The organism is Streptomyces sp. LARHCF249 (assembly GCF_052871255.1).
This window is the reverse complement of sequence record NZ_JBIXJQ010000012.1, coordinates 1-111,631: the sequence shown is the minus strand read 5'-3', so window position 1 is coordinate 111,631 and position 111,631 is coordinate 1. Positions and strand designations below refer to the sequence as shown.

106 protein-coding genes and 1 pseudogene (1 of these 107 cut by a window edge) are annotated in these 111,631 nt (G+C 72.6%); 65 read left to right on the top strand and 42 right to left on the bottom strand.

Annotated elements, in window-relative coordinates; genetic code table 11:
* The 7 genes from ACIPUC_RS29865 to ACIPUC_RS29835 all read left to right on the top strand — a co-directional run.
* A protein-coding gene (locus tag ACIPUC_RS29865; RefSeq protein WP_446593572.1) for a cell division protein FtsQ/DivIB crosses the window boundary here: on the top strand, positions 1-363 show its 3' end. 474 nt of this gene lie to the left of the window's left edge; only the last 363 of its 837 coding nucleotides appear in the window; its start codon lies beyond the left edge, outside the window; its stop codon occupies positions 361-363.
* Between the two features lie 278 nt (positions 364-641).
* Entirely contained in the window at positions 642-1,847 is a 1,206-nt protein-coding gene (gene ftsZ / locus ACIPUC_RS29860; protein WP_446593570.1) for a cell division protein FtsZ, read from the top strand.
* Positions 1,844-2,575, top strand: coding sequence for a peptidoglycan editing factor PgeF (gene pgeF / locus ACIPUC_RS29855; RefSeq protein ID WP_446593569.1), 732 nt, complete (start codon positions 1,844-1,846; stop codon positions 2,573-2,575). Before ftsZ ends, pgeF begins: the two co-directional genes overlap by 4 nt.
* Positions 2,576-2,578: 3 nt before the next feature.
* Positions 2,579-3,298 carry a YggS family pyridoxal phosphate-dependent enzyme gene (locus ACIPUC_RS29850; RefSeq protein WP_446593567.1) on the top strand — a complete coding sequence of 240 codons (720 nt, stop codon included), beginning with the start codon at positions 2,579-2,581 and terminating at the stop codon, positions 3,296-3,298.
* A gap of 149 nt (positions 3,299-3,447) precedes the next feature.
* Positions 3,448-4,071 carry a cell division protein SepF gene (locus ACIPUC_RS29845; protein WP_446593565.1) on the top strand — a complete coding sequence of 208 codons (624 nt, stop codon included), beginning with the start codon at positions 3,448-3,450 and terminating at the stop codon, positions 4,069-4,071.
* Positions 4,072-4,131: 60 nt separating this feature from the next.
* Positions 4,132-4,428 carry a YggT family protein gene (locus ACIPUC_RS29840; RefSeq protein ID WP_446593563.1) on the top strand — a complete coding sequence of 99 codons (297 nt, stop codon included), beginning with the start codon at positions 4,132-4,134 and terminating at the stop codon, positions 4,426-4,428.
* A gap of 82 nt (positions 4,429-4,510) precedes the next feature.
* Entirely contained in the window at positions 4,511-5,683 is a 1,173-nt protein-coding gene (locus ACIPUC_RS29835; protein WP_446593561.1) for a DivIVA domain-containing protein, read from the top strand.
* 225 nt (positions 5,684-5,908) lie between these two features.
* On the opposite strand, the gene ileS is transcribed toward ACIPUC_RS29835, so the two are convergent.
* Positions 5,909-9,055 carry an isoleucine--tRNA ligase gene (gene ileS, locus ACIPUC_RS29830; RefSeq protein ID WP_446593559.1) on the bottom strand — a complete coding sequence of 1,049 codons (3,147 nt, stop codon included), beginning with the start codon at positions 9,053-9,055 and terminating at the stop codon, positions 5,909-5,911.
* A gap of 548 nt (positions 9,056-9,603) precedes the next feature.
* Here ileS and ACIPUC_RS29825 point away from each other — a divergent pair.
* The 4 genes from ACIPUC_RS29825 to ACIPUC_RS29810 all read left to right on the top strand — a co-directional run bounded on the left by ACIPUC_RS29825 (position 9,604) and on the right by ACIPUC_RS29810 (position 12,642).
* Entirely contained in the window at positions 9,604-10,521 is a 918-nt protein-coding gene (locus tag ACIPUC_RS29825; protein WP_446593557.1) for a TraR/DksA family transcriptional regulator, read from the top strand.
* Positions 10,522-10,631: 110 nt separating this feature from the next.
* Positions 10,632-11,192 carry a signal peptidase II gene (gene lspA / locus ACIPUC_RS29820; protein WP_446593555.1) on the top strand — a complete coding sequence of 187 codons (561 nt, stop codon included), beginning with the start codon at positions 10,632-10,634 and terminating at the stop codon, positions 11,190-11,192.
* A 41-nt stretch (positions 11,193-11,233) separates the two neighbouring features.
* Entirely contained in the window at positions 11,234-12,175 is a 942-nt protein-coding gene (locus ACIPUC_RS29815; RefSeq protein WP_446593553.1) for an RluA family pseudouridine synthase, read from the top strand.
* A 44-nt stretch (positions 12,176-12,219) separates the two neighbouring features.
* On the top strand, positions 12,220-12,642 hold the full coding sequence (locus ACIPUC_RS29810; protein ID WP_446593618.1) for a GNAT family N-acetyltransferase: 423 nt from the start codon (positions 12,220-12,222) through the stop codon (positions 12,640-12,642).
* Between the two features lie 91 nt (positions 12,643-12,733).
* Here the strand turns inward: ACIPUC_RS29810 and ACIPUC_RS29805 are convergent, their stop codons facing one another.
* Positions 12,734-13,219 (bottom strand): SRPBCC family protein, encoded by a 486-nt coding sequence (locus tag ACIPUC_RS29805; protein WP_446593551.1) that lies wholly within the window; start codon positions 13,217-13,219, stop codon positions 12,734-12,736.
* Between the two features lie 63 nt (positions 13,220-13,282).
* On the opposite strand from ACIPUC_RS29805, the gene ACIPUC_RS29800 reads away from it, so the two are divergent.
* A complete protein-coding gene (locus ACIPUC_RS29800) occupies positions 13,283-13,873 on the top strand; it encodes a TetR/AcrR family transcriptional regulator (protein ID WP_446593549.1) in 591 nt (196 codons plus the stop codon).
* Between the two features lie 15 nt (positions 13,874-13,888).
* On the opposite strand, the gene ACIPUC_RS29795 is transcribed toward ACIPUC_RS29800, so the two are convergent.
* The gene (locus ACIPUC_RS29795) at positions 13,889-14,884 is read right to left on the bottom strand and encodes an SDR family NAD(P)-dependent oxidoreductase (RefSeq protein ID WP_446593547.1); all 996 of its coding nucleotides are present in this window, start codon (positions 14,882-14,884) and stop codon (positions 13,889-13,891) included.
* The gene (locus tag ACIPUC_RS29790; protein ID WP_446593545.1) at positions 14,881-16,083 is read right to left on the bottom strand and encodes a UDP-N-acetylglucosamine--N-acetylmuramyl-(pentapeptide) pyrophosphoryl-undecaprenol N-acetylglucosamine transferase; all 1,203 of its coding nucleotides are present in this window, start codon (positions 16,081-16,083) and stop codon (positions 14,881-14,883) included. The genes ACIPUC_RS29795 and ACIPUC_RS29790 overlap by 4 nt, the downstream gene beginning before the upstream one ends.
* Positions 16,084-16,155: 72 nt before the next feature.
* Here ACIPUC_RS29790 and ACIPUC_RS29785 point away from each other — a divergent pair, with 72 nt between their 5' ends.
* A complete protein-coding gene (locus ACIPUC_RS29785; protein ID WP_446593543.1) occupies positions 16,156-16,851 on the top strand; it encodes a response regulator transcription factor in 696 nt (231 codons plus the stop codon).
* Positions 16,848-18,248, top strand: coding sequence for a sensor histidine kinase (locus ACIPUC_RS29780; RefSeq protein ID WP_446593541.1), 1,401 nt, complete (start codon positions 16,848-16,850; stop codon positions 18,246-18,248). Before ACIPUC_RS29785 ends, ACIPUC_RS29780 begins: the two co-directional genes overlap by 4 nt.
* 61 nt (positions 18,249-18,309) lie before the next feature.
* On the opposite strand, the gene ACIPUC_RS29775 is transcribed toward ACIPUC_RS29780, so the two are convergent.
* Positions 18,310-19,353 (bottom strand): mechanosensitive ion channel family protein, encoded by a 1,044-nt coding sequence (locus tag ACIPUC_RS29775; protein ID WP_446593617.1) that lies wholly within the window; start codon positions 19,351-19,353, stop codon positions 18,310-18,312.
* 48 nt (positions 19,354-19,401) lie between these two features.
* Here ACIPUC_RS29775 and ACIPUC_RS29770 point away from each other — a divergent pair, with 48 nt between their 5' ends.
* Complete coding sequence (locus ACIPUC_RS29770; protein ID WP_446593539.1) at positions 19,402-19,980, top strand: dienelactone hydrolase family protein; 579 nt, start codon at positions 19,402-19,404, stop codon at positions 19,978-19,980.
* 7 nt (positions 19,981-19,987) lie between these two features.
* Here the strand turns inward: ACIPUC_RS29770 and ACIPUC_RS29765 are convergent, their stop codons facing one another.
* From ACIPUC_RS29765 to ACIPUC_RS29740, 6 genes are all read right to left on the bottom strand, one after another.
* Positions 19,988-20,944 (bottom strand): serine/threonine-protein kinase, encoded by a 957-nt coding sequence (locus ACIPUC_RS29765; protein ID WP_446593537.1) that lies wholly within the window; start codon positions 20,942-20,944, stop codon positions 19,988-19,990.
* Positions 20,945-20,985: 41 nt separating this feature from the next.
* Positions 20,986-21,939, bottom strand: a complete 954-nt coding sequence (locus tag ACIPUC_RS29760; RefSeq protein ID WP_446593616.1) for a zinc metalloprotease — start codon at positions 21,937-21,939, stop codon at positions 20,986-20,988.
* 223 nt (positions 21,940-22,162) lie between these two features.
* Positions 22,163-23,824 (bottom strand): alkaline phosphatase D family protein, encoded by a 1,662-nt coding sequence (locus ACIPUC_RS29755; protein WP_446593535.1) that lies wholly within the window; start codon positions 23,822-23,824, stop codon positions 22,163-22,165.
* A 131-nt stretch (positions 23,825-23,955) separates the two neighbouring features.
* Entirely contained in the window at positions 23,956-24,750 is a 795-nt protein-coding gene (locus tag ACIPUC_RS29750; RefSeq protein WP_446593533.1) for a DsbA family protein, read from the bottom strand.
* A 51-nt stretch (positions 24,751-24,801) separates the two neighbouring features.
* The gene (locus ACIPUC_RS29745; RefSeq protein ID WP_446593531.1) at positions 24,802-25,491 is read right to left on the bottom strand and encodes a hypothetical protein; all 690 of its coding nucleotides are present in this window, start codon (positions 25,489-25,491) and stop codon (positions 24,802-24,804) included.
* Positions 25,492-25,550: 59 nt separating this feature from the next.
* Positions 25,551-26,876 (bottom strand): DUF2252 domain-containing protein, encoded by a 1,326-nt coding sequence (locus ACIPUC_RS29740; protein ID WP_446593529.1) that lies wholly within the window; start codon positions 26,874-26,876, stop codon positions 25,551-25,553.
* Positions 26,877-27,046: 170 nt separating this feature from the next.
* On the opposite strand from ACIPUC_RS29740, the gene dnaE reads away from it, so the two are divergent.
* Positions 27,047-30,589 carry a DNA polymerase III subunit alpha gene (gene dnaE, locus ACIPUC_RS29735; RefSeq protein WP_446593527.1) on the top strand — a complete coding sequence of 1,181 codons (3,543 nt, stop codon included), beginning with the start codon at positions 27,047-27,049 and terminating at the stop codon, positions 30,587-30,589.
* A 74-nt stretch (positions 30,590-30,663) separates the two neighbouring features.
* Here dnaE and ACIPUC_RS29730 read toward each other — a convergent pair whose 3' ends face one another.
* A complete protein-coding gene (locus tag ACIPUC_RS29730) occupies positions 30,664-30,828 on the bottom strand; it encodes a hypothetical protein (protein WP_446593525.1) in 165 nt (54 codons plus the stop codon).
* A 223-nt stretch (positions 30,829-31,051) separates the two neighbouring features.
* Here ACIPUC_RS29730 and ACIPUC_RS29725 point away from each other — a divergent pair, with 223 nt between their 5' ends.
* The 4 genes from ACIPUC_RS29725 to ACIPUC_RS29710 are packed head-to-tail and all read left to right on the top strand — an operon-like array spanning position 31,052 to position 34,886.
* Positions 31,052-32,362: an NYN domain-containing protein gene (locus ACIPUC_RS29725; RefSeq protein ID WP_446593523.1), complete on the top strand. Its 1,311-nt coding sequence runs from the start codon at positions 31,052-31,054 to the stop codon at positions 32,360-32,362.
* A 28-nt stretch (positions 32,363-32,390) separates the two neighbouring features.
* A complete protein-coding gene (locus tag ACIPUC_RS29720; protein ID WP_446593521.1) occupies positions 32,391-33,428 on the top strand; it encodes an ABC transporter ATP-binding protein in 1,038 nt (345 codons plus the stop codon).
* The gene (locus tag ACIPUC_RS29715) at positions 33,425-34,207 is read left to right on the top strand and encodes an ABC transporter permease (RefSeq protein ID WP_446593519.1); all 783 of its coding nucleotides are present in this window, start codon (positions 33,425-33,427) and stop codon (positions 34,205-34,207) included. Before ACIPUC_RS29720 ends, ACIPUC_RS29715 begins: the two co-directional genes overlap by 4 nt.
* Positions 34,208-34,256: 49 nt before the next feature.
* A complete protein-coding gene (locus ACIPUC_RS29710; protein ID WP_446593517.1) occupies positions 34,257-34,886 on the top strand; it encodes a hypothetical protein in 630 nt (209 codons plus the stop codon).
* A 39-nt stretch (positions 34,887-34,925) separates the two neighbouring features.
* Here the strand turns inward: ACIPUC_RS29710 and ybaK are convergent, their stop codons facing one another.
* From ybaK to ACIPUC_RS29695, 3 genes are read right to left on the bottom strand one after another with little or no spacing between them, the layout of a single operon-like run.
* Entirely contained in the window at positions 34,926-35,420 is a 495-nt protein-coding gene (gene ybaK / locus ACIPUC_RS29705) for a Cys-tRNA(Pro) deacylase (protein ID WP_446593515.1), read from the bottom strand.
* On the bottom strand, positions 35,420-36,157 hold the full coding sequence (locus tag ACIPUC_RS29700; protein WP_446593513.1) for an LON peptidase substrate-binding domain-containing protein: 738 nt from the start codon (positions 36,155-36,157) through the stop codon (positions 35,420-35,422). Before ACIPUC_RS29700 ends, ybaK begins: the two co-directional genes overlap by 1 nt.
* Positions 36,158-36,201: 44 nt before the next feature.
* Entirely contained in the window at positions 36,202-37,851 is a 1,650-nt protein-coding gene (locus ACIPUC_RS29695) for an oxidoreductase (RefSeq protein ID WP_446593511.1), read from the bottom strand.
* A 140-nt stretch (positions 37,852-37,991) separates the two neighbouring features.
* On the opposite strand from ACIPUC_RS29695, the gene hisD reads away from it, so the two are divergent.
* From hisD to ACIPUC_RS29645, 10 genes are all read left to right on the top strand, one after another.
* A complete protein-coding gene (gene hisD, locus ACIPUC_RS29690; RefSeq protein ID WP_446593509.1) occupies positions 37,992-39,341 on the top strand; it encodes a histidinol dehydrogenase in 1,350 nt (449 codons plus the stop codon).
* Complete coding sequence (locus tag ACIPUC_RS29685; protein WP_446593507.1) at positions 39,338-40,444, top strand: histidinol-phosphate transaminase; 1,107 nt, start codon at positions 39,338-39,340, stop codon at positions 40,442-40,444. The genes hisD and ACIPUC_RS29685 overlap by 4 nt, the downstream gene beginning before the upstream one ends.
* Positions 40,441-41,034, top strand: a complete 594-nt coding sequence (gene hisB / locus ACIPUC_RS29680; RefSeq protein WP_446593505.1) for an imidazoleglycerol-phosphate dehydratase HisB — start codon at positions 40,441-40,443, stop codon at positions 41,032-41,034. Before ACIPUC_RS29685 ends, hisB begins: the two co-directional genes overlap by 4 nt.
* A 1-nt stretch (position 41,035) precedes the next feature.
* On the top strand, positions 41,036-41,203 hold the full coding sequence (locus ACIPUC_RS29675) for a hypothetical protein (RefSeq protein WP_031148344.1): 168 nt from the start codon (positions 41,036-41,038) through the stop codon (positions 41,201-41,203).
* A complete protein-coding gene (gene hisH, locus ACIPUC_RS29670; protein WP_446593503.1) occupies positions 41,200-41,844 on the top strand; it encodes an imidazole glycerol phosphate synthase subunit HisH in 645 nt (214 codons plus the stop codon). Before ACIPUC_RS29675 ends, hisH begins: the two co-directional genes overlap by 4 nt.
* Complete coding sequence (gene priA / locus ACIPUC_RS29665) at positions 41,844-42,581, top strand: bifunctional 1-(5-phosphoribosyl)-5-((5-phosphoribosylamino)methylideneamino)imidazole-4-carboxamide isomerase/phosphoribosylanthranilate isomerase PriA (protein ID WP_446593501.1); 738 nt, start codon at positions 41,844-41,846, stop codon at positions 42,579-42,581. Before hisH ends, priA begins: the two co-directional genes overlap by 1 nt.
* On the top strand, positions 42,578-42,967 hold the full coding sequence (locus ACIPUC_RS29660) for a RidA family protein (protein ID WP_360890593.1): 390 nt from the start codon (positions 42,578-42,580) through the stop codon (positions 42,965-42,967). Before priA ends, ACIPUC_RS29660 begins: the two co-directional genes overlap by 4 nt.
* Positions 42,964-43,719, top strand: a complete 756-nt coding sequence (hisF, locus tag ACIPUC_RS29655; RefSeq protein WP_446593499.1) for an imidazole glycerol phosphate synthase subunit HisF — start codon at positions 42,964-42,966, stop codon at positions 43,717-43,719. The genes ACIPUC_RS29660 and hisF overlap by 4 nt, the downstream gene beginning before the upstream one ends.
* A 133-nt stretch (positions 43,720-43,852) precedes the next feature.
* A complete protein-coding gene (locus ACIPUC_RS29650) occupies positions 43,853-45,055 on the top strand; it encodes a DNA sulfur modification protein DndB (RefSeq protein ID WP_446593497.1) in 1,203 nt (400 codons plus the stop codon).
* Between the two features lie 125 nt (positions 45,056-45,180).
* A complete protein-coding gene (locus ACIPUC_RS29645; RefSeq protein ID WP_446593495.1) occupies positions 45,181-45,828 on the top strand; it encodes an NYN domain-containing protein in 648 nt (215 codons plus the stop codon).
* Between the two features lie 53 nt (positions 45,829-45,881).
* Here the strand turns inward: ACIPUC_RS29645 and ACIPUC_RS29640 are convergent, their stop codons facing one another.
* Positions 45,882-46,514 (bottom strand): TIGR03085 family metal-binding protein, encoded by a 633-nt coding sequence (locus tag ACIPUC_RS29640; protein WP_446593493.1) that lies wholly within the window; start codon positions 46,512-46,514, stop codon positions 45,882-45,884.
* Positions 46,515-46,606: 92 nt separating this feature from the next.
* Between ACIPUC_RS29640 and hisI the strand changes: the two genes are divergently transcribed.
* The 11 genes from hisI to lgt all read left to right on the top strand — a co-directional run bounded on the left by hisI (position 46,607) and on the right by lgt (position 55,703).
* Entirely contained in the window at positions 46,607-46,975 is a 369-nt protein-coding gene (gene hisI, locus ACIPUC_RS29635) for a phosphoribosyl-AMP cyclohydrolase (protein WP_215146488.1), read from the top strand.
* A gap of 14 nt (positions 46,976-46,989) precedes the next feature.
* Positions 46,990-48,480 carry an anthranilate synthase component I gene (locus ACIPUC_RS29630; protein ID WP_446593491.1) on the top strand — a complete coding sequence of 497 codons (1,491 nt, stop codon included), beginning with the start codon at positions 46,990-46,992 and terminating at the stop codon, positions 48,478-48,480.
* Between the two features lie 14 nt (positions 48,481-48,494).
* A complete protein-coding gene (locus tag ACIPUC_RS29625; RefSeq protein WP_446593489.1) occupies positions 48,495-49,133 on the top strand; it encodes a TIGR02234 family membrane protein in 639 nt (212 codons plus the stop codon).
* 121 nt (positions 49,134-49,254) lie between these two features.
* Positions 49,255-49,506 carry an HGxxPAAW family protein gene (locus ACIPUC_RS29620; RefSeq protein ID WP_446593487.1) on the top strand — a complete coding sequence of 84 codons (252 nt, stop codon included), beginning with the start codon at positions 49,255-49,257 and terminating at the stop codon, positions 49,504-49,506.
* A gap of 54 nt (positions 49,507-49,560) precedes the next feature.
* Positions 49,561-50,049, top strand: a complete 489-nt coding sequence (locus ACIPUC_RS29615; RefSeq protein WP_446593485.1) for a DUF2752 domain-containing protein — start codon at positions 49,561-49,563, stop codon at positions 50,047-50,049.
* 173 nt (positions 50,050-50,222) lie between these two features.
* On the top strand, positions 50,223-51,032 hold the full coding sequence (gene trpC / locus ACIPUC_RS29610) for an indole-3-glycerol phosphate synthase TrpC (protein WP_362300112.1): 810 nt from the start codon (positions 50,223-50,225) through the stop codon (positions 51,030-51,032).
* 8 nt (positions 51,033-51,040) lie between these two features.
* Entirely contained in the window at positions 51,041-51,253 is a 213-nt protein-coding gene (gene trpM / locus ACIPUC_RS29605) for a tryptophan biosynthesis modulator TrpM (RefSeq protein WP_446593483.1), read from the top strand.
* Between the two features lie 218 nt (positions 51,254-51,471).
* The gene (trpB, locus tag ACIPUC_RS29600; RefSeq protein WP_446593481.1) at positions 51,472-52,716 is read left to right on the top strand and encodes a tryptophan synthase subunit beta; all 1,245 of its coding nucleotides are present in this window, start codon (positions 51,472-51,474) and stop codon (positions 52,714-52,716) included.
* Complete coding sequence (trpA, locus tag ACIPUC_RS29595) at positions 52,713-53,525, top strand: tryptophan synthase subunit alpha (RefSeq protein WP_446593479.1); 813 nt, start codon at positions 52,713-52,715, stop codon at positions 53,523-53,525. Before trpB ends, trpA begins: the two co-directional genes overlap by 4 nt.
* A 110-nt stretch (positions 53,526-53,635) precedes the next feature.
* Positions 53,636-54,607, top strand: a complete 972-nt coding sequence (locus ACIPUC_RS29590; protein WP_446593477.1) for a DsbA family protein — start codon at positions 53,636-53,638, stop codon at positions 54,605-54,607.
* Between the two features lie 88 nt (positions 54,608-54,695).
* Positions 54,696-55,703: a prolipoprotein diacylglyceryl transferase gene (gene lgt, locus ACIPUC_RS29585; protein ID WP_446593615.1), complete on the top strand. Its 1,008-nt coding sequence runs from the start codon at positions 54,696-54,698 to the stop codon at positions 55,701-55,703.
* A gap of 112 nt (positions 55,704-55,815) precedes the next feature.
* Here the strand turns inward: lgt and ACIPUC_RS29580 are convergent, their stop codons facing one another.
* The 7 genes from ACIPUC_RS29580 to ACIPUC_RS29550 form a co-directional block, all read right to left on the bottom strand.
* Positions 55,816-56,631: an HpcH/HpaI aldolase/citrate lyase family protein gene (locus ACIPUC_RS29580; RefSeq protein WP_446593475.1), complete on the bottom strand. Its 816-nt coding sequence runs from the start codon at positions 56,629-56,631 to the stop codon at positions 55,816-55,818.
* Positions 56,628-57,887 (bottom strand): CaiB/BaiF CoA transferase family protein, encoded by a 1,260-nt coding sequence (locus ACIPUC_RS29575; protein WP_446593473.1) that lies wholly within the window; start codon positions 57,885-57,887, stop codon positions 56,628-56,630. The genes ACIPUC_RS29580 and ACIPUC_RS29575 overlap by 4 nt, the downstream gene beginning before the upstream one ends.
* Complete coding sequence (gene rbsK / locus ACIPUC_RS29570; protein ID WP_446593471.1) at positions 57,884-58,843, bottom strand: ribokinase; 960 nt, start codon at positions 58,841-58,843, stop codon at positions 57,884-57,886. Before rbsK ends, ACIPUC_RS29575 begins: the two co-directional genes overlap by 4 nt.
* Positions 58,840-60,207, bottom strand: a complete 1,368-nt coding sequence (locus ACIPUC_RS29565; protein WP_446593614.1) for an ADP-ribosylglycohydrolase family protein — start codon at positions 60,205-60,207, stop codon at positions 58,840-58,842. The genes rbsK and ACIPUC_RS29565 overlap by 4 nt, the downstream gene beginning before the upstream one ends.
* Positions 60,208-60,617: 410 nt before the next feature.
* Complete coding sequence (locus tag ACIPUC_RS29560; RefSeq protein WP_446593469.1) at positions 60,618-61,769, bottom strand: ADP-ribosylglycohydrolase family protein; 1,152 nt, start codon at positions 61,767-61,769, stop codon at positions 60,618-60,620.
* A 7-nt stretch (positions 61,770-61,776) separates the two neighbouring features.
* A complete protein-coding gene (locus ACIPUC_RS29555) occupies positions 61,777-63,189 on the bottom strand; it encodes an ADP-ribosylglycohydrolase family protein (protein WP_446593613.1) in 1,413 nt (470 codons plus the stop codon).
* A 68-nt stretch (positions 63,190-63,257) separates the two neighbouring features.
* A complete protein-coding gene (locus ACIPUC_RS29550; protein ID WP_446593467.1) occupies positions 63,258-64,244 on the bottom strand; it encodes an ADP-ribosylglycohydrolase family protein in 987 nt (328 codons plus the stop codon).
* Positions 64,245-64,491: 247 nt separating this feature from the next.
* Between ACIPUC_RS29550 and ACIPUC_RS29545 the strand changes: the two genes are divergently transcribed.
* The 3 genes from ACIPUC_RS29545 to ACIPUC_RS29535 all read left to right on the top strand — a co-directional run bounded on the left by ACIPUC_RS29545 (position 64,492) and on the right by ACIPUC_RS29535 (position 71,602).
* Positions 64,492-65,223, top strand: a complete 732-nt coding sequence (locus tag ACIPUC_RS29545) for a VIT1/CCC1 transporter family protein (RefSeq protein WP_446593465.1) — start codon at positions 64,492-64,494, stop codon at positions 65,221-65,223.
* A 384-nt stretch (positions 65,224-65,607) separates the two neighbouring features.
* On the top strand, positions 65,608-70,149 hold the full coding sequence (gltB, locus tag ACIPUC_RS29540) for a glutamate synthase large subunit (protein ID WP_446593612.1): 4,542 nt from the start codon (positions 65,608-65,610) through the stop codon (positions 70,147-70,149).
* Positions 70,142-71,602 (top strand): glutamate synthase subunit beta, encoded by a 1,461-nt coding sequence (locus ACIPUC_RS29535; RefSeq protein ID WP_446593463.1) that lies wholly within the window; start codon positions 70,142-70,144, stop codon positions 71,600-71,602. Before gltB ends, ACIPUC_RS29535 begins: the two co-directional genes overlap by 8 nt.
* A gap of 122 nt (positions 71,603-71,724) precedes the next feature.
* On the opposite strand, the gene ACIPUC_RS29530 is transcribed toward ACIPUC_RS29535, so the two are convergent.
* Both ACIPUC_RS29530 and ACIPUC_RS29525 read right to left on the bottom strand, forming a co-directional pair.
* The gene (locus ACIPUC_RS29530; RefSeq protein WP_446593461.1) at positions 71,725-72,501 is read right to left on the bottom strand and encodes a GntR family transcriptional regulator; all 777 of its coding nucleotides are present in this window, start codon (positions 72,499-72,501) and stop codon (positions 71,725-71,727) included.
* Positions 72,498-73,040 (bottom strand): GntR family transcriptional regulator, encoded by a 543-nt coding sequence (locus ACIPUC_RS29525; RefSeq protein ID WP_446593459.1) that lies wholly within the window; start codon positions 73,038-73,040, stop codon positions 72,498-72,500. Before ACIPUC_RS29525 ends, ACIPUC_RS29530 begins: the two co-directional genes overlap by 4 nt.
* Between ACIPUC_RS29525 and ACIPUC_RS29520 the strand changes: the two genes are divergently transcribed.
* Positions 72,922-73,440: an ATP-binding protein gene (locus ACIPUC_RS29520; RefSeq protein ID WP_446593457.1), complete on the top strand. Its 519-nt coding sequence runs from the start codon at positions 72,922-72,924 to the stop codon at positions 73,438-73,440. The two genes, ACIPUC_RS29525 and ACIPUC_RS29520, sit on opposite strands and share 119 nt — an antisense overlap.
* A gap of 35 nt (positions 73,441-73,475) precedes the next feature.
* On the opposite strand, the gene ACIPUC_RS29515 is transcribed toward ACIPUC_RS29520, so the two are convergent.
* The gene (locus tag ACIPUC_RS29515; protein WP_446593455.1) at positions 73,476-73,868 is read right to left on the bottom strand and encodes a MerR family transcriptional regulator; all 393 of its coding nucleotides are present in this window, start codon (positions 73,866-73,868) and stop codon (positions 73,476-73,478) included.
* A 62-nt stretch (positions 73,869-73,930) separates the two neighbouring features.
* On the opposite strand from ACIPUC_RS29515, the gene ACIPUC_RS29510 reads away from it, so the two are divergent.
* Positions 73,931-75,208: an MFS transporter gene (locus ACIPUC_RS29510; protein ID WP_446593454.1), complete on the top strand. Its 1,278-nt coding sequence runs from the start codon at positions 73,931-73,933 to the stop codon at positions 75,206-75,208.
* 5 nt (positions 75,209-75,213) lie between these two features.
* Here the strand turns inward: ACIPUC_RS29510 and ACIPUC_RS29505 are convergent, their stop codons facing one another.
* On the bottom strand, positions 75,214-78,618 hold the full coding sequence (locus ACIPUC_RS29505; RefSeq protein WP_446593453.1) for an nSTAND1 domain-containing NTPase: 3,405 nt from the start codon (positions 78,616-78,618) through the stop codon (positions 75,214-75,216).
* Between the two features lie 5 nt (positions 78,619-78,623).
* Entirely contained in the window at positions 78,624-78,950 is a 327-nt protein-coding gene (locus tag ACIPUC_RS29500) for a CU044_2847 family protein (RefSeq protein WP_446593451.1), read from the bottom strand.
* A 201-nt stretch (positions 78,951-79,151) separates the two neighbouring features.
* Here ACIPUC_RS29500 and ACIPUC_RS29495 point away from each other — a divergent pair, with 201 nt between their 5' ends.
* Entirely contained in the window at positions 79,152-79,427 is a 276-nt protein-coding gene (locus ACIPUC_RS29495; protein WP_446593450.1) for a hypothetical protein, read from the top strand.
* 31 nt (positions 79,428-79,458) lie between these two features.
* The gene (locus ACIPUC_RS29490; protein WP_446593449.1) at positions 79,459-80,790 is read left to right on the top strand and encodes a DUF1906 domain-containing protein; all 1,332 of its coding nucleotides are present in this window, start codon (positions 79,459-79,461) and stop codon (positions 80,788-80,790) included.
* Here ACIPUC_RS29490 and ACIPUC_RS29485 read toward each other — a convergent pair.
* Entirely contained in the window at positions 80,783-81,313 is a 531-nt protein-coding gene (locus ACIPUC_RS29485; protein WP_446593447.1) for a pyridoxamine 5'-phosphate oxidase family protein, read from the bottom strand. The two genes, ACIPUC_RS29490 and ACIPUC_RS29485, sit on opposite strands and share 8 nt — an antisense overlap.
* Before the next feature lie 122 nt (positions 81,314-81,435).
* On the opposite strand from ACIPUC_RS29485, the gene ACIPUC_RS29480 reads away from it, so the two are divergent.
* From ACIPUC_RS29480 to ACIPUC_RS29470, 3 genes are read left to right on the top strand one after another with little or no spacing between them, the layout of a single operon-like run.
* Entirely contained in the window at positions 81,436-82,167 is a 732-nt protein-coding gene (locus ACIPUC_RS29480) for an SDR family NAD(P)-dependent oxidoreductase (protein ID WP_446593446.1), read from the top strand.
* A 48-nt stretch (positions 82,168-82,215) separates the two neighbouring features.
* Positions 82,216-82,779 carry a hypothetical protein gene (locus ACIPUC_RS29475; protein ID WP_446593444.1) on the top strand — a complete coding sequence of 188 codons (564 nt, stop codon included), beginning with the start codon at positions 82,216-82,218 and terminating at the stop codon, positions 82,777-82,779.
* 17 nt (positions 82,780-82,796) lie between these two features.
* Positions 82,797-83,534 (top strand): class I SAM-dependent methyltransferase, encoded by a 738-nt coding sequence (locus ACIPUC_RS29470; RefSeq protein WP_446593442.1) that lies wholly within the window; start codon positions 82,797-82,799, stop codon positions 83,532-83,534.
* On the opposite strand, the gene ACIPUC_RS29465 is transcribed toward ACIPUC_RS29470, so the two are convergent.
* Together ACIPUC_RS29465 and ACIPUC_RS29460 are read right to left on the bottom strand one after the other, a co-directional pair.
* The gene (locus tag ACIPUC_RS29465; RefSeq protein ID WP_446593440.1) at positions 83,486-84,505 is read right to left on the bottom strand and encodes an acyl-CoA dehydrogenase family protein; all 1,020 of its coding nucleotides are present in this window, start codon (positions 84,503-84,505) and stop codon (positions 83,486-83,488) included. The genes ACIPUC_RS29470 and ACIPUC_RS29465 overlap by 49 nt on opposite strands.
* Positions 84,505-85,650, bottom strand: a complete 1,146-nt coding sequence (locus ACIPUC_RS29460; protein ID WP_446593438.1) for an acyl-CoA dehydrogenase family protein — start codon at positions 85,648-85,650, stop codon at positions 84,505-84,507. The genes ACIPUC_RS29465 and ACIPUC_RS29460 overlap by 1 nt, the downstream gene beginning before the upstream one ends.
* 126 nt (positions 85,651-85,776) lie before the next feature.
* On the opposite strand from ACIPUC_RS29460, the gene ACIPUC_RS29455 reads away from it, so the two are divergent.
* From ACIPUC_RS29455 to ACIPUC_RS29435, 5 genes are all read left to right on the top strand, one after another.
* Positions 85,777-86,559: an SDR family oxidoreductase gene (locus ACIPUC_RS29455; RefSeq protein WP_446593437.1), complete on the top strand. Its 783-nt coding sequence runs from the start codon at positions 85,777-85,779 to the stop codon at positions 86,557-86,559.
* A gap of 205 nt (positions 86,560-86,764) precedes the next feature.
* Positions 86,765-87,415 carry a TetR/AcrR family transcriptional regulator gene (locus ACIPUC_RS29450; RefSeq protein ID WP_446593435.1) on the top strand — a complete coding sequence of 217 codons (651 nt, stop codon included), beginning with the start codon at positions 86,765-86,767 and terminating at the stop codon, positions 87,413-87,415.
* A 17-nt stretch (positions 87,416-87,432) separates the two neighbouring features.
* A complete protein-coding gene (locus ACIPUC_RS29445) occupies positions 87,433-88,590 on the top strand; it encodes an acetyl-CoA C-acetyltransferase (protein ID WP_446593433.1) in 1,158 nt (385 codons plus the stop codon).
* Positions 88,591-88,826: 236 nt separating this feature from the next.
* The gene (locus ACIPUC_RS29440) at positions 88,827-89,030 is read left to right on the top strand and encodes a cold-shock protein (protein ID WP_008743912.1); all 204 of its coding nucleotides are present in this window, start codon (positions 88,827-88,829) and stop codon (positions 89,028-89,030) included.
* 101 nt (positions 89,031-89,131) lie between these two features.
* Complete coding sequence (locus ACIPUC_RS29435; RefSeq protein ID WP_446593430.1) at positions 89,132-90,808, top strand: DEAD/DEAH box helicase; 1,677 nt, start codon at positions 89,132-89,134, stop codon at positions 90,806-90,808.
* 67 nt (positions 90,809-90,875) lie between these two features.
* Here ACIPUC_RS29435 and ACIPUC_RS29430 read toward each other — a convergent pair whose 3' ends face one another.
* Genes ACIPUC_RS29430 through ACIPUC_RS29410 form a run of 5 tightly spaced genes read right to left on the bottom strand, consistent with a single transcriptional unit; the run spans position 90,876 to position 95,248 of the window.
* Positions 90,876-91,805 (bottom strand): tyrosine-protein phosphatase, encoded by a 930-nt coding sequence (locus ACIPUC_RS29430; protein WP_446593428.1) that lies wholly within the window; start codon positions 91,803-91,805, stop codon positions 90,876-90,878.
* Between the two features lie 30 nt (positions 91,806-91,835).
* Complete coding sequence (locus tag ACIPUC_RS29425) at positions 91,836-92,909, bottom strand: NAD(P)H-dependent flavin oxidoreductase (protein ID WP_446593427.1); 1,074 nt, start codon at positions 92,907-92,909, stop codon at positions 91,836-91,838.
* Between the two features lie 22 nt (positions 92,910-92,931).
* Positions 92,932-93,654: a CoA-transferase subunit beta gene (locus ACIPUC_RS29420; RefSeq protein WP_446593426.1), complete on the bottom strand. Its 723-nt coding sequence runs from the start codon at positions 93,652-93,654 to the stop codon at positions 92,932-92,934.
* Positions 93,651-94,502 carry a CoA transferase subunit A gene (locus ACIPUC_RS29415; RefSeq protein WP_446593424.1) on the bottom strand — a complete coding sequence of 284 codons (852 nt, stop codon included), beginning with the start codon at positions 94,500-94,502 and terminating at the stop codon, positions 93,651-93,653. The genes ACIPUC_RS29420 and ACIPUC_RS29415 overlap by 4 nt, the downstream gene beginning before the upstream one ends.
* Positions 94,499-95,248, bottom strand: a complete 750-nt coding sequence (locus ACIPUC_RS29410) for an enoyl-CoA hydratase family protein (protein WP_446593423.1) — start codon at positions 95,246-95,248, stop codon at positions 94,499-94,501. The genes ACIPUC_RS29415 and ACIPUC_RS29410 overlap by 4 nt, the downstream gene beginning before the upstream one ends.
* Before the next feature lie 56 nt (positions 95,249-95,304).
* Between ACIPUC_RS29410 and ACIPUC_RS29405 the strand changes: the two genes are divergently transcribed.
* Entirely contained in the window at positions 95,305-96,069 is a 765-nt protein-coding gene (locus ACIPUC_RS29405; protein WP_446593422.1) for an SDR family oxidoreductase, read from the top strand.
* A gap of 1 nt (position 96,070) precedes the next feature.
* On the top strand, positions 96,071-96,985 hold the full coding sequence (locus ACIPUC_RS29400) for an SDR family oxidoreductase (RefSeq protein WP_446593421.1): 915 nt from the start codon (positions 96,071-96,073) through the stop codon (positions 96,983-96,985).
* A 97-nt stretch (positions 96,986-97,082) separates the two neighbouring features.
* On the opposite strand, the gene ACIPUC_RS29395 is transcribed toward ACIPUC_RS29400, so the two are convergent.
* Complete coding sequence (locus ACIPUC_RS29395) at positions 97,083-97,763, bottom strand: HAD family acid phosphatase (protein ID WP_446593420.1); 681 nt, start codon at positions 97,761-97,763, stop codon at positions 97,083-97,085.
* A 153-nt stretch (positions 97,764-97,916) separates the two neighbouring features.
* Positions 97,917-98,807, bottom strand: a complete 891-nt coding sequence (locus ACIPUC_RS29390) for a hypothetical protein (protein WP_446593419.1) — start codon at positions 98,805-98,807, stop codon at positions 97,917-97,919.
* 86 nt (positions 98,808-98,893) lie between these two features.
* Between ACIPUC_RS29390 and ACIPUC_RS29385 the strand changes: the two genes are divergently transcribed.
* From ACIPUC_RS29385 to ACIPUC_RS29360, 6 genes and pseudogenes are all read left to right on the top strand, one after another.
* The gene (locus ACIPUC_RS29385; protein WP_446593418.1) at positions 98,894-99,715 is read left to right on the top strand and encodes a serine protease; all 822 of its coding nucleotides are present in this window, start codon (positions 98,894-98,896) and stop codon (positions 99,713-99,715) included.
* A gap of 208 nt (positions 99,716-99,923) precedes the next feature.
* Positions 99,924-100,375: pseudogene (locus ACIPUC_RS29380) on the top strand (response regulator); the annotation flags it as partial.
* A 321-nt stretch (positions 100,376-100,696) separates the two neighbouring features.
* On the top strand, positions 100,697-101,053 hold the full coding sequence (locus ACIPUC_RS29375; protein WP_446593417.1) for a chorismate mutase: 357 nt from the start codon (positions 100,697-100,699) through the stop codon (positions 101,051-101,053).
* A gap of 93 nt (positions 101,054-101,146) precedes the next feature.
* Complete coding sequence (gene pepN, locus ACIPUC_RS29370) at positions 101,147-103,669, top strand: aminopeptidase N (protein WP_446593415.1); 2,523 nt, start codon at positions 101,147-101,149, stop codon at positions 103,667-103,669.
* A 215-nt stretch (positions 103,670-103,884) separates the two neighbouring features.
* On the top strand, positions 103,885-105,273 hold the full coding sequence (locus ACIPUC_RS29365; protein ID WP_446593414.1) for a pyridoxal phosphate-dependent decarboxylase family protein: 1,389 nt from the start codon (positions 103,885-103,887) through the stop codon (positions 105,271-105,273).
* The gene (locus tag ACIPUC_RS29360; protein WP_446593413.1) at positions 105,270-106,679 is read left to right on the top strand and encodes a lysine N(6)-hydroxylase/L-ornithine N(5)-oxygenase family protein; all 1,410 of its coding nucleotides are present in this window, start codon (positions 105,270-105,272) and stop codon (positions 106,677-106,679) included. The genes ACIPUC_RS29365 and ACIPUC_RS29360 overlap by 4 nt, the downstream gene beginning before the upstream one ends.
* Positions 106,680-106,718: 39 nt before the next feature.
* Here ACIPUC_RS29360 and ACIPUC_RS29355 read toward each other — a convergent pair whose 3' ends face one another.
* The 4 genes from ACIPUC_RS29355 to ACIPUC_RS29340 form a co-directional block, all read right to left on the bottom strand.
* Positions 106,719-107,063, bottom strand: coding sequence for a hypothetical protein (locus ACIPUC_RS29355; RefSeq protein ID WP_446593412.1), 345 nt, complete (start codon positions 107,061-107,063; stop codon positions 106,719-106,721).
* Between the two features lie 207 nt (positions 107,064-107,270).
* Positions 107,271-108,407, bottom strand: a complete 1,137-nt coding sequence (locus ACIPUC_RS29350; protein WP_446593410.1) for an MFS transporter — start codon at positions 108,405-108,407, stop codon at positions 107,271-107,273.
* Positions 108,408-108,577: 170 nt separating this feature from the next.
* Positions 108,578-109,531: an EamA family transporter gene (locus ACIPUC_RS29345; RefSeq protein ID WP_446593408.1), complete on the bottom strand. Its 954-nt coding sequence runs from the start codon at positions 109,529-109,531 to the stop codon at positions 108,578-108,580.
* A 53-nt stretch (positions 109,532-109,584) separates the two neighbouring features.
* Positions 109,585-110,226 carry a mycothiol-dependent nitroreductase Rv2466c family protein gene (locus ACIPUC_RS29340; protein WP_446593407.1) on the bottom strand — a complete coding sequence of 214 codons (642 nt, stop codon included), beginning with the start codon at positions 110,224-110,226 and terminating at the stop codon, positions 109,585-109,587.
* 265 nt (positions 110,227-110,491) lie between these two features.
* Here ACIPUC_RS29340 and ACIPUC_RS29335 point away from each other — a divergent pair, with 265 nt between their 5' ends.
* Positions 110,492-111,367, top strand: a complete 876-nt coding sequence (locus ACIPUC_RS29335) for a LysR family transcriptional regulator (protein WP_446593405.1) — start codon at positions 110,492-110,494, stop codon at positions 111,365-111,367.
* The last annotated feature ends 264 nt before the right edge of the window (positions 111,368-111,631 follow it).

Here is a 111,631-nt window from a genome sequence, read left to right as displayed (position 1 = left end):
GTGGACGCTTCGGGTGTGCGATTCGACACGGTTCCGAAAGCACCCGCGGGGGTTCCGGTCCTCGAATTGAACGCGAAGCAGTCTCCGAGCGCCCGCCGCTTCGACGAGGAGCGGCTGCTGCACGAGGCCGTGCTCGTCGCCGGATCCCTTCCGGAGCCGATCGCCAAGGAGACCCTGCAGGTCACGGTGGGTTCCTACGATTCGGTGGTGCTGGAGCTGTCCCGGGGCCGGACCGTGGCGTGGGGGAGCGGTGAACAGAGCGAGGCGAAGGGGCGCGCGCTGACCGCTTTGTTGAAAGCCGCGCCCAAGGCCGCCCACTTCGACGTGAGCGTTCCCACCGCCCCTGCGGTGTCCGGGAGTTGACGTCCGGTCGAACAGCGACGCACCCTGGTTGGCCAGCGATACGGGTGATCACATAGGGTGAAAAGAAAAACGGGAGGTTCGGCGTGTTCGTTGAACACGCGCTACTTGTCGACTTAGTGTCCTGTTCGGAAGAGTCCAGAGAACAGACACACCCCTCACCCTAAACTTCAGGGTGAGGGTTCGGGTCGGCGCGTTCGGACCGCCCCATTTCGGCATCAGTCGTCGCAACGCAGGCCCGCGAGGCGGCGACACGTAACTCGAGGCGAGAGGCCTTCGACGTGGCAGCACCGCAGAACTACCTCGCAGTCATCAAGGTCATCGGTGTCGGCGGCGGTGGTGTCAATGCCATCAACCGAATGATCGAGGTCGGTCTCAAGGGCGTCGAGTTCATCGCCATCAACACGGACGCCCAAGCGCTGTTGATGAGCGACGCCGACGTCAAGCTCGACGTCGGCCGCGAACTCACCCGGGGCCTCGGCGCCGGCGCCAACCCGGCCGTCGGCCGCAAGGCGGCAGAGGACCACCGCGAGGAGATCGAGGAGGTCCTCAAGGGGGCCGACATGGTCTTCGTCACCGCCGGCGAGGGCGGCGGCACCGGCACGGGCGGCGCGCCCGTGGTCGCCAACATCGCGCGCTCGCTGGGCGCCCTGACGATCGGTGTGGTCACCCGGCCGTTCACCTTCGAGGGCCGGCGCCGCGCGAACCAGGCGGAGGACGGCATCGCCGAGCTCCGCGAAGAGGTCGACACCCTCATCGTCATCCCCAACGACCGCCTGCTGTCCATCTCGGACCGCCAGGTCAGCGTGCTCGACGCCTTCAAGTCGGCCGACCAGGTCCTGCTCTCCGGCGTCCAGGGCATCACCGACCTCATCACCACCCCGGGTCTGATCAACCTCGACTTCGCCGACGTCAAGTCCGTGATGTCCGAGGCCGGCTCGGCCCTGATGGGCATCGGCTCGGCCCGCGGCGACGACCGCGCGGTGGCCGCCGCCGAGATGGCGATCTCCTCGCCGCTCCTGGAGGCGTCCATCGACGGCGCCCGCGGCGTGCTGCTCTCCATCTCCGGCGGCTCGGACCTCGGTCTCTTCGAGATCAACGAGGCCGCGCAGCTGGTGAGCGAGGCCGCGCACCCCGAGGCGAACATCATCTTCGGTGCCGTCATCGACGACGCGCTCGGCGACGAGGTGCGGGTCACCGTCATCGCGGCCGGGTTCGACGGCGGACAGCCCCCGGCCCGCCGGGACAACGTCATCGGCGCCGCGTCCACGAAGCGCGAGGAGCCGGCCCCGGCTCCGGTCCGCGCCGCCGAGCCGGCCCGCCCGGCCTTCGGCGGACTCGGCACGGTCCCGCCGCGCGAGGACCCGCCGGCTCCGGTCGAGGCGGTCCCGGCCGAGGCCCACGCCCCGGCGCCGCAGGTCCCGACGGCCCGGCCGTACCAGGACAGCCCGGCCGAGGAACTGGATGTCCCGGACTTCTTGAAGTGACACCCGAGCAGCACCACGTGGGCGGCGCCCACTTCGCCTTCACCGACCGGTGGGGCGGGGTGAGCGCCGTTCCGTACGAAGAGCTCAACCTCGGCGGCGCGGTCGGAGACGACCCGGCCGCCGTTCGCGCGAACCGGGCACGTGCGGCGCACTCCCTGGGTCTCGACCCGGACCTGGTGGTCTGGATGAACCAGGTGCACGGCCGCGACGTCGCGGTGGTCGACGGGCCGTGGCCCTTCGGGGAGGACGTCCCCGCGGTCGACGCGGTGGTCACCGCCCGCCGGGGGCTCGCCCTCGCCGTGCTCACCGCCGACTGCACGCCGGTCCTGCTGGCGGATCCGGTCGCCGGGATCGCCGGGGCCGTCCACGCCGGACGGCCGGGACTGGTCGCCGGAGTGGTCCCCGCCGCGGTGGAGGCCATGGTCGCCCTCGGTGCCGAGCCCGGGCGGATCGTCGCCCGGACCGGCCCCGCGGTCTGCGGCCACTGCTACGAGGTGCCGGCCGGGATGCGGGACGCGGTGTCCGAGGTGGTGCCGGCCGCCAGGGCCGAGACCAGCTGGGGGACTCCGGCCGTGGACGTGGTCGCCGGGGTGCACGCCCAGCTCGCGGAGGCGGGGGTGACGCATCGGCTCCGATCGGCGGTCTGCACACTGGAGTCGCGGGACCACTTCTCGTACCGCCGTGACCGGGTGACCGGGCGGCTCGCCGGATATGTCTGGTTGGAATAGGAAATGACGGACCGTAAGTCGGAGCTCGCGGAGAACCTGGCGCGGGTGGAGGAACGTATCTCGTCCGCCTGCGCGGCCGCGGGACGCAAGCGGGAAGAGGTGACGCTCATCGTGGTCACCAAGACCTATCCCGCGAGCGACGTACGACTCCTGGCGGAGCTGGGCATCCGTCATGTTGCGGAAAACCGTGACCAGGACGCCGCCCCAAAGGCCGCGGCCTGCGCGGATCTGCCGCTCAGCTGGCACTTCGTCGGTCAGTTGCAGACGAACAAAGTCCGTTCCGTGGCGGGATACGCGCATGTGGTGCAGTCGGTCGACCGCCCCCGGCTCGTGACCGCCCTCTCGGCGGCCGCCTCGAACGCGGGCCGCGAACTCGGCTGCCTCGTGCAGATCGCCCTCGACGCCGAGTCGGGCGAGCGGGGATCGCGGGGCGGCGCGGCGCCCGAGCAGCTCGCGGAGTTGGCGGATCTGATCGCCGGGGCGCCCGGACTGCGGATCGACGGCGTGATGACCGTCGCCCCGCTGGCCGGTCCGTACGCCGGACGCGAACAGGCCGCTTTCGAGCGGCTGGTGGAATTGTCATCCCGCCTGCGCGCGGACCATCCGGCTGCCACGATGGTGTCGGCCGGGATGAGCACGGATCTGGAACAGGCCGTTTTGGCCGGTGCGACACATGTACGCGTCGGCACTGCGGTACTCGGCGCGAGACCCCGGCTCGGGTAACGTCGCCAAGAAAGTCGGACCACAGCAGAAAATATGGTCATTACCGCTGATGGGCGGACAGACCACGTGGATCGCGGGCAGTTGGTGACATTCGTGACACAGCGGCACCTGCGACAGGGCGATCCACCACAGAGCGGAGGACTCGGAGAATGGCCGGCGCGATGCGCAAGATGGCGGTCTACCTCGGCCTCGTGGAGGACGACCGGTACGACAACCCGGGGTACGACCCCGACGACGAGTTCGAGCCCGAGCCGGAACCGGAGCGGGTGCGGGACCGGACCCGGGAGCGAGACCGTCAGCCCGTGCACCAATCGCCCGTATCGGACGAACCGGTACGAGCCGTACAGCCTCCGGCGCAGCGGGAACCCATCCCAATTCCGGCGGAAAACGGACGCCCTGCGCGAATCGCCCCCGTGGCATCCATCACACCTGACCGTACGAACCTGGAGAAGAACGCCCCCGTGATCATGCCCAAGGTCGTCTCCGAGCGGGAGCCGTACCGCATCACGACGCTGCACCCCCGGACCTACAACGAGGCCCGTACCATCGGGGAACACTTCCGTGAGGGCACTCCGGTGATCATGAATCTCACGGAGATGGACGACACTGACGCCAAGCGTCTCGTGGACTTCGCCGCCGGTCTGGTCTTCGGCCTGCACGGCAGTATTGAACGCGTGACACAGAAGGTGTTCCTGCTGTCGCCTGCTAACGTCGATGTCACGGCGGAGGACAAGGCCCGCATCGCGGAGGGCGGGTTCTTCAACCAAAGCTAGACCGATCCGTCAGATACGGGACCGGGAACAGAGCGGGAAACGGGGAGAGGGAAGCGCGGGATGGGCGTCGCACTACAGGTGGTCTACATCGCGCTGATGTGCTTCCTCATCGTGCTGATCTTCCGGTTGGTCATGGACTACGTGTTCCAGTTCGCACGTTCATGGACACCCGGCAAGGCGATGGTGGTCGTTCTGGAGGCCACCTACACTGTCACCGATCCACCGCTCAAGCTTCTTCGGCGGCTCATCCCGCCGTTGCGTCTCGGGGGCGTGGCAATCGACCTGTCCTTCTTCGTTCTGATGATCATCGTTTTCATCCTCAGCAATCTCGTAAACACCGCTGCGAGAAGCGTGTGAACGATGAACTTCTCCGCGCGCGCGGGGACAGTCCCGATACGGTCTTGCCGACTGCCGACGACTACGTAGAGGTGAAGAAGACATGCCGCTGACTCCCGAGGACGTGCGGAACAAGCAGTTCACGACCGTCCGCCTCCGAGAAGGCTATGACGAGGACGAGGTCGATGCCTTCCTCGACGAGGTCGAATCCGAGCTGACGCGCCTGCTGCGCGAGAACGAGGACCTGCGCGCCAAGCTGGCCGCCGCCACGCGTGCCGCCGCGCAGAACCAGCAGCAGCAGGGCATGCGCAAGCCGGAACCCCAGGACCAGCGTGGCCCCGGCGCCCCCGTGCCCGCGGCCATATCCGGCCCGCCGCAGCAGCAGCAGATGGGCCCGCCGCAGCTGCCGGGCGGCCAGCCGCAGCTGCCCGCCGGCCCCGGCGGACACGGACCGCAGGGTCCGGGCATGGGCGGCCCCATGCAGCAGCACCCCATGGGCGGACCGCAGGGCATGGGTCAGCAGTCCATGGGCGGCCAGAACCCGCTCGGCCAGCAGATGCAGCCCATGGGCCAGCAGATGCAGCCGATGGGCCAGCAGATGCAGCCCATGGGTCAGCCGATGCACCAGCAGCAGCCGCAGCAGCTGCCGCAGCAGGGTCCCGGTGGCGACAGCGCCGCCCGCGTCCTGTCGCTGGCGCAGCAGACCGCCGACCAGGCGATCGCGGAGGCCCGCTCCGAGGCCAACAAGATCGTCGGCGAGGCCCGTTCGCGCGCCGAGGGCCTGGAGCGGGACGCCCGCGCCAAGGCCGACGCGCTGGAGCGGGACGCGCAGGAGAAGCACCGCGTCGCGATGGGCTCCCTGGAGTCCGCCCGCGCCACGCTGGAGCGCAAGGTCGAGGACCTGCGGGGCTTCGAGCGTGAGTACCGTACGCGTCTGAAGTCCTACCTGGAGTCGCAGCTGCGTCAGCTCGAGACCCAGGCCGACGACTCCCTGGCCCCGCCGCGGAACCCGGCCGGTCCGGCGCTGCCGCCGTCGCCGTCCCCGTCCATGGCTCCGGCCGGTGCGATGGGGCACTCCATGGGTGGTCCCTCGATGGGTGGCCCGTCCCCCATGGGCGGTCCCTCCCCGATGGGCGGCCCGTCGTACGGCGGCCAGCAGCAGATGTCCCCGGCGATGACCCAGCCGATGGCTCCGGTGCGGCCGGCTGCGCCGCAGCCGATGCAGCAGGCGCCGTCTCCCATGCGGGGCTTTCTGATCGACGAGGACGACAACTAGGCGCCGCGCCGCCTGTCGGCAGTCGCTTTACGGGCCGGGCCCGGGTTCCCTTCGGAACCCGGGCCCGGCCCGTTGGCGTACCCGGTGGGCGCGGCGCTGTTGCCGGGGGTTCCGCCTCCGTAGGGGGTCTGGGGCGGAGCCCCGGTTACGGGAAGGGGCGGGGTGGGGAAAACGAAGCGGCCCGCACCTCCCGGCAGGAGAGGTACGGGCCGCTCGGGCCGGGGGTTACGCCTTGCGGAGGCGGAACGTCAGGCCGAGGGGCTCGTCCGTGAACTCGTCGCCGTACGCGGCGTCGGCCGGACCCTGGGCGAAGTCCGTCGCCAGGACCTCGTCCGCGATCAGCGCCGCGTGGTCCGTGAGGGCCGTGACGACCTCTGCGGACTCGGAGGTCCAGCGCAGGGCGATGCGGTCCGCCACGTCGAGGCCGGAGTTCTTCCGGGCCTCCTGGATCAGGCGGATCGCGTCACGGGCCAGGCCCGCCAGCCGCAGCTCCGGGGTGATCTCCAGGTCCAGGGCCACCGTCGCGCCCGAGTCGGACGCCACCGACCAGCCCTCGCGCGGGGTCTCCGTGATGATGACCTCCTCCGGGGTGAGGGTGACCGGCTCGCCGTTCACCTCCACCGAGGCCTCGCCCGAGCGCAGCGCCAGCGACAGGGCCGCCGCGTCGGCCGCGGCCACCGCCTTCGCCACGTCCTGGACGCCCTTGCCGAAGCGCTTGCCCAGCGCGCGGAAATTGGCCTTGGCCGTGGTGTCCACCAGGGACCCGCCGACCTCGGAGAGCGAGGCCAGGGAGGAGACGTTCAGCTCCTCCGTGATCTGGGCCTGGAGCTCCGGCGAGAGCGCGTCGAAGCCCACGGCCCCGACCAGCGCCCGGGAGAGGGGCTGGCGGGTCTTGACCCCGGACTCGGCACGCGTCGCCCGGCCCAGCTCCACGAGGCGGCGCACCAGCAGCATCTGCTGCGAGAGGGCCGGGTCCACCTGGGCGGTGTCCGGCTCCGGCCAGGAGGAGAGGTGCACCGACTCGGGGGCCCCGGGGGTGACCGGGACGATCATGTCCTGCCAGACACGCTCCGTGATGAACGGGGTGAGGGGGGCCATCAGGCGGGTCACCGTCTCGACCACGTCGTGCAGCGTGCGCAGCGCGGCCGCGTCGCCCTGCCAGAAGCGGCGGCGCGAGCGGCGGACGTACCAGTTGGACAGGTCGTCCACGAAGGAGGAGAGCAGCTTGCCCGCGCGCTGGGTGTCGTACGCCTCCATCGCCTCCGTGACCTCGGTGGTCAGGGTGTGGAGTTCCGAGAGCAGCCAGCGGTCCAGGACCGTGCGGTCCGCCGGGGCCGGGTCCGCGGCGGAGGGCGCCCAGTTCGACGTACGGGCGTAGAGCGCCTGGAAGGCGACCGTGTTCCAGTACGTGAGGAGGGTCTTGCGGACCACCTCCTGGATCGTGCCGTGGCCGACGCGGCGGGCCGCCCACGGGGAGCCGCCGGCGGCCATGAACCAGCGCACCGCGTCCGCGCCGTGCTGGTCCATGAGCGGGATCGGCTGGAGGATGTTGCCCAGGTGCTTGGACATCTTGCGGCCGTCCTCGGCGAGGATGTGGCCCAGGCAGACCACGTTCTCGTACGAGGACTTGTCGAAGACGAGGGTTCCGACCGCCATCAGCGTGTAGAACCAGCCGCGGGTCTGGTCGATGGCCTCCGAGATGAACTGCGCCGGGTAGCGCTTCTCGAAGATCTCCTTGTTCTTGTACGGGTAGCCCCACTGCGCGAACGGCATCGAGCCCGAGTCGTACCAGGCGTCGATGACCTCCGGCACGCGGACGGCCTCCAGCGAGCAGCCCTCGTGGGTGCAGGTGAAGGTCACGTCGTCGATGTACGGGCGGTGCGGGTCCAGGCCGGACAGGTCCGTGCCCGTCAGCTCGCTCAGCTCGGTGCGCGAGCCCACGCACGTGAGGTGGTTCTCCTCGCAGCGCCAGATCGGCAGCGGGGTGCCCCAGTAGCGGTTGCGCGACAGCGCCCAGTCGATGTTGTTGTTCAGCCAGTCGCCGAAGCGGCCCTGCTTGACGGAGTCCGGGAACCAGTTGGTCTTCTCGTTCTCCCGCAGCATCGCGTCCTTGACGGCGGTGGTGCGGATGTACCAGGACGGCTGCGCGTAGTACAGCAGCGCCGTGTGGCAGCGCCAGCAGTGCGGGTAGCTGTGCTCGTAGGCGATGTGCTTGAAGAGCAGGCCGCGGGCGTCGAGGTCGGCGGTCAGCTTCTCGTCGGCCTTCTTGAAGAAGATGCCGCCGACCAGCGGGACCTCCTCCTCGAAGGTGCCGTCGGGGCGGACCGGGTTCACGACGGGCAGGCCGTAGGCGCGGCAGACCGCGAGGTCGTCGGCGCCGAAGGCGGGGGACTGGTGGACCAGACCCGTACCGTCCTCGGTCGTGACGTACTCGGCGTTCACGACGTAGTGGGCCGCGGCCGGGAATTCGACCAGCTCGAAGGGGCGCTGGTAGGCCCAGCGCTCCATCTCCTTGCCCGTGAAGGACTCGCCGGTGGCCTCCCAGCCCTCGCCGAGGGCCTTCTCCAGCAGCGGCTGGGCGACGACCAGCTTTTCGCTGCCGTCCGTGGCCACGACGTACGTGACGTCGGGGTGCGCGGCGACGGCGGTGTTGGACACCAGGGTCCAGGGGGTCGTCGTCCAGACCAGGAGCGCGGCCTGGCCGGCCAGCGGGCCGCTGGTCAGCGGGAAGCGGACGAAGACCGAGGGGTCGACGACCGTCTCGTAGCCCTGGGCCAGCTCGTGGTCGGAGAGGCCGGTGCCGCAGCGCGGGCACCACGGGGCGACGCGGTGGTCCTGGGTGAGCAGGCCCTTGTTGAAGATCTCCTTCAGCGACCACCACACGGACTCGACGTACTCGGGGTCCATGGTCCGGTAGGCGTCGTCCAGGTCGACCCAGTAGCCCATCCGGGTCGTGAGCTCGGCGAACGCGTCGGTGTGGCGGGTCACGGAGTCGCGGCACTTGGCGTTGAACTCGGCGATGCCGTACGCCTCGATGTCCTGCTTGCCGTTGAAGCCGAGCTCCTTCTCGACGGCGAGCTCGACGGGCAGGCCGTGGCAGTCCCAGCCGGCCTTGCGGGCCACGTGGTAGCCGCGCATGGTGCGGAAGCGGGGGAAGACGTCCTTGAAGACGCGGGCCTCGATGTGGTGCGCGCCGGGCATGCCGTTCGCGGTCGGCGGGCCCTCGTAGAAGACCCACTCGGGGCGGCCCTCGGACTGCTCCAGGGTCTTGGCGAAGGTCTTGCTCTCGCGCCAGAAGTCGAGCACGGCGTGCTCGAGGGCGGGCAGGTCGACCTGGGCGGGGACCGGGCGGTACTGCGGCGGTGTGGTCATGAGGCTGAACTCTTCCTCCGGCGGGGTGTCACTTCCGTCCGGAGGGACGAGAGCCGACTGCTGCTCCCGCGGTACCACCCTCCTTGGCCGCCGGACGGATCCGGTGGCCCCCTCATTGGGGTGCGAAGCCGGTTCTACTCGCCGTACGGGGATCCGTGCGGGCTTTCTTCCGGCGGCTCAGGGGTGATCCTTCACATCGCGCTCGCCCCCGGGCTCTCACCGTCCCCGGGTCGCTCCTGGCTGCGTCCGACGCTACTCGTCCCCGTCCATGCCTTTCGCTGGGCCCAGTGTACGGGGCCGGGGGGCGCGCGGCAGACCGGTTTACGGGCGCCCGCGCGGGGGCCGTGGGCGCGGCGCGGCGGGGGCGCGGCCGGGCCTCCCGGGTGCCCTGAACGGGCGTACGCGCCGGTACGGAGTCCCGTGGGGCGCGTGGGGCGTGTTACCGGGCCTCCGGATGGGCACAACGGATGCAGGTTGACCTCGATGGATGCGTGCCCCGTTGCCGCGGGGCCGGTGCCGATTTATCGTTCCGGCACGATTCGCGAGCAATGATCACAGTATGTGAAGGGGCCGCGGCCATGGTGGCGAAGAAGATCGCCGGTACTGCCGGAGAGGCGCTGGCCGAAGCACCCGTGAAGAAGGCGCCGGCGAAGAGGGCGAACGCCGTCAAGGCGGCGGCCGCTGCGAAGAAGGCGGTGGCGAAGAAGGCGGTACCGGCGAAGAAGGCACCCGCGAGGAAGGCGGCACCGGCCAAGAACGCGGTGCCGGCCGACAAGGCGACCGTCGGGAAGACGGCGGCCGGGAAGACGGCGGCCGGGAAGACGGCGGCCGAGAAGGCGCCGGCCAAGAAGGCGCCGTCCGAGGGGGCGACCGCCGTCAAGAAGGCGACTGCCGTCGCGAAGCGGCAGGCCACGGCCAAATCGGCCGGGGCCGAGGGGGCGGCGCAGGCCGCGAAGAAGACGGGAGTCCGCAAAGTGGTTGCCAAGAAGAGCACCGGTACGGCGAGGAAGACGGCGGCGGTCGCCACGAGCGGGCTGCCCAAGACGAGGGTCACGGCGGCCACCACGCCCGGTGAGCTCGCCGTACGGCCCGGGGAGGACCCCTGGACGCAGGGCGAGGTCGACGAGGCCCGCAGCGAGCTGATGGGCGAGGTGCTCAGACTGCGCGCCGAGCTCGACGCCTCGGAGGTGGCCATCTCGGGCCTGATGCGGGACTCGGGCGACGGCGCGGGCGACGACCAGGCCGACACCGGCACCAAGAACATCACCCGGGAGTCCGAACTGGCCCTCGCGGCGAACGCCACCTCGATGCTGGAGCAGACCGAGCGGGCCCTGGAACGCCTGGAGGCGGGTACGTACGGGATCTGCGAGAACTGCGGCAAGCCCATCGGGAAGGCCCGGATGCAGGCCTTCCCGCGGGCCACGCTGTGCGTGGACTGCAAGCAGAAGCAGGAGCGCCGGCACTAGCGCCGGCATCAGGGGGGCGGGGGGCAGGCGCGGAACGGGGGGCCTGACGTACCCTCGTGTCTCGTCAGGGTCCAGCAGGAGCCTGGTCCGAACCAGTTCGAGGGACTCACGTGGCAGAGGCGGAGCGCATCATCGGTACGCCGGACGTCGGGGACGACACCCAGCCCGAGTCCGCCGAGCCCAAGGGGCACCGGCGGATCGCGGCGCTGCTCGTCGTGGCCGTCCTGGCGTACCTGTTGGACCTCGGCAGCAAGATGCTGGTCGTGGCGAAGCTGGAGCACCAGCCTCCGATCGAGATCATCGGCGACGTGCTGAGGTTCGAGGCGGTCCGCAACGCCGGAGCCGCCTTCGGCTTCGGCGAGGCCTTCACGATCATCTTCACGTGCATCGCGGCCGTGGTGATCGTGGTGATCGTGCGGCTGGCGCGCAAGCTCTACAGCCTGCCGTGGGCGATCGCGCTTGGCCTGCTGCTCGGTGGTGCGCTGGGCAACCTGACCGACCGGATCTTCCGCTCGCCGGGCGTGTTCCGGGGTGCGGTCGTCGACTTCATCGCGCCGTCGCACTTCGCCGTGTTCAACCTTGCGGACTCGGCGATCGTGTGCGGCGGCATCCTGATCGTCCTGCTGTCCTTCCGGGGTCTGGACCCGGACGGGACCGTCCACAAGGACTGATCGCGGGAAAGCTCCTCTGCCGAGTCCTGCATACTCGACAGGTGAGTACGATTCCCGAGATCCGCACCCTGCCCGTTCCCGATGGCCTCGAGGGCGAGCGCGTCGACGCCGCGATCGCCCGTATGTTCGGATTTTCCCGGACGAAGGCGGCCGACCTCGCGGCCGCGGGGAAGGTGTCGGTCGACGGCAGTGTCGTCGGGAAGTCCGAGCGCGTGCACGGTGGCGCCTGGCTCGAAGTCGAGATGCCCGCGCCGCCGCGGCCGGTCGAGGTCGTCGCCGAGCCCGTCCCGGGCATGGAGATCGTCCATGACGACGACGACATCGTCGTCATCATGAAGCCGGTGGGCGTCGCCGCCCACCCGAGCCCCGGCTGGACCGGCACCACCGTCATCGGCGGCCTCGCCGCCGCCGGCTACCGGATCTCCACCTCCGGCGCGTCCGAGCGCCAGGGCATCGTGCACCGCCTGGACGTCGGCACCTCCGGACTGATGGCCGTCGCCAAGTCGGAGCGGGCGTACACCTCGCTGAAGAACCAGTTCCGCGAGCGGATCGTGGACAAGCGCTACCACGCGCTGGTCCAGGGGCACCCGGACCCGATGAGCGGCACGATCGACGCGCCGATCGGGCGGCACCCCAGCGCGGACTACAAGTGGGCCGTGACCCAGGACGGCAAGGACTCGGTCACCCACTACGACCTGATCGAGGCCTTCCGGGCCGCCTCGCTGCTGGACATCAAGCTGGAGACCGGGCGTACGCACCAGATCCGCGTGCACATGTCCGCGCACCGGCACCCGTGCGTCGGCGACCTGACGTACGGCGCCGACCCGACCGTCGCGAAGCGGCTGGGGCTGACCCGCCAGTGGCTGCACGCGGTGCGGCTGGGCTTCGAGCACCCGTCGGACGGCCAGTGGGTGGAGTTCGAGAGCACCTACCCGGCGGACCTGCAGCACGCGCTGGACGTGATCCGGGCGGAGAGCGAGTGACGTCCGTCGGCTTCGAGGTCCGGGTCGTATCCGGCGAGGCCGACATGGCGGCGTGCTTCGCGGTCCGCACCGAGGTCTTCGTGGCCGAGCAGTCCGTACCGGAATCGATCGAGTACGACGCGTACGACGCGGACGCGGTGCACGTGCTGGCCGTGAGCGCGGACGGCGGGGCGCTGGGCACCGGGCGGCTGCTGCACGGGCCTGCCGCGCTCGCCAAGACGGGGTCCGAGGGCGTCGGCTCGCTGGGGCGGCTCGCGGTGCGCAAGGCCGCGCGCGGGCTGGGCGTGGGCGCGGCGCTGGTCCGCGCGATCGAGGCGGAGGCCGCTCGGCTCGGCCTGGCCGCCGTGGACCTGGGGGCGCAGACGCATGCGCTCGCCTTCTACGAGCGGCTCGGGTACGTGCCCTACGGCCCGGAATTCCAGGACGCGGGCATCCCGCACCGCGCGATGCGGCGCCCCCTGCCGTAGCCGCGCGCCGCGGGACGCGAGGCCGGCTCCGGCTGCCCGCGCCCGGTGTCGGCGCGCGATGCCGGCCGCCCGCCGCGAGGTGCTCCGCGCGTTAGCGCAGCAGGGCCCGGAGGAAGCGGACGTACGGGCTCCAGCGGGCACGGCGGGCCAGGGTGCCGGTGCAGCCGAGCTCCCCCCGGTCCAGGCTGTCCTCGATCAGGGCGTCGTGCAGCGGGCGGTACACGAGCGGCCAGGTCACGCGGGCCAGGCCGGTGGTGCGCATCGCGAGGGTGTGGCGAAGGACGGTGCGGTCCCCGTCGACCGGCAGCACGGCGAACTCGTGGAAGCCGTGGAAGCCGCGCGGCCCGGTGAAGGTGAAGCGGACCCAGGTGCCGGGCACGTACGACGAGACCGTGTAGCGGATCGGGCCGTGACCGCCGGCGGAGCCGACGGCCAGGCCGCCGTCGAAGCTCACCGCGGGCCAGGCGGCGCCCGGCCAGAGCAGGTCCGCCGGTCCCCCGGAGATCGTGTCGACGAGGGCCCCCACCTCGCTCCCCTTGGCGGCGAGCAGGCGTTCGTGCACGTTGTAGACGGCCATGCGTCTTCCCTCCCATGGTATTGGAGATGTCTCTCCAATAAATTAGAGGGTACTCTCTGATTCATGGCCAGACCACCCCGCTTCGACAGCGACCAGATCCTCGACGCCGCCGTCCGCCTCGCCGCCGCCGGACCGGGCGCCGTGACCATGTCGGCCGTCGCGCAGGCGGTCGGCGCGCCCAGCGGATCCGTGTACCACCGCTTCTCCGGGCGTACGGCCCTGCTCGCCGAGGTGTGGCTGCGGACCGTCGAGCGGTTCCAGGCGGGCTACTTCGACGCGCTCCAGAGCGATCCCGACCCGCGCCGCGCCGCCCGCGCGGCCGCCCGGCACGTGGTCGTGTGGAGCCGCGCCCACCCGCACGAGGCCTCGCTCCTCCTCTACGGCGCCGAGGAGTTCGGGCAGTCCGAGTGGTCCGAGGAGCACCGGGACCGCGCGGACGCGGGCAACCGCCGCGTCTTCGCCTCCCTCCGCGAGCTCGGCACCGCCCTCGGCGCCACCGGGCCCCTGGACCGGGAGCGGGTCGCGCTGGCCCTGGTCGACCTGCCCCTGACCGTGGTCCGCCGGCATCTGCGGGCCGGCGACACGATGCCGCCGTACGCGGAGGAACTGGCGGAGGCGAGCGCCGCCGCGCTGCTCGCGCTCGGCCCGGCCTGATCCGAAAGACAGGCCCTAGACCTGGTAGCGGTCCGGTGCGAAGAGCGAGAGGTTCGCCGCGATCCAGTCCGAGGTGCGGCGCAGGCCCTCCGTGAGGGAGACCTCCGGCTTCCAGCCCGCCCAGTCGCGGGCGCGGGAGTTGTCCGACAGGAGCCGGTGGACCTCGCTGCCCGCGGGGCGCAGGCGGGAGGGGTCCACCACCACCTCCGCGTCCCGGCCCGACGCGGCGATCAGCTCCTGCGCCAGGTCGCCGATGGAGATCTCCTCGCCCGTGCCGAGGTTGACCACCTCGCCCAGCGCCCGGTCGCACTCCGCCACCGCGAGGAATCCCGCGGCGGTGTCCGCCACGTACGTGAAGTCCCGGGTCGGGGCCAGGGAACCCAGGCGGACCTCCCTCGAGCCGGCGTGCAGCTGGGCCAGGATCGTCGGGATCACCGCGCGCGCCGACTGGCGCGGCCCGTACGTGTTGAAGGGGCGCACCACCGTCACCGGCAGCTCGAAGGCGTGGTGGAAGGAGAGCGCCATCATGTCCGAGCCGATCTTCGACGCCGAGTACGGGGACTGCGGCTGGAGCGGGTGGCTCTCGGAGATGGGCGCGGTGCGGGCCGTGCCGTAGACCTCGCTGGTGGAGGTGTGCACGAGGCGGCGCACGCGGTGGCGGCGGCAGGCCTCCGCCACGTTCTGCGTGCCCGTCACGTTCGTCTGCACGTACGCGCCCGGCGAGGCATAGCTGTACGGGATGCCGATCAGCGCCGCCAGGTGGAAGACGGTGTCGCAGCCCGCCACCGCGTCGCTGACCCGGCCCGCGTCGCGGATGTCGCCCGCCCACATCTCCACCGGGCCGTCGGGGTCGGCGAGGTAGCGCGCCAGGTGGCCCTTCTCCGCGTACGGCTTGTAGTGCACGAAGGCGCGCACCCGCGCGCCCCGCGCCACCAGCAGGTCCACCAGCGTCGAGCCGATGAAGCCCTCGGCGCCGGTGACGAGGACGGTGCGGTCGGTCCAGCTGTTCATATGCGCTCCAGGGTGGGGAGGGGGAGGGGGAGGGGGAGGCCGGCCACGCGGAGAACCTCCGCGGCCAGCAGTTCGGCGGCCCGCGCGTGCGGGCCGGGGTCGGCGGCGCCGGCCATCGACGCCAACCGGTCCGGATCGGCCAGCAGCGGGCCGATGAGCGCGGCGAGCCGTTCGGCGGTGGTCTCGGCGTCGGGCAGCAGCAGCCCGGCGCCCGCGTCGGACAGCACCCGGGCGTTGTGGGTCTGGTGGTCGCCCGGGGCGTACGGGTAGGGCACGAGCACGGCCGGGACCCCGGTCGCCGCCAGCTCGGCGACCGTCGCCGAACCGGCCCGGCACACCACCAGGTCGGCGGCCGCGTACACCAGGTCCATCCGGTCCAGGTACGGCAGGGCCCGCGCGATGCGCCGACCGCCGGACGCCGCGAGCTCGGCGACGGTGTCCGCCAGCGCCGCCGGACCCGTCTTGACCAGCAGCTGTACGTCGTCCCGGTGCTGCCACAGCCCGGCCAGCGCGGCCGCGGCGCGGGTTAGGCGGACCGCGCCCAGGCTGCCGCCGTTGAAGACGACCAGGCGTCGCCCCTCGGGGACGCCCAGGGCCCGCCGCGCCTCGGCGCGCAGCGCCGCCCGGTCCGGCCGGGTGAGTTCCGCGAGACCGGACAGGGCCGCGGAGATCGGCATTCCGGTGGTCAGCGCCCGCGCCCCGCCCGCCAGGTGGCCCCGGCTGCGGTCGAAGGCCACGGCGACGTGCGCAGTGAGCCGGGCCGCGAACTGGTTGGCACGTCCCGGCACCGCGTTGGACTCGTGGATCACGGCGGGCAGCCCGGCCAGCCGCGCCCCGAGCACGGCGGGCGCGCTCGGATAGCCGCCCATGCCGACGACCACGTGCGCGCCCTGCGCCCGGATCACCGACCGGGCCTGGTGCGCCGAACGCAGCAGCGCCGCGGGCAGCAGGTAGCGCTTCGCGCCCAGCGCCGGATCGAAGGGGATCATGTCGACGGTGTGCAGGCGGTAGCCGGCGCCCGGGACCAGTTCGGTCTCCAGGCCCCGCTCGGTCCCGATGAACGAGACCACGGCGCCGGGGACGGCCGCGCGCAGCGCCTCGGCCAGGGCGAGCCCCGGGTAGATGTGGCCGCCGGTGCCGCCCGAACCGATCACGACGGAGAGCGCCGCGGATGTGTGTCGAGTGCTTCGAGTGGTCATGGGCGCACACTCCCGGTGCGCCCTAAGAAGGTTCTAAGAGGTTCGCACCGGCGCCTTTGGCAGGCTTTGCCCATGAGCTCCCTGAACAGGCATCGGATTCTGGTGGTGGACGACGAGCCCGAGGTGCGGGCCGCCGTCGAGGACGGGCTGGCCGTCGAGGGGTACGAGGTGCGGGGCGCCGCGGACGGGCTGGCGGCGCTCTCGGAGGTGGCGGCCTGGGAGCCCGACGCGCTCGTGCTGGACGTGATGATGCCGGTGCTCGACGGGCTCGGCGTGTGCCGGCAGCTGCGCGCGCTGGGCGACCGTACGCCCGTACTCGTCCTGACCGCCCTGGACTCCGTCAGCGAACGCGTGGACGGGCTGGAGGCAGGGGCCGACGACTACCTCGTCAAGCCGTTCGCCCTGGACGAACTGGTCGCGCGGGTACGGGCGCTGCTGCGGCGCGCGGCGCCCGAGCCCCCGGGCGCCGCCCCGCTCGCCTACGCCGACCTCGTCCTGGACCCGGCGACCCGGACCGGGCGGCGCGGCGGGCGTCCGCTGGAGTTCAGCCGGACCGAGGCCGCGCTGCTGGAACTGCTGCTGCGCCACCCCGGCCAGGTGCTCCCGCGCGAGCTCGTCCTCGAGCTGGTGTGGGGGCGGGACTTCGGGCCGGACTCCAACTCCCTCGCGGTGTACGTCGGCTACCTGCGCCGGAAGCTGGAGGCGGCGGGCGAGCCCCGGCTGGTCCACACCGTGCACGGGGTCGGCTACCGGCTGGACGCGGCGTGAGCGGATCCGAGAGGCGGGGGCGCCGGAGGCTCGGCGCGGCCTGGCGCCGGCGGCGGCCGCTGCGGACCCGGCTGGCGCTGGCCGCCACCGCGGCCGTGGCCCTGGTGGCGCTGGGGGTGTGCGCGGCGGCGTTCCTCGTCGTACGGTCCGCGCTCTACCGGCAGCTCGACCTCAGCCTCGTCCAGTCCGCCCGGCTCGCCGCGCAGCGCAACCCGGGGGCCGGGCCCGGGACACTGGCCGGGGAGTGCCGTTTCCTGGCGGCGCCCGCGTGTGCGGAAGTGGTGGCGGCCGACCCGGCCAAGGATCCCGGTACGCCGGGGCTGCTGCCCGTGGCCCCGGCCGCGCGGGAGGTCGCCGCGGGCACCCGGGCGCCGTACCACACCGACTTCACGCTGGCCGGACATCCCGCCCGGATGCTCACCACGGACTACGCCAAGGGGCGGGCGCTCCAGGTCGCGCTGCGGGCCGACACCGTCGAGGACGGCATCGAGGAGGCCGCGTGGTGGCTGGTGCTGACTGCGGCGGCCGGGGTGCTGCTCGCCGCCGTCCTCGGCTACTGGGTCTCCCGGACGGGGCTGGCCCCGGTCACCCGGCTGACGGCGACGGCCGAGCGGATCGCCGCCACCCGCGACCCGCGGCACCGGATCGAGCTCCCGCCGCCGGGGCCTTCCGGGCGGGAGGACGAGATCACGCGGCTGGCCGGGAGCTTCAACACCATGCTGGGGGAGCTGGAACAGTCGGTCACCGCGCAGCGCAGGCTCGTCGCGGACGCCTCGCACGAGCTGCGGACCCCTCTGACCGCGCTGCGGACCAACGCGGAGCTGCTGGCGCGGGCGGAACGGCTCACGCCGGAGCAGCGGGAGCGGGCGTCGGCCGCGCTGGGGCGGCAGTTGCGGGAGGTGACGGGGCTCGTCAACGACCTGATCGAGCTGGCGCGGGACGAGGAGCCGCAGCCGCTGGTGGAACAGGTCCGGCTCGACCGGCTCGTGGAGCACGGGGCGGAGGCGGCGCGGGCGCACTGGCCGGGGATTCCGTTCCACGTGCGGGTCGACCGTGCCGTCGTGCCCGGGGTGCCGGCGAGGCTGAGCCGGCTGATCGGGAACCTGCTGGACAACGCGGCGAAGTTCAGCGGCGCGGGGCTGCCGGTGGAGGTGGAACTGGTGGTGCGCCCGGGCGCCGCGGGGCCGGAGCTGACGGTGCGGGACCACGGGCCGGGGATCTCGGCGGAGGACCTGCCGTACGTCTTCGACCGGTTCTACCGGGCGGGGGCCGCCCGGGCCCTGCCGGGGTCGGGGCTGGGCCTGGCGATGGCCCGCCAGATCGCCCGCGCCCACGGGGCCGAGCTGATGGCCGAAGCAGCCCCGGGCGGCGGCGCCCTGTTCCGCCTGACGTTCTGACCCGCTGCGGCCCGTTTGCCGACGGCGGAGCCCCGGGGCGGCGGCAGGGCCGGGCCCGGGGTCAGGGCGGTGGGGGGAGGGTGGCTTGCGAGGTGGCGATGCGGGGGAGGGCGTAGGGGTGGTGGGCCACCAGCCAGGCGATCAGGCGTTCGCGGACCGCGCAGCGGACCGTCCACACGTCGTCGGCGTCCTTCGCCGTCACCACCGCCCGTACCTCGACCGTGTGCGGTGTGGTGTCCGTCACCACGAGGCTCGCCCCGCGCCCGTCCCACTCCGGGATGTCCTGCAGGACGTTCTGGAGCTGGTCCCGCATCAGGTCGACGGGGGCGCTGTGGTCCAGGTGCCAGAAGACCGTGCCCGTCATCTGGGCGCCGCCGCGCGACCAGTTCTCGTACGGCTTGCTGGTGAAGTACGAGACCGGCATCGTGATGCGGCGCTCGTCCCAGGTGCGGACGGTCAGGAAGGTCAGCGTGATCTCCTCGACCGTGCCCCACTCCTTGTCGACCACGACCGTGTCGCCGATGCGCACGGTGTCGCCGAAGGCGATCTGCAGGCCGGCGAACAGGTTGCCCAGCGAGGACTGCGCGGCGATGCCCGCCACGATGCCGAGCACACCCGCGGAGGCCAGCATCGAGGCGCCGACCGTCCGCATCGGCGGGAACGTCAGGAGCATGGCCGCCGCGGCGACCACGACCACCACCGCGGTGACCACCCGCTGGATCAGCGTGACCTGGGTGCGCACCCGGCGGACCCGGGCGTCGTCCGCCGTAACGGCCGCGTAGCGCGCGTACGTGGAGTCGACGGCGGCCGTCGCGATGCGTACCGCCAGCCACGCGGTGGAGGCGATCAGGACCAGGGTGAGCAGGCGGCCGACGACGAAGGCGTGGTCGGGGAGGATGCCGGCCTGGCGGTGGGACCCGCGCAGCAGTGAGGTGCAGAGCACCATCTGGAAGGGCACGCGGCAGCGGCGCAGCAGGCCCCACAAAGGGGTTTCGGGGTGCCGGGCGTCGGCCCGGCGCAGCAGCAGGTCCAGCAGCCATCCGGCGATCAGGGTGACGACCAGCGTGCCGCTGATGAACAGGACGGGGCGTAGGACGGTGTCCATCTCCATGCGTATGAACGTAACCGGAAGGGGCGATCGGAAACTGGCACGATGGGGGGTATGAACATCATGCTCTTCCATTCCACGTACGGGCTGCGGCCCGCGGTGCACGAGGCGGCGGACCGGCTGCGCGCGGCCGGGCACCAGGTGCACGTCCCGGATCTCTTCGACGGGCGCACCTTCGGGACCGTCGAGGAGGGCATGGCCCACCAGGACGAGGTCGGCCGGGACGAGCTGCTCAAGCGCGCGGTGCTGGCCTCCGCCCCCCACTCCGAGCAGGGTCTGGTCTACGCGGGCTTCTCCTTCGGCGGCTCCCTCGCCCAGCACCTGGCGCTGGCCGACGACAAGGCGCGCGGGCTGCTGCTCCTGCACGGGACGGCGGACCTGGACGACGACGCCTCGGTGGACGCGCTGCCCGTGCAGCTGCACGTCGCCGACCCGGACCCCTTCGAGCCGCACGACTGGCTGACGGCCTGGTACCTGCGGATGCAGCGGGCCGGGGCCGATGTGGAGGTCCACAGCTATCCGGGCGCCGGGCACCTGTTCACCGACCCGGGGCTGGACGACTACGACGCCGAGGCCGCCGAGCAGGCGTGGAAGGTCGCGATCGGGTTCCTCGGCACGCTGTAGGGGGAGGTCAGCCGCGGGGTGCCGGTTTCCCGGGCAGCGGCGGCGGAGGGCCGAAACGGCAGCCGGCGGGAGCGGACGGGGCCGGGAACGACGGCGACGACGGAGACGACGGCGGCGGGATCCGGTCGGCCAGGGTGCGCGGCGGGGCGGCGCCGGCGGAGACCGCCGCGAGCCGTTCGTCCAGCTCCTCGGCGGTGGGCCGGGCGGCCGGATCGCGGACCAGCAGGTCCGTCAGTACGGGGCCCAGGGCGCCGGCCCGTCGGGCGGGCGGGACGGGTGCGTCCAGGACGGCGGCCAGCGTGGCCAGGCTGGTGGCCCGCCGCATCGGGCTGACCCCCTCGACGCACACGTACAGCATCACGCCGAGCGACCACAGGTCGGAGGCGGGCAGGTCGTCGCCCCGGATCCGCTCGGGCGCCAGGTACTCGGGGGTCCCGATGATGTCCCCGGCCGGTGTCAGCGGGGGCGCGTCCTGGATGGCGGCGATGCCGAAGTCGGTCAGGACGGCGGAACCGTCGGCCCGCAGCAGGACGTTGGCGGGTTTCACGTCCCGGTGGCGGATCCCGGCGGCGTGGGCCGCGCGGAGTCCGGCGAGGACCTCGCGGCCGATCCGGGCCGTCTCGGCCGGGGCCAGCGGGCCCCGGTCCAGGAGGTGCTGGAGGGATGAGCCGGGCAGCAGCTCCATCACCAGCCACGGGTGCGGGTCCTCGTCCACGATGTGGTGGATGGTGACCACGTGGGGGTGGTTGATCCGGGCCTGGGCGCGGGCCTCGCGCAGTACGCGTGCGCGCAACCGGCGCGAGGCCCCGTCCTCCTCGTGACCGACGGGCGGCCGGACTTCCTTGAGGGCCACGTCGCGGTGCAGGACACGGTCCAGCGCTCTCCAGACCGTGCCCATGCCCCCGCTGCCGAGCTTCTCAACCAGCTCGAACCGTCCGTCGATCACGTCCCCCGGCGCGCTCATGGCGCCAGGGTAGGCGAGAAGACCCGGTTGTATCCGGTGCTTCAGCCTGCCCGGTAGGCCGTCCAGGTGCTCGACATGCGGGCTACCTGGCCGGCGGTGAACTGGTACATGCAGGAGTCGTACGTGTAGTCCATGAAGTTGCGGATCGGGTCCACGCCCGGCTTGCTGGCGCAGCTGTCGCGACCGGTCGGGCACTCGTACGCGGCGCTCTTCTCGGCCGGGGTGTCGGAGACGTAGTCGCCGTTCCCGTTACAGCCGCCCTGGAAGGTGTGGTAGAGGCCGAGCCAGTGGCCGACCTCGTGGGTCGCGGTGTCGCCCTCGTTGTAGTTCGCCGCGGAACCGCCCGGCAGCGAGCTGTCCAGGACGACCACGCCGTCCATCTTGGGGGCGGAGTTGTACGAGGTCGGGAAGGTCGCCCAGCCGAGCAGGCCGCCGGAGAGCTTGGCCGTGTAGAAGTTCAGCGCGCCCGGGCCGCCCTGGCGCAGGGTGTTCTTCATGTCCTTCTCGGCCTGGGAGCCGGAGGCCAGGTTGTACCAGGTCGCGTTGTCCGTGTAGTCGGTCGACGCAAGGGTGAACTGGAAGTTCGTGTTCACATTGCCGGTGCCCTGGCCGCCGTAGGCCGCGTTGAGGACCGACAGCTGGTTGTTGATGTCCGTGGCCGAGAGCTTGCCGGTGGTGCCCGAGTGCACGACGTGGAAGTACACCGGGATGTTCACGACGGCCTCGGCCGCGGCGAGGCTGCGCTGCGGCTGGTTCTTGAGGGCCTTGTCCAGCTTCGCCTTGAGGTCGGCGTCCATGGCCTTCGCCTGGGCCTCGGTGACCTCGTTGGGCTCGTCCGCGTGCTCCTCGTGGCCGCGGGCGACGCGGGCGTTGGCGGCTGCCCCGGTCGTACCCTCCTCGGCGCAGACCTCGGCAGGGGTCTTCGCTGCCGCCAGCGTGGTGGGGGCGGCCAGCGGGGTGAATGCCAAGGTTCCGGCCAAAACCGCCGTGCCCATCAGGCGGCGGCGAAGAAGGGGGGATATGCGGGCAATTGCGCGCACGTGTGCTCCTCGCGGTGGGGGGTTAATGGCGTGAAGGATCTCTTCAGCTGGCGCGAAGCTTATGTGTGCATGACATCTTCAGGTCAAGAGCCTTGCGTAAAAGATTTGTTGCCGAAAACGCACACGGGGCGCCTGGTATGTACCAGGCGCCCCGTATCGCAGGAGAATTGACGGTCTATCAGCCGACCGGCTGGTAGGCTCGCTCGACCTTCTGAGTGCCGTTCAGGGTGCGGTACGAGCGGGACCAGGCGGCCGAGGCGTCCTGGCGCCGCTTGTCGGACACCACGTAGTAGTCCATCTGCGAGCGCTCCGCCGTCACGTCGAGCACGCCGTAGCCGTGCGCGTCCATGTCCAGCCACTTCACGTGCCAGTTCGCGGCCCTGACGGCCGACTCGGCGACCAGTGAGGCGGTGTCCGCCGGCACGTGCAGGATGTCGTCCAGATTGTCCGAGGTCACCGAGGTGACCACGAACTCGGTCGCCGCCGTCCCCGAACCGGGGTAGGTGGCCATGTTCACCGGGACCTCGTTCGCCCACGCCATGTGGATGTCGCCGGTCAGGAACACCGTGTTCTTGACGCCCCGGTCCTTGAGGTGGCCCAGGAGTTCCTTTCGATCGTCCGTGTAGCCGTCCCACTGGTCCACGTTGACCGCTATGCCGCCCCCGGGCAGGCCGAGCAGCTCGGCGAGCGGGCCGAGCAGGTGCGCGGGCAGCGAGGCGAAGGCCACCGGCGAGATCATCACCGAGGTGCCGACCAGCTTCCAGGTCGCGGTGGAGCTCGCGAGGCCCGACTTCAGCCAGTCGAGCTGGGCGCGCCCGGTGAGGGTGCGCTCGGGGTCGTCCACCGAACCGCTGCCGACCTTGACCTGCTGGGAGCGGAAGGAGCGCAGGTCGAGCAGGTGCAGATCGGCGAGGGTGCCGAAGCGCAGCCGCCGGTAGACGGTGCCCGCGATGGAGGTGCGGACGGGCATCCACTCGAAGTACGCCTGCTTGGCGGCGGCCGCGCGGGCCGCCCACTCGCCCTCGGCGCCCGCCGTGTGGTTCTCGGCGCCGCCCGACCAGGCGTCGTTGGCGAACTCGTGGTCGTCCCAGATGGCGACGACCGGGTGCGCGTGGTGCAGCGCCTGGAGGTCGGCGTCCGTCTTGTACCGGCCGTGCCGGATGCGGTAGTCGGCGAGCGAGACGATCTCGTGCCGGGGCTCGTGCGCGCGGACGGTGTACTTGCCCTCCGGGTACCCCCCGGACTGGTACTCGTAGATGTAGTCGCCGAGGTGCAGGACCGCGTCGAGGTCGGTGCGGGCGGCTAGGTGCCGGTAGGCGGAGAAGTAGCCGGACTCCCAGTTGGCGCAGGACACCACGCCGAAGCGGACCCCGGAGGTGGTCACGTCGTTCCCGGGGGTGGTCCGGGTGCGTCCGACGGGGGAGACCGCGGTCCCGGCGGTGAACCGGTACCAGTACGCGGTCTGCGGCTGCAGTCCGCGCACGTCCACCTTGACCGTGTGGTCGGTGGCGGCGCTCGCCGTGACGGTGCCGCTCGCGACGACGCCGGAGAAGTTCTTGTCCGCGGCCACCTCCCAGCCGACCTGGACGGCCGGGCCGAGGCCGGAGCCGGGCACGGCCTCGGCGGTGGGGGTGACGCGGGTCCACAGCAGGATCCCGTCGGGCAGCGGATCGCCCGAGGCGACGCCGTGCAGGAAGGCCGGTGCGCTCTCGGCGGCATGGGCGGCGGAGGCACCCAGCGAGGTGAGGGGCGCCAGGGCGGCCGTGGCCGCGGCAGCGAGAACGACCGTGCGACGGCGGGGGTTTGCCGCGGTCGCAGAGGAGGAGAGATGACTGGTCACGGATGATCATATTACTGGCGGGTATGGCCGCGGGAACAGAACCGGAAATGCAACGGGCGGGCGAACTCTGGGAGTCCGCCCGCCCGTTGGCGTGCCTTGTCCGGAAATCAGGCCTCCGGAATGGCCGGGGTTCAGCCCTGCAGGGCCTTGTCGATCGCGGCCGTGAACGCCTCCGGCGTCCCCGGGGTGTCGATCTTCTTGCCGTCCATCTTCAGCGTCGGCGTACCCGTGACGCCGGACTTGTTGAAGGCCTTCGACATCTCCAGCGCCCACCGGTCGTACGTGCCGCCCTCGACGGCCTTCTTGAACTCGGCGTTGCCCTTGAGCGCCGGGACCGTGTCCGCGACCTTCAGGAGGTAGTCGTCCTTGGCGAAGCTGTCGACGGTCTCCTCGGGGTGCAGCTCCTTGGAGTAGAGCGCCGCCTTGTAGTCCAGGAAGGCCTCGGGGCTGACGTTGAGCGCCGCGCCCAGGGCGCTCAGCGCGTTCCTCGAGCCCTCGCCCTTGACGCCGTTGTCGATGAAGGTGGCGCCGAAGAACTGGAGCTTGTACTTCCCGGCGTCGACGTCCTTCTTGATCTGACCGCCGACCGCCTGCTCGAACCCGGCGCACGCCGGGCAGCGCGCGTCCTCGTAGACCTCGAGGGTCTTCTTCGCTTCGGCCTTGCCGACGACGACCGTGGTGCCGTCCTCGCCCTCGGTGTTCTTCGGCTTGACCAGCTCGGCCTTGGCGGCCTTGTCCCAGTGGCCCGGCTGGTTGGCCTGCATGATCCCGTAGCCGACGCCGCCGGCCAGGGCGAGGGCGGCGACGACCGCGCCGGCCACGATCACCTGGCGGCGCACCTTGTCCTTCTTGGCCTGCGCCTCGCGCTCGGCGCGCAGCCGCTCGCGGGCCGCCGCCTTGTTCGCCTGGCTGTTGCGTGAACTCATCGTGATCTCCGTGGTGGGGTGTGACGTGTGAAAGGGATTGCCGTACGTGCGTCAGGCGCTTGCGAGCGCGCCGCGCACGGGAGGTCCCCGCCGTCCCACGGAGTGTGCGGGGAAGCGCGTACGGGCCCCCGTGCCCGGAAGGACCGGCCGCGGCATCCGCTCCGCGGGACCCGCGGCCACCGCCGCCGAGGCCCGGGTCAGCAGCAGCGGCCGGAACGCGAAGGCGGCCACCGCGCGCAGCAGCCGGCCCAGCGCCCGCTCGCCGTGGCGGAGCCATCCGGCGGCGAGCAGCCCGACCGAGACGTGGGCGGCGAGCAGCAGCCAGGGCGTCCACGGCCCGGGCGAGGACAGCAGCGCGGCCGGATCGGCGGCGGGCCCGGCCACCTCGGCCAGCGGCCCGCCCACCGCGGGGCCGCCGCACAGCTCCTCCAGGCCGAGCGCGCGCAGCGGGCCCGAGACAGGGCCGCCCGCCGGGCCGTAGCAGACGTGCTGTCCGGCGGTGAAGACGGTGTCGGCGGCGAGCTCCAGCGGGACGAGCAGCCCGGCGATCGGGCCGAAGCCCCGCTCGCGGCCGGCGAGCGCGTAGGCGATCACGAAGACGGCGGCGAAGGCCCCGCCCACCAGGGCGGGCGGCAGCGGCACCCGGGACATGAGGACGTGCGAGCCCGCCGAGAGCAGCACGACGACAGCGCTGAACAGCGCGGCCCGCAGCCCCCGGAGTCCCACCCCTGATATGTCCATCGCCGCGAGTGTGCCATGCGTCCCTGTGGAAGCGGCCCGCAGGTCCTCTTCGCGCCGGATTACGGCGTGAGCCGGCCGTTGCGGAACAGGTCCACGAAGATCTGGTGGTCGGCGCGCGCCCGGGCCCCGTAGGCGTGGGCGAAGTCCACCAGCAGCGCCGCGAAGCCCTCCTCGTCGGCCGCGATGGCCGCGTCGATGGCCCGCTCGGTCGAGAAGGGGACCAGGGTCTGGCCGCTCTCGTCCGCGTCCGCCGCACCGTGCATGGTCGCGGTCGCCCGGCCCAGGTCCGCGACGACGGCCGCGATCTCCTCCGGCTCGTCCAGGTCCGACCAGTCCAGGTCCACCGCGTACGGGGAGACCTCCGCCACCAGCTGCCCGGAGCCGTCCAGCTCCGTCCAGCCCAGCCACGGGTCGGCGTGCGCCTGCAGGGCGCGCTGGGAGATCACCGTGCGGTGCCCCTCGTGCTCGAAGTACTCCCGCACGGCGCGGTCGGTGATGTGCCGGGAGACCGCCGGGGTCTGCGCCTGCTTGAGGTAGATCACGACGTCGTTCTCCAGTGCGTCGCTGTGCCCCTCCAGCAGGATGTTGTACGAGGGCAGGCCGGCCGAGCCGATCCCGACGCCGCGGCGGCCCACCACGTCCTTGACCCGGTAGGAGTCGGGCCGGACCAGGGACTCGTCGGGCAGGGTCTCCAGGTAGCCGTCGAAGGCGGCCAGCACCTTGTAGCGGGTGGCCGCGTCCAGCTCGATGGTGCCGGGGCCCGGCGCGAAGCGGCGCTCGAAGTCGCGGATCTCCGTCATCGAGTCCAGCAGGGAGAAGCGGGTGCGGGAACGGGCCGAGCGCAGGGCCTCCAGCAGCGGGCCCTCGGCGGTGTCCAGGCTGAAGGACGGGACCTCGTCATTCTTGGCCCCCGTGGCCAGGGCGTGGATCCGCTCCCGGTAGGCGCCCGCGTAGACCCGGACCAGCTCGCTGATCTGGTCGTCGCTGAGCGCCTTGGTGTAGCCGATCAGGGCCACGGAGGCGGCGAACCGCTTCAGGTCCCAGGTGAAGGGGCCGACGTACGCCTCGTCGAAGTCGTTGACGTTGAAGATCAGCCGCCCGTTGGAGTCCATGTACGTGCCGAAGTTCTCCGCGTGCAGATCGCCGTGGATCCACACCCGGCCCGTTCGCTCGTCCAGGTACGGGCCGCCGTGCCGGTCCCGCTCCAGGTCCGCGTAGAAGAGGCAGGCCGTGCCCCGGTAGAAGGCGAAGGCCGAGGCGGCCATCTTGCGGAACTTGACCTGGAAGGCAGCGGGGTCGGAGGCGAGCAGTTCACCGAAGGCGGTGTCGAACACGTCGAGTATCTGCTCGGCGCGCTGCTCGTCGGTCGTCTCGGGAACCGCCATGGCGGGTGCCTCCTGGTGGTGCGGGGTGGATCTGCCGGGATCGCATTCAGGACGGGTGTGTCCTTGGCTCTGCAACGGATGACCGTACCCGCCGGTGCCCGGGATCTGTCACCCGGTCGACGTAGGATTCGTAGCTGCCGCCCCTCTCTCCCCACCGGAGGACCCCCACCGTGACCAAGCCGCCGTTCACGCACCTGCACGTCCACACCCAGTACTCCCTGCTGGACGGTGCCGCGCGGCTGAAGGACATGTTCAACGCGTGCAACGAGATGGGCATGACGCACATCGCCATGTCCGACCACGGCAACCTGCACGGCGCCTACGACTTCTTCCATTCGGCGAAGAAGGCCGGGGTGACCCCGATCATCGGCATCGAGGCGTATGTCGCTCCGGAGTCCCGGCGCAACAAGCGGCGCATCCAGTGGGGCCAGCCCCACCAGAAGCGCGACGACGTCTCCGGTTCCGGCGGTTACACCCACAAGACGATCTGGGCGGCGAACGCCACCGGCCTGCACAACCTCTTCCGGCTGTCCTCCGACGCGTACGCCGAGGGCTGGCTCACCAAGTGGCCGCGCATGGACAAGGAGACCATCTCGAAGTGGTCGGAGGGCCTGATCGCCTCCACCGGCTGCCCGTCCGGGGAGCTCCAGACGCGCCTTCGCCTCGGCCAGTTCGACGAGGCCCTGAAGTCGGCCTCCGAGTACCAGGACATCTTCGGCAAGGACCGCTACTTCCTGGAGCTGATGGACCACGGCATCGAGATCGAGCGCCGGGTCCGCGACGGCCTGCTGGAGATCGGCAAGAAGCTCGGCATCCCGCCGCTGGTCACGAACGACTCGCACTACACGTACGCCAGCGAGGCCGGCGCCCACGACGCCCTGCTGTGCATCCAGACCGGCAAGAACCTCTCGGACCCCGACCGCTTCCGCTTCGACGGCACCGGCTACTACCTGAAGTCGACCGACGAGATGTACGCGATCGACTCCTCGGACGCCTGGCAGGAGGGCTGCGCCAACACCAAGCTGGTCGCGGACCAGGTCGATACCGAGGGCATGTTCCAGTTCCGGAACCTGATGCCGAAGTTCGACATCCCGGAGGGCCACACCGAGGTCAGCTGGTTCCGCGAGGAGACCATGCGCGGCATGCACCGCCGCTACCCCGGGGGCATCCCCGAGGACCGGATGAAGCAGGCCGAGTACGAGATGGACACGATCATCTCGATGGGCTTCCCCGGCTACTTCCTCGTGGTCGCCGACTTCATCATGTGGGCCAAGAACCAGGGCATCGCGGTGGGCCCCGGCCGAGGCTCCGCGGCCGGCTCGATCGTCGCGTACGCCATGGGCATCACCGACCTCGACCCGCTCACCCACGGCCTGATCTTCGAGCGCTTCCTGAACCCCGAGCGCGTCTCCATGCCCGATGTCGACATCGACTTCGACGAGCGCCGGCGCGTCGAGGTGATCCGGTACGTGACGGAGAAGTACGGCCAGGACAAGGTCGCCATGATCGGCACCTACGGCACCATCAAGGCCAAGAACGCGATCAAGGACTCCGCACGCGTCCTGGGCTACCCGTACGCCATGGGCGACCGCCTCACCAAGGCCATGCCCGCCGACGTCCTCGGCAAGGGCATCCCGCTCTCCGGCATCCTCGACCCGACGCACCCGCGCTACGGCGAGGCCGGCGAGATCCGCGGGATGTACGAGAACGAGCCCGACGTGAAGAAGGTCATCGACACCGCCCGCGGCGTCGAGGGCCTGGTCCGCCAGATGGGCGTGCACGCCGCCGGCGTGATCATGTCCAGCGAGACGATCACCGACCACGTGCCCGTCTGGGTGCGGCACACCGACGGCGTCACCATCACCCAGTGGGACTACCCGAGCTGCGAGTCGCTCGGCCTGCTGAAGATGGACTTCCTCGGCCTGCGCAACCTCACGATCATGGACGACGCCGTCAAGATGGTGAAGGCCAACAAGGGGATCGACATCGATCTCCTGGCCCTCCCGCTCGACGACCCCAAGACCTTCGAGCTCCTCGGCCGCGGCGACACCCTCGGCGTCTTCCAGTTCGACGGCGGGCCCATGCGCTCCCTGCTGCGCCTGATGAAGCCCGACAACTTCGAAGACATCTCCGCCGTGTCCGCGCTCTACCGCCCGGGCCCGATGGGCATGAACTCGCACACGAACTACGCCCTGCGCAAGAACAAGCAGCAGGAGATCACCCCGATCCACCCGGAGCTGGAAGGGCCCCTCGAAGAGGTGCTCGCGGTCACCTACGGCCTGATCGTCTACCAGGAGCAGGTGCAGAAGGCCGCCCAGATCATCGCCGGGTACTCGCTCGGCGAGGCCGACATCCTGCGCCGCGTCATGGGCAAGAAGAAGCCCGAGGAGCTGGCGAAGAACTTCGTCATCTTCCAGGAGGGCGCGAAGAAGAACGGCTACAGCGACAAGGCCATCCAGGCCCTGTGGGACGTCCTGGTCCCCTTCGCCGGCTACGCCTTCAACAAGGCCCACTCGGCCGCGTACGGCCTGGTCTCCTACTGGACCGCCTACCTCAAGGCGAACTTCCCGGCCGAGTACATGGCGGGCCTGCTCACCTCGGTCAAGGACGACAAGGACAAGTCCGCGATCTACCTGAACGAGTGCCGGCGCATGGGCATCAAGGTGCTCCCGCCGAACGTCAACGAGTCGGAGTCCAACTTCGCCGCCCAGGGCGACGACGTGATCCTCTTCGGCCTCACCGCGGTGCGCAACGTCGGCCAGAACGTCGTCGACTCGATCATCAAGACCAGGAAGGCCAAGGGGAAGTTCTCCTCCTTCCCCGACTTCCTGGACAAGGTCGAGGCCGTCGTCTGCAACAAGCGGACCGTCGAGTCGCTGATCAAGGCCGGCGCCTACGACGAGATGGGCCACACCCGCAAGGGCCTGGTCGCCCACCACGAGTCGATGATCGACAACGTGGTGGCGGTCAAGCGCAAGGAGGCCGAGGGCCAGTTCGACCTCTTCGGCGGCATGGGCGACGAGGGCGCGAGCGACGAGCCGGGCTTCGGCCTCGACGTCGAGTTCTCCGACGTCGAGTGGGAGAAGTCGTACCTGCTCGCCCAGGAGCGCGAGATGCTCGGCCTATACGTCTCCGACCACCCGCTCTTCGGCCTGGAGCACGTGCTCTCCGACAAGACCGACGCCGGGATCTCCCAGCTGACCGGCGGCGAGCACTCCGACGGCGCCGTCGTCACCATCGGCGGCATCATCTCGGGCCTCCAGCGCAAGATGACCAAGCAGGGCAACGCCTGGGCCATCGCCACCGTCGAGGACCTGGCCGGCTCCATCGAGTGCATGTTCTTCCCCGCGACCTACCAGCTCGTCTCCACCCAGCTGGTCGAGGACACCGTCGTCTTCGTCAAGGGCCGCCTCGACAAGCGCGAGGACGTGCCCCGGCTGGTCGCCATGGAGATGATGGTCCCCGACCTGTCCTCGGCCGGGACCAACGCCCCCGTCGTCCTCACCATCCCCACCGTCAAGGTCACCCCGCCGATGGTGACCCGGCTGGGGGAGATCCTGCGCCACCACAAGGGCAACACCGAGGTGCGGATCAAGCTCCAGGGCCCGCGGACCACCACCGTGCTGCGCCTCGACAAGCACCGGGTCCAGCCCGACCCCGCCCTCTTCGGCGACCTCAAGGTGCTGCTCGGCCCGTCCTGCCTGGCCGGATGATCCCGCCGTACCGCGCGTGAAGGGCCTGCCCGGGACACCGGGCAGGCCCTTGCGTTCATTCGCAAGCGGCCGCGTCAGTTGTGGCCGAACTTCTTCGACTTGCTCTTGTGCGCCAGATCCATCGGACTCGGCGCCTGCGAGGACGATTCGGGCGAGGGCTGCGCCGAGCTCCTCGACGGGTCCTGCGAGGACGAGCGGGTCTGCTGCTTGGGCTGCTTCTGCTGCTTGTTCTTGGCCATGGTGGAGCCTCCGTGATGGGGTCTAGGGGCCAGGACCGCCTTCACACTCACACAACGCCAGAAACCGCGCATTTTGGATCATTACCGCGCGTAGTCGGGACCCCTCTCCCGCCCCTTTGTGAGATCCGCCACGCCGATGATCGAGTTCCGGCCGTCAACGCCCTTGCGGTCGGGCAGACTCGGGGCACCCGACGAAAAACACAGAGGACCCCCAGGGAAGAGGGTGGAACGCGTGGACCGCTGCGTCGTCCTGGTGGACGCCGGCTATCTGCTGGGCGCCGCCGCGAGCCTTCTCGCAGGGGAGCCCTCCCGCTCCCGCATCACCGTCGACCATGCCGCCCTCATCCAGGGCCTGCGCGAGCGGGCCGAGGCCGACACCGAGCAGCCCCTGCTGCGGATCTACTGGTTCGACGGAGCACCCGACCGGGTGCCCCAGCCCGAGCACCGGCGGCTGCGCGTCATGCCCCGCGTCACCGTTCGCCTCGGTGCCCTGACCCGCAGCGACGGCCGCTGGGCGCAGAAGGGCGTCGACGCCGCCATGCACGCGGAGCTGACCGAGCTGGCCCGCAACCGCGCCTGCTCCGACGTCGTCCTGGTGACCGGCGACGGCGACCTGCTGCCCGGCCTGATGTCCGCCAAGGAGCACGGGGTCGCCGTCCACCTGTGGGCCGTACAGGCCGCCGACGGGGACTACAACCAGTCCGAGGACCTCGTCGCCGAAGCCGACGAGCGCCGCGTCCTCGACCGGGCCTGGATCACCCGGGCCGTCCGCGCCAAGGACCTCACCGGCCTGTGCTCCCCGCCGCCCGCGCCCCGCCCCGACATCGCCGCCATCCTCTCCGCCCCGCTGCCCGAGGCCGCCCTCGCCGAGGCCGCCCGCAACAGCTCCGCCCCCGCCGGGAACGACGAAGGCGACGGCCTCCCGGTGCCCGCGCCCGCCACCGCCGGCGGCAGGGCCGTCCCCACGCCCAAGGACCTCGCCGGCTCGCTGCGCGCCCCCGGCCAGCAGGCCGCGCCGCCGAACGGGCAGCACAGCGGGCAGGCCCCGGCCGGCAGCGCCCTGCGCTGGTCCTCCGACAAGGGCTGGATCGACCGGGCCGGACCGCTCGGCGAACCCGCCGAGACCGCCTCCCTGCCCACCCTCGCCCAACTCACCAGCGCCGAGCAGCGCTGGGCCGACCGGGAGGAGGACATCACCACCGTCGGCGGCGACCCGTTCGAGGTGGGACAGGTGTTCGCCCGGCGCTGGATGGAGCGGCTCCCGGAGACCGTGCACCTCCAGAAGCTGGCCACCATGTACCCGCGCATCCCGCACCGGATCGACGGCGAGCTGCTGCGCTACGCCGCCCGGTTCGGCCTGCTCGCGCACAAGGACGACCAGATCGACGAGCACGACCGCTACGCCATCCGGGCCGGGTTCTGGCGGGAGATCGACGTCCGCGCCGCCGCCGAACACGTGGCCGCCGTACCCGCCGCGGCCCCCGGATCCGCGCCCCTGAACGCGAGCGCCCCCGCGACCCCGGGGGCCGAGTAGGGGCGGGAGCCGCGTAGGCTGCTCCCTCGTGAGTACGGGCACAGCACAAGAGCAGAACGGCACAGCGGCGGCCGCGGAAGCCGGCTCCGACGTCGTCTGCGCGGTGCGTGACCTGGTCAAGACCTATCCCGCCGTGCGCGGCCGGCGCGGGGCTCCGGCCCTGCCCGAGACCCGCGCCAACGACGGCGTCTGCCTCGAGGTCCGGCGCGGCGAGATCTTCGGACTGCTCGGCCCCAACGGCGCGGGGAAGTCCACGCTGGTCCGCCAGCTCACGGGGCTGATGCGCCCCGACGCCGGCACCGTGACCCTGCTCGGCCACGACCTCGTACGCCACCCCGAGCGGGCCGCTCGGCTGCTCGCCTACCTGGGGCAGGAGTCGACCGCGCTGGACGAGCTCACCGTGTCGCTGGCCGCCGAGACCACCGGGCGGCTGCGCGGGCTCGACGCGGGTGCGGCGCGGGCCGCGCGGGACGCCGTACTGGAGGAGCTCGGGCTGACCGGGATCGCCGGGCGGCCCCTGAAGAAGCTTTCCGGCGGGCAGCGGCGCCTCGCGTGCTTCGCCGCCGCGCTGGTGGGGGAGCGGCCGGTCCTGATCCTCGACGAACCCACCACCGGCATGGACCCCGTGGCCCGGCGCGCCGTGTGGTCGGCCGTGGACCGGCGCCGCGAGCGGCACGGAGCCACCGTCGTCCTCGTCACCCACAACGTCATCGAGGCCGAGACCGTCCTCGACCGGGTCGCCGTCATCGACCAGGGCAAGGTCATCGCCTGCGACACCCCGGCCGGGCTGAAGGCCAAGGTCTCGGGCGCGGTCCGGCTGGAACTGGTGTGGCGCGAGAGCGCTCCGCTGGGTGTGCCCGAGGTCGCCCGGCTGCGTGCGGACGCCGTCGAGTCGGGACGGCGCTGGGTGCTGCGGCTGCCGCCGGACGAGGCGAGGGCCGCGGTGGCCGCGGTCACCGGCGGCCCGGCCTTCGCCGCCCTCGACGACTTCACCCTGGCCACGCCGAGCCTGGAGGACGTCTACCTCGCGCTCGGCGGCAAGACGAAGGGGCTGGTGAAGTCGTGAGCGACCGAACGGCCGTCGCCGTCGCCGCGCCGCTGGCACCGAAGGCCCGGTTCCTGCCCGCGCTGGCCGCCGTCTACCGGGCGCAGCTGTCCCGGGCGCGGGTGGCGCGGATCCCGCTGCTGTTCGTGGCCACCTTCCAGTCCGTCGGGATCATGGTCCTGATGCGCGGGGTGGTGGACGGGGGCTCGGAGGCCCGGGCCGTCGTGGCCGGTTCCTCCGTCCTCGTCGTCGCCTTCGTCGCGCTGAACCTGCTCGCGCAGTACTTCGGTCAGCTGCGGGCGAGCGGCGGTCTCGACCACTACGCCACGCTGCCGGTGCCGCCCGCCTCGGTGGTGCTCGGCGCGGCCGCCGCGTACGCCTCCTTCACCCTGCCGGGGACGCTGGTCACCGCCGTGTTCGGGTGCGTGCTGTTCGGACTGCCGATGGGCGGGCTGTGGATCCTGGCCGCGGTGGTGCCGCTGGCCGGGGCGGCGCTGGCCGGGCTCGGCGCGGCGCTGGGGCTGCTGGCCCCGCGGCAGGAGCTGGCCACGCTGGCCGGGCAGCTCGGCATGTCGGCCGCTCTGCTGCTGGGGGTGCTGCCGCCCGAGCGGATGCCGGAGGTGATCGTGTGGGCGAGGGACCTGCTGCCGTCCACGTACGGCGTGGAGGCGTTCGCGCAGACCTTCGCCCCCGAACCGGACTGGGCCGTCGTCGCCCTCGACCTCGGCGTCTGCGGGGCGGTCGGGGTCCTGTCGCTGGCCGTCGCCACCTGGGCCTACCGGCGGGCCGCGGTCCGCTGACGCCGGTGCCGGGCGATCCTCCTTCTCCGAGACCTGGCACGATGTGGGGGTGACCGAAGCCGTGACCCCGCCGTCTCCATTCGACCCGCCGTCGCTCCCGCCCGAGAAGCCGGAGGCGCCCGCCGCGGCCGTCACCCCCGAGGAGGTCCGGGACGGGGCCGCCGTCGCCCTGGCGGTCGGCGTGGCCGGAGTGCTCCTCGGCCTGCTGTGGGTGTGGCTCGCGCCGCGCGTGCAGTACGTCTCCAACGGGGAGTCGGTGTTCCTGCGCAACAGCGAGAGCGAAGCGCGGATCGGATCCGACGGGACCTTCTTCCTGCTCTCGGCCGGGCTGGGCGTGGTCAGCGCCGTCGGCACCTTCCTGTGGCGCCGGGGCGGCGGTGTGCCGCTGGTGATCGGGCTCGCGGTCGGGTCGCTGTTCGCGGCGCTGGTGGGATGGCGGTTCGGGCTGTGGCTGGGGTCGTCGTCGGACCTGGCCGCAGCCGCTGCCAAGGCGGGCAAGGGCGTGCCGTTCGACGCGCCGCTGCAGTTGCTGGCGCACGGGGCGCTGCTGGTCTGGCCGATGGCCGCGGTCCTGGTCCACCTGGCCCTCACGGCCCTGTGGTCCCCCCGCGACCCGGACCCGGGCCCGCCCCCCGGCTGGACGGGCCACCCGACGCAGCCGGAGCCCCCGCGCCCCTGACCCGCCGCCGCTCGGGCGGGCCCCGGGCCGCGCCGCAGGCTACGGGCGGGCGATCGGGGCCACCGTGGCGTTCGTCAGGGCGGTCAGGTCGGACGGGGAGAGCTCGATCTCCAGGCCCCGGCGGCCCGCCGAGCAGCAGATGGTGGCGTGCGCCGCGGCAGAGGCGTCGAGCACCGTCCGCAGGCGGCGCCGCTGTCCCAGCGGGGAGATGCCGCCCCGCACGTAGCCGGTCGTACGCTCCGCCGCCGCCGGATCGGCCATCGCCGCCCGCTTGCCCCCGACGGCGGTGGCGAGGGCCTTCAAATCCAGCGATCCCGACACCGGGACCACCGCCACCGTCAGGACGCCGTCCACGTCCGCGACCAGTGTCTTGAAGACCTGGGCCGGGGAGACCCCGAGCGCCTCCGCCGCCTCCTCCCCGTACGAGGGATGCGCGGGGTCGTGCTCGTACGCGTGCGTCGCGAAGGCGACGCCCGCCGCCGTGAGGGCCGCGATCGCCGGGGTTCCGGCCGCCTGCTTGGGCTTCTTCGCCATCAGTTCGGGCTCGTCGGAGCTCGGGTCAGGTCCACCGCCGGCAGCGAGGGGAGGTGGCGGATCACCGCCGTCTCGGTGCGCAGGAGCTTGAGTTCCTCCGCCAGCCGGGTCGCCGTGTCCGGGGCCTGGAGCAGCCGCTGCCTGGCCGGGATGTCCAGCACCATCGCCGCTGCCACCAGGTACGAGACCACCGACGGGTCGTCGGGGAGCTCCGCACCCGTCAGGGACCGCTCGCGGGCCCCGGCCAGCCGCTTCTGGTAGGTGCGGAAGGCCCGCAGCACCCCCTCGGCCAGGGCGCCCGCGCCCTCGCCGGCGTCCTCCGGGAGCTCCTCCAGCTCCGCCGTGAGGAACGGGCCGGAGGCGTCGACCGAGAGGAGGCGGACCCGCGTCGTACCGGTCGCGAGGACCTCGAAGCTGCCGTCCTCCCGCTCCCGGATCGTCGCCGCGTCCGCGATGCAGCCCACGCGGTGGAAGGCCTGGACCGGGTCCGCGCCGAAGCCCGCGGCCGGGCCCCGCTCGGGCAGGGAGGTCTGGTCGGGCAGGCCGGGCGCGGTCGGCGCGACCTCGCGGCCGTCGCGGATGGCGACGACCGCGAAACGGCGCGGTTCGTCCTCGCTCGTCTTCAGCAGCTCGCGCATCATGGCGCGATAACGCTCCTCGAAGATGTTCAGCGGGAGGACGAGTCCCGGGAACAGCACCGAGTTCAGCGGGAAGAGGGGCAGGCGAACGGTGGTCACGAGGCACAGGGTAGTGGCCGCCGGGCCCAAGCGGTCTCGGGCCGTCACCCTCGCCTCAGCAGCCGGGACGCCCCCGCCGCCACCGTCGTGGCCAGGATCCACCCCAGGAGGACCAGCGCGGCCGCTCCCCACTGCCAGCCGCCGTCCACCTTCCACTGGGACTCCTGGCCCAGGTCGATCACCGGAAGCAGCAGGTCCAGGGCGTACAGGGCGGCATCCCACTCGGGGTGTTCGTTCTCCTTGATGGGGGGCGGCCGGTGCTGGGAGAACAGCAGCGCGCCCGCCGCCCACAGCACCGCCATCCACAGCGCGGCCCGGCCCGGGCGGTAGCCGTAGACCACCGTCCAGTCCTGCACGTAGCCCCAGGCCCTGGCGGCCGGCGGCAGGGTCTCCCGGCGGCGCCGCTGCTTGGCCAGCAGCACCTCGCGGGCGTCCGCGTCCTCACCGCTGGCCCGCAGTACGGCCGCGAGGCGCTCGTACGGCTCCGGCGAGTACTCGGGGGTCGCCGCCTCCACCCACTCGAGCCGGCGGGAGAGGGGGAAGTGACCCCGCGGGGCGAGGTTCTCGTAGACGAACCCCTCGATGGACACCCCGCCCGGGCCCGGCCAGCTCGTGGAGGTGTCGACGAGCTTGACCACCTTGGCCCCCGACACCACGACCCGCCCGCGCTCCGGCCGCTCGCCCACGAAGCGGAACTCGGGGGTCTGGATCCTGCGCAGGGATATCTCCTGCTCCTCCGTGAGCACGAACCGGGCCCCGAAGAAGTCGATGGCGTCGCCGAAGCGGCCGTCGTCCAGCCGCATCCCGCCCCGGCACTCGAAGCGCTGCGCGCGCTGCCCGCGCGCCGGCGTCAGGCCCAGGCCGTACGGGGGAGTGGAGGAGTTCGAGCCGGGGACGTAGTCCAGCGCGATCGAGGTCAGGTACAGGGTCCGCTCGACGGTCAGCTGCGGGGCGTTCAGCGCGTACTTCCCGTACGGATTGCGCAGGCGGGCCCCGCGCATGTTCATCGACACGCCGACCGTCGCGCCGCGCAGGCTCACCTCCCCGTACGTCTCCAGCAGCTCGCCCTGGAAGTCCTGCGCCACCGACATCCCGTCGGCGGTGATCGCCCGGCCCTTGGTGTCCCGCTGCACCACCGCCTGGCTGATCAGCAGGTCGGTGCCGATCTGCGCGTCGGTCAGCCGGATGCCCCGGGCCACCCGGCAGCGCGGCATGTGCAGATCGCCCTCGGTGTGCAGCCGGGCCGCCTCCAGCCGGGGGATCGCGCAGTTGACCAGGCGCAGGGTGCCGAAGCGGGTCTCGGACAGCTGTATCTCGCTGTCGAAACGGCAGGACTGGAGCTCCACGTACGGGCTGACCGTGCCCCCGGACAGGTCGAGCCGCCCCGTGATCCGTACGCCGCGCAGCTTGAGCGAGGCCACCCGGCCCGGGACCGGGGGCGGCCCGTGCAGCAGCAAGAGGGCCACCACCTGGGCGCGGACGCTGCGCTCGGGGCCCCAGACGTGCTCGGTGTGCGGATCGTTCCGGTCGGCGGCGCCCGGGGGCACCTCCCTGGGGGTCCCCCCGGACGGAGTCCGGGGGAGGTGGCCGGGGGAGCTCAGATCGCAGACGCTGCCCGTGCGGTACGCGCTCCACATGCGGCGCTCGGGGGCCGTGAGGTCGGCCGGCTCCTCGTCCGCGCGTGCCTCGGTCATGGCGGCCCCCCTCCGCTGTCACGTATGTGGCTGTCACTTGCGTGTACGTGAACGCTATCGGGGGCCTGTGACATCCGGGGCGTGTATCAGCCAGTGATACGGGCGGACGGTGGCGTGAGGCGGTCTGAGAGAATTGGGGGGTGATCTCTCGTATCGACCTGCGCGGTGACGCCCTCCCCGAGGGCGGCGCCCTGCGCGATCTGCTGCCCCGTGCCGAGTTCGACGTAGAAGCTGCCCTGGAGAAGGTGCGGCCCATCTGCGAGGACGTCCATCATCGTGGCACGGCGGCGCTGATCGAGTACGCGCAGAAGTTCGACGGGGTCGAGCTCTCGCAGGTCCGGGTGCCCGCGGAGGCCATCGCGGCCGCCCTGGAGCAGCTGGACCCGGCGGTCCGCGCCGCCCTCGAGGAGTCGATCCGGCGCGCCCGGATCGTGCACCGCAACCAGCGCCGCACCGAGCACACCACCCAGGTGGTCCCCGGCGGCACGGTGACCGAAAAATGGGTTCCGGTGGAGCGCGTGGGGCTGTACGCCCCGGGCGGCCGCTCGGTGTACCCGTCCTCCGTCGTCATGAACGTCGTACCGGCGCAGGAGGCGGGCGTCGAGTCGATCGCGCTCGCGTCCCCGCCGCAGAAGGAGTTCGGGGGCCTGCCGCACCCGACGATCCTCGCCGCCTGCGCGCTGCTCGGCGTGGACGAGGTGTACGCGGCCGGCGGCGCCGTCGCCGTCGCGATGTTCGCGTACGGCACCGAGGACTGCCTGCCCGTGAACATGGTGACCGGCCCGGGCAACATCTGGGTCGCCGCCGCCAAGCGCTACTTCACCGGCAAGATCGGCATCGACACCGAGGCCGGCCCGACCGAGATCGCGGTCCTGGCGGACTCCACGGCCGACCCGGTGCACGTGGCCGCCGACCTGATCAGCCAGGCCGAGCACGACCCGCTGGCCGCCGCCGTCCTCGTCACGGACTCCCCGGAGCTCGCGGACGCCGTCGAGCGGGAGCTGGAGCCGCAGGTCGCGGCCTCCAAGCACGTCCACGACCGGATCAAGCCGGCGCTCGCCGGCAAGCAGTCCGCGATCGTGCTGGTCGACAGCCTGGAGGACGGCCTCAAGGTCGTCGACGCGTACGGCGCCGAGCACCTGGAGATCCAGACCGCCGACGCGGCCGCCTGGGCCGCCCGCGTGCGCAACGCCGGCGCGATCTTCGTCGGCCCGTGGGCCCCCGTCTCGCTCGGCGACTACTGCGCCGGGTCGAACCACGTGCTGCCCACCGGCGGCTGCGCCTGCCACTCCTCCGGCCTGTCCGTGCAGTCCTTCCTGCGCGGCATCCACATCGTCGACTACACGCGCGAGGCCCTCGCCGAGGTCACCCACCACGTGGTGACGCTGGCCGAGGCCGAGGACCTGCCCGCGCACGGCGCCGCGCTGAAGGCCCGTTTTGGCGGAGCCGTACCAGACAAGCACAGTGGCTGGAAGGTTCCGACGGCATGACCGGCATCGACGACCTTCCCATCCGGGACGAGCTGCGCGGCAAGACCCCGTACGGCGCCCCGCAGCTCGACGTGCCCGTCCAGCTGAACACCAACGAGAACCCGTACCAGCTCCCCGAGCCGCTCGTACGGCGCATCGCCGAGCGCGTCGCCGACGCCGCCCGCACCCTCAACCGCTACCCCGACCGGGACGCGGTCGAGCTGCGCACCGAGCTGGCCGCCTACCTCACCCGTACGGCCAAGCACCCGGTCGCGCGGGAGAACGTATGGGCCGCCAACGGCTCCAACGAGGTCATCCAGCAGCTGCTGCAGACCTTCGGCGGGCCGGGACGCACGGCGATCGGCTTCGAGCCCTCGTACTCGATGCACGCGCTGATCTCCCGCGGCACCGGCACCGGGTGGATCTCCGGCCCGCGCCGGGACGACTTCACCATCGACGTGGCGGCGGCCCGGCAGGCCATCGCTTCGAGCGCCCCGGACGTCGTCTTCATCACCTCGCCGAACAACCCCACGGGCACCGCCGTCGAGGCCGAGACCGTGCTCGCCCTCTACGAGGCCGCCCAGGCGGCCAAGCCCTCCCTGGTGATCGTGGACGAGGCGTACGTGGAGTTCAGCCACCGCGACTCGCTGCTGCCCCTCATCGAGGGACGGCCGAATCTGGTGGTCTCCCGGACCATGTCCAAGGCCTTCGGCGCCGCCGGGCTGCGCCTGGGCTACCTGGCCGCGCACCCCGCCGTGGTCGACGCCGTCCAGCTGGTGCGCCTGCCGTACCACCTGTCGGCCGTCACCCAGGCGACCGCGCTGGCCGCCCTGGAGCACACCGACACCCTGCTCGGCTACGTCGAGCAGCTCAAGGCCGAGCGCGACCGCCTGGTCGGCGAACTGCGGGCCATCGGCTACGAGGTCACCGAGTCCGACGCGAACTTCGTCCAGTTCGGCAGGTTCGAGGACTCGCACACCGCCTGGCAGAAGATCCTCGACCAGGGTGTCCTGGTCAGGGACAACGGCGTACCGGGCTGGCTGCGGGTCACCGCCGGCACCCCGGACGAGAACGACGCGTTCCTGGAAGCGGTTCGCGCACTGAAGAAGGAGCAGCACGCATGAGCCGCATCGGACGGGTCGAACGGACCACGAAGGAGACCTCCGTCGTCGTCGAGATAAACCTCGACGGCACCGGCCGGGTCGACGTGTCGACGGGCGTGGGCTTCTTCGACCACATGCTCGACCAGCTCGGCCGCCACGGCCTCTTCGACCTCACCGTGAAGACCGACGGCGACCTGCACATCGACACCCACCACACCATCGAGGACACCGCCCTCGCGCTCGGCGCCGCCTTCAAGCAGGCCCTCGGCGACAAGGTGGGCATCTACCGCTTCGGCAACTGCACCGTGCCGCTCGACGAGTCCCTCGCCCAGGTGACCGTGGACCTGTCCGGCCGCCCCTACCTCGTGCACACCGAGCCCGAGAACATGGCGCCGATGATCGGCTCCTACGACACGACGATGACCCGGCACATCTTCGAGTCCTTCGTCGCGCAGGCCCAGATCGCCCTGCACGTCCACGTCCCGTACGGCCGCAACGCCCACCACATCGTGGAGTGCCAGTTCAAGGCCCTCGCGCGGGCCCTGCGGTACGCCGCCGAGTTCGACCCGCGCGCGGCCGGCATCCTTCCCTCGACGAAGGGCGCCCTCTAGCGTGAACGGGCTCAACACGATCCTGATCGTCCTCGGCCTGTTCCTGGCCGGCGGCGTCTACTCCTTCCAGAAGCAGCAGATGCCCAAGTCGGTCGTCATCCTGCTCGCCATCGGCTCCGCGATGTGCCTCGCCGCCGGAGTCCTGCGAATCCAAGGAATCTGGGAATGAGCGCAGCACGCAAGACGGTCGTGGTCTTCGACTACGGCTTCGGCAACGTCCGGTCCGCCGAGCGCGCCCTGGCCCGCGTCGGCGCCGACGTCGAGATCACCCGCGACTACGACAAGGCCATGGACGCCGACGGGCTCCTCGTCCCCGGTGTCGGCGCCTTCTCCGCCTGCATGCGGGGCCTCAAGGACGCCCGCGGCGACTGGATCATCGGACGCCGGCTGTCCGGCGGCCGCCCGGTCATGGGCATCTGCGTCGGCATGCAGATCCTCTTCGAGCGCGGCATCGAGCACGGCGTGGAGACCTCGGGCCTGGACGAGTGGCCCGGCACCGTCGGCCCGCTCAAGGCCCCGATCGTCCCCCACATGGGCTGGAACACCGTCGAGGCCCCGGCCGACAGCCAGGCCTTCGCCGGCCTGGACGCCGACGCCCGGTTCTACTTCGTGCACTCCTACGCGGCGCGCGAGTGGACCCTGGAGGTCACCAACCCGGCGATCCGCGCCCCCCGCGTCACCTGGGCCACCCACGGCGAGCCGTTCGTCGCGGCGGTGGAGAACGGAGCCCTGTGGGCGACCCAGTTCCACCCCGAGAAGTCCGGCGACGCCGGAGCCCAGCTCCTCACCAACTGGATCGAGACCCTGTGATGACCGAGCCCGCAGCGAAGCTGGAACTCCTCCCCGCGGTCGACGTCCGCGACGGCCAGGCCGTCCGCCTCGTGCACGGCGTGTCCGGCAGCGAGACCTCCTACGGCTCCCCGCTCGAGGCGGCCCTCGCCTGGCAGCGCTCCGGCGCCGAATGGCTGCACCTCGTCGACCTCGACGCCGCCTTCGGCACCGGTGACAACCGCGCCCTGGTCGCCGAGATCACCCGCGCCATGGACATCAAGGTCGAGCTGTCCGGCGGCATCCGCGACGACGCCTCGCTCGCCGCGGCCCTCGCCACCGGCTGCACCCGCGTCAACCTCGGCACCGCCGCCCTGGAGACCCCCGAGTGGGCCGCCAAGGCCATCGCCGACCACGGTGACAAGATCGCGATCGGCCTCGACGTCCGCGGCACCACCCTCAAGGGACGCGGCTGGACCAGCGAGGGCGGCGACCTCTACGAGACCCTCGCCCGCCTCGACTCCGAGGGATGCGCCCGCTACGTCGTCACCGACATCGGCAAGGACGGCACGCTGACCGGCCCCAACCTGGAGCTGCTGCGGAGCGTCTGCGCCGCCACCGACCGGCCCGTCGTGGCCTCCGGCGGCATCTCCTCCCTGGACGACCTGCGGGCCCTGTCCGAGCTGGTCCCGCTGGGCGTCGAGGGCGCGATCGTCGGCAAGGCCCTGTACGCCAAGGCCTTCACCCTGGAAGAAGCCCTGAAGGTGGTCAACGCATGAGCAGCCCTTCCGAAGTGCGCCGCATCTCCTCCGGCGGCCCCTACGAGGACGTCATCGGCTACTCGCGCGCCGTCCAGCTCCCCAACGGCCTCGTCCTCGTCTCCGGCTGCACCGCGGCCGACGGCGGAGGCCCGTACGACCAGGCGATCACGGCCTTCGGCGTGGCCTTCAAGGCCCTGGCGCAGGCCGGTCTCGGGCCCGAGCACGTGGTGCGCACCCGGATGTACCTCACCCACGCCCGGGACGTGGACGACGTGGGCCGCGCCCACAAGGAGCTGTTCGACGCGGTCCGACCGGCCGCATCCATGATCATCGTCTCCGGCTTCGTCGACCCCGGCATGGTCGTCGAGGTGGAGGTCGAGGCGTACAAGGGAGACGCGGCATGACCCTCGCCGTACGGGTGATCCCCTGCCTGGACGTGGACAACGGCCGGGTCGTCAAGGGCGTCAACTTCCAGAACCTGCGCGACGCCGGCGACCCGGTGGAGATGGCCAAGCTGTACGACGCCGAGGGCGCCGACGAGCTGACCTTCCTCGACATCACCGCGTCCTCCGGCAACCGCGAGACCACGTACGACGTGGTGCGGCGGACCGCCGAGCAGGTCTTCATCCCGCTGACCGTGGGCGGCGGCGTCCGCACGGCGGACGACGTCGACAAGCTCCTGCGCGCCGGAGCGGACAAGGTGGGCGTGAACACCGCCGCCATCGCCCGCCCCGAGCTCATCCAGGAGATCGCGGAGCGCTTCGGCCGGCAGGTACTGGTCCTGTCGGTGGACGCCCGCCGCACCGCCTCTGGCTCCTTCGAGGTCACCACGCACGGCGGCCGCCGGGGCACCGGCATCGACGCCGTCGAGTGGGCCCACCGGGCCGCCGAACTGGGCGCCGGGGAGATCCTGTTGAACTCGATGGACGCCGACGGCACCAAGGACGGCTACGACACCGAGATGATCGAGGCCGTACGCGCGCACGTCACGGTCCCGGTGATCGCCTCGGGCGGCGCGGGCAAGCTCGAGCACTTCCCGCCGGCGATCGCGGCGGGTGCCGACGCGGTGCTCGCGGCCTCGGTGTTCCACTTCGGCGACTTGCGGATCTCCGAGGTCAAGGCCGCCCTCCGCGAAGCGGGCCACCCGGTCCGCTGAGCCTGTGCCGGTTCCGCCGCAGGGCCCTCTCAAGATGACGAAAGTCCTTTCTCGAGAAAGCCCTGCGGCGAACTGGAGTTGACCCCTACCCTGGTTCACATCAGCAATGAGGCTGAGGAGATGGGTGGGGACCGTGGCGAAGCTGAGTACCGATGAGATCGACCTTTCCGCAGGGATGTTCATCCGCTGCCTGCCGGTCGACGACTGGACGACACACATCCGGGTCCCCTTCAAGCATTTGAAGGTGATCACCCACGACCCGGTCGTGCTCCAGTCGGGAAACGCCAAGCAGCGGCCCACGGACGTCACGGACGAGGACATCGAGCTGCACTCTCTGGTGCAGCGCGGCCTGGAGCTGGGGAAGAAGACGAACATCCCCAAGTACGCCGCCTACATCCAGCGCCATGTGACCCGCGAGCGCGCCGCCGTGCTGCCCCCCATCCACCTGTGGACCGAGCACCCGCTGTCCATCGTGCAGTCCACGCACCAGGGCGCGCTGCAGAACTTCCTCTGCGTCCCTCACGGCCTGAAGCTGATCGCCATCGACGGGGAGACCCAGCTGGCCAGCCACTACCACCTGGAGCGGTCCCTCGCCGGCCAGGAGGAGGCCCGGGAGCAGCACGCCACCGCATATCTGAGCGCGGTGGTACACGACAACAGGACTCCGCTGGAGGCCCGCCAGTTCTTCTACGACCTCAACGTGCTGGGCGTCAGGGTGAACTCGGCCATCGCGCTCAGCATGGACACGGCCGACCCCCTGATGGAGGTCGTGGGCCGCCTCTCGGAGGAGATCCCGTTCTTCCGGGGGAAGGTCGAGCGGATCTCCCGACAGATCAAGAAGAACAGCCCCAAGGTGGTCAAACTCCAGGACCTGCGGCAGTTCGTGGTCAACATGGTGCACGGCATCGCGGGCGTCCAGTACGGAACCAAGCCCGCCCCCGTCGACCACGTCGACCTGGCCGACCTCGAGTCCGCAGGCCGCGACTGGCTGGCGGCCTACTCCGAGGCCTTCGCGGAGGAGATCGCCGACCGGGAGCACTGCGTGGCCGCGATGGGCAGCGTCCTGGCTGCGGTCGGAGCCATGGGCCGGGGGATCCTGGAGGCTCCCGGCGAGGACCGGGCGGACCGCCTTGAGGAGCAGCTGGCCAGCCTCAAGAAGGTGGACTGGCGCAAGGGCGACCACTGGCTGGGCACAGCCCTGACGAAGACCCCGCAGGGCAAGTACACGATCAACGGGCCCAAGCAGTCCGCGTACGCCGTCTTCGGGGCCCTGAGCGATCCCGCGAACCCTGCCTACGGGGTCGTCCGCGGGGAGCCGGTCTCACCGGCGGTCTGAACGGCCTCCGGCAGGAGGGACAGCACGAAAAAACGGCCCCGTCGCCGGGGCCGTTCCTGTCGGCGTGACCGCCGAACTCGTATGACGGCACCTTAACAGGCGGGCCGTTCCCGCCGGGAGAACCAGTGAGCAGCGTTATCGCCTACGTCGACGGGCCCAACCTCGACTACTCCATCCGAGCGACCTTCGGCCACCGGTACCTCTGGCTGGACCTCGCGGCGCTGGTGGAGCGGCTGCGGCCCGACGACACCCTCGAGCGCGTCCAGTACTGCACCACCCTGGTCGTCAAGGACCCCGCGGCACTCGCGGACCAGAAGACGCACCTGGACGCCCTCGCCGCGCACCGCCCCCGGGACGTGCGGACCGAGCTCGGGCACTACACCGTGCAGAAGCCGCGCTGCGCCTCGTGCCGTCAGGGCTACCGGTGCGGCTGCACCCCGCCGCGCCGATTCCGCCGGTTCGAGGAGAAGCGGACCGACGTGGCCATCGGCGCCCGCCTCGTCGAGGACACCGCGCGACGGGCCTCGGACATCGCGCTCATCGTGTCCGCGGACTCCGACCTCGTGCCCGCGGTCGAAGCCGCCCAGCGCCTGGACCCGCTGCGCAAGATCTACCTCGCCCTGCCGCCCGGCTACGCGCGGCCGAGCCCGCACTTCCGCTCGGTCGGCGCGTTCACGATCAACGAGGCAGCGCTGCGCAACAGCCAGCTGCCCGAGACGGTCACCGAGGCCGCCACGGGCGCGCTGTACAGCCGCCCCGCCGGCTGGAAGTGAGCTGCGGCTAGTGCTGTGGCCGGAAAGGTCGGTGAACCTTTCCGGCCACAGCACTAGATGCCCAGTTTGGCCGTCGTCAATTTGGCGACGGCCTCCTTCTCCCCGTCGAGGGTGACCGCGGCGGCGTCCTGCCGGCCGAAGCAGAACAGCGTCAGCTCGCCCGGTTCGCCCGTCACCGTGACCACCGGCGCGCCCTTGTGCGCCACGGCCGTCTGGCCGTTCGGGCGGCGCAGGACCAGGCCGACCGGCGAGCGGCGGCCCGTCAGGCGGGCCAGCTTCTCCAGGCGGGACCACAGGGCGTCCGAGAACACCGGGTCCAGCTCCCGCGGGGACCAGTCCGGCTGCGCCCGCCGGACGTCCTCCGCGTGCACGAAGAACTCCACCGCGTTCGCCGCCTCGTCGATCTGCTTCAGCGCGTACACCGACATCCTCGGCGGGCCGGTGCGGATCAGCTGGATGAGCTCCTCGTACGGCTTGGCCGTGTACTCCGCCATCGCCGCGTCCAGGCGGGTCTTGAGCACGTTCAGCAGCAGGCCGCCCGCCGCGTCCGGGCGGCGCTCCCGGACGACCACGTGCGCCGCCAGCTGCCGGCAGGTCCAGCCGTCGCACAGCGTGGGCGCCTCCGGCCCGGCCGCCTCCAACAGGTCGGCCAGCAGCAGCCGTTCGCGCTTCGCATGGGTAGACATACGGGCCAGCCTACGGCCGGAAGGCGGCGCGCGCCCGCTCATCAGGCGGACAAGGATCCGTGCCGGGCACCGCGGCCCGGCACAATGGCCCCATGAGTACGTCCCCCCGCCCCGGCAGCCTCGATCCCGCCATCGCCGCGCGCCTCAAGCGCTCCGCCGACGGCCTGGTACCGGCCATCGCCCAGCAGTACGACACCGGTGAGGTGCTCATGCTCGGCTGGATGGACGACGAGGCCCTGCACCGCACCCTGACGACCGGCCGCTGCACCTACTGGTCCCGCAGCCGCCAGGAGTACTGGGTGAAGGGGGACACGTCCGGCCACTTCCAGCACGTGAAGTCCGTCGCCCTCGACTGCGACGCCGACACCGTGCTCGTCAAGGTCGACCAGGTCGGAGCCGCCTGCCACACCGGCGCCCGCACCTGCTTCGACGACGATGTCCTCCTCCGCGACGCCGACTAGGTAGGCCCACGCACATGGATCTCGATACGTTCCGCAAGCTCGCGGCCGACCGCCGCGTCATCCCCGTGAGCCGCAAGCTGCTGGCCGACGGGGACACCCCCGTCGGGCTCTACCGCAAGCTGGCCGCCGAACGCCCCGGCACGTTCCTGCTGGAGTCCGCCGAGAACGGCCGCTCCTGGTCCCGGTACTCCTTCGTCGGCGTACGCAGCGACGCGACCCTGACCGTGCGGGACGGCGAGGCGCACTGGATCGGCACCCCGCCCGTCGGCGTACCGACCGGCGGCGACCCCCTGGACGCGCTGCGCGCCACCGTCGGGGCCCTGCACACTCCCCGCGACCTCGCGGGCGGGATGCCGCCCTTCACCGGCGGCATGGTCGGCTACCTCGGCTACGACATCGTCCGGCGCCTGGAGCGCATCGGCGAGCACACGGCCGACGACCTCGAACTGCCCGAGCTGACCATGCTGCTCACCTCCGACCTGGCGGTCATGGACCACTGGGACGGCACCGTCCTGCTCATCGCCAACGCGATCAACCACAACGACCTCGACACCGGCGTGGACGAGGCGTACGCCGACGCCGTGGCCCGCCTCGACGCCATGGAGGCGGACCTCGCGCGGCCCGCCCCGTACACCCCGACCCCGCTGCCCGCCTCCGAGCTGCCGCAGTTCTCCGCGCTGTGGGGCGGCGAGAAGTACCAGGCCGCCGTCGAGGACATCAAGGAGCGCATCCGGGCCGGAGAGGCCTTCCAGGTGGTGCCCTCGCAGCGGTTCGAGACCCCCTGCGAGGCCTCCGCGCTGGACGTCTACCGGGTGCTGCGGGCCACCAACCCCTCCCCGTACATGTACCTCTTCCGCTTCGAGAACGGCTTCGACGTGGTCGGGTCCAGCCCCGAGGCGCTGGTCAAGGTCGAGGACGGGCGGGCCATGGTCCACCCCATCGCCGGCACCCGGCACCGCGGCGCCACCCCGCAGGAGGACCACGACCTCGCCGAGGAGCTGCTCGCCGACCCCAAGGAGCGCGCCGAGCACCTGATGCTGGTCGACCTGGGCCGCAACGACCTGGGCCGGGTCTGCGAGCCGGGATCGGTGGAGGTCGTCGACTTCATGTCGATCGAGCGCTACTCCCACGTGATGCACATCGTCTCCACCGTCACCGGGCGGGTCGCCGAGGGCCGGACCGCCTTCGACGTGCTCACCGCCTGCTTCCCCGCGGGCACCCTCTCCGGCGCGCCCAAGCCCCGCGCCATGCAGATCATCGAGGAGCTGGAGCCCTCCCGCCGCGGCCTGTACGGCGGCTGCGTCGGCTACCTGGACTTCGCGGGCGACTCCGACACGGCCATCGCCATCCGCACCGCGCTGCTGCGCGACGGCACGGCGTACGTGCAGGCGGGCGCCGGGGTGGTGGCCGACTCGGTGCCGGAGCTGGAGGACAACGAGTGCCGCAACAAGGCGGCCGCCGTGCTGCGCGCGGTGGCAGCGGCGAACCGCCTCCACGGCTCCTGAGGGCGTAGGGGATAGTGGGGTGCGTGAGTGCCGTACCCCCGCCCCGAACCGATACCGAGGTCCCCGAGAGCAGGAGCAGCCGCCGCAGCGTGGCCGTCGCCCTGCTGCTCGGCACCCTCGGCTCCACCGTCGTCCTGCTCGCCTCCGGCCGGGTCTGGGCCCGGGGCACCACGGCCATCGGCGGCGATTCGCTCCCGGTGGCCGCGGACGGGCAGGCCGTCACCGGCCTCCCCGCCGCCCTGGCCATCGTCGGCCTCGCCGCGCTGGTCGCCGTCTTCGCCGTACGCGGCAAGGGCCGGCTGCTGGTGTCGGGACTGCTGGCCCTCAGCGGCCTGGGCGCCGCGCTGTCCGCGGTCCTCGCCGCGGACGGCCGCCGGGCCCTGGACGCGGAGGCCGCCCGTACGACCGCGGACACCGCGGCCCATGTGGCGGGGCTGACCCAGACGGCTTGGCCGTACGTCACGGCCGCCGGGGCGGTGTTGATCCTGGCCGCCGGGCTGCTGGCCCTGCGCTTCGGCCGCGGCTGGCCCGCCATGGGCGGCCGCTACGAGCGGGGCGGCAGCCCCCGCACGCGCAAGCCGGCCGTGGTGGATCCGGACCGGCCCGAGGATCTGTGGAAGGCTCTGGACCGCGGCGAGGACCCGACCGGCTGACGGACCCCCGTGTGACGGCGGCCCGGCCCGGTGCGGGACAATGGGCACCGAGCGTTCGACACGCACCGCGACACACCGCGCGCTCGACAGAGCACCGCGACAGAGCAACGAGGAGCAACTCATGGCGGGCACAGACCACGGACACACCCCGGCCGCCTGGACCGGTGTCATCATCGCCTTCATCGGCTTCTGCATCTCCGGCGCCTTCATGGTGCTCGCGAACCCGCTCGGCTTCTGGGCCGGCCTGGTCGTGGTCGCGATCGGCGGTGTCGTCGGCATGGCGATGAAGGCTGCGGGCATGGGTGCGCCGAAGGCCGCCCACAAGGACCTGGCCGAGGCCATCGCGGCCGCCAAGGTGCCCGCCAAGGTCTGAGCGCGGCTCACGCAGGATCCGAAAGGCGCGGCCCGTCGGGCTGCGCCTTTTGTCATGACCGGTGAGAATCAGCGGGTGGACGACCCCGACGCCCTTCGCACCCCCGGTGCCCTGCCGCCGCAGCCCGCGCCCGCCGTACCGGTGAGCCGGGCCCGGCGGCTGCGCGCACCGGTGCTCACCCTGGCCGCGGCAGCCGCGGCGTTTGCTTACGTAGGCACCGTGGATCCGAACGAACCGGGCCATTACCCGGTCTGTCCGCTGCTGCGGCTGACCGGAATCCTGTGTCCCGGTTGCGGCGGCCTGCGCAGCGCACACGCGTTCGCCCACGGCGATCTGATCACGGCTTTCGGGGCAAATGCCCTGGCCGTCACGGGCTACTTCGCCTTCGCGGGATTCATGTTCCTGTGGCTGATCCGCGCCGTCCGCGGCGGGCCCGTGCCCCGCTTGGCCTTGCGCCCGCTGTACTGGTGGGCGATCGGCGGGGCGGCCCTGGTGTTCGCCGTCGTCCGAAATCTTTCTTTCGGCTCCGCACTGGCCCCCTGAGGCCCGTACGGGGCCCGGATGAAGCCCCGATTCCGAATGTCCAGTTACTGGGACGGCGTCAACCGCGTGCGGAGGGCAAGGCCTCCTGCGGATACCATTTGAATTGCTGACCTTGCAGTTGTACGTGTCTGCAAGGCGGCCGACCGTCATCGACCCGGAAGGGGGCCGCTCGCGTGAGTGTGCTCGACGAGATCATCGAAGGGGTCCGCGAAGACCTTGCCGAACGGCAGGCCCGCGTGAGCCTCGACGAGCTCAAGGAGCGTGCCGCCAAGGCGCCCCAGGCCAAGGACGGCGTCGCCGCACTGCGCGGTGACAGCGTCAAGGTGATCTGCGAGGTCAAGCGTTCCAGCCCGTCCAAGGGCGCGCTGGCCGCGATCGCCGATCCGGCCGGGCTCGCCGCCGACTACGAGGCGGGCGGTGCGGCAGTCATCTCCGTCCTCACCGAACAGCGCCGCTTCGGCGGCTCGCTCGCCGACCTGGAGGCCGTCCGCGCCCGCGTGGACATCCCGATCCTGCGCAAGGACTTCATCGTCACGGCGTACCAGCTCTGGGAGGCCCGTGCCTACGGCGCCGACCTCGTGCTGCTGATCGTCGCGGCCCTGGAGCAAGAGGCCCTCGTCTCCCTCATCGAGCGGGCCGAGTCCATCGGCCTGACCCCGCTCGTCGAGGTCCACGACGAGGAGGAAGTGGAGCGCGCGGTCGCCGCCGGCGCCAAGATCATCGGCGTCAACGCCCGCAACCTCAAGGACCTCAAGGTCGACCGCTCCACCTTCGAGCGCGTCGCCCCCGAGATCCCGGCCCACATCGTCAAGATCGCCGAATCCGGCATCCGTGGTCCGCACGACCTCATCGCCTACGCCAACGAGGGCGCCGACGCCGTCCTCGTCGGGGAGTCCCTGGTGACCGGCCGCGACCCGAAGGCGGCCGTGGCCGACCTCGTCGCCGCCGGCGCCCACCCCGCCCTGCGCCACGGGCGGAGCTGACCGCTCCCATGGACCGCCACCGTCCCTCCGTCAGCACCCGTCCCGGCCGTCGCGGCCCGGCCGGCGTGCAGACGGCGCACGCGCCCCTGGCGCGCGGCTGCCGCCCCCGCGGCTGCCGCGCTCCGGCCCGACGCGTGCACGGACGGCGGGTCCGGTACGTGATCGGCTCCGAGCCCGGTCAGGTCAACGGCATGCGATGGCGCCCCGGAGGCGCGCCGTAACGAGGACCCGCAGCGGGCGGTACGAGACGTACCGTGCCGCGTCGCGGTGGTCCCGTACGGCCTGCTGCCCGGGGCCCCACGGCTCGGGGCGGCGGGTCCTCCGTCCCGCAGACAGCGCAGAGCGACCCCCCTGGGGTGCGTGCGTGCGCGTGTCGCGGGCGGGCGGCGCAATACGGTGAAAACCACTCGTCGCATCCCGTTCCCGTAGGAGCACTGGCATGTCCAGCCAATTCTTCATCCCGGACCCGGAGGGTCACGTCCCGAACGCCGAAGGTTACTTCGGTGACTTCGGCGGCAAGTTCATCCCGGAGGCGCTCGTCGCCGCCGTGGACGAGGTCGCGGTCGAGTACGAGAAGGCCAAGGGCGACCCGGCCTTCGTGGCCGAGCTGGGCGACCTGATGGTCAACTACACCGGCCGCCCCAGCGCGCTCACCGAGGTGTCCCGGTTCGCCGAGCACGCCGGCGGCGCGCGGATCTTCCTCAAGCGCGAGGACCTGAACCACACCGGCTCGCACAAGATCAACAACGTGCTGGGCCAGGCTCTGCTGACCAAGCGCATGGGCAAGACCCGCGTCATCGCCGAGACCGGCGCCGGCCAGCACGGGGTGGCCACCGCCACCGCCTGTGCGCTCTTCGGCCTCGAGTGCACCGTCTACATGGGCGAGATCGACACCCAGCGCCAGGCCCTGAACGTGGCCCGGATGCGGATGCTGGGCGCCGAGGTCATCGCCGTGAAGTCCGGCTCCCGGACCCTGAAGGACGCCATCAACGAGGCGTTCCGCGACTGGGTGGCCAATGTGGACCGGACCCACTACCTCTTCGGCACGGTCGCCGGCCCGCACCCCTTCCCGGCCATGGTCCGCGACTTCCACCGGGTCATCGGCGTCGAGGCCCGCCGGCAGATCATCGAGCGCGCCGGACGGCTGCCCGACGCCGTCGCGGCGTGCGTCGGCGGCGGCTCCAACGCCATCGGCCTCTTCCACGCCTTCATCCCCGACGCGGAGGTCCGCCTGGTCGGCTTCGAGCCCGCCGGGCACGGCGTCGAGACCGGCGAGCACGCGGCCACGCTGACCGCGGGCGAGCCCGGGATCCTGCACGGCTCCCGCTCGTACGTCCTCCAGGACGAGGAGGGGCAGATCACCGAGCCGTACTCCATCTCGGCCGGTCTGGACTACCCGGGCATCGGCCCGGAGCACGCGTACCTGAAGGACACGGGCCGCGGCGAGTACCGCGCGGTCACCGACGACGCCGCCATGCAGGCCCTGCGCCTGCTCTCCCGCACCGAGGGCATCATCCCGGCGATCGAGTCGGCGCACGCCCTCGCCGGAGCGCTCGACCTGGGCAAGGAGCTGGGCAAGGACGGGCTGCTCATCGTCAACCTGTCCGGTCGCGGCGACAAGGACATGGACACCGCCGCGCGCTACTTCAACCTGTACGACGCCTCCGAGGGGGAGACCAAGTGAGCGGCAACATCGAACTCCTCTCGGCCGTCCTCGCGAAGGCGAAGTCCGAGGACCGCGCGGCCCTCGTCGCCTACCTCCCGGCGGGCTTCCCGACCGTCGACGGCGCCATCGAGGCGGTCAAGGCCGTCATCGCGGGCGGCGCGGACGTGGTCGAGGTCGGCCTGCCGCACAGCGACCCGGTCCTGGACGGCGCGATCATCCAGACCGCCGACGACATCGCCCTGCGCGGCGGGGTCAAGATCGCCGACGTGATCCGGACGGTCCGCGAGGCGCACGAGGCGACCGGGGCCCCGGTCCTGGTGATGACGTACTGGAACCCCGTGGACCGCTATGGCGTCGAGCGGTTCACCGCCGAGCTGGCGGCGGCCGGCGGCGCCGGCTGCATCCTGCCCGACCTGCCGGTCCAGGAGTCCGCGCTGTGGCGCGAGCACGCGGACAAGCACGGTCTGGCGACCGTCTTCGTCGTGGCCCCCAGCAGCAAGGACGAGCGGCTGGCCACCATCACGGCGGCCGGTTCCGGCTTCGTCTACGCGGCCTCGCTGATGGGCGTCACCGGCACCCGCGCCTCGGTCGGCGCCGAGGCGAAGGAGCTGGTCGGGCGGACCCGCCGGACCACCGATCTGCCGGTCTGCGTGGGCCTGGGCGTCTCCAACGCCGAGCAGGCCAAGGAGGTGGCGGGCTTCGCGGACGGCGTGATCGTCGGCTCGGCCTTCGTGAAGCTGCTGCTGGACGCGCCGGACCTGCCGGCCGGGCTGGCCGCCGTACGGTCGCTGGCGGGCGAGCTGGCGGAAGGCGTCCGCAGGAGCTGACGGGCGCATTCGATCGGCAATGCGGACACCTGAACGGGTTCTGTAGCCCGATCGGGTGGAACCGGGAGCGGGGAGGCACGCGAGTGCCTCCCCGCTTCGTTTGGCCGAACGTGAGCGAGAAGAACGACGGTGCGAACCGCGATGCGACGAAACGATCGGCCCGCGAGCGACTCCAGGTGGAGCGCGAGCGGCAGAAGGCCCGGGACAAGCGTCGGCGGACGCTCATCGTGTCGGCGGCGGTGGTCGGCGTACTCGGCCTGGCCGCGGTCGTCGGCCTGATCGCGGCCAACACCGGAAAGGACGGCGGCGCCGACAAGGCGGGTCCGGTGGTCGCCCCCTCCGGAGCCACCGGCAAGGACGCGCTGGCCATCCGGACGGGCAAGGACGAGGCCAAGTCCACCCTGACCGTGTGGGAGGACTTCCGCTGCCCCGCCTGCAAGAACTTCGAGGACAACTACCGGGAGACCATCCACGACCTCGAGGCCAGGGGGCTGCTCAAGGTCGACTACCACCTGGTCACGCTCATCGACGGGAACATGGGCGGCAGCGGCTCGCTGAAGGGCGCCAACGCGGCGGCCTGCGCGCAGGACGCCGGGAAGTTCCCGGCGTACCACGACATCCTCTTCCAGAACCAGCCGCAGGAGGTCGACGACGCCTACGGCAAGAACGCGAAGCTGCTGGAACTGGCCGCCAAGGTGGACGGGCTGGACACCCCCGCCTTCCGCTCGTGCGTCGAGGACGGCACGCACAACAGCTGGGTGGCCAAATCGCACGCGGCGTTCCGCGAAGGAAAGTTCCGGGGCACGCCGACCGTGCTGCTGGACGGCAAGGACGTCCTCTCCGACCAGGCCGATCCGCTGACCCCGCAGAAGCTGAAGGAGCGGGTGGAGGCGGCGGCCAAGGGCGCCTCCGGCGGCGGGACGCAGAAGGGGGCGGGGGATGCCTCTCCGTCGGCCTCCTCCTCGGCCTCCTCCTCGGCCTCACCGTCGTCCAGCGCGTCGAGGGGGGCATCGAAGGCGGGCTCGAAGAGCCCCTCGGGCACCCCGTCGAAGGGTGCCTCGGCCGGGGCCGCGGAGCACTGAGCGACGCCTGGGCCGTGTGTGGATTCGGTATCGGCTTGCCGGGCGGGTTGCGGTGTGCACCGCCCGGCAAGGTAGCGTCATGTCTGCCATGGACATTGCTTACATCCCCAGTCCGTCGACCGGCGTGATCCATCTCGGACCGATCCCGCTCCGCGGCTACGCGTTCTGCATCATCATCGGCGTCTTCGTCGCCGTCTGGCTCGGCAACAAGCGGTGGGTCGCGCGCGGTGGAAAGCCGGGCACGGTCGCGGACATCGCCGTGTGGGCGGTGCCGTTCGGCCTGGTCGGCGGTCGCCTCTACCACGTGATCACCGACTACCAGCTCTACTTCGGCGAGGGCCGCAACTGGGTCGACGCCTTCAAGATCTGGGAGGGCGGCCTCGGCATCTGGGGCGCGATCGCGCTCGGCGCCGTGGGCGCCTGGATCGGCTGCCGGCTGCGCGGCATCCCGCTGCCCGCCTGGGCGGACGCCCTCGCCCCGGGCATCGCGCTGGCCCAGGCCTGCGGCCGCTGGGGCAACTGGTTCAACCAGGAGCTGTACGGCAGGGCGACCGACCTGCCGTGGGCGGTGGAGATCAGCGCGGGCCCGAACCGGGACGCCGGCACCTACCACCCGACCTTCCTGTACGAGTCGCTGTGGTGCATCGGCGTCGCCGTACTGGTCATCTGGGCCGACCGCCGCTTCACGCTCGGGCACGGCCGGGCCTTCGCCCTGTACGTGGCCGCGTACTGCGTGGGCCGCGGCTGGATCGAGTACATGCGGGTCGACGAGGCGCACCACATCCTGGGCCTGCGGCTGAACGTGTGGACCTCGATCGTGGTCTTCGTCCTGGCCGTCGTCTACTTCGTCCTGTCGGCGAAGCTGCGGCCGGGCCGCGAGGAAGTCGTCGAACCGGTCGCCTCCGGCGGCGAGGGCGGTAAGGGTGCGGCTCCGGCCGACGCGGACGCTGCCGCGAAGCCGAAGGAGGCCGCGGCCGAGCCGAAGGACTCCGTGCCGCAGGAGGGCAAGGCCGCCGAGGCGAAGGCCGCCGTCCTGACGAAGGACGCGCCCGCCGCGGAGGCCGGGGGCGAGGCCCCGGAGGCCGGGAAGCGCTGACCGAACGGTTCGAAGGGGGGCGCCGCGCACCGCGCGGCGCCCCCCTTCGTGCTGGGCAGGCGGCGCCGGCCGAGGTCCGGGGCGGAGCCCCTGGACACGGAGCCGAGCTCGGTCATCGCCCGGCCATCCGCGCGGCGAGCGCAAGGGTGCGGTGGGCAGCGGCCACCACCGCCGGGTCCACGAAGCGCCCGTCCGGCAGCGCAAGCGCACCCGGAGTGGCGCGGGCCGCGCTCAGGACCTCCTGCGCCGCGTGCACCTCCTCCGGCGCGGGGAGATACGCCCGCTCGATCACCGGCAGCTGGCGGGGATGGATCGCCGCCCTCCCCAGAAAGCCGAGGGCGCGGCCCCGCGCACAGGAGACGGCCAGCGCCTCCAGGTCCCGGATGTCCGGGAACACCGACTGGACCGGAGGCGCCAGCCCGGCCGCGCGGGCCGCCACCACGACCCGGGACCGGCACCAGTCCAGGCCCGGCTCCGCGCTGACGGCCAGGTCGGCCCGCAGATCGGCCTCCCCGAGGGAGAGCCCGCGCAGCGCGGGGTGCGCGCGGGCGATCTCGTACGCGCGCTCCACGCCCAGCGCCGACTCGAGCAGGGCGTGCAGCCCGACCCCGCCGGTGCGGTCCGCGGCCGCCACGACCTGCCCGGGAGCGCTGATCTTGGGCAGCCGCAGCCCCGCGAGCCCGCGCAGCCCGCCGAGGGCGGTCAGGTCGGCGCCGCCCCACGGAGACTCGAGCGCGTTGACGCGGACGTGGACCGGGAGCGGGGGCCGCTCGCCCAGGAGCTCGGCAGTGGCGGCGCGGGCGTACTCCTTGCGGGAGGCCGGTACCGCGTCCTCCAGATCCACGATCACGGCGTCGGGCCCGCAGCCGATGGCCTTGGCCACCACCGCGGGGCGGTCGCCCGGCACGTACAGCCAGGTCAGGATCACAGCGCCCCCTCGGTCCGCAGCGCGCCGATCTCGGCCGCGGTCAGGCCCAGCTCGGTCAGCACCTCGTCGGTGTCCGCGCCGTGCGGGCGGCCGGCCCAGCGGATCCCGCCGGGGGTCTCGGAGAGCCGGAAGAGGATGTTCTGCATCCGGATCGGACCGAGCTCCGGGTCCTCGATCTCGGTGACCGTGTCCAGGGCCGCGAACTGCGGGTCGGCCATCACGTCCCGCACGTCGTAGACCTGGGCGACGGCGGCCTGGGCCTCCTCGAAGGCGGCGACGACCTCCTCGGCCTTGTGGCGGGCGATCCAGGCGCCGACCGCCTCGTCCAGCACGTGCGCGTGGGCGGCTCGCCCGGAACCGGTGGCGAACCAGGGCTCGGCGATCAGTTCCGGCCGCCCCACCAGGCGCAGTACCCGCTCGGCGACGGACTGGGCGGAGGCGGAGACCGCCAGCCAGCGGCCGTCCGCGCTGCGGTAGGTGTTGCGGGGGGCGTTGTTGGTGGAGCGGTTCCCGGTGCGCGGCTGGACGTAGCCGAGCTGGTCGTACCAGAGCGGGTGCGGGCCGAGCACCGTGAGGATCGGCTCGATGATGGCCAGGTCCACGACCTGGCCGTGGCCCGTGCGGTCGCGGCCCGCGAGGGCGGTCATCACCGCGTACGCGGTGGTCAGCGCGGCGATCGAGTCCGCGAGCCCGAACGGCGGCAGGGTCGGCGGCCCGTCCGGCTCCCCGGTGATCGCGGCGAAGCCGCTCATCGCCTCGGCGAGCGTGCCGAAGCCGGGGCGGTGGGCGTACGGGCCCTGCTGGCCGAAGGCCGTGACGCGGGTCAGGACCAGGCGCGGGTTGGCGGCGGACAGCTCGGGCCAGCCCAGGCCCCATTTCTCCAGGGTGCCGGGGCGGAAGTTCTCGATGACCACGTCGGCGGTGGCGGCGAGTCGCAGCAGGGTGTCCCGGCCGCCGGGGGTGGACAGGTCGAGGGTGATCGTCCGCTTGTTCCGGCCGAGCAGCTTCCACCACAGGCCGATGCCGTCCTTGGCGGGGCCGTGGCCGCGGGAGGGGTCGGGGCGGCCGGGGTGTTCGACCTTGACCACCTCGGCGCCGAAATCCCCCAGGAGGGTGGCGGCGAGCGGTCCTGCGAAGAGGGTGGCGAGGTCCAGGACGCGGAGTCCCCGCAGGGGCCCCTGCCCCTGCCCCGGCCGGGCGCCGACAACGGCGGGCCCGTCCCCCGGGGCCGTGCCCGGTGCCGCGTCGGGGCTCACGAGGCGGACCCGGGTGCGTCCCCGGCCGCCGGCCCGGGGTGCTGCCCGGTTCTGGCACTCCGCCCGGCCAGGGCAAGGGCGTCGGTCTCGGCGCGGGTCGGCATCGAGTCCTGGGCGCCGGGCCGCTGGACGGAGAGCGCGGCCGCCGCCGAGGCCCAGCGCAGTGCGTCGGGCATCGGGCGGCCCTCGCCCAGGGCCACGGAGAGGGCGCCGACGAAGGTGTCCCCGGCGGCGGTGGTGTCCACGGCCCGCACCCGGGGCGCGGGCACGGTCAGGGGTTCCCGGCCGCGGGCGGCGTACAGGACCCCGGCCGCGCCGAGGGTGATCACCACCTCGGGTACGGCGTCCAGGAGGGCCGCCGCGCACTGGCCGGGGTCGGTGAGCCCGGTGAGGGCGGCGGCCTCGTGCTCGTTGGGCACCAGCAGATCGGTGGCGGCGAGGAGTCCGGCGGGCAGCGGCTGGGCGGGGGCCGGGGTGAGCACCGTACGGACGCGGTGCGCGCGGGCGGCGAGGGCGCCGGCGAGGACGGCCTCCAGGGGGAGCTCCAGCTGGAGGAGGAGGGCGTCGGCGGCGGCGATCCGCGTCTCGTCGCCCGCCTCCAGGCCGGTGACGCGGGCGTTGGCGCCGGGGATGACGATGATGCTGTTGCCGCCCTCGTCGTCCACCGTGATGTGGGCGGTGCCGCTGGCGCCCTCGACGGTGCGCAGGGCCGCGGTGTCGATCCCGTCGGCGGTGAGCGCGGAGCGCAGCCGTACGCCGAACTCGTCGGCCCCGACCGCGCCGATCATCACCACCTGCGCGCCGCAGCGGGCGGCGGCGACGGCCTGGTTGGCGCCCTTGCCGCCGGGGACGGTGCGGAAGGCGCGGCCGGTGACGGTCTCCCCGAGGCGGGGGGCCTTGGGGACGTAGGCGACGAGGTCCATGTTCGTACTGCCGAGCACGGCGATGGCCGTCATGAGCGTGCTGCCTCCTGTGCGGTGAGCTGGTGGGTGAGGTGGGCGAGGGTGTCGAAGCCGATGCCGTCGAAGCCGGGGACGCTGGTGGCGAGCCGGTTCTTCAGGGGCGCGGCCCAGCGGTGCGGGACCTCCCCGGTGATCAACGCGCAGAGGGCGCCGGCGGTGGCGCCGTTGGAGTCGGTGTCCCAACCGCCGGACACGGCGCGGCAGACGGAGTGGGTGAAGTCGCCGTCGGCGTGGGTGAGGGCGGCGGCGATCAGGGCGGTGTTGGGGACGGCGTGCACCCAGTGGTAGTGGCCGTAGCGGGCGTGCAGGCGGTCGGCGACCCGGTCGAAGTCGGGCTCCTCGCGGGCGGCCCGGATCCCGGAGCGGACGGCCTCGGCGAGGCGGGAGCGGGGCGGTACGACGGCCAGCCCGGAGCGCAGCGCGGTGTGGACGTCGGCCCGGCCGGTGGCGGCGGTGGCGGTGGCGGCGGCGATGAACAGGGCGGCGTAGACGCCGTTGCCGGTGTGGGTCAGGGCGGCGTCGCGGTAGGCCTGGGCCGCGGCGGCGGCCGGGTCGCCGGGGTTGGTCCAGCCGTGGACGTCGGCGCGGATGAGGGCGCCGATCCATTCGCGGAACGGGTTGTGGTGGGTGGCGGTGGCGGGCGGCTCCAGCCCGAGGAGGAGGTTGCGGTAGGCGACGCGCTCGGCGGTGAAGGTCCGGCCGGCGGGCAGCTCGTCGAGCCAGAGCCGGGCGACGTCGGCGGTGGTGAAGGCCCTGCCGTGCCGCTGGAGCAGGAGCAGGCCGAGGAGGGGGTAGTTGAGGTCGTCGTCCTCGGGCATGCCGTCGATGTTCTCGGCGAGGGAGGTGGGGGCGGAGCGGCGGTTCCAGGGGTACGCGGCCAGCAGCCGCGGCGGGACGCCGCGGGCGCTGAACCAGTCGTTCAGCGGCCAGTTCCCGGCGGCACGGGCCAGCGCCCGGATCCCGCCGAGCGGCAGCTTCTCCACGGGCTTCCCGAGCAGACACCCAACCGCCCGCCCCACCCACGCGGCCTCCAGCCTGCGGCGCAGCGCGGGGTCCTGCTCCCGCTGGGGGCGCGCGGCCGCGGTCGCCGCGGGGGCGGCGGGCCCCGAAACCGGGACGCCCGGGTGGGGGCCGGTCCCCTCCGGCTGCCGGATCCCGGGGTCCGTCGGTGCGGGCGCGGCGGTCTCTCGCTCCGCGGACGGGGCGGGGCCGCCGCCGTGCGGCGCCTGTGGGAACCCGCACGGCTCCCCCGGGTCCGGGCTGTGCGGTGCGGATTCCCGGGGGCGTGGGTCCGGGTGGCCGGGGCCGGGGCCGGGGCTGGGCGGGAGGGGGGTGGTGGGCGGACGCTCCGCTGCCAGGGCGGGTGCGTGGGCGGGGTCCGTCGGCGCCGGCCCGGCGGGCCGCCGTTCCGCGGACGGGCCGCGGTCCCCGTGCGGCGCCTGTGAGGTCCGGGCGGATCCTCCCCGTCCGGCCGGGGGCCAGGTGGCGCGGATCGCGGGCCAGGACTGCGGCTCGTCGGCGGCCTTGGGGGACGGGAGTTCCGCGAGCTCGTCCAGGAGGCGCGCGGCCAGGGCGCGGAGTTCCGGCGGCGCCGGGGCCGGGGAGGCGCCGGCGCGGGGCGGGGCCGGACGGCCGCCCGCGGCCAGCCAGGTACGGAGCGCGGGGGCGGGGTCCCGGCCGTCCTCGGCCGCCTGGCGGAGCTCGTGCCCGACGAGGTCCTCGGGCTGCGCCCAGGTGAGCCGTACCGGGGTGTCGGGAGCCGGCGGGGTCATCGGGGAGTGGAGATCGCGGTGAAGGCCGACTCGTGGGCGCGGCGGCGGGTGCGGTCCAGGGCGAAGACCTCGCGGGCCACGGCGGCCAGCGCCCCGGCCGGGGCGTGCAGGTCGAGGCGGCTGGCCTCGGCGACCTGCTTGGACCAGGCCGCCGGGATCGCGGACTCGCCGCCCAGGGCCCCGGCGACCGCCCCCGCCATGGTGGCGATGGAGTCGCAGTCCCGGCCGTAGTTGACCGCGCCGAGCACGGAGGTCTCGTACGCCCCGTCCGCGATCAGCAGCATCCCGAGCGCGATCGGGAGCTCCTCGATGGAGTGGAGGCGGGAAGGGCGCCGCGCGCCGAGGGAGGGGGCGCGGTAGTCGGGGCCCACCGTGTCGTACGGGGCGACCGCGGCCCGCAGCGGGGCCAGCGCCGACTCGAAGTCCCGGTGGCGGGAGGCGACGTCCGCGACGGCGGCGATGGCCGCGCGCGTGCCGTCCTTGGCCAGGGCGAGGGCGGTGTCCACCACCGAGGCGGCCGTCGCCCCCGGCAGGCACGCGGCCGCCACCGCCGCCGCGAACACCCCCGCCGCCTCCCGTCCGTACGAGGACTGGTGCGCCCCCGCGACGTCCAGGGCCTCCGCGTACGCGCCCGCCGGGTTGCCCGCGTTGACGATGCCGACCGGGGCCATGTACATCGCCGCACCGCAGTTGACGATGTTGCCACTGCCGGCCTCGCGGGGATCGACGTGCGCGTAGTGGAGGCGGGTGACGATCCACTTCTCGGCGAGGAAGATCCGCTGGAGGGGGAGGGCCTCCGCCTCCAGTTCCGGGATCCAGCGGGGTGTGGTCATCAGGTCCGGGACCAGGTGCTCGGCGACCGCATAGGCGTCGAGGTGGTCCCGTACCGCCTCGTAGACCCGTACCAGGGCGTGCGTCATGAGGGTGTCGTCGGTGACGTGCCCGTCTCCCTTGTGGTACGGGGCGATCGGGCGGGCCGTGCGCCAGTCCTCGTACCACGGGCCGACGATGCCGTGCACCCGGCCGCCGTGCCGTTCCACGATCTGGTCGGGGCTCCAGCCCTCCACCGGCCCGCCGAGCGCGTCGCCGACGGCGGCCCCGACGAGAGCGCCTGCGGCCCGTTCCTCCAACGTGAGCGTGAGCGTCATGTCTGGATCATCCCTTGTGCGAGGTGAGTTCCGTGCGAGCGAGGAGCGCGGCGAGTTCCACGAGATCGGTGCCGGCGAGGCGGGGGAGGGCGCAGCCGGAGAGGGTGCGGCAGGCCTCGCGCCAGGCGGCGGGGATCGAATCGCCGCCGCCGAGTGCGCCGGTGAGGGCGCCGGCCAGGGCGGGAGCGGAGTCCGCGACGCGGGACAGGCAGGCGGCGGCCGGGACGGCCTCGGCCACCTTGCCGCGGGCGGCGGTCGCGAGGGCGAGCGCTACGGGCACGGTCTCGGCGGCGGCGATCCCGTAGCTGTAGACGTGGTCCACGATCTCGTGCTCGAGGGTGGGGACGATGGCGAAGGCGCCGCCGCCGGCGTCCGTCTGGGTACGGGCGAGCTTGAGGGCGTGCCGGGCGTTGCGGCCGATCTCGGTGGCCTCCGGAAGCTGGGCGAGCGCGGCCTCGACGGCGGTGTCGACGTCGGCGCCGGCCAGGGCGGTGGCGACGGCGGCGGCCATGGCGCGGGCGCCGTGGACGCCGTCGCCGTCCTGGGTGTAGCGGGCGTCGAACTCGGCGAGGTCCGCGGCGGCGTCCGGGTCGCCGGGGTAGACGACGGCGAGGACGCAGGCGCGGACGCAGGCGGCGTCGTCGAAGAAGTGCGGGTTGTCGTGGCCGGTGGCGGGCGGGCGCAGGCCGGTGGCGAGGTTGCCGAGGCCGGCCCGGACGGAGATCCGGGCCCTCAGGGGCAGTACGGCGGACTCGACCTCGGGGGCGCGTTCCGCCGCGGCGGCGACCTCGGAGGCGAGCGCGTTCCAGGCGAGGTCGATGGCGGCGCGCATGCGGCGGGACCGGGACAGGTCGCTGAGCAGGACTCCGGAGGCGGTGAGTACGGACTCGGCGACGAAGGCGGCCCACTCGGCGTCGTCGGAGGGGCCCAGGCGCAGCGGTTCGGGGGGCTGGTTGAGGGCGATGGGGACGGGGAGGGTGGTGGTGGCGTTCTGCTCGGCGAAGGTGTCGAGCTCGCGGGTGAGGCGGCGGGTCCACTCGGGCATCCGGCTGGCGCGGTGGCGCGCCGCGGGCCACCCGGCCGCGTCGCCTGCGGCGAGCCCGATGAGCAGCCCTTCGATCCGCCGGGCCGCCTGCGGCGGGCTCGGCGGAGCTACCCGGTCCGCCGGTGGCGCGGGGCTTACCGGTCTCGCCGTTCTCGCCGGGGTCACCGGGCGTACCAGGCGCGCCGTGCCGGCCGCGCCGGCGGCTCTCGCCGTGCCCGTCGTGCCCGTCGTGCCGGCCGTCGGGTTCGCTGTGCCGGCGGGTCTCGCCGTACTGCCCGCGCTCGCCGGTCCCGCGGGTCCGGCCGTGCCGGCTGTGCTGCCCGGGCTTCCACGGCCGGCCGGGCTTTCCGGGATTCCCGGGCTCGCCGGGGTCATGGGGATGGGGGGCGGGGGTGAGGGGGGTTCGGTGTCCGGCGTCGTGTACGGGGTGTACGGGGACGGGGTCATCGGGGGGCCTCGTATTCCGGGGTGAGGAGGTCCGCGATGTCCAGGACGTGGTAGCCCCGCATCGAGGGGAGGCAGCTGCCGCGGACCGGGCCGATGGCCGAGGACCAGGCGGCGGGGATCGCAGCGGCGCCGGACAGGGCCCCGGACAGGGCGCCGGCCACCGCCGCCGTGGTGTCCGCGTCGCGGCCCATGTTCACGGCCGTGAGGACCGAGGAGGGGAAGTCGCCCCCGCAGGCGGCGAACGCCCCGAAGGCCAGCCCCACCGCCTCCGGGGCGAGGTCCGTCCACGGGTAGCCGCCGATGACCACGGCCGAGCGCACGGCCCGTTCGCCCCGCGGGGCGGCGGTGACGGCCCTGCGCAGGGACCGGGCCGTCCAGGAGTCGGCGGGGATCACCGACAGGGCGGCGGCGATCACCGACGGCGGGCCGGCGCCCGCCATCGCCGCGGCCACGCCCGCCGCGACCGCCTGGCCGCCGTAGATGCCCTCGCCGTCGTGGCTGACGCAGCCGTCGATCGCGACGAGCCGCGCGGCCTCCGCCGGGCGGCCCGCCGCGAAGACCCCGAAGGGCGCCGCCCGCATGGCCAGGCCGTCCGACCAGGCGTGCCGGTGCTGGGCCGAGATGGGGGCCGCCAGACCGCGCCGGAGGTTCTCGAGGGTGCCGCGCTCGGAGAAGCCCGCGCCCCGGAAGGGGCCCTCGTCCAGGTCCGCGATCCAGTGGTGCCAGGCCCGCTCCACGTGGGAGACGGTGAGCGCGGAGCCGTGCCGGGCCAGCAGCAGCCCGGAGAAGATCGCGTACTCGGTGTCGTCCGTGCCCGCCGGGTCCTCCGACACGAAGCCCTCGATGCGGCCCCACTTCGCCCGGATCTCCGACGGCTTCATGTTCTCCGCGGGGGCGCCCAGCGCGTCACCCACCGCGAGTCCCAGAAGAGCGCCCCTGGCCCGTTCGAGGAGGACCTGCGGATTGCATGCAATCAGCTCCATGGCGCGCCTCTCCACTTGATGGGACTCATATTGAGCCCTTGGGGGATTTGTGCCATGGCATGAGGTTTGTCGCTCGTCGCGAAACACCCCGCGCGCACCCTCGTCACCCGGTCGCCGACCCGCAAAACCGCAGGTAAGTACGGCCTTCCTTGCTGGCGGGGAGCTGAATTCGTGCGTAGTTTCGAGGTGTTCCGGGGGAGCGGGAGGCCGTATGGCGCCCGTTCGCACAAAAGGGGAGATAGGCCGCATGTCCATCATCGACATCGAAGCACCGCTGCACACCGCGCACCGTGACAACCACACCCACCGGGACGTCAACGGCGGATGGCTGCGGCCGGCGGTCTTCGGTGCCATGGACGGGCTCGTCTCCAACCTCGCCCTCATGACCGGTGTGGCCGGCGGCGCCGTCGCCCCGCACGCCATCGTGATCACCGGCCTGGCCGGCCTCGCGGCCGGCGCCTTCTCCATGGCGGCCGGCGAATACACCTCCGTGGCCTCGCAGCGCGAGCTGGTCCTCGCCGAACTGGACGTAGAGCGCCAGCAGTTGCGTAAACACCCCGTCGACGAGATGGAGGAGCTGGCCGAGCTCTACGTCTCGCGCGGCGTCGAGCCCCCGCTCGCCCGCGAGGTGGCCATGCAGCTGTCCCGCGACCCGGAGCAGGCGCTGGAGATCCACGCCCGCGAGGAGCTCGGCATCGACCCCGACGACCTGCCCTCGCCGCTCGTCGCCGCCGCCTCGTCCTTCGGCTCCTTCGCGCTGGGCGCGCTGCTCCCCGTACTGCCGTACCTGCTCGGAGCCGCGTCGCTGTGGCCCGCGGTGGTGCTGGCGCTGGCGGGGCTCTTCGCCTGCGGTGCGGTGGTTTCCCGGGTCACGGCCCGGTCCTGGTGGTACAGCGGGCTGCGCCAGCTGGCCCTGGGTGGCGCGGCCGCGGGTGTGACGTACATCCTGGGAACCTGGATCGGCGGAGCCATAGGCTGACCGGGCTTGGAGTGAGACACTATGCAGCGCACCACATAAGTAGTCCGTTACTCGGCGGTTTCGCTCGCGTGTCCGCCGGGTACCAGAACAGGGCTGCGGGCAACGATGCCCGCCCCCGCCGGGACCTTCGGCCCGTCATCGTGTCGTGAGAGCCGCCTTGAGAACACGGCGAAGGTCCCCTCTTTTCTGCCCCGCAGTGTCCGCATGTTGGAATGGCATATCCGCTTCGCGGGATTGTCGTCATCATGTAATCTGCACGAAATTTCGCAGAGGGCCAACGTCGTCCCTCGGCTATGCACATATGCCACGACGACGACGGGAGAGCCGATGCGTTCCGCATCCACGCACTCCGCGACCGGCCCCAGCACCACCGCCTGGTCGCCCATGGACGGTCGCCCCGCCCAGCAGGGCATGTACGACCCGCGCAACGAGAAGGACGCCTGTGGCGTCGGATTCGTGGCGAACCTCACCGGCGAGGCCACCCACACCCTCGTTGAGCAGGCCCTGACCGTATTGCGGAACCTCGAGCACCGCGGCGCCACCGGCTCCGAGCCGGACTCGGGCGACGGCGCCGGAATCCTCTGCCAGGTGCCGGACGCGTTCCTGCGCGAGGTGGCCGGATTCGCCCTTCCCGAGGCCGGCGCGTACGCCGTCGGCATCGCCTTCCTCCCCGCCGACGGCACCGCACAGGCCGTCGCCGTGGAGCAGATCGAGGCCATCGCCGCCGAGGAGAACCTGACGGTCCTCGGCTGGCGCGAGGTTCCGGTGACGCCGGACCTGCTCGGCAACGGCGCCCGCGCCACCATGCCGGCCTTCTCGCAGCTCTTCGTGAGCAACGGCAGCACCGGCATCGAGCTGGACCGCAAGGCCTTCGTGCTGCGCAAGCGCGCCGAGCGCGAGGCCGGGGTCTACTTCCCGTCGCTCTCCGCCCGCACGATCGTCTACAAGGGCATGCTGACCACCGGCCAGCTGGAGCCCTTCTTCCCGGACCTCTCCGACCGTCGCTTCGCCTCGACGCTGGCCCTGGTCCACTCCCGGTTCTCGACGAACACCTTCCCGTCCTGGCCGCTCGCCCACCCGTACCGCTTCGTCGCGCACAACGGCGAGATCAACACGGTCAAGGGCAACCGCAACTGGATGAAGGCCCGCGAGTCCCAGCTGGCGTCCGACGTCTTCGGCGACGGCGCGCTGGACCGGATCTTCCCGATCTGCACCCCCGACGCCTCCGACTCGGCCTCCTTCGACGAGGTCCTGGAGCTGCTCCACCTCGGCGGCCGGTCGCTGCCGCACAGCGTGCTGATGATGATCCCGGAGGCGTGGGAGAACCACACCTCCATGGCCCCGGCCCGCCGCGCGTTCTACAAGTACCACTCCACGATGATGGAGCCCTGGGACGGCCCGGCCTGCGTCACCTTCACCGACGGCACCCAGGTCGGCGCGGTCCTCGACCGCAACGGTCTGCGCCCCGGCCGCTACTGGGTCACCGACGACGGCCTCGTCGTGCTCGGCTCCGAGGTCGGCGTGCTCGACATCGACCCGGCCAAGGTCGTCCGCAAGGGCCGCCTGCAGCCCGGCAAGATGTTCCTCGTCGACACCGCCCAGAAGCGGATCATCGAGGACGACGAGATCAAGGACGAGCTGGCCGCCGCCGCCCCGTACGCGGACTGGCTGGAGACCGGCGAGATCGAGCTGTCGGACCTGCCCGAGCGCGAGCACATCGTGCACACCCACGCCTCGGTCACCCGCCGCCAGCAGACCTTCGGCTACACCGAGGAAGAGCTGCGCGTCATCCTCGCGCCGATGGCCCGTACCGGCGGCGAGCCGCTCGGCTCCATGGGTACGGACTCCCCGATCGCGGCCCTGTCCGAGCGCCCCCGGCTGCTCTTCGACTACTTCACCCAGCTCTTCGCGCAGGTCACGAACCCGCCGCTGGACGCCATCCGCGAGGAGCTCGTCACCTCGCTGCTGTCCTCGATCGGCCCCGAGTCCAACCTGCTCGAGCCGACCGCCGCGTCGTGCCGCAGCGTCACGCTGCCGTTCCCGGTGATCGACAACGACGAGCTGGCCAAGCTCATCCACGTCAACGCCGACGGCGACATGCCGGGCATGAAGGCCGCCACCCTCTCGGGCCTCTACCGGGTCTCGGGCGGCGCCGAGGCACTGGCCGCGCGGATCGCCGAGATCCGTACCGAGGCCGACGCCGCCATCGCGGCCGGCGCCCGCCTGATCGTCCTCTCGGACCGCCACTCGGACGCCGAGCACGCGCCGATCCCCTCGCTGCTGCTCACCTCCGCCGTGCACCACCACCTCATCGCCACCAAGCAGCGCACCCAGGTGGGCCTGCTGGTCGAGGCCGGCGACGTCCGCGAGGTCCACCACGTCGCGCTGCTCATCGGCTACGGCGCGGCCGCGGTCAACCCGTACCTCGCCATGGAGTCCGTCGAGGACCTGCTGCGCGCCGGTACCTTCCTGTCCGGCCTGGAGCCGGAGCAGGCCATCAAGAACCTGATCTACGCGCTCGGCAAGGGCGTCCTGAAGGTCATGTCCAAGATGGGCATCTCCACCGTGGCCTCCTACCGCGGCGCGCAGGTCTTCGAGGCCGTCGGTCTGAACGAGGAGTTCGTCGGCGCGTACTTCAGCGGCACCGCCACCAAGATCGGCGGCGCCGGCCTGGAGGTCATCGCCAAGGAGGTGGCCGCGCGCCACGCCAAGGCGTACCCGGTCTCCGGCATCGCGGCCACGCACCGCGCGCTGGAGATCGGCGGCGAGTACCAGTGGCGCCGCGAGGGCGAGCCGCACCTGTTCGACCCGGAGACGGTCTTCCGCCTCCAGCACGCCACCCGCAACCGCCGGTACGACATCTTCCGGCAGTACACGGACCGCGTGAACGAGCAGTCCGAGCGCCTCATGACGCTCCGCGGCCTGTTCGGCTTCAAGAGCGACCGCCCGTCGATCTCCATCGACGAGGTGGAGTCGGTCGCCGACATCGTCAAGCGCTTCTCCACCGGCGCCATGTCGTACGGCTCCATCTCCAAGGAGGCGCACGAGACCCTCGCCATCGCCATGAACCAGCTGGGCGCCAAGTCCAACACCGGTGAGGGCGGCGAGGACCCGGAGCGCCTGTACGACCCGGCGCGCCGCTCCTCCATCAAGCAGGTCGCCTCCGGCCGCTTCGGTGTCACGAGCGAGTACCTGGTCAACGCGGACGACATCCAGATCAAGATGGCGCAGGGCGCCAAGCCCGGCGAGGGCGGCCAGCTGCCCGGCCACAAGGTCTACCCGTGGGTCGCCAAGACCCGGCACTCCACCCCGGGTGTCGGCCTGATCTCCCCGCCGCCGCACCACGACATCTACTCCATCGAGGACCTGGCTCAGCTGATCCACGACCTCAAGAACGCCAACCCGGCCGCGCGCATCCACGTGAAGCTCGTGTCCGAGGTCGGCGTGGGCACGGTCGCCGCCGGTGTCTCCAAGGCCCACGCGGACGTCGTCCTCATCTCCGGCCACGACGGCGGTACGGGCGCCTCTCCGCTGACGTCCCTGAAGCACGCGGGCGGCCCCTGGGAGCTCGGCCTCGCCGAGACCCAGCAGACCCTGCTGCTCAACGGCCTGCGCGACCGCATCGTGGTCCAGACGGACGGCCAGCTCAAGACCGGCCGCGACGTGGTCATCGCCGCGCTGCTCGGCGCCGAGGAGTTCGGTTTCGCGACCGCGCCGCTCGTCGTCTCCGGCTGCGTCATGATGCGCGTCTGCCACCTGGACACCTGCCCGGTCGGCATCGCCACGCAGAACCCGGTCCTGCGCGACCGGTTCTCCGGCAAGCCCGAGTTCGTCGTCAACTTCTTCGAGTTCATCGCGGAGGAGGTGCGCGAGATCCTCGCCGAGCTGGGCTTCCGCACCATCGAGGAGGCCGTCGGCCACGCCGAGCTGCTCGACACCACCAAGGCCGTGACGCACTGGAAGGCGCAGGGTCTCGACCTCGAGCCGCTCTTCTACGTGCCCGAGCTGCCCGAGGGCGCGGTCCGCCACGCCCTGATCGAGCAGGACCACGGTCTGGAGAAGGCCCTCGACAACGAGCTCATCGAGCTCGCGGCCGACGCGCTGAACGCCGACTCCGCCGAGGCCGCCCTGCCGGTCCGCGCCCAGGTCGCGATCCGCAACATCAACCGCACCGTCGGCACGATGCTCGGCCACCACGTCACCAAGAAGTTCGGTGGCGCGGGCCTGCCCGACAACACCATCGACCTGACCTTCACCGGCAGCGCCGGCCAGTCCTTCGGCGCCTTCGTGCCGAAGGGCGTCACCCTCCGCCTGGAGGGCGACGCCAACGACTACGTCGGCAAGGGCCTCTCCGGCGGCCGGATCGTGGTCCGCCCGGACCGCGGCGCCGACCACCTCGCCGAGTACTCCACCATCGCCGGCAACACCATCGGCTACGGGGCCACCGGCGGCGAGATGTTCCTGCGCGGCCGCACCGGCGAGCGCTTCTGCGTCCGCAACTCCGGCGCCCTGGTCGTCTCGGAGGGCGTGGGCGACCACGGCTGCGAGTACATGACCGGCGGTACGGCGGTCGTCCTGGGCGAGACGGGCCGCAACTTCGCGGCCGGCATGTCGGGCGGCGTCGCGTACGTCATCGACCTCGACCCGGACAACGTCAACGTCGGCAACGTCGGTGCCGTCGAGACCGTGCTGTCCGACGCCGACAAGCAGTGGCTGCACGATGTGGTGCGCCGCCACGAGGAGGAGACCGGCTCGACCGTGGCCGCGAAGCTCCTGGCCGACTGGTCCGTCGCGGCGGACCGCTTCAGCAAGATCATCCCGACCACGTACAAGGCAGTGCTCGCCGCCAAGGACGCCGCTGAGCTCGCCGGACTCTCGGAATCCGAGACCACGGAGAAGATGATGGAGGCGGCGACCCATGGCTGACCCGAAGGGCTTCCTCACCACCCCGCGCGAGACCGCCTGCTCCCGTCCTGTGGCCGACCGCCTCAAGGACTGGAACGAGGTCTACGTTCCGGGCTCGCTGCTCCCGATCATCAGCAAGCAGGCCGGCCGCTGCATGGACTGCGGCATCCCGTTCTGCCACAACGGCTGCCCGCTGGGGAACCTGATCCCCGAGTGGAACGACTTCGCGTACCGCGAGGACTGGTCGGCGGCCTCCGAGCGGCTGCACGCCACGAACAACTTCCCGGAGTTCACCGGCCGCCTGTGCCCGGCTCCGTGCGAGTCGGCGTGTGTGCTCGGCATCAACCAGCCGGCCGTCACGATCAAGAACGTCGAAGTCTCGATCATCGACAAGGCCTGGGACAACGGGAACGTCACCCCGCAGCCGCCGGAGCGGCTGTCCGGCAAGACGGCCGCCGTCATCGGCTCCGGCCCGGCGGGTCTCGCCGCGGCCCAGCAGCTGACCCGGGCCGGGCACACCGTCGTGGTGTACGAGCGCGCCGACCGCGTCGGCGGCCTGCTGCGCTACGGCATCCCCGAGTTCAAGATGGAGAAGGTGCACATCAACCGCCGCATCGAGCAGATGCGTGCGGAGGGCACCAAGTTCCGTACGGGCATCGAGGTCGGCCGCGACATCACCGCCACGGACCTGCGCAAGCGGTTCGACGCGGTGGTCATCGCGGCGGGCGCCACGGTCTCCCGAGACCTCCCGGTCCCGGGCCGCGAGCTGAACGGCATCCACTTCGCGATGGAGTACCTGCCGCTCGCGAACAAGGTCCAGGAGGGCGACTTCATGGCGCCCCCCATCACGGCCGAGGGCAAGCACGTGGTCGTCATCGGCGGCGGCGACACCGGCGCGGACTGCGTGGGCACCGCGCACCGCCAGGGCGCGGCCTCGGTCACGCAGCTGGAGATCATGCCGAAGCCGGGCGAGGACCGCAACGCCAACCAGCCGTGGCCGACGTTCCCGATGCTCTACAAGGTCACCTCGGCCCACGAGGAGGGCGGCGAGCGGGTCTACTCCGTCTCCACCACCCACTTCGAGGGCGACGAGGACGGCAACGTCAAGGCCCTGCACCTGGTCGAGGTCGAGTTCGCCGACGGCAAGCTCGTCCAGAAGCCCGGCACCGAGCGCGTCCTCCCCGCGCAGCTGGTCACCCTGGCGATGGGCTTCACGGGCACCGACCAGGCCAACGGCCTGGTGGAGCAGTTCGGCCTGGCGATGGACGCGCGGGGCAACATCGAGCGCGACGCCTCCTACGCGACCAACGTCGACGGCGTCTTCGTCGCCGGCGACGCGGGCCGCGGCCAGTCGCTCATCGTCTGGGCCATCGCGGAGGGCCGCTCGGCCGCCCGCGGCGTGGACCGCTTCCTGACGGGCGCGAGCGCGCTCCCGTACCCGGTCAAGCCGACGGACCGCTCCCTGACGGTGTAACCCCGTCACCCTCCCCTCGGGGAGACCCCTCATACGGTCCGTACAACGGCGTACGGAAACCTGACGCAGCGCCCGCCATAGTCCCCGACCAGGGATGGCGGGCGCTGTGGCGTGCGGGCGGTCTATTCAGGGGTGAACTCGTACCGGAGCTCATACAAATGGCCGGCCTTCACCATGACGGTGACCTCGATGGGGCGTTCGCCTTCGCCGTACACCGTGCGGAGGGTCCGCAGGACCGGCAGGTCTCCTGGCAGTCGCAGGGCGCCGTACTGCTCCTGCGTCGGGACCCGGGCGGAGATCCGGTCCACGCTGCGGCGGGGCGGGAAGCCGAGGTCCGCGAGCAGGGTCGGGGTGCCGCCCTTGATGCGGAGCGGCGCGGCAAGAGCGGTACCGCGGGCGATGTCCGGCGGGTAGTACGTGCCGACCAGCTCGGCGGGCTCGTCATCGACACTGATCAGCTGTCGACGGCACACGGCGAGTGCCCCCTCCGGCAACCCGAGGGCGGCGGCGATGTCCCCGACCACCGGCACTTCCTCCACGGCGATCAGAATGCTGCAGGCCCGTGAGCCCTGGCCGGCTACTTCGGCAAGCCAGGGGTACACCGCCCCGGAGGCTGCGCGGTTGAGGGAGCCGGCGGGCCGGACCGTCCGCTGACGATTCGCCCGTACCGTCACCGCCGCGCCTGCCCGGCCGACGACGAGCCCCTCGCCCTTGAGGAGGTGGACGGCCTTCTGGATCGTGGCGTTGGACGCGTCGAACCGGCTCTTGAGGTGTGCCGTGGACGGCAACTTGGCCCCAGGTGCCAGGTCACCGCTCATGATCTCGTCGCGCAGGTCGGCGGCGATGCGTGCGTGCAGGGGCCGGGGATCGAGGGCGGGGTCGTCGGTGGGCAAGGTCATCCGATCCTGATCTCGTACCGCAGTTGCTGGCGCGCCGCCGGCATGAGCATCACGTCCGCCTGGATGGCCCGGTCTGTCGCGTCGTAGGTGACACGGGACAGCAGCAGAACCGGTTCGGCCTCAGCCAGACGCAGTTGTTCGCGCTCCCCGGTGCTCGGCATGCGGGCGGTCACGTGCTCGGTGACGCGCACGCCCACGTGCCCCAGCGCTGCCAGCAGGGTGACCGCTCCACCGGGGATCTTCGCGGTCCCCGCGAGCGGCGTGCCCGCCGCGATGCCGGCGGGGTAGTAGGTGTCGGTCAACTCGCACGGCTCGCCGTCGAGTTCGATCACGCGGCGCCGGATGACCACCGGTTGGCCCTCCGGTAGGCCGAGCAGCGCGGCGACCTCGGGAGTGGCGGGCGTCTGCCGTGCCTCGACGATGCGCTGCCCACCTCGGCGTCCCTTCGCCTTGGCCTCGTCGCTCCAGGCGTCGGACTGCCCGGCGGCACGGGGCGCCAGGTACGGCATCGACGTACTGGTCCATCCGCTGCTGCCCACATCGTCCTCCCGGTTCTCCGTCAGGGGGCGGTATCCCGACCCACGTTATGCGACACGAGGTGTCTCTTCTCGCAAACCTTGCCGCTTTTCGCGAATAGCGCTACGGTCTGTGTGGTCTCGGAAACTCGGAGACATGCGGCTCTGTGCCTCGGAGCTCGCCGCGAACGCGGTACTTCACGGTGCTCCTCCCGGCAGGGATTTCGGCGTTCGCCTCGTGCGTGAGCCCGGCCGGGTACTGATCGAGGTTCGTGACAGCGGTCCGGGGCTTCCGGTGATCCAGTGCACCGCGCCGGACGCTCCCGCCGGGCGGGGGCTGTGGCTGGTGAGGGAGGTCGCAGACGAGTTCGGAGTGCTCGATGAGGCGGTGGGCAAGACCGCCTGGGTTGCCTTCGAGGCGTGAGGGGTCAGGCAGTTGCACGACCGTCGGGCCGGCCGTCATGGTGGCGTGTTCGTGGTTTCCAGTAGGACGCACTGGTCGAAGTTCATGCAGCCGCACTCCAGACAGTTCGCGACCGCCTGCCGTAAGGCCTGGGTTTGTGCAATGCGGCGGTCGAGTTCGGGGAGCTTGCGCGTGGCCATGTCCCGCCACTGGCGGGTGGCAGACGGTGTGGTGCTGCCGGCCAGCAGCTGCGTGATCTCGGCGAGGGTGAACCCGGCCCGCTGCGCCATCTTGATCAGGGCGACCCGGCGGACGGTGGTCGCGGGCCACACTCTGCGGCCGCGTTCGCGGCGAGCGCCGGGCAGCAGACCGCGCTCTTCCCAGTAGCGCAGGGCCGAAGCGCGCACGCGGGCCTTGTCCGCGAGTTCACCGATGGGCAGGTACCGCATGCCAGCCCTCTTCCTTGTCCGGCCTTGACTTCAAGCGTGCTTGAAGGACGACTGTGACCCGCATGTTCTCAGCTGATCCGGGACGCCTGGTGCCCGGCCCCTACCGCTTGCTGTTCGCCGACCGGACGTTTCGGCGGATGCTGCCGGTCTTCGCGCTGTCCGACCTGGGCGATGGCATGACCGTCGTCGCCGTCGCGTGGCTGGCGCTCGCGCTGGGGCCCGACGGCGGCCAGGGCACGCTGGCCGGCATCGCCGTTGCCGCCTACGTCCTTCCCGGTGCGCTGGGCGCGCTGATCCTGGGAAGGTGGATGCGGCGGCTTCCCGCACGGCGGCTCCTGATCACCGACTCCTCGCTGCGGGCCGTACTGCTGGGGGCGGTCCCCCTGGCGCACGTGGCGGGACTGCTCACACCGGCCGTGTACGTCGGGCTCCTCGGCGCCTCCTCGCTGCTGCACGCCTGGGGCAAGGCGGGCAAACACGCCCTGTTCGTCCCCCTGCTCTCCGACGGCCAGCGTCTGACGGCCAACGGCGTGCTCAGCACCAGCCTGTGGAGCGCGACCATCGCGGGTCCTGCTCTCGCGGGCCTGCTCGTGGGAGTGGCGTCCCCGGCATGGATCATCGGCTTGAACGCCGCCACTTTCGCCGTGCTCGCCCTCCAGACCGGCCGCACCACCCTGCCTCCCCCACCCGAACCGGTACCGGTACCGGTGACCGGCGGTGCACAGCGGGGGCTGGGCATTCTGCTCCGCCGGCCGGAACTCCTCGGGCTGCTCGCCGTGACCTGGGTGTTCAACTTCGCGTTCGGCCCCGTCGAAGTCGCCCTGCCCCTGTTCGTCGCGGACGACCTCCATGCCGGCGCGGGGCTGCTCGGCGCCTACTGGGCCGCCTTCGGTGTCGGAGCCGTCGTCGGCGCCCTCGCGCTGAGCGCGGCCAGACGGCTGCCGCTGTGGCCCGCCATGCTCGGCATCATCGCGGGCCACGGCGTCGGCATGCTCCCCTTCGCCCTCACGCACAGCTCCCTCCCTTCCGTGATCGGCTTCGCTTTCGCCGGACTCGTCTACGGCCCCTACTCCGCGCTCTCCCTCACCCTGATCCAGGGCCGCGCACCCGCCGGGTCACTCACCACGGTTCTGGCCGCACGCAGCGCCGTGCTCCTGACGGCCTCCCCCCTCGGAGCGGCGCTCGGCGGCTTCCTCCTCGACCGGACCAGCGCCCCTGCCGTCCTCGTCGGCTGCGGTGCACTGATGATCGCCACCGTCCCCGTCAGCGCCGTTGCGCTGAAGCTCTCCGGAGATCACCGACGACGACAGCAGCCCGCGGGACTCCGGAAGGCGTTCTGAAACGATCACTCAGGGTCTTCGGGATCCTCCTGGAGCCAGCGGTGGATCAGGGGGAGGAGCTGTTCGCCGTCCAGGGGGTCGGCCGTGTAGTCGGAGGCGCCCGCGGACAGGGCCTTCTCGCGGCCCATGGGAGTGGCCTTGCGGGCCAGGGCGATGAGGGGGCGCAGGGACGGGCCCGTGAGGTGGGCGATGACGGAGGCGGCCGCCGAGCCGGCGCCCATGCCCTGGGTGGGCAGTCGGAGGAGTACGAGGGCCACCTCCGGGTCGGCGGTGACGGCGGCGATCGCCTGGGGGACCCGTTCGGCCCACAGGACCTCCAGGCCGTGGCGTTCGAAGTCGGTGGTGAGCGCGAACGCGGCGCGGACGTCGTCGTCCACGATCAGTACCTTCTGGCCCGAGAAGCCGTACGCCGGGGCCGATGCGGGATGCGGCTGCTCGGGAGCGGGTACGTCCCGCGGTTCCGGGTGGGGCAACGGGCCGCCGGGTATCAGCGGCAGGTAGAGGGTGAACACGGAACCGAGGCCGCGTTCGCTCACCACATGGATCTCGCCGTCCATCAGCCGGGCGATCTCCCGGCTGATGGACAGCCCGAGGCCCGTCCCGACGTGCTGCGTGTCGGTCGGGTCGCCGGCGTGCGTGAACGCCTCGAAGATGACCTTCAGTCTGCCGTCGGAGATGCCGATGCCCGTGTCGGCGACCGAGAAGGCGATGAGCTCCGCGGCCTTCATGTCGGCGAGCCGTCCGTGGACGGAGGGCGGTGCGTCCGGGCCGGCGGGCTGGATGTCGAGCCGCACTTCGCCGCGGTCGGTGAACTTCACGGCGTTGGCCAGCAGGCCCCGCAGGATCTGGAGCAGCCGCCGCTCGTCCGCGTACAGCGTCTGCGGCAGCTCGGGCGCCACCCGCACGTGCAGACCCAGCCCCTTCTCCTCCGCCAGCGGCGAGAACGCCGCGTCGAGGTGGTCGGCGACCTGGAGCAGGGGCACCCGGACCGGGACGATCTCCATCCGGCCCGTCTCCGCGTCGGACAGGTCGAGGATGTCGTCCAGCAAGAGGAGCAGGTCGTGGCCCGCCCCCTGGATGGCCCGGGCGTACTCGACCTGCTTCGCGGTGAGCGTCCCGCCGGCGTTGTCGGCGAGCTCCTGCGCCAGCAGCTGCAGGGAGCTCAGCGGAGTGCGCAGCTCGTGCGACATGTTCGCCAGGAACTCGCTCTTGTGCCGGATCGACACCGCGAGCAGCTCGTTGTGCTCCTGCAGGGCCTGCCGCGCCTCTTCGATCCGGGCGAACTGCTCCTCGATCTCGCTGTTCTTGTCGGCCAGCCGCGCCGCCTTCTCCTCCAGTTGCCGGTTGGCGGCCTGGAGCGCGCCCTGGCGGTTCTCCAGCATCGTGGACCGCTCGCGCCACTGCTCGGTCAGCTCCTGCGACTTCGTCAGCAGCACCTCGTTGTGCCGCTGGACGAGGACCGCGGCCGTGCTGCGCTCGATGAACTCGCCCACCACGGTGGGCACGTCCGTACTGCGCTCGCGCAGCCAGTGCTCCGCCTCCGACACCCGCGTCGCGGAGAGCAGGTCCCCGTCCGCGGCCCGCTCCTCCATGACGGCGAGCCACTGCTGGAAGTCGGCGTCGGCGTCGACCCAGTCGGCGAGTCTGTTCCACTCCCGGATCAGCGCCTCGTGGGCGATCTCCGCCGTCCCCGGTCCGGTCGTCCCGAGCACCACCAGCCGCCGGTAGGGCTCGGCCAGGAGCTGGGCGACGTGCCAGTCCTGGCCCAGGTGCGCCTTCAGGGCCGTCACCCGGACCGCGCTGCTCGCTCCGCCGCGGGCCCGCACCATGGACAGCAGCACCCGCCGGATCCGGGCCTCGTCCAGCTGCCGGACCAGGAACTGGAAGGCCTTCTCGGCGTGCCGGTTGAGCGCCCCCGAGACGCCGCCCAGCGCGTGGTACCCGTCGAAGGTGATCTTCCGTTCCTGCTGCATCGGCCAGAGCTCGGTGAGCGCGAACTCGAGCAGCGGAAGGCTGCCCGGAGCCTTGGCCGCCTCGGCGGCGATGGCCTCGGCGACGCCCTGGCTGTAGACGACTCCGGCCGCGGCGGCCGGTTCCACGATCACCCGGGTCAGCGCCGCCTCGTCCAGCGGGGAGACGTTGAGCTGGCGGTCCTGAATGCGCGGACCGACGGTGGGCAGGTCCAGCAGGTCCGGCAGGAAGTCGGACCGCAGGGTGCAGACGAGCCGGACCGGTACGTCGTCCATGGTGTCCGGCTCCGGGAACATCCGCTCCAGGAACTCCTGCCGCGGCCCGGACGCGCCGTTGCTGAGCACCTCCTCGAACTGGTCGCCGACGAGGGCGAGCCGGCGGCCGGTGAGCAGTGCGATCCGGGTGGCGACCGGCCAGAACCCCTCTTCCCGCAGGGAGCGCGCCCGGCTCTCCAGCCGCTCCAGCGTGTGGTGGGCGCCGGGGTCCTCCAGATCCAGCAGCGCACGCGCCACCGAGTCGTACGGGCTGGATCCGGGCCGGAAGCTCGCCACGGTCCACCCGTCGGCGGCCAGGGCCGGCTCCAGGCCGGCCGCGACCAGGGAGGACTTGCCGACCCCCGAAGGCCCGGCGACCACGACGCAGGGCTGGTTCCCGAGCATCGCCCCGAGCCGTTCGATCTCCCTCTCCCGGCCCACGAACACCCCGGCCCGGGCATCGGCCGCGGTGAACGCCTGCAGGCCCCGGTAGGGGCACGGGGGCAGCACGCTGCGTTCCAGTACTTCCGGCCAGGCCGAGGCCATCTCCGACAGGGGCACGGCGTACGCGTCCTCGTGCTCGCCGCCCCGGCTCGCGACGGCCAGCATGCCGATCACCGCGTCCCCCCAGCGGTCCGACATGATGGCGGGCGAGCCGCTGTAGCCGGGCTGGGCGCGCAGCGCGGACTCGGCGGACGTGTCGAGCTGGACCAGGCCGCCGCCCACCGCGCCGCGCAGGACGCAGCTGCTCCAGGCGCCGTTGGCCTTGCGCGGGGGACTGCCCGGGTAGCCGAAGACGGACACCTCGGTGCTCTCCGCGAGGCCGTTCCTCGGGTCGACGAGCCGCGCCGGGCCGGCCCCCACCGGCAGGGTGTCCCCGCCCACCAGGACGAGTCCCGCGATGTCGCGGCCCGGCCGCCCGGGCCCCGGAGGCGGATCCCACGCCGTGATCCGGCAGTTGCGCAGAGGACCGCCCTCGGCATCGCCGAGCAGGACGAACTCGACCTGGATGCGCGCCTCGTCCCCCGGCCGGTCGGCGGCCCCCTTCTGCCGGCCCAGGGCTACGTTGACCACGTGCGCGCAGGTCACGATGTGCTTGTCGCCCACGACGAAGCCGACCCCGACGGGAACGTCGGAGGTGCCCTGCCTGATCTTGACGACGAACCCGTCGCGCCGCGCCCCCATCCGGCTCAGGCGCGGTGCCAGACGAGACGGACGGCGAAGTTCACCTCTGCCGTGCCCTTCGCGACGATGACGCCGGTCTCGCCGCCCATCTTCAGCCCGAACTCGATCTCGGCCTCGTCCGGGCCCAGTTCGCGTACGGTCCGGGCGACCTTCGCCAGGGTGGGCTTCACCTGGTCCAGGGCGTCCTGCACCGAGACGCGGGCCCGTCCCACCAGTCCGTCCCCGGCCGCCAGCTCCAGGTCGGATCCCGCTAAGTCCCCGTCGACCTCGAACACGACGGCGGTCTCGTCGCCGCCGTCCTCCAGCGCCATCGCGATCAGTTGTCCTGCCACGTCCGCCACGCCCCCCATGGCTCCGGGACCGCCCGCGGTCCCCCCTCGCACCCGACACGCACATCCTGGGGCACCCCGGACCCGTCGCGCAGGGATATGGCCCAGTTGTTCGCCGGCGCGGGAAGAAGGCTCTGCCACCCGCGACGCATCGCCCGGCTCACCGCACGCCTTGACGGGCCCGGGCCGGCCTCACTCGTGCGGGTGACGCACGAAGCCGGGCTCCGGGACACGCTGCTGCTGCTGGTCGCCCTGCTCGGCGAGGAGGACCGGCCCGCCGCGGCCCGGCTGGAGCCCCTGCGTGATCCGCGGGTGCCGGCCGGGGTGGTACGGGCCGTCGTGGCGACCGGGCTGTGGGGCGCGGGCAGGCCGCGTCCCTTCGACCTGCCCGCCGTCCAGGACCGGGGACAGGCCCCTCGGGGCAGAGCCCGCGCCCATACCGCCGTACGGACCATCTGCGGGGCCCCTCCGTGCAGTTGAGGGGCCCCGCCGTCTGGTAACCATCTGCTCCATGGCCCCCACCCGTACGCTGCTCAGCGGCCTCCTCGGCGCCGCCCTGCTGCTCCCCGTCCTGCCCGGCGCCCACGCCATCGGCGCAGCCGACACCCGGACCTCTGACGCGCGGGCCCTTGACGCGCGGACGGTCGACTACCTCGGACTGCGCCTCGCCGTCCCCGCCGACTGGCGGGTCGTCGACCTCGACCGCGAGCCCGGCGCGTGCCTGCGCCTGGACCTGCCCACCCTGTACCTCGGCCACGCCGGCACCCAGACCGAATGCACCGGCCGGGCAGCCGCCGGCCGCGCCGACACCCTGCACCTCGAGCCCCTCGACGGGGCCCCGCAGCGCGCCGACATCCCCACCCTCTCCGTGCACTCCGGGACCGCGCTCCCCGATGCCCCGCCGCGGACCGACAGCAACGAACTGCGGTACGCGCTGCTCCGGTCCGGAGTCATGGCCACGGTCTCCTACGGGGCCGCACCCGACGCCGTACGCCGTGTCCTGGCACGCGCCCGCGCGGTGTCCGGCGGTGTCCCCGGCGCGCCCGCCACACCCCCCGCCGAGCCCGCGCTGGCCGCGGACGGCACGGAGCCGCGCAACGCCCAGGAGCCCTTCACCGGCGAGGGGTTCGACGCCTGCACCGCCCCCACCCAGGCGTCCATGGACACCTGGCGGGCCGACTCCCCCTTCCGGGCGGTCGGCATCTACATCGGCGGCCGCGCCCGGGCCTGCGCCCAGCCGCGGCTCACCGCCGAGTGGGTACGGCGCCAGGCCGAGGCGGGCTGGCACCTCATGCCGATCTGGGTGGGCCCGCAGCCCTGGCACAGCGCCTCCACCGGCCTGTCCACCGACCCCTCCGAGGCCGACGGGCAGGGCCGGTCCGCCGCCGACGGCGCGGTGGCCGCCGCCGCGGCGCTGGGCCTGCCCACGGGCACGGTGCTCTACAACGACCTGGAGAACTACACCGACCGCGAGACGTGGGACGCCCCGGTCGTCGCCTACCTGACCGCCTGGACGGTCCGGCTGCACGAGCTCGGCTACCGCTCCGCCGCCTACGTGTCGGCGGGCTCCGGGGCCAAGGCGCTGAGCGCCCACCACCACCAGGCCCCCGAGGCCATGCCGGACGTGCTGTGGGTCGCCCGCTGGAACGGCGCGGCCTCCGTCACCGACGCCGACATGGGCCTGCCCGCCGGCACCCCGCAGTGGGCCGGCCGGCGCCGCGCCCACCAGTTCCGCGGCGACCACAACGCCGCCTACGGCGGGGTGACGATCAACATCGACCGCAACTGGGTCGACGTCGACCCGTCCGAGCTCGGGACCGGCAGCGTCGTCCCGCTCAGCTAGCGGGGGCCGGCGGGTCCTCGCGCGGTTCTTCGCGCGGGGGCTCGTCGTCGTTGCCCCGGCGGATGGTGCGCAGGCCGCCGGCCGGGGTCCACGACCGCAGTACCAGGTCATCGCCCTCGACACCGACGCGGACGACCTCCGTCAGCTCGGCGTGGAACAGGTGGAAGGGGTGCGGGGTCTCCGTCTCCTCCGCGTACCGGTGCAGCTCGGGCGGATCCACCAGCTCCACCGCGCGCCCGGAGATCCGCACGTCGCCGTCCGGCATCGTCTCGCCCTCGCCCGGGTTGGTGTGCAAGGCGAAGCGCGGGTCGCGCTGGAGGTCCCTGGCCTTCATCGAGCCCGGCATCATGCCGAGCCACAGCTCCCCGCCCCGGATGTCGACGTTCAGCCCGGCCACGCGAGGGGAGCCGTCCTTGCGGAGGGTGGCCAGGACATGGTGCGGGTACTGCGCGAAGCGGGCCCGGACGGCCGCTGCGAACTCCGGCTCCGCCTTCTCGAATGCTGCCCAGTTGTTCGTCGTCATGCGTCCATCAAAGCGCGTGCCACCGGCGGGCGCCGGTCAGGCACGCACGGCCCTTCCTTCCGCGGACCATGACTGTTAGAGATATGCCTCATTGAAAGACATGCGCACAGGGGGTGGGAACCGTGGGCGTCTCCCTCGAGGGGAAGGTCGTCGTCATCACCGGCGCCGGGCGCGGCCAGGGCGCGGCCGAGGCCCGGCTGTGCGCGGAGGCGGGGGCGCGCGTCGTCGTCACGGACGTACGGGAGGACGAGGGCCGGGCGGTTGCCGCGGAACTCGGCGGCCAGGGGCTGTACGTACGGCACGACGTGGCCGACGCGGACAGCTGGGCGGAGGTCGTCCGGGCGGCGGTCGCGGCCTTCGGCACGATCTCGGCCCTGGTCAACAATGCGGCCCTGTGGCGCACGGCCCACGTCGAACAGCAGCGGCTCGACGAGTTCGAGGCGCTGCTGCGGGTCAACCTGCTGGGGCCGTTCCTCGGCATCCAGGCGGTGGCGCCGGTGCTCCGGGCCGGTGGCGGCGGCTCGGTCGTCAACATCTCCTCGACGGCGGGACTGACCGGGATACCGGGCCACGCGGCCTACGGCTCCACCAAGTTCGGGCTGCGCGGGCTGACGCGGTCGGCGGCGCTGGACCTGGCGGCGGACCGGATCCGGGTCAACTCCGTGCACCCGGGCGCCATCGACACGCCGATGGTGGCCGAGGCGGTCGCGGGCCGGGACTGGTCGCACGTGCCGCTGGGGCGGATGGGGCGGCCGGAGGAGGTCGGGGAGCTGGTCCTCTTCCTCTGCTCGGACGCGTCCTCGTACGTGACGGGCGCGGAGTTCACGGTGGACGGCGGGTCGACCGCGGGATGACAGCAGCCCGCTGACCGGCCTCCCCCTCCCCCCGGGCATGATGTGTCCATGTCTCACCTGATGCGGCGGCTCGCGGGCGCGCTGCTGCGCAACTGCCTCCTCCTGGCAGCCGAGTTCGGTGCGATCCTGCTGCTCCGCGGTTCCGAGGGCTTCTGGGTCCCGATCCTGCTGGCCGTGTTCGTCGCCGGCGCGGCCGTACCGCACGGCACCGACGCGGAGTTCGTGGCCCGCACGGCCGTCGCCCTCGCCGCGGTCGGGGTCGCGGTGCTCGGCTGGATCACCTGGGAGCGGCAGACCCTCCACGACCGCGGCCGCGAGGAGACGGCGGTGGTCGCGGAACGCGCCATGGTGGAGGACGGCTCCGTCTCCTCCCCGTCCCTGCGGCTGCGCACCGAGGCCGGCCGCGACCTCCCCGGCCCGGTCTCGATGGACCTGCCGGTCGGTGCGCGGCTGGCGGTGACCGTGGATCCCGACAGCACGGTCTGGTCCCTCGGCACGCGCCCGGCCGAACCGCTCGGGGAGGCCGCGGGCACCGGCGCGCTCCTCCTGCTCCAGACGGCCGCCCTCGCCCGCCTCTCCCTGCGCCGCCCCGCTGGCCCCGGGGGCAGGTGACCGAAAACAATGGCCGCATGACGAACCGTGCCCGGTCATTCGACGCCGCCGCCGCGCTGTACGGCGCGAACCGGCCCGGTTACCCCCCTGCCCTGTTCGACGCCGTCGAGGAGCTCGCCGGGCGGCCGCTCGCCGGGGCGCGGGTGGCCGACGTAGGGGCGGGGACCGGGATCGCCACCGCGCTGCTGCGGGCCCGCGGGGCCGAGGTCGTCGCCGTCGAGCCGGGGGACGGGATGGCCGCCGAGTTCCGGCGGGCGAACCCGGGGATCCCGCTGGTGCGCGGGGACGGGGACCGGCTGCCGCTGGCGAGCGCCGCGTTCGACTTCCTCACGTACGCCCAGGCCTGGCACTGGACCCACCCCGCGCGCTCCGTCCCCGAGGCCCGCCGCGTCCTGCGCCCCGGCGGCGCGCTCGCGCTCTGGTGGAACGACCTGGACCTCTCCGTCCCCTGGATCGCCGCGCAGGACGCCCGGATCCGCGAGCACCTGAAAGTGATCGGGCTCCCCGCCCGGGAATCCCTGGAGGGGCTCGACCTCACCACCCGGGAGCTCCGCTGGTCGCGGCGGATCCCGCTGGACACCCATCTCGCCAACCAGGCCAGCCACTCCGCCTTCCTGCTCCTCGGCGAGGCCGGCACCCGCAGGTTCATGGCGGCCGAGCGGGAGCGGCTGCTGCCGCTCTTCCCGGACGGAACGGTCGAGGAGTCCTACGTGGTCACCCTGCGCGTCGCCCGCACCGGCTCACCCCGCGCCTGAAGGACCGCCGCCCGGCACGCCGAGGGCGTGCCCCACGCGTCCCGCAGCGGGCGGGCCTTGCGCAGCCACAACGACAGGTCCAGCTCCTCGGTGTAGCCGACCGCGCCGTGCAGCTGGAGGGCCGTCCGCGCCGCCGCGTACGCCGCCTCGCCCGCCGTGAGCTTCGCCGCCGCCACGTCGCCGGGGGCCGTCGACAGCGCCGCCGCCCACAGCAGGGGCCGGGCGAACTCCAGGCCCAGCAGGGTGTCCGCCAGCCGGTGCTTGACCGCCTGGAAGGACCCGATCGGCGCGCCGAACTGCGTGCGCTGCTTCGCGTACTCCACCGTCCTGGCCAGCAGTGCCTCGCCGACGCCCAGGCACTGGGCCGCCGTCAGCAGCCGCGCCCAGCGGGCGGCCGTCTCCGCCGCCGCCGTCACGGACGGGCCCGCCGCGAGGAGTTCCCCGCCCGCCGGGACGGCCGAGAGCCTGCGGGCCGGGTCCAGGGAGGCCAGCGCGGGGCCGTCCGCCGCGCCCTGCGACAGCCGGAGTCCGCCCGCCGCCGACACCGTGAAGCAGTACGTCGCCGCGTCCGCGTCCAGGGCGTACGGACTCCCGCCCGGCAGCGTCAGCGTGGCCGAGGCCTCGCCCGCCACCAGCCCCGGCAGGAAGCGTTTCGCCAGCCCCTCGTCCCCCAGCTCGGCGAGCAGCACCGAAGCGGCCGCCGTCTCCACCACCGGCCCCGGCACCCCGGCCCTGCCCAGCTCCACGAAGCCGAGGGACAGCTCCACCGGCAGCAGGCCCACGCCGTCGCAGTCCTCCGGCGCGGCCAGCGCGAACAGGCCCGTGCCCGCGAGGCGGGACCACAGCGCCCGCCCCGGCCCGTGCCTGCCGCCCGCCCAGGCCCGTACGACGTCCGGCACCTGCGCCGCGCCCAGCAGCGAGCGCAGCGTACGCGCGAAGTCCGACTGCTCGTCGGTCGGCAGGAAGCGCATCAGCGGCGGCCCTTCGGGAGGCCGAGCAGCCGCTCGGCGATGATGTCGCGCTGGATCTCGTTGGTCCCCGCGTAGATCGGCCCGGCCAGCGAGAACACCCACGGCTCGGCCCACGCGCCCCCGGCGAGCTCCGCCTCCGGCCCCAGCAGGTCCAGCGCCGTCTCGTGCAGGGAGATGTCGTACTGCGACCAGAACACCTTGTTCAGGCTGGACTCGGCGCCGCTGCTCTCGCCGGCCGCGAAGCGCGCGGCGCCGGCCCAGGTGAACAGCTCGTAGGCGCGCGCCCCGACCACCGCGTCCGCCACCCGGTCCCGCAGCGCCGTGTCGGCCCGGTCCCCGGCCGCCTCCCACAGCGCGACCAGGCGGTCGGCCGCCGCCAGGAACCGGCCGGGGGCGCGCAGCGTCAGCCCCCGCTCGCTGCCCGTCGTCGACATCGCGATCCGCCAGCCCTGCCCGGGCTCGCCGATCACGTCCGCGTCCGGTACGAAGACCTCGTCCAGGAAGAGCTCCGCGAAGGCGGGCTTGCCGTCCAGGCGGCCGATGGGCCGCACCGTCACCCCCGGCGCCCGCAGGTCGAACATCAGATACGTCAGCCCCTGGTGCGGCTTCGGCGCCTCCGGGTCCGTGCGGAAGATGCCGAAGGCGCGGTCCGCGAAGGCCGCCCGCGAGGACCAGGTCTTCTGCCCGGACAGCAGCCAGCCGCCCTCGGTGCGCACCCCGCGGGAGGTGAGCGAGGCCAGGTCGGAGCCCGACTCCGGCTCCGACCAGGCCTGTGCCCAGATGACCTCGCCGCTCGCCATCGACGGCAGCACCCGCGCCCGCTGCTCCCGGCTCGCGTGGTCGAAGAGGGTGGGGGCGAGGAGGCTGATGCCGTTCTGCGAGACCCGGCCGGGCGCGCCCGCCGCCCAGTACTCCTCCTCGAACACCAGCCACGTGACGAGGTCCACGCCCCGGCCCCCGTACTCCTCGGGCCAGGACACCACCGACCAGCGGTCCGCGTGCAGCTGCCGCTCCCACTCCCGGTGCGCCGCGAAGCCCTCCGCCGTCTCCAGGGAGGGGAGGGGGGACGCGGGGACGTGGTCGGCCAGCCAGTCCCGGGCCTCGGCCCGGAAGGCCGCCACCTCCGCCGTCTGGGTCAGGTCCATCGGGTGCCCGCCTCCTTGAGCGCCACGGAACGCCACGGAACGCCACGAGACGCCTCCCCGTGGACGCTTCCCTAACAAGTGTTTGGTAGGTTAACGTACGGCCATGAGCAGCGTCGAGGAGTTCGCATGAACGAGCCCCGGTACACCGCCGGCCACCACCTGCTGCAAGGCCGCACCGCCGTCGTCACCGCCGCCGCCGGCGCCGGGATCGGCGGCGCCACCGCCCGCCGCTTCCTGGAGGAGGGCGCCCGCATCGTCATCGGCGACGCCCACGCCCGCCGCCTCAAGGAGACCGAGGACGCGCTCGCCGCCGAGTTCGGGGCCGACCGGGTCACCTCGCTGCCCTGCGACGTCACCGACGAGGAACAGGTACGGGCCCTCTTCGCACACGCCGAGCAGACCCACGGCGGCCTCGACATCGTCGTCAACAACGCCGGCCTCGGCGGCACCGCCGACCTCGTCGACATGACCGACGACCAGTGGTCCCGCGTCCTCGACGTCACCCTGAACGGCACCTTCCGCTGCACCCGCGCCGCCCTGCGCTCGCTGAAGGCCTCCGGGCGCGGCGGGGTCGTCGTCAACAACGCGTCCGTCGTCGGCTGGCGCGCCCAGACCGGCCAGGCCCACTACGCCGCCGCCAAGGCCGGCGTGATGGCCCTGACCCGCTGCGCGGCGCTGGAGGCCGCCGGATTCGGCGTACGGGTCAACGCCGTCGCGCCGAGCCTGGCGATGCACCCGCACCTGGTGAAGGTGACGAGTGAGGAGCTGCTGGCGGAACTCACCGCCCGAGAGGCCTTCGGCCGGTACGCGGAGCCCTGGGAGGTCGCCAACGTCATCGTCTTCCTGGCCAGCGGCTACGCGTCGTACATGACGGGCGAGACCGTGTCGGTCAGCAGTCAGCGCGCCTAGGGGGGTGTCTTGTGGATCAGGCCGGGCTCGCGGCGTCTGGCACCGCGCCTCGCCGCGTTCTCGTCGGTCGCCAATGTCCCCCAGCTACCGCTGGGGGTGCCCCCACCGCAGTGGCTCCCTCCTCGGCCGTGCGATGCACGGCGCCAGACGCCGCTCCCTGGTCCGGCCTGATCCACAAGACACCCCCTGGCCCGAGAATGGGCGCGTGCCTACGAACAAGTCGACGAACCAGCCGGCGGCCGACCCGGCCCCGAAGAAGAAGCCGCAGGTGACGCCCTCGCCCGAGCGGCGCCGTGAGCTCCTCGACACGGCGGCCGAGGTCTTCGCCGCCCAGGGCTACAACGCCACCACCGTCCGCAAGATCGCCGACGCCGCCGGGATGCTCGCCGGCAGCCTCTACTACCACTTCGATTCCAAGGAATCGATGCTCGACGAGATCCTCTCCGCCTTCCTGACCGAGCTCTGGGAGGGCTACGACACCGTCCTGGCCGCCGGCCTCGGCCCCCGGGAGACCATCGAGGCCCTCGTCACCGAGTCCTTCCGGGAGATCGACCGGCACCGCGCCGCCGTCGCGATCTACCAGAAGGAGTCCCGCACCCTCTCCGCGCAGCCGCGCTTCCACTACCTCTCCGACTCGCAGCAGAAGTTCGAGAAGGCCTGGCTGGGGACGCTGGAGCGGGGGGTCGCCGCGCGGGTCTTCCGCGCCGACCTCGACATCCGCCTCACCTACCGCTTCGTACGCGACACGGTGTGGGTGGCGGCCTCCTGGTACCGGCCGGGCGGCCAGCACAGCCCCGAGGAGATCGCCCGGCAGTACCTCTCGATGGTGCTGGACGGGATCGCCGTACGCCCCTGAACCGTCAAGGAGTCCCCATGCCCGAGGCCTACATAGTCGAAGCCGTCCGCACCCCCGTGGGGCGCCGGAACGGCGGCCTGTCCCAGGTGCACCCCGCCGACCTGGGCGCGCACGTCCTGAAGGCGCTGGTCGAGCGGTCCGCAGTGGACCCGGCCGCGGTCGAGGACGTGGTGTTCGGCTGCCTCGACACCGTGGGGCCGCAGGCCGGGGACATCGCCCGCACGGCGTGGCTCGCGGCCGGGCTGCCGGAGGAGGTGCCGGGGGTCACCGTCGACCGCCAGTGCGGGTCCTCGCAGCAGGCGGTGCACTTCGCGGCGCAGGGCGTGCTCTCCGGAACCCAGGACCTGGTGGTGGCGGGCGGCACCCAGAACATGTCGATGGTCCCGATCGCCTTCGCCTCCCGGCAGGCCGCGGAGCCGCTCGGCCTCACCGAGGGCCCGTACGCGGGATCGGCGGGCTGGCGGGCCCGGTACGGCGACGCCCCGGTGAACCAGTTCCACGGCGCGCAGCTGATCGCCGAGAAGTGGGGGATCTCGCGGCTCGACATGGAGGAGTTCGCGCTCCGGTCCCACCAGCGGGCGATCCGCGCGATCGACGAGGGCCGCTTCGGCCGGGAGACGGTGGCGTACGGGGACGTGGTGGCCGACGAGGGCCCGCGGCGGGACACGACCCTGGAGAAGATGGCGGGCCTGAAGCCCGTCGTCGAGGGCGGCACCATCACGGCGGCCGTCTCCTCCCAGGTCTCCGACGGCGCGGCGGCCCTGCTGATCGCCTCCGAGCGGGCGGTCGCGGAACACGGCCTCACGCCCCGGGCCCGCATCCACCACCTGTCGGTGCGCGGGGAGGACCCCATCCGCATGCTGTCGGCCCCGATCCCGGCGACGTCGTACGCGCTGAAGAAGACCGGCCTGACCCTGGACGCGATCGACCTGGTCGAGATCAACGAGGCCTTCGCCCCGGTGGTCCTGGCCTGGCTGAAGGAGACGGGCGCCGACCCGGAGAAGGTCAACGCCAACGGCGGCGCCATCGCCCTGGGCCATCCGCTCGGCGCGACGGGCGTGAAGCTGATGACCACGCTGCTGCACGAGCTGGAGCGCACGGGGGGCCGCTACGGCCTCCAGACCATGTGCGAGGGCGGCGGCCAGGCCAACGTGACGATCATCGAGCGGCTCTAGGACCGGTCGGGAAGGGCTCGGGCCGTGCAGGGACGGGACGGGCCTTCCGGGCGTTTGGTGCAGGTCACACCCACTGATCGACACGGACGCGCCGAGGTGTGCTAGCTTAGAGCTCGTTGCAGTTGTGGTACCCATGAACTTTATGTGCGCCTGACGGGAATGTTCCTCAGGCGCTTTTATTGTTTTTTACCGGAATCTCCGGATGGGGCCCTTGCCGCCTATTCAGGAGATTCAAAATGGCACTTGGCACCGTGAAGTGGTTCAACTCGGAAAAGGGCTTCGGCTTCATCGAGCAGGACGGTGGCGGTCCGGACGTGTTCGCCCACTACTCGAACATCGCCACCCAGGGCTTCCGTGAGCTCACCGAGGGCCAGCGCGTGTCCTTCGACGTCACCCAGGGCCAGAAGGGCCCCCAGGCGGAGAACATCCTCCCCGCCTAATTTTTTCAGCATGCCGGGGTCCGCACCGCGAGGTGCGGGCCCCGGCTTGTCTGCTGTCTCGACCTTTGTTTTACCTGCCGGTTTCAGGAGGGCTTTCTCGCATGACCAGCTCCAGCTCCGCACGACCCAGCCGTCGCCCCACACGGGGTCGAGGTGCGGCTCAGGGACGTCCGAAGGCTGGCGCGGGACGGCAGAAGTCCGCCCCCGTCGCCAGGCCCCAAGAATTCACCATGCCCGAGCCGATCGATCCGGCGCTGCCGCCGGTCGCCGCGTTCGAGGACATGGGCATGCCCGAGGCGCTGCTGAAGACCCTCGCCGCCCAGGGCGTCACCGAGCCGTTCCCGATCCAGGCCGCCACGCTGCCGAACTCCCTCGCCGGCCGTGACCTGCTCGGCCGCGGCCGCACCGGCTCCGGCAAGACGCTGGCCTTCGGACTCGCGCTGCTGGCCCGCACCGCCGGCCACCGCGCGCAGCCCAAGCAGCCGCTCGCGCTGGTCCTCGTACCGACCCGTGAACTCGCGCAGCAGGTCACCGACGCCCTGGCCCCGTACGCCACGGCCGTCAACCTGCGCATCGCGACCGTCGTCGGCGGCATGTCGATCAACCGGCAGTCGGGCGCCCTGCGCCGCGGCGCCGAGGTGCTCGTCGCCACCCCCGGCCGCCTGAAGGACCTCATCGACCGCGGTGACGCCGACCTCTCCCAGGTCGCGATCACCGTCCTGGACGAGGCCGACCAGATGACCGACATGGGCTTCATGCCGCAGGTCACCGCGCTGCTCAAGCAGGTGCGGCCCGAGGGCCAGACCATGCTGTTCTCCGCGACGCTGGACAAGAACATCGACAAGCTCGTCAAGATGTTCCTTCACGACCCGGTCGGCCACTCCGTCGACCCGTCGGCCGGCGCGGTCACCACCATGGAGCACCACGTCCTGTACGTCCTGGACGAGACCGACAAGAAGGCCGTGGCGACGCGTATAGCCGCTCGCGACGGCCGGGTGATCATGTTCGTGGACACCAAGCGCGGCGTGGACCGCATGGTCAAGAAGCTTCTGGCGGACGGCGTCCGCGCCTCCGGCCTGCACGGCGGCCGCTCGCAGCCGCAGCGCAACCGCACCCTCGACTGGTTCAAGACCGGCGAGGTCACCGCCCTGGTCGCCACCAACGTCGCGGCCCGCGGCATCCACATCGACGACCTCGACCTCGTCGTCAACGTGGACCCGCCGACCGACCACAAGGACTACCTGCACCGCGGTGGCCGCACCGCCCGCGCCGGTGAGTCCGGCAGTGTGGTCACCCTGGTGCTGCCCGACCAGAAGCGGGACATGACCCGCCTCATGTCGGACGCCGGGATCTCCCCGCGCACCGCGCAGATCAAGTCCTCCGACGCGGAACTGGCCCGCCTCACCGGCGCCAAGGAGCCCTCGGGCATCCCGATCGTCCTCGAGGTGCCCCAGCCGCCCGCGCCGAAGCAGCGCACCGGCTCCGGTTCGGGCTCCGGCTCGCGCCGCCGCTCGGGCGGGCCGCGCACCGGCTCCGCCACGGGCGGCGCTCCGGCAGCAGGCGGCCGCGGCCGCCGCTCCGGTGGCGCCGGCTCCGGGCAGGCCCCGGCGGCCTCCTCCGGTTCCGGCCAGGCCCGTCGCGGCCAGGGCGGCGGCGGGGCCGGCGGCTCCGCCGGACAGGGCCGGCGTACCGGGGGCGGCGCCTCCGGCGGCGCTGCGGCCGCGTCCGCGCGCAGCCGGGTCGGCTCCGGCGGCCAGGGCCGCCGCCGCGCGGTCTGACCGTACGCACGTCCATACCCCTACGCCGGGCAGCGCTTTCAAGGGCTGCCCGGCGTAGTCGTGTGCGCTAGCGGACCATCTTGTCGTGGAGCCGCGCCAGCGTCCGCAGGTCCAGGCCGAGGCCGTCCGTCAAGTAGCCGTAGAAGCTGCCGTAGTCGGCCTCCAGCTGCGACGTCGCGGAGTCCAGGTAGTCCTGGCGGACCTCCTGGAGCGGGATCAGCAGGTCGGGGTTCTGCATCCGCCCGGACTGCTTGAGGCCCGCCCGCAGCTGGGCGTCGTACGTGGCGCGGAAGGTGTTCGACGCCAGGTAGTCGCGCGCCGCGGCGGACTCGGGGACGGCCAGGGCGCGCAGCAGGACGTACGTCATCCAGCCGGTGCGGTCCTTGCCGGAGGTGCAGTGGTACAGGAGCGGGCCCTGCCCGCCGTCCGCGATCTCCCGCAGCGTCGCCGCGAACTGCGCCCGGTTCTCGGGGCTGGTCACGAAGGTGCGGTAGATGTCGCGCATGTAGGCCTCGGCACGGCCGCCGCCGAGCATCTGCTCCTGCTTGACGGGGTCGCCGCTGGAGATCGCGCCGACGAGGGTACCGTACAGGCCGAGGTCGCTGACCGGGCGCGAGGTGGGGGAGAGCCCGGGCGGCAGCTTGTCGGCGCCGTCGTACTGGAGCTCCATCGGGATGCGGAAGTCGACGGCCTTCGTGAGGCCGAGACCGGAGACGGTGGTGATGTCCGCGGCGGTCAGCTTGCTCAGCGCGTCGGCGCGGTAGACCAGCCCCTGGCGGACCCGGCCGCCGGTGTAGGTGGAGTAGCCGCCGATGTCCCGGACGTTGACGGCGCCCTGCAGGGGGATCTGACGGATCGGTTCCGCCTCCCACGGGTGGTGGCGGAAGCTCGCGCTGGTCGTGGGGGCCGCGGTGGCGGCCGTGGCGGCGGGCAGGGTCCCGATGGCGAGGGCGGCGGCGGCCGCCGCGGTCGCCAGTCGGATTCGGGCACGGCTCATGGAGGCAACTCCCGTGACGGAGAAGGGGGATCACCCTGGTTGTGGCAGGGTGCGGAGCGAGTGCAGTGCTTCGAGTGCCTGTTGTGCCTCGGCCATGACGCGGGAGACGAGCTCCGCACAGGACGGCAGATCCTCGATCACGCCGGCGACCTGGCCCGATGCCATGACGCCGAGGTCCGTACGGCCCTCGACCATGGACGCCTTGAGGAGCATGGGGGTGTTCGCGGCGAGCAGGACCTGGCTCCACGACAGGTCCTTGCCGTGCTTCATCGCCAGACCGTCGCGCACCATCTGCGGCCAGCTCAGGCCGGACAGCTTCCGGAAGCCCGCCGCGTGCCGCACCGCCCGCGCCAGCGCCCGGGCGCGGCCCGCCCGCTCCAGGGAGTCGACCAGCCCGGTGCGCAGCATGCGGTGCGGCAGCCCGTCGACGGCCGTGGTGACGGTGACGTCCTTGACCGTGGCCTTCAGGTACTCGGCCTTGACCGCGTCGGGCACGGTGGAGTCGGAGGTCAGCAGGAAGCGGGTGCCCATGGCGATACCGGCGGCCCCGTACGCCAGGGCCGCGACCAGACCGCGGCCGTCGCCGAAACCGCCCGCCGCGACCACCGGGATGTCCACGGCGTCGACGACCTGGGGCAGCAGCACGGTCGTGGCCACCTCCCCGGTGTGCCCGCCGCCCTCGCCGCCCTGCACGATCACCGCGTCGGCGCCCCAGGCGGCCACCTTCTCGGCGTGCCGCCGGGCACCGATCGAGGGGATGACGACCACCCCCGCGTCCCCCAGCCGCGCGATCAGCTCCTTGGACGGCGCGAGGGCGAAGGACGCCACCCGCACCCCCTCGTCGATGATCAGCCGGACGCGTTCGGCCGCGTCCCCCGCGTCCGCGCGCAGATTGACCCCGAAGGGGGTCCCGTCCGGGATCCGGGACCTGACCTCCCGTACCGCCGACCGCAGCTGCTCCACGGTCATCGTCGCCGAGGCCAGGATCCCCAGGGCCCCCGCGTTGGCCGTCGCCGACACCAGGCGGGGCCCGGCGACCCAGCCCATGCCCGTCTGCACGATCGGGTACCGGACCCCGACCAGCTTCGTGAACGCCGTCTCCATCGGAACCGTCGGAACCATCGGATCAGGCCCGCACTTCGCGGTCGCGCAGACCCTCGGGGTCGATGACCTCGCGGATCAGCCGCAGCTCCTCGGCGGTCGGCTCGCGCGTGTACGGCACCTCGCCGGCGACGGCCAGGTCGAAGCCCGTGGCCGCCCGGACCTGGTCGACGGTGACCCCGGGATGGACCGAGACCAGGCGCATCGCGTGGCCGGGACCCGTGAAGTCGAAGACCCCGAGATCGCTGACCACCCGGGGCAGGCGGTGGTAGCGGGTCACCCCGGCCGCCTCGGCACGGTCGTAGCCGACCCCGCTGACCATGTCGACGCGTTCGACGAACACCCGGGTGGAGTGCTTGGGGACCCAGTAACTCACCGGGTTGTTCAGCGTGTTGACTGGTGCGCCGCGCACCCCGAGGAGCTGGCGGGCGGGCTGCGCCCAGTCGCCGATGCAGGAGATGTTCTGGTTGCCGAACCGGTCGATCTGGCTGGCGCCCATCATCACGTGCCGCCTGCCGCCGGTGACCATGGTCAGGTGGCGCCGGTACGGGAGCCAGCCCTCGGCCGTGCCGTCGAGCCCGACGAGCATGGCCTCGCCGTCGGTCAGCAGCAGGTCGGGGGAGAAGGTCCGCTTCGCGAGGCGCGCGCCGAAGGCGGGGACCAGGCCCATCGGGCTGGCGAGGACCTCGCCGTTGTCGCGCCAGGCCTCGGCGCAGGAGATCACGCAGTATTCCGCTCGGCTGATCACTGCTGCTCCTCGTGCCAGGTCCGGACGGCGCACTGGTAGTCGTGCTCGCTCGCCCCCGAGAGGAAGCGCTCGGCGAACTCGGGCCAGGGGGTGGTCGCGTAGAGCTTCTGGAAGGCCTCGTCGCGCTCGTAGTCGGGCACGCAGGAGGTGAAGTGCGCGCCGTTCGGGGTCTCGACGACCCCCGTGACGGAGTGGCGGCTGACGAGGAGGGACTGCGGAGGGCCCGCCTTGGTGAGCTCGGCGGTCTCCACGAGCTGTTCGCAGGAGACGTACGCGGCGTCGGCGGCCTCGCAGAACAGGTCGTCGAAGTACGGGTCCGGGCCCAGGTACTGGGCGTTGCCGAGCCGGTCGGCACGGCTCAGGTGGACCAGGGCGGCGTCCATGCGCAGGGCGGGGACGGCGACGAGCTCCTCGCCGTCGTCGTACGGGGAGGTGACGGTCCGCAGCTCCGGGTTGACCCGCATCACGTCGGAGCCGAGGCCGGCCCGGACGGGGAGGAAGGGCAGCCGGTTGGCGGCGGCGTGCAGGCCCCACATGAACATGGCCTCGTCGAGCTCGGTGAGGGCGAGGGCGGCGCGCTCGCGGGCGGCCCGGAAGTGGGGCTCCAGCGGGATCGAGTCGAGGGTGGCGAACGGGGCGACCAGCTTGCGGATCCGGCCCGCGGCGGCCAGCAGCCCGACGTCGGGGCCGCCGTACGAGATCACCGTGAGATCGGTGATCTCGGAGCGGAGCAGCGCTCTCACCAGGGCCATGGGCTTGCGCCGCGAGCCCCAGCCGCCGATGCCCAGGGTCATCCCGCTGCGCAGCTGCCCGACCACCTCTTCGGGGGTCATGGTCTTGTCGGTCATGAACGCGCTTCCTTCCCGAAGGTGTCGCGGACCCGGTCGGCGACCCCGCTGAGGTTGGCCTCGAAGGTGAAGCCCTGCTCGAAGCGGTAGCTGCGGCGCACGTCGACCGGGTCGATGCCGTTGATCGCCGCCTTGGCCAGCCGGATCAGGTAGCCGTCCTTCCGCGCGATCTCGGCGGCCAGCTCCAGGGCGGCGGCCCGCAGTTGCTCGCGGGGGACCACCTTCCAGACCGAGCCGTGCGCGTGCAGGTCGGCGGCGGTCGCGGTGCGCGAGGTGTAGTACAGCGCGCGCATCAGGTGCTGGGGCACCAGGCGGGCCAGGTGGGTGGCGGCGCCCAGGGCGCCCCGGTCCAGCTCGGGCAGGCCGAAGGTCGCGTCCTCGCTCGCCACGATCGCGTCGGCGTTGCCGGCGAGCCCGATGCCGCCGCCCAGGCAGAACCCGTTCACGGCCGCGACCACCGGCACCTCGCACTCGTACACGGCGGCGAAGGCCTCGTAGCAGCCCCGGTTGGCGCCGATGAGCGCGGCGTGGCCGGCGTCGCGCTGCATCTCCTTGATGTCGACGCCCGCGTTGAAGCCCCGGCCCTCGGCGGCGAGGACGACGCAGCGGACCTCGGGGTCTCGGCCGGCGGTCCGCAGGGCGTCGGCGAGGTCGTACCAGCCCTGCACGGGAAGCGCGTTGACGGGTGGGAAGTCGACTGTGACGAGTGCGATGCCCTTGTCCGGGCTGGAGGTGGAGACACCCATGAGAGGATCAGCTACCTTTCCACCAAACATTTGTTAGGTGAGGAAGGTAGCAGCCCATGGAGCTCGACGGGAGGGTCGTCGTCGTCACCGGAGGAACCCGGGGCGTCGGCGCGGGGATCGCCCGGTCGTTCCTCGCGGCCGGCGCCGAGGTCGTCGTCTGTGCGCGGCGGCCGCCGGAGGAACCCGTGTCGGCGGACGGCCGCACCGCGTCCTTCACCGCCGTCGACCTGCGCGAACCGGCGGCCGTGCAGGACTTCTTCGCGGCGGTCGCCCGGCGGTACGGGCGCCTGGACTGCCTGGTCAACAACGCGGGCGGCACCCCGTACCGGCTGCTGGGGGAGGGCGGGGCGCAGCGGCACGCCAGGGTCCTCGAGCTGAACCTGCTGGCGCCGATGACGGCCTCCCTCGCCGCCCACCCGTGGCTGCGCGAGGCGCGCGGCTCGGTGGTCATGATCGGCAGCGTCAGCGGCACACGGCCCTCCCCGGGGACGGCGGCGTACGGGGCGGCGAAGGCGGGACTGGAGAACCTGGCCCGCTCCATGGCCGTGGAGTGGGCCCCCGAGGTGCGGGTGAACTCGCTGGTCCTGGGCATGGTGCGGACCGAGCTGTCGCACCTGCACTACGGCGACGAGGCCGGGATCGCGGCGGTCGGCGCGACCGTACCGCTGGGGAGGCTGGCGGAACCCTCGGACGTGGGGGACGCGGCGGTGTTCCTGGCCTCCGGCCGGGCGGGGTACGTGAGCGGGGCGAGCCTGCTCGTGCACGGGGGCGGCGAGCGCCCCGCGTTTCTGGATGCGGCAACCGTCAACAAGGAGGGCTGAGATGACCCGTATCGCCGAGGGGCGTGTCGTGATCGTGACGGGCGCGGGGCGGGGGCTGGGACGGGCCCACGCGCTGGCCTTCGCGGCGGAGGGGGCCAAGGTCGTCGTCAACGATCTGGGGGTGGGGCTGGACGGGGTGCCGGGGCCGGATTCCCCGGCCGGCCTGGTCGTCGCCGAGATCCGTGCGCTGGGCGGAGAGGCGGTGGCGCACGGCGGGGACGTCGCGACGGGCGAGGGGGCGTCCTCGCTGGTGGAGTGCGCGCTCTCGGCGTTCGGGAGGCTGGACACGCTGGTCAACAACGCCGGGTTCCTGCGGGACCGGATGCTGGTGAACCTGGACGAGGACGACTGGGACGCCGTCGTGCGGGTGCACCTGAAGGGGCACTTCCTGCCGCTGCGGGCGGCGGCCGCGTGGTGGCGGGCGGAGGCCAAGGCCGGCCGGCCGGTGGCCGCGCGGGTGGTCAACACCTCTTCGGGGGCAGGCCTGTTGGGCTCGGTGGGGCAGGGCAACTACAGCGCGGCCAAAGCGGGGATCCTGGGGCTCACGCTGGTCGCGGCCGCGGAGATGGGCCGGTACGGGGTCCAGGTCAACGCGATCGCCCCGGCGGCGCGGACCCGGATGACGGAGGAGGCCTTCGCGCAGACCATGGCGGCGCCGGCCGCGGGGGAGTTCGACGCGATGGCCCCGGAGAACGTCTCCCCGCTGGTGGTGTGGCTCGGCGCGGACGGCTCCGCCGGTGTGACGGGCCGGGTGTTCGAGGCGGAGGGGGGCCGCATCACGGTGATGGAGGGCTGGCGACCGGGCCCCACCGCCGACCGGGCCGCCCGCTGGACCCCCGCGGAGGCGGGCGAGGCCACCCTGAAACTCCTCGCCGCCGCGCACCCGCCGCCGCCGGCGTACGGGGCGGCCGGCTAGCGGGTGCGGCCGTGGCGGCGTGATCGGTGGAACCCGTACGGGCCGCGGTCGCCGACCGGGGCACGTACGGGTTCCCGTTCCCGTTCTGTTCCTCGGGTCAGGACAGCTGGCCGTCGTAGTCCGGCAGTTTGACGGTGATTTCGGCGTGGCCGCCGACCAGGTCGCTCGCGTTGTTACCGATGTTCGCGATGATCGTGTAGCCGCGGCCCTCGATCTCGGCGCGCTTGGCGGTCTTGTACGCGCTCACCTCGTCGAACAGGTCGGGCAGGTCGCGCACGTACAGGCCCGAGACCGGGTAGCCGACGGACTTGAGGTTCCACTCGGTGAGGGAGTAGATGATGCCGGGGCGGGCGGTGACGAAGAAGATCGCCACCCCGCGGTCGTTGGCGTACCGGGTCAGCTCGCGGACCTTGGAGATCGCGGGGGTCGGGAGGGTCCAGAACCAGTGGAAGTCCGTCTCCAGCGAGCTGTTGTCGATGTCGAGGACGATCGCGGGCTTCTCGCCCGCCGGCGAGGCGGCGATGCGCTGCTCGATGGTCGGGCGGACCGCGTCGATGACGGTGGCGACGTCGCGCTGCCAGGTGGCGTAGTCGATGCCGAGGACCGCCGCGTTGCCGCCGGGCGCGGAGGCCGACACCGACGTGGTGGCGGCGGTGGCGGCGGCCTGGACCGGCGCCGCCTCGGCGGCGGTGGCGGGCAGCAGGGTCAGGACGGCGGCCGCGACGGCCGCGCCGGCGGCGGCGGTGCGGGTCGTGCGGGTGCGGCGGGTCGTGAGCATGTGGGGGCGCTCCTGGATCGCAGTTGGCATGTACGCGATCAGGATTGGCCGGATCCGCCCCTGTGTCTACTGGCCGGTAGGAAACTTTTCGTGGCCGGGCGATGAATCAACGCGGATCACGGTGGAGCGAGGCGAACTCCGCCTGGGCAGACCCTAGGTGTCGCAGTCCAGCACCGTGCGGCACAGTCCGCACCGCGCCCTGAGCGGACCGCGCGCCGGGAGCCGCAGCCGCTGTCCGCACACCGGGCAGGGGAAACTCACCAGCAGCCCGGCGTCGTTGCGCTCGAAGCGGTACGCCGACCCGTCCGCCGGGGGAGTCCCGGTGCGCCGGGCCCTCGCGTACCGGCGCCGGGCCCCCGGGGAGGCCGCGGCGAGCGGGGGCCGGCGCAGCTCCCGCTCGGCCAGGCCGCGGCCGCGCACGTAGGCCTCGTACGCCTGCGGGCTGCTGAACCAGGTGGAGGGGTCCTCGCCGAACAGGGCGGCCCGCCTGGCCAGGACGTAGCCGAACTCCTCCGGGGTGAGGTAGCCCAGCTTCTGGTGGGTGAGCGCGTCCTCGCGGTAGGCGTCGAGCAGCAGCCAGCCGGCGCCGAGGAGGGCGGCGGCGGTGTCGGTGAGGATCTCGTTCTCCGCGGTGGTGGGGAAGTGCAGGTCCAGGCGGTGCAGCAGGACGTGGGCCACCTCGTGCGCCAGGGCGGCCGCCAGGTCGCGGCGGTGCACCCGGAAGCGGTCGTTGACCTCGACGAAGTACTCCGGACCCGCCGCCAGTTCCACTGAGGCCGCGTCCCGCATCGGCCGGAAGGCGACCACCAGGCGCGCGTCGGGCAGCCGCAGGGCGCGGACCATCGCGGAGGCCACCCGGTGGGCCCCCAGGTGCAGGTCCTCGTCGCCGCCGAAGGCCGCGTCGGCCGGGGCGAAGCTCGTGTCGTAGGCCCGGATCCCGTCGGGGGTCAGTCGGCGGAACAGCGCCGTGACCGAGGCGCGGACCGTCTCCAGGTGCGGAAATCCGTGCTCGACCGGGCTGCTGTGCCTGCTGTTCTCCGTCATGCCGTCCCCCCGGCGGGAAGTTGTCCGAAAACACGTTCTTGATGCCCGCCATACATCGGATGTGTCATGGACTCGTCATTCACCCAATGACGCGCACGGCCCAACCCCCCACGAAAGGCAGTGTGTTGACTGTGTCCACCCTCGTGCGGTTCCTCAAGCGCACCCTCGCCGTCGGCGCCGTCGCCCTCGCGGCCGTCAGCCTCCAGCCCAGCACCGCCAGCGCCGGCCCGGCCCCCGTCGTCGGCGGCACCCGCGCCGCCCAGGGCGAATTCCCCTTCATGGTCCGCCTCTCCATGGGCTGCGGCGGCGCCCTCTACACCCAGCAGATCGTCCTCACCGCCGCCCACTGCGTGAGCGGCTCCGGGAACAACACCTCCATCACCGCCACCGCCGGAGTCGTCGACCTGCGCAGCTCCAGCGCCATCAAGGTCAGGTCCACCAAGGTCCTCCAGGCCCCCGGCTACAACGGCACCGGCAAGGACTGGGCCCTGATCAAGCTCGCCCAGCCCATCAACCTGCCGACCCTCAAGATCGCCGAGACCAAGCAGTACGACAACGGCACCTTCACCGTCGCCGGCTGGGGCGCCACCCGCGAAGGCGGAAGCCAGCAGCGCTACCTCATGAAGGCCACCGTCCCCTTCGTCTCCGACGCCGCCTGCCAGGCCGCGTACGGCAGCTCCCTCGTCCCCGGCGAGGAGATCTGCGCCGGATTCCTCGACCAGGGCGGCGTCGACACCTGCCAGGGCGACTCCGGCGGCCCCATGTTCCGCCGCGACAGCGCCAACGCCTGGATCCAGGTCGGCATCGTCAGCTGGGGCGAGGGCTGCGCACGGCCGGACTACCCCGGCGTCTACACCGAGGTCTCCACCTTCGCCGCCGCGATCAAGAGCGCCGCGGCAAGCATGTAGCACCCCCGCCCGCACCCGCCCCACCCCCTCGTCCTTCCGGCCCGGTGGGAACCGGCCGGAAGGACGAGGCCCCGCGCCGCATACGTGCGTACCGTCGGCAGGAGTACCGCCCGACGGTACGTACGTATGCGGTTGCGGGCCCGCGCGCGCACCGGTCCCAGGGGAAGGAAGCCGAGCCGGCACCGGGCGACAGCGGGGCAGGCAGCGCATGGGCATCAGAGTGGTCATCGCGGACGACCAGACGGCCGCGGCCGAGCACCGGCCGGACGTCCTGCTCCGCGACATCCGGATGCCGAAGCTCGACGGCCTCGAAGCCACCCGCCGCCTCTCCGGCCGGGACATCCCGCGCATCGTCATCGTCACCACCTTCGACCTCGACGCATACGTCCACGCCGGGCTCCACGGCGGAGCGTCCGGCTTCCTCCTCAAAGACGCGAGCCCGGCCGTGCTGGTTGAAGCGGTACGCGCCGCGGCCGTCGGCGACTCGCTCGTCTCGCCCGCCATCACCGTGCGGCTGCTGCGCGACATGGCCCCGCGGAACCCGGCCGTCCAGGCCCGCCGCCGGATCGGGAACGGGACGTCGTACGGTGCCTCGCGCGCGGGCTCACCAACGCCGAGATCGCCGCCGAGCCCTACGCCTCCCTGTCCACGGTCAAGACCGCTTCGGCCGGGCCACGTGCGGGCGGGCCGCCGTTCCCGGGGCTCTGCCCCGGGCTCCGCGCCTCAAACGCCGGAGGGGCTGGGTCGAGCCCCTGCGGCCCAGGGAGCCCCCCGGTGAGCCCCCTGGCGGGATGGGCCCGGCGCCACCCCCACACCGCCGACGCCGTTCGCCTCGGCCGTCCGGCCCACCCCCGAAGGCGGCCGGCTCGTCACCGCGATCCTGCCCCTGTGACCAGCACTCGACCGGCAGGCGGCCGGTTCCCGTCTCACTGATCGGCTGTCCGGGGAACCACCCGCCCCCGCCACGTATTCTCGGTGACCATGAACAACATCGACGAGATCGACAACGGGTTCGGCGGCGGGAACGGCAACGGCATCGATGACGACGTCGCCGCCGAACTCGCCCGCCTGCGCGACAGCATCGACAACATCGACGCGGCCGTGGTCCACATGCTCGCCGAGCGGTTCAAGTGCACGCAGCAGGTCGGCCACCTCAAGGCCAGGCACCAGCTCCCCCCGGCCGACCCGGGCCGCGAGGCCAGCCAGATCGCCCGGCTGCGCCAGCTCGCCGAGAACGCCAAGCTCGATCCCGCCTTCGCCGAGAAGCTCCTCAACTTCATCATCGCCGAGGTGATCCGCCACCACGAGACGATCGCGGCGGGCGAAGACCAGGCCTGAGCCCGGTCCCCGAAGACCCGGTCCCCGAAGACCGCTCGGCCAGGCGGCGAAGCGCACTGGGGCCCGGCCGGACCGTGCGGCAGCATGGGCCCCATGTCCGCACTGACGCGCAAAGAAGCGCAGCTCCGAGCCCAGCTCCTCGACGTCCACCACTACGCCGTCGCCCTCGACCTCACCGTCGGCGACGCGGCCTTCGGCTCCACCACCGTCATCCGGTTCACCGCCCGCACCGCCGGAGACACCTTCCTGGAGCTGAAACCGGACGAACTGCGCTCCGCCACGCTCGACGGCCACCCCCTCGACCCGGCCACCCTCGAGGACAACCGCCTCCCGCTCACCGGCCTCGCCGAAGGCCCCCACGAGCTGCGCCTGGACACCCGCATGCGCTACTCCCGCACCGGCGAGGGCCTGCACCGCTTCACCGACCCCGCGGACGGGGAGGCGTACGTCTACAGCCAGATGTTCATGGACGACGTCCAGCGCGTCCTGCCGGCCTTCGACCAGCCCGACCTCAAGGCCGTCTTCGAGTTCACCGTCACCGCCCCCGCACACTGGACCGTCCTCGCCAACGGCATCACCACCCGCACCGGGGTCCGCGAGGCGGACGGCGCCGGCATCTGGGCCTCCGCCCCCACGCCCCCCATCTCCACCTACCTCGCCGCCGTCGCCGCAGGCCCCTGGCACAGCGTCACCACCGAGCACGCCGGACTGCCCTTCGCCATCCACTGCCGCCAGTCCCTCGCCCCCCACATGGACGCCGACGCCGACGAGATCCTCTCCCTCACCACGGACTGCTTCGACCGGTACCAGGAGAAGTTCACCGAGCCCTACCCGTTCGACTCCTACGACCAGGCCTTCGTACCGGAGTTCAACGCCGGAGCCATGGAGAACCCCGGCCTCGTCACCTTCCGCGACGAGTTCATCTACCGCTCCGCCGTCACCGACACCGAACGCCAGACCCGTGCCATGGTCATCGCCCACGAGATGGCCCACATGTGGTTCGGCGACCTCGTCACCCTCGCCTGGTTCGACGACATCTGGCTCAACGAGTCCTTCGCCGAATACATGGGCTACCAGACCCTCACCGAAGCCACCCGCTTCACCGACACCTGGACCGAGTTCGGCGTCACCCGCAAGGCCTGGGGCTACGACGCCGACCAGCGCCCCTCCACCCACCCCGTCGCCCCCGACCCCGACGACGTCCCCGACACCGCCTCCGCCCTCCTCAACTTCGACGGGATCTCCTACGCCAAGGGCGCCTCCGCCCTGCGCCAACTCGTCGCCTGGCTCGGCGAGAAGGACTTCCTCGCCGGCATCAACACCCACTTCGCCCGCCACAAGTTCGCCAACGCCTCCCTCGCCGACTTCGTCGACTCGCTCGCCGCCCACACCGAACGCGACGTCCACGCCTGGGCCCGGGTCTGGCTGCGCACCACCGGCATCGACACCCTCACCCCGCAGATCGAGGCGAGCCCCGACGGCGCCGAAGGCGCCGGCGGCTGGACCCTCACCGTCGACCGCAAGGGCAGCCGACCCCACCGCATCGCGGCCGGCGTCTACCACCGCGACCCCGCCGGCGGCCGCACCCTGGAACGCACCGACTTCCTCCACCTCGACGTGCCCTCCGACGAGGTCCTCTCCGTCGGCGGGCCCCGCCCGGCCCTCCTCGTCCTCAACGACGGCGACCTCTCCTACGCCAAGATCCGCCTCGACGAGACCTCCGTCGAAACCGTCCTGCGCGGCCTCTCCGGCATCCCCGACGCCCTCACCCGCACCGTCGTGTGGAACTCCCTGCGCGACATGGTCCGCGACGGCGAACTCGACCCCGGCGACTACCTGGCCACCGCCGAAGCGCACCTGCCGGCGGAACGCGACCTTGCCATCGTCCAGGGCGTCCTCACCTTCGCCCGCACCCAGGTCGCCACCCGCTACGTCGCCCCCGAACGGCGGACCGCCGCCCTCGCCACCGTCACCGCCATCGCGCGCGACCTGCTGCGGCGCACCGAGGACGGCTCCGACCCCGGCCTGCGGCTGACCGCCGTACGGACCCTCATCGACAGCGCCACCCAGCCCGACACCCCCGCCGCCTGGCTCGCCGCCGACGCCGTCCCCGGCGGCCCCGCCCTCGACCCGGAGCTGCGCTGGCGCATCCTGTCCCGCCTCGCCGTCCTCGGCGCCGTCGAAGAGAGCGACATCGACGCAGCCCTCGCCGCCGACCCCAGTGCCACCGGCCAGGAGGGCGCGGCCCGCTGCCGCGCCGCGCTCCCCACGGCGCAGGCCAAGGCCGCCGCCTGGGACCGGCTCTTCCACGACGACACCCTCTCCAACTACCTGTTCAGCGCCACCGCCCAGGGCTTCTGGCAGCCCGAACAGGCCGACCTCGTACGGGAGTACGTGCCCCGCTTCTACCCGGATGCCGTCGCCCTCGCCGCCCGCCGCGGCCCGGCCATCGGCGAGGCCGCCGGCCGCTGGGCCTTCCCGGTGTACGCCGTGGACGAGGCCCACCTCCAGGCCGGCCACGCCTGCCTCGCCGACCCGGACGTCCTCCCGCTCCTGCGCCGCAAGCTGGTCGACCAACTCGACGACCTGGCCCGCGCCTTGCGGGTCCGCGGCTAGCCTCCGGCGGGGCGGGGCGGGGCGGGGCGGGGCGGGGCGGGCGGGGTCGGGGGTCGGGGTCCGGGGCGGAGTTCCGTCACGTCGGGCCGAGGCCCCGCCAGGGAACCAGCCGGGAATCGATCCCGGACAAACCCCGGCGGTTACCCCATTCGGGTCGGATCGTTGTACCGGCAGGGTGCCCCGCCCCGCACCCCTCCCAGCCCCGGAGGCCCCCGATGACCGCGCCGCCCGGCACACTGCCCCCGCTCGCCGGCGGAGCCCACGGCGCCGAAGCCATGCGGCCCCTCCTCGACACGGTCCTCGACGCCCTGCGCACCGGAGCCGAGGAGCGCGGCGGGCCGCTTCCGGCCGGCGGGCCGGAACCGCTCGCGGCCCGCGTCCGGGCCGCGCTGGGCGACGTACTCCCCACGAAGGGAACCGGGGACCACGAAGCGCTCCGGACCCTCGTGCACACCCTCGCCGCCGGCGCCGCCGACCCCGCCGACCCGCTCTGCGCGGCCCACCTGCACTGCCCGCCCCTCGCCGCCGCGGCCGCCGCCGACCTCGCCGCCAGTGCCCTCAACCCGTCCCTGGACTCCTGGGACCAGGCCCCCGCCGCCTCCGCCATCGAGGCCCTCGTCACCCGTGCGCTCGCCGCCGAGTTCTACGACACCCCGCACGCGGACGCCCTCGTCACCACCGGCGGCACCGAAGCGAACCAACTCGCCCTGCTCCTGGCCCGCGAACGCCACGGCCCCCGCCTCACCGTCCTGCACGGCGCCAACGCCCACCACTCCATCCCCCGGGCCGCCTGGCTCCTCGGCCTCCGCCCGGCCACCGCCCTCCCCACCCCCGCCGGCACCCTCGACCCCGCCGACCTCGCCCAGGCCCTCGCCGCCACCCCCGGCCCCGTCCTCGTCACCGCCACCGCCGGCACCACCGACGCCGGGCTCATCGACCCCCTCCACCGCATCGCCGACCTCTGCGACCGCTACCGCGCCGACCTCCACATCGACGCCGCCTACGGGGGACTCCTCACCCTCAGCCCCCGACACCGCCACAAGGTCGCCGGCCTCGAAAGGGCCGCATCCCTCACCGTCGACCTGCACAAACTCGGCTGGCAGCCGGTCGCCGCCGGGCTCCTCGCCGTCCCCGACACCGCCCTCCTGGCCCCCCTCGCCCACCAGGCCGACTACCTCAACGCCACCGACGACACCGAAGCCGGACTGCCCGACCTCCTCGGCCGCTCCCTGCGCACCACCCGCCGACCCGACGCCCTCAAGATCGCCACGACCCTGCGCTCACTCGGCCGCGACGGCCTCACCCGCCTCATCGACCACACCTGCGCACTCGCCCAGCACCTCGCCGAACGCCTCGACGTCCACCCCGGCTTCGTCCTCCACGCACCCCCCACCCTCACCACCGTGCTCTTCCGGCCCACCCACGCCGATGACACCCAGGTCGCCACCCTGCGCCGCGCCCTCCTGCACGAAGGCCGCGCCGTCCTCGGCCGCACCCGCGCCGACGGCCGCCTCTGGCTCAAAGCCACCCTGCTGAACCCGCACACCACCGCGGCAGACCTGGACAACCTCATCGCCCTCCTGGAAGGCAGCACCCACCGATGACCGCCCAGCTCGATGCACCCCACGACCTCGTCGGAATCGGCATCGGCCCCTTCAACCTGTCCCTCGCGGCCCTCGCCCACGGCCTGCCGCACCAAGGAGCAGGCGAACTCGCCACCGCCTTCTACGACCAGCGCCGCGACTTCCGCTGGCACCCCGGACTCCTCCTCGACGGGGCCACCCTCCAAGTCCCCTTCCTCGCCGACCTGGTCACCCTCGCCGACCCGGCCAGCCCCTGGAGCTTCCTCAACTACCTCAAGCACAAGGAACGGCTGTTCCCCTTCTACTTCGCCGAGCGGTTCCACATCCAGCGCGCCGAATACGACGCCTATTGCCGCTGGGTCGCCGGCCGCGTCCCCGGACTCCACTTCGGCCACCAGGTCGACGCCGTCCGCTGGAACCCCGAACGCGACCTCTTCGAAGTCGACTTCACCCAACTCGACTCCGACGGCGAAGCCGAAGCCCTCGGCCGCACCTACACCCGCCACCTCGCCCTCGGCATCGGCACCGCCCCCTACGTCCCCGAACCCCTGCGGCCCCTCGCCGAAGCCCCCGCCGTCCCCGTCGTCCACTCAGCCGACTACCTCGACCACCGCGGGCGCATCCTCGCCGCCGAACACGTCACCGTCATCGGATCGGGCCAGTCCGGCGCCGAGGTCTTCCTCGACCTCCTGCGCGCCCGCCCCGCCGGCCGCGAACGCCTCACCTGGCTCGCCCGGACCCCCTCGTTCGCCCCCATGGAGTACTCCAAGCTCGGCCTCGAGCACTTCACCCCCGACTACACCCGCTACTTCCACGCCCTGCCCGAACCCGTGCGCGACAAGCTCGTCCCCGCCCAATGGCAGCTCCACAAGGGCATCGACGCCGACACCATCGCCGCCATCCACGACGAGCTCTACCGCCGCACCCTCAACGGCGGCTGGCCCGACGCCGTCCTCACCCCCGGGGTCAGCGTCCGCACCGCCGGCCGCGTCGCCACCACCAAGGTCGAACTCCACCTCGAACACCTCGACCAGGGCACCCGCTCCCGCCTCACCACCGACGCCGTCGTCCTCGCCACCGGCTACCGCGAACGGCCCCTCACCGGCCTCCTCGCAGGCCTCGACCCCTACCTGCGCAAGGACTCCTCCGGCCGCCCCCGCATCGACGACCGCTACCGGATGATCACCGACCCCGCCGTCACCGGCAGCATCTTCGTCCAGAACGGCGAACGCCACACCCACGGCGTCGGAGCCCCCGACCTCGGCCTCGCCGCCTGGCGCAGCGCCGCCATCCTCAACACCCTCACGGGCAAGAACCCCTACCCCCAGCCCGCCCGCACCGCCTTCACCACCTTCGGCCTCGAGCAGCGCGAGCACACCCGCCCCCACCCCGCGGGCGAGCTGCTCCCGCTGGTCGACCCGGCCTAGTGCGGGGACGCGGCCGGGGTGCGGCGCCGGGGCGACGGGTCACACGTGTGCGGTCAGGCGCTGCAGCAGGGCGTGGACCGTCGCCTCGTCCAGGACGGACGCCGTGCCGGGGACCAACTGGGCCAGCAGCGACGCGAAGCGGTTGTCCGGCTGCCGGAGGAAGGGCTCGCCGCCCTCCCACAACGCCGTACGGAGCCGTTCGGCCGTGAGCCGCCCGTCGCCCGCCGACGCGGTGGCGAGGAACCGGGCGAGGCGCCGGTCCAGGTGGGTCGGCGTCCAACGGCCCGCGGCCAGGTCGTCGGCCAGGTCCCGGGCCAGCCCGCCGACGGAGGCGGCGGTCTCGGTGAGGTCGGCGTGGGTGGTGCGGTCGGTGGGGGTCCTCATGGGAGGTGCCGTGGCCTTTCGTGAGCGCCGGGCCGCGGTAGCGGCACGGCGGACGGTGCGGAGCGGGAGTTCCCGCAGGGAGCGCGAAGTGGGCGCGTGCTCGGCCATCGCTGGCCGGAACACGCGCCCACGGCACCGGAGACGGTGCGGATCGTCACGGCGGGGGAGTGCGCGACGTCCGCTCCGTGCTTCGGTGGTCGGGAGGGGTCAGCTCGCCGGCGTGGTCCGGCGGCCGGTGGCGGCGCGCAGGATCACGGCGAGAGCCACCAGGACGATGCCGAACCAGACGACGCTCGAGACGCCCACGTGGTCGGCGAACAGGCCGCCGATGAGGGCGCCCAGGGCGATGCAGGTGTTGTAGGCCATCGTGTTGAGCGACATCGCGGCCTCGAAGGTGTCGGGGGCCGCCGAGAGCGTCATGTTGATCTGGCTGAGCTGGACGACGCCGAAGGCGAGGCCCCACAGGACCATGGCGGCGATCACACCGACGTCGTTCGTGCCGATGGTCAGCAGCATGACGAGTGCGGCGATCATGGCCAGGCCGCCCGCGATGAAGCTGCCCCGCAGGCTCTTGTTGACGGTCTGACCGCCGATGAAGTTGCCGACCGCGCCGCCGATGCCGAAGACGATGAGGACGACGGTGATGAAGCCGACGGTGGCGGACGTACTTTCCTCGAGGTACGGCCGGACGAACGTGTAGGCGCCGAAGTGGCCGAGGACGAAGAACACGACCATGACCAGGACGACGCGCAGCGACACGTTCTTGACGGGCAGTCCGAAGACCTCGCGGACCGAGACGGCGTTGGCCGACGGCAGCGAGGGGATCGTGAAGGCGACCGCGAGGAACACCAGAGCGCTGAGGCCGGCCCAGATCAGGAAGGTGGTGCGCCAGTCGCTGGCGCTCTCCAGCAGGGTGCCGAGCGGGATGCCGACGACGGTGGCGATCGAGATGCCGGACATCACGACGGCGGCGGCCCGGTTGGCGTGCTTCTCCGGGACGATGCGCATGGCCATGCTGACGCCGATGGCCCAGAAGACGCCGCTGGCGAAGCCCATGATCAGGCGGGTGCCCAGGATCAGCGGGTAGTTCGGGGCGATCGAGGTGATCAGGTTGCCGACGGCCAGCACGGCCAGCAGCGTGGTCAGCAGCCGGCGCCGGTTGACGCGCCGGGTCCACGCCACGATGAACGGCACGCCGAGGCCGGCCGCGACACCCTGTGCCGTGACCATGAGGCCGGCCGAGCCCACGGAGACGCCGAGGCTCTCGCTGAGCGGGGTGAGCAGGCCGATCGGCATCAGTTCGGTGGTGAGGAAGACGAACAGACTGGCGGTGATGGCAGCCACACCCAGCCATCCCCGGGTCGGGGACAGCTGCTTCTGTGGCGTGGCGGGGACGTTTGTCTCTTCTTGAATGGTCATGTCATCTCTCCGGATGTGGTCAGGCGTGGTACGCGAATGCCTCATGGCGCTGGTGTCCGACGAGGAGGTCATGGCGTGGGGAGGTGCGCCCGGCGTTATCCGCTGCGTTCCTGTTCAAGAGCGGTTTGGTCGGGGAGTTGCGGGACGGTCGTGCGGGGTGGAGCCGAGGGGATCTGCTCGGACTTCGGTTTGGGCGGGCGCGGCTGGCCGAGCACGACCGCCAGGAAGATGACGACCACTCCGACGATCTGGAGGAGCGACAGCGTCTCGTCCCTGAAGAAGTAGCCCAGCAGGGTCGCCACGACCGGGCTGCCCAGGGCGAGGAAGGAGACCGCCACGGCCGGCAGGCGTTCGATGCCCCGGAACCAGACCATGTAGCTCAGGACCGCGCCCAGGGTGATGAGGTAGGCGAACCCGATGACGTTGGAACCGGTGAGACCGTCGGGAAGGTCTTCCAGCGACAGCCAGAACGGCAGCAGGACCAGGCCGCCCGCCGTGAGTTGCCACCCGGTGAACGTGAGCAGGCCGACGCCCTCCGGCCGGCCCCACCGCTTGGTCAGCGTGATGCCCGAGGCCATGCACAGCGCTCCGCCGACCGCGGCGAGGACTCCGACGGTGTCGAGGGACGCCGTGCCCCTGAAGACGAGCAGCACCACGCCCCCCGTACCCATGACGCAGGCCAGGGCGTGGATGGCTCTGATCCGCTCACTGAGGAAGAGGGCGGCGAGGACCACGACGAACATCGGCTGGGCCGACATGATCATGGCGGCGATGCCGCCCGGCAGCCGGTAAGCCGCCACGAAGAGCAGGAAGTTGAAGGCGCCGATGTTCAGAACGCCCAGCACCAGCGCGCGCCACCACCAGACGCCGACCGGAAGCTTCCGGCCGAGGGCCAGCAGGATCAGGCCGCCGGGCAGGGCCCGCATGGTGGTCGCCAGCAGCGGCCGGTCCGGTGGCAGCAGCTCGGTGGTCACCAGGTAGGTGCTGCCCCAGACCGCCGGAGCCAGGCCGGTCAGGGCTGCCGTGAGTACGTTCTGTCTGCTCTTCATCTTGCCTCAATCCCGCGGGAATCACCGTGGCTCCCGACGTCCGTCCGGCCAGCTCAGTCGAAGATCGGGTCGCGGTCGCGGCCGCGCTTCAGCTCGAAGAAGCCGTCGGTGCCCGCCACGGCCAGCACGCCGTCCCAGAGCGTTCCGGCGGCCTCGCCACGGGGGGCGGGGGTGAGCACGGGGCCGAAGAACGCCAGCGGCTTCCCGTCCGGGCCGGGCACGTGGATCACGGGGGTGCCGACCTCGGAACCGACCGGGTCCATCCCCTCGTGGTGCTCGGCCCGCAGCGGCTCGTCCCAGGAGGAGTCGTCCGCGGCCTCGATCAGGTCGGCGGGCAGATCCGCCTCCTGCAGCGCGGCGCGGATCATGTCGTGGCCGAGCCCGGCCTTCTCGAGGTGGATCAGACGGCCCATGGCGTTGTAGAGGGGGCGCAGCACCTTGTCGCCGTGCCGCTGCTGCGCGGCGATGCACACCCGCACGCAGGCCCAGCCGTCGATCATGCCCTGGCGGTACTTCTCCGGGACCTCGCGGCCCTCGTTGAGGACCGACAGGCTCATGATGTGGAATCGGGTTTCCAGCGGCCGGACCTGCTCCACCTCCAGCATCCAGCGTGAGGTGATCCACGCCCAGGGGCAGCGGGGGTCCACCCAGATGTCGGCGATGGTCGCCTCGGAACGCGATGGCGTGGTGCTCATGGCGGTCGCTCGTCCTTTCGGTGTCGCGGGCACGAGGGCGCGCGCAGGCATGCCTCGGCGGTGTGCGCCCAGGTGCGGGAGGGAGGGAAGAGGCAGCGGAGACGCGGCTCGCGGGCATGCCGGAGGGCCCCGATCGAGGGCCCGCCCGGGGGAGTCGGCCCGAGGACGTTCCTGCCGTGTGCGGTCTCCACCAGTGTCGGGCCCGGGGTATCGATGAGTCCAACACATGCTTGTCACGCGATGGATCACGTATCACGATGGATCCATGGAGCTCCAGCAGATGCGGTACGTGATCGCCGTGGCCGAGACGAACAGCTTCACGAGGGCCGCCCAACGCTGCCTGGTGGTCCAGTCCGCGCTGAGCCACCAGATCGCGCGCCTGGAGAAGGAGCTGGGTGCGAGGCTCTTCGAACGCACCAGCCGCCGGGTCCGGTTGACCTCGGCGGGCGCGGCCTTCCTGCCCGCCGCCCGCCAGTGCCTGGACGCGGCGGAGCGGGCCGCCGCCGAAGTCGCGGCGGCCGTGGGGGAGGTGCGCGGACGCCTCGCGGTGGGGCTGATCCCCACCGTCGCCGCCGTGGACATTCCCGCCGTCCTCAGGGACTTCCACCAGCGCCACCCGAAGGCCCGGATCAGCCTCAGCGTGGGAGCGAGCGACGAGCTCGTCGAACGGGTCAAGGAGGGCGAGATCGAGGTGGCCTTCCTCGGCATCCCCGTCACGGCCCGCCCCCGGGGCGTCAACGCCCGGGAGCTGGCCCGGGAGAGGCTGGTCGCCGTGGTCTCCCCGGACCACCCGCTCGCCGGCGAGACCTCGGTCGACCTCCGCCGGCTGTCCTCGGAGGTGTTCGTCGACCTCCCGGCGAAGACCGCCGGCCGGGCCCAGTCCGATCTGGCGTTCACCGCCGCCGGCCTCACCCGCGAGGTCGCCTTCGAGGTGACCAACGCGGACTACCTGGCCCGCCTGGTCGGCGCGGGCCTGGGCGTGGCCCTGCTCCCGCCCGCGTACGTCGCGGGTCTGACCGGGATGGCCACGATCGAGGTGACGGACGCACCGGCCCGCGCCGAGTACGTGATCTGGGGCGGGGAGAGCCGCACCCCGGCCGCCGCGGCATTCCTGGAGCTGCTGGGCATCGAGGACGAGTGAACGCGGGCGCGCGCAAGAGCCGGGGGGGGGGGGCCCCCCCCCCGGGGGGGGGGGGGGGCCCCCCGCGGGGGCGCCGGGGGGGGGGGGGGGGGGGGGCGGCGGGGGCGGGGGGGGGGGGGGGGGCGCCCCCCCCCCCGGCCACGCGGAGAACCTCCGCGGCCCGCTGGGCGGCGGCCCGCGCGTGCGGGCCGGGGTCGGCGGCGCCGGCCATCGACGCCAACCGGTCCGGATCGGCCAGCAGCGGGCCGATGAGCGCGGCGAGCC

Excerpts from the sequence above, each read along its gene's own strand:
- ACIPUC_RS29835 (WP_446593561.1), top strand. The coding sequence starts at position 4,511 with ATGCCGCTGACTCCCGAGGACGTGCGGAACAAGCAGTTCACGACCGTC.
- ACIPUC_RS29400 (WP_446593421.1), top strand. The coding sequence starts at position 96,071 with ATGACCCGTATCGCCGAGGGGCGTGTCGTGATCGTGACGGGCGCGGGG.
- hisH (WP_446593503.1), top strand. The coding sequence starts at position 41,200 with ATGAGCGCAGCACGCAAGACGGTCGTGGTCTTCGACTACGGCTTCGGC.
- ACIPUC_RS29545 (WP_446593465.1), top strand. The coding sequence starts at position 64,492 with ATGTCCATCATCGACATCGAAGCACCGCTGCACACCGCGCACCGTGAC.
- ACIPUC_RS29745 (WP_446593531.1), bottom strand. The coding sequence starts at position 25,491 with ATGGACATATCAGGGGTGGGACTCCGGGGGCTGCGGGCCGCGCTGTTC.
- ACIPUC_RS29810 (WP_446593618.1), top strand. The coding sequence starts at position 12,220 with ATGGCGGCGTGCTTCGCGGTCCGCACCGAGGTCTTCGTGGCCGAGCAG.
- ACIPUC_RS29490 (WP_446593449.1), top strand. The coding sequence starts at position 79,459 with ATGGCCCCCACCCGTACGCTGCTCAGCGGCCTCCTCGGCGCCGCCCTG.
- ACIPUC_RS29395 (WP_446593420.1), bottom strand. The coding sequence starts at position 97,763 with ATGCTCACGACCCGCCGCACCCGCACGACCCGCACCGCCGCCGCCGGC.
- ybaK (WP_446593515.1), bottom strand. The coding sequence starts at position 35,420 with ATGGCGAAGAAGCCCAAGCAGGCGGCCGGAACCCCGGCGATCGCGGCC.
- ACIPUC_RS29630 (WP_446593491.1), top strand. The coding sequence starts at position 46,990 with ATGGATCTCGATACGTTCCGCAAGCTCGCGGCCGACCGCCGCGTCATC.
- ACIPUC_RS29560 (WP_446593469.1), bottom strand. The coding sequence starts at position 61,769 with ATGACGCTCACGCTCACGTTGGAGGAACGGGCCGCAGGCGCTCTCGTC.
- ACIPUC_RS29765 (WP_446593537.1), bottom strand. The coding sequence starts at position 20,944 with ATGAGCGCGCCGGGGGACGTGATCGACGGACGGTTCGAGCTGGTTGAG.
- ACIPUC_RS29695 (WP_446593511.1), bottom strand. The coding sequence starts at position 37,851 with ATGACCGAGGCACGCGCGGACGAGGAGCCGGCCGACCTCACGGCCCCC.
- ACIPUC_RS29505 (WP_446593453.1), bottom strand. The coding sequence starts at position 78,618 with ATGGGGGCGCGGCGCGACGGGTTCGTCGTCAAGATCAGGCAGGGCACC.
- ACIPUC_RS29340 (WP_446593407.1), bottom strand. The coding sequence starts at position 110,226 with ATGAGCACCACGCCATCGCGTTCCGAGGCGACCATCGCCGACATCTGG.
- ACIPUC_RS29335 (WP_446593405.1), top strand. The coding sequence starts at position 110,492 with ATGGAGCTCCAGCAGATGCGGTACGTGATCGCCGTGGCCGAGACGAAC.
- ACIPUC_RS29415 (WP_446593424.1), bottom strand. The coding sequence starts at position 94,502 with ATGACCGACAAGACCATGACCCCCGAAGAGGTGGTCGGGCAGCTGCGC.
- ACIPUC_RS29520 (WP_446593457.1), top strand. The coding sequence starts at position 72,922 with ATGCGCTGCCCACCTCGGCGTCCCTTCGCCTTGGCCTCGTCGCTCCAG.
- ACIPUC_RS29840 (WP_446593563.1), top strand. The coding sequence starts at position 4,132 with ATGGGCGTCGCACTACAGGTGGTCTACATCGCGCTGATGTGCTTCCTC.
- ACIPUC_RS29845 (WP_446593565.1), top strand. The coding sequence starts at position 3,448 with ATGGCCGGCGCGATGCGCAAGATGGCGGTCTACCTCGGCCTCGTGGAG.
- ACIPUC_RS29385 (WP_446593418.1), top strand. The coding sequence starts at position 98,894 with ATGACGCGCACGGCCCAACCCCCCACGAAAGGCAGTGTGTTGACTGTG.
- trpM (WP_446593483.1), top strand. The coding sequence starts at position 51,041 with ATGGACCGCCACCGTCCCTCCGTCAGCACCCGTCCCGGCCGTCGCGGC.
- ACIPUC_RS29440 (WP_008743912.1), top strand. The coding sequence starts at position 88,827 with ATGGCACTTGGCACCGTGAAGTGGTTCAACTCGGAAAAGGGCTTCGGC.
- ACIPUC_RS29640 (WP_446593493.1), bottom strand. The coding sequence starts at position 46,514 with ATGTCTACCCATGCGAAGCGCGAACGGCTGCTGCTGGCCGACCTGTTG.
- ACIPUC_RS29375 (WP_446593417.1), top strand. The coding sequence starts at position 100,697 with ATGAACAACATCGACGAGATCGACAACGGGTTCGGCGGCGGGAACGGC.
- ACIPUC_RS29410 (WP_446593423.1), bottom strand. The coding sequence starts at position 95,248 with ATGGGTGTCTCCACCTCCAGCCCGGACAAGGGCATCGCACTCGTCACA.
- ACIPUC_RS29455 (WP_446593437.1), top strand. The coding sequence starts at position 85,777 with ATGAACGAGCCCCGGTACACCGCCGGCCACCACCTGCTGCAAGGCCGC.
- ACIPUC_RS29775 (WP_446593617.1), bottom strand. The coding sequence starts at position 19,353 with ATGGACACCGTCCTACGCCCCGTCCTGTTCATCAGCGGCACGCTGGTC.
- ACIPUC_RS29530 (WP_446593461.1), bottom strand. The coding sequence starts at position 72,501 with ATGACCTTGCCCACCGACGACCCCGCCCTCGATCCCCGGCCCCTGCAC.
- priA (WP_446593501.1), top strand. The coding sequence starts at position 41,844 with ATGACCGAGCCCGCAGCGAAGCTGGAACTCCTCCCCGCGGTCGACGTC.
- ACIPUC_RS29740 (WP_446593529.1), bottom strand. The coding sequence starts at position 26,876 with ATGGCGGTTCCCGAGACGACCGACGAGCAGCGCGCCGAGCAGATACTC.
- ACIPUC_RS29345 (WP_446593408.1), bottom strand. The coding sequence starts at position 109,531 with ATGAAGAGCAGACAGAACGTACTCACGGCAGCCCTGACCGGCCTGGCT.
- ACIPUC_RS29805 (WP_446593551.1), bottom strand. The coding sequence starts at position 13,219 with ATGGCCGTCTACAACGTGCACGAACGCCTGCTCGCCGCCAAGGGGAGC.
- ACIPUC_RS29850 (WP_446593567.1), top strand. The coding sequence starts at position 2,579 with ATGACGGACCGTAAGTCGGAGCTCGCGGAGAACCTGGCGCGGGTGGAG.
- hisF (WP_446593499.1), top strand. The coding sequence starts at position 42,964 with ATGACCCTCGCCGTACGGGTGATCCCCTGCCTGGACGTGGACAACGGC.
- ACIPUC_RS29425 (WP_446593427.1), bottom strand. The coding sequence starts at position 92,909 with ATGGAGACGGCGTTCACGAAGCTGGTCGGGGTCCGGTACCCGATCGTG.
- ACIPUC_RS29685 (WP_446593507.1), top strand. The coding sequence starts at position 39,338 with ATGACCGGCATCGACGACCTTCCCATCCGGGACGAGCTGCGCGGCAAG.
- rbsK (WP_446593471.1), bottom strand. The coding sequence starts at position 58,843 with ATGACGGCCATCGCCGTGCTCGGCAGTACGAACATGGACCTCGTCGCC.
- lgt (WP_446593615.1), top strand. The coding sequence starts at position 54,696 with ATGGACATTGCTTACATCCCCAGTCCGTCGACCGGCGTGATCCATCTC.
- ACIPUC_RS29535 (WP_446593463.1), top strand. The coding sequence starts at position 70,142 with ATGGCTGACCCGAAGGGCTTCCTCACCACCCCGCGCGAGACCGCCTGC.
- ACIPUC_RS29390 (WP_446593419.1), bottom strand. The coding sequence starts at position 98,807 with ATGACGGAGAACAGCAGGCACAGCAGCCCGGTCGAGCACGGATTTCCG.
- ACIPUC_RS29795 (WP_446593547.1), bottom strand. The coding sequence starts at position 14,884 with ATGAACAGCTGGACCGACCGCACCGTCCTCGTCACCGGCGCCGAGGGC.
- ACIPUC_RS29660 (WP_360890593.1), top strand. The coding sequence starts at position 42,578 with ATGAGCAGCCCTTCCGAAGTGCGCCGCATCTCCTCCGGCGGCCCCTAC.
- ACIPUC_RS29405 (WP_446593422.1), top strand. The coding sequence starts at position 95,305 with ATGGAGCTCGACGGGAGGGTCGTCGTCGTCACCGGAGGAACCCGGGGC.
- ACIPUC_RS29475 (WP_446593444.1), top strand. The coding sequence starts at position 82,216 with ATGTCTCACCTGATGCGGCGGCTCGCGGGCGCGCTGCTGCGCAACTGC.
- ACIPUC_RS29435 (WP_446593430.1), top strand. The coding sequence starts at position 89,132 with ATGACCAGCTCCAGCTCCGCACGACCCAGCCGTCGCCCCACACGGGGT.
- ACIPUC_RS29825 (WP_446593557.1), top strand. The coding sequence starts at position 9,604 with ATGATCACAGTATGTGAAGGGGCCGCGGCCATGGTGGCGAAGAAGATC.
- ACIPUC_RS29485 (WP_446593447.1), bottom strand. The coding sequence starts at position 81,313 with ATGACGACGAACAACTGGGCAGCATTCGAGAAGGCGGAGCCGGAGTTC.
- ACIPUC_RS29445 (WP_446593433.1), top strand. The coding sequence starts at position 87,433 with ATGCCCGAGGCCTACATAGTCGAAGCCGTCCGCACCCCCGTGGGGCGC.
- hisI (WP_215146488.1), top strand. The coding sequence starts at position 46,607 with ATGAGTACGTCCCCCCGCCCCGGCAGCCTCGATCCCGCCATCGCCGCG.
- ACIPUC_RS29550 (WP_446593467.1), bottom strand. The coding sequence starts at position 64,244 with ATGGAGCTGATTGCATGCAATCCGCAGGTCCTCCTCGAACGGGCCAGG.
- ACIPUC_RS29800 (WP_446593549.1), top strand. The coding sequence starts at position 13,283 with ATGGCCAGACCACCCCGCTTCGACAGCGACCAGATCCTCGACGCCGCC.
- ACIPUC_RS29790 (WP_446593545.1), bottom strand. The coding sequence starts at position 16,083 with ATGACCACTCGAAGCACTCGACACACATCCGCGGCGCTCTCCGTCGTG.
- hisB (WP_446593505.1), top strand. The coding sequence starts at position 40,441 with ATGAGCCGCATCGGACGGGTCGAACGGACCACGAAGGAGACCTCCGTC.
- ACIPUC_RS29470 (WP_446593442.1), top strand. The coding sequence starts at position 82,797 with ATGACGAACCGTGCCCGGTCATTCGACGCCGCCGCCGCGCTGTACGGC.
- ACIPUC_RS29465 (WP_446593440.1), bottom strand. The coding sequence starts at position 84,505 with ATGCGCTTCCTGCCGACCGACGAGCAGTCGGACTTCGCGCGTACGCTG.
- ACIPUC_RS29460 (WP_446593438.1), bottom strand. The coding sequence starts at position 85,650 with ATGGACCTGACCCAGACGGCGGAGGTGGCGGCCTTCCGGGCCGAGGCC.
- ACIPUC_RS29430 (WP_446593428.1), bottom strand. The coding sequence starts at position 91,805 with ATGAGCCGTGCCCGAATCCGACTGGCGACCGCGGCGGCCGCCGCCGCC.
- ACIPUC_RS29510 (WP_446593454.1), top strand. The coding sequence starts at position 73,931 with ATGTTCTCAGCTGATCCGGGACGCCTGGTGCCCGGCCCCTACCGCTTG.
- ACIPUC_RS29355 (WP_446593412.1), bottom strand. The coding sequence starts at position 107,063 with ATGAGGACCCCCACCGACCGCACCACCCACGCCGACCTCACCGAGACC.
- ACIPUC_RS29555 (WP_446593613.1), bottom strand. The coding sequence starts at position 63,189 with ATGACCCCGGCGAGCCCGGGAATCCCGGAAAGCCCGGCCGGCCGTGGA.
- ileS (WP_446593559.1), bottom strand. The coding sequence starts at position 9,055 with ATGACCACACCGCCGCAGTACCGCCCGGTCCCCGCCCAGGTCGACCTG.
- ACIPUC_RS29750 (WP_446593533.1), bottom strand. The coding sequence starts at position 24,750 with ATGAGTTCACGCAACAGCCAGGCGAACAAGGCGGCGGCCCGCGAGCGG.
- gltB (WP_446593612.1), top strand. The coding sequence starts at position 65,608 with ATGGACGGTCGCCCCGCCCAGCAGGGCATGTACGACCCGCGCAACGAG.
- trpB (WP_446593481.1), top strand. The coding sequence starts at position 51,472 with ATGTCCAGCCAATTCTTCATCCCGGACCCGGAGGGTCACGTCCCGAAC.
- ACIPUC_RS29785 (WP_446593543.1), top strand. The coding sequence starts at position 16,156 with ATGAGCTCCCTGAACAGGCATCGGATTCTGGTGGTGGACGACGAGCCC.
- ACIPUC_RS29360 (WP_446593413.1), top strand. The coding sequence starts at position 105,270 with ATGACCGCCCAGCTCGATGCACCCCACGACCTCGTCGGAATCGGCATC.
- ACIPUC_RS29615 (WP_446593485.1), top strand. The coding sequence starts at position 49,561 with ATGACCGGTGAGAATCAGCGGGTGGACGACCCCGACGCCCTTCGCACC.
- ACIPUC_RS29365 (WP_446593414.1), top strand. The coding sequence starts at position 103,885 with ATGACCGCGCCGCCCGGCACACTGCCCCCGCTCGCCGGCGGAGCCCAC.
- ACIPUC_RS29730 (WP_446593525.1), bottom strand. The coding sequence starts at position 30,828 with ATGGCCAAGAACAAGCAGCAGAAGCAGCCCAAGCAGCAGACCCGCTCG.
- ACIPUC_RS29770 (WP_446593539.1), top strand. The coding sequence starts at position 19,402 with ATGGGGGGTATGAACATCATGCTCTTCCATTCCACGTACGGGCTGCGG.
- ACIPUC_RS29760 (WP_446593616.1), bottom strand. The coding sequence starts at position 21,939 with ATGGGCACGGCGGTTTTGGCCGGAACCTTGGCATTCACCCCGCTGGCC.
- ACIPUC_RS29515 (WP_446593455.1), bottom strand. The coding sequence starts at position 73,868 with ATGCGGTACCTGCCCATCGGTGAACTCGCGGACAAGGCCCGCGTGCGC.
- ACIPUC_RS29620 (WP_446593487.1), top strand. The coding sequence starts at position 49,255 with ATGGCGGGCACAGACCACGGACACACCCCGGCCGCCTGGACCGGTGTC.
- pepN (WP_446593415.1), top strand. The coding sequence starts at position 101,147 with ATGTCCGCACTGACGCGCAAAGAAGCGCAGCTCCGAGCCCAGCTCCTC.